This window comes from Pantoea sp. GABEPS69, assembly GCF_045780835.1.
GTDB lineage: Bacteria > Pseudomonadota > Gammaproteobacteria > Enterobacterales > Enterobacteriaceae > Pantoea > Pantoea septica.
This window is the reverse complement of the sequence record NZ_CP118621.1, coordinates 1-115,343: the sequence shown is the minus strand read 5'-3', so window position 1 is coordinate 115,343 and position 115,343 is coordinate 1. Positions and strand designations below refer to the sequence as shown.

At 54.2% G+C, this 115,343-nt stretch carries 102 protein-coding genes, 7 pseudogenes and 2 other annotated features; of the genes and pseudogenes, 28 read left to right on the top strand and 81 right to left on the bottom strand.

Annotation, left to right across the window (positions count from 1 at the left end; all coding sequences use genetic code 11):
* Positions 1 to 10: 10 nt before the first annotated feature.
* The 3 genes and pseudogenes from PVE98_RS23695 to PVE98_RS23685 form a co-directional block, all read right to left on the bottom strand.
* On the bottom strand, positions 11 to 442 hold the full coding sequence (locus PVE98_RS23695; RefSeq protein ID WP_084227973.1) for a DUF488 family protein: 432 nt from the start codon (positions 440 to 442) through the stop codon (positions 11 to 13).
* A 203-nt stretch (positions 443 to 645) separates the two neighbouring features.
* The gene (locus tag PVE98_RS23690; RefSeq protein WP_069730035.1) at positions 646 to 3,297 is read right to left on the bottom strand and encodes an excinuclease ABC subunit UvrA; all 2,652 of its coding nucleotides are present in this window, start codon (positions 3,295 to 3,297) and stop codon (positions 646 to 648) included.
* Between the two features lie 386 nt (positions 3,298 to 3,683).
* Positions 3,684 to 3,830: pseudogene (locus PVE98_RS23685) on the bottom strand (regulator); the annotation flags it as partial.
* A gap of 51 nt (positions 3,831 to 3,881) precedes the next feature.
* Between PVE98_RS23685 and PVE98_RS23680 the strand changes: the two are divergent.
* Positions 3,882 to 4,198, top strand: a pseudogene (locus PVE98_RS23680) (transposase); the annotation flags it as partial.
* Positions 4,199 to 4,240: 42 nt separating this feature from the next.
* Here PVE98_RS23680 and PVE98_RS23675 read toward each other — a convergent pair.
* Positions 4,241 to 5,451 (bottom strand): IS3 family transposase gene (locus PVE98_RS23675; RefSeq protein WP_407568614.1). Its coding sequence is split into 2 segments (ribosomal slippage): positions 4,241 to 5,166 and positions 5,166 to 5,451, totalling 1,212 coding nucleotides; the frame shifts between segments, so codons are not numbered across the junction.
* Positions 5,057 to 5,173: a sequence feature (AL1L pseudoknot), on the bottom strand. (Overlaps the previous gene by 117 nt.)
* 471 nt (positions 5,452 to 5,922) lie before the next feature.
* Between PVE98_RS23675 and PVE98_RS23670 the strand changes: the two genes are divergently transcribed.
* Positions 5,923 to 6,345, top strand: coding sequence for a GNAT family N-acetyltransferase (locus PVE98_RS23670; protein WP_069730126.1), 423 nt, complete (start codon positions 5,923 to 5,925; stop codon positions 6,343 to 6,345).
* A 118-nt stretch (positions 6,346 to 6,463) separates the two neighbouring features.
* Here PVE98_RS23670 and PVE98_RS23665 read toward each other — a convergent pair whose 3' ends face one another.
* Entirely contained in the window at positions 6,464 to 6,733 is a 270-nt protein-coding gene (locus PVE98_RS23665; RefSeq protein WP_159224001.1) for a hypothetical protein, read from the bottom strand.
* A gap of 71 nt (positions 6,734 to 6,804) precedes the next feature.
* Here PVE98_RS23665 and PVE98_RS23660 point away from each other — a divergent pair, with 71 nt between their 5' ends.
* Entirely contained in the window at positions 6,805 to 7,938 is a 1,134-nt protein-coding gene (locus PVE98_RS23660) for a glutathione-independent formaldehyde dehydrogenase (RefSeq protein WP_038626485.1), read from the top strand.
* 356 nt (positions 7,939 to 8,294) lie between these two features.
* Here the strand turns inward: PVE98_RS23660 and PVE98_RS23655 are convergent.
* Positions 8,295 to 9,429, bottom strand: a pseudogene (locus tag PVE98_RS23655) (alpha/beta hydrolase).
* Positions 9,430 to 9,628: 199 nt separating this feature from the next.
* On the opposite strand from PVE98_RS23655, the gene PVE98_RS23650 reads away from it, so the two are divergent.
* Positions 9,629 to 10,513 carry a LysR family transcriptional regulator gene (locus PVE98_RS23650; RefSeq protein WP_038626483.1) on the top strand — a complete coding sequence of 295 codons (885 nt, stop codon included), beginning with the start codon at positions 9,629 to 9,631 and terminating at the stop codon, positions 10,511 to 10,513.
* A 92-nt stretch (positions 10,514 to 10,605) separates the two neighbouring features.
* Here the strand turns inward: PVE98_RS23650 and PVE98_RS23645 are convergent, their stop codons facing one another.
* Positions 10,606 to 11,202, bottom strand: coding sequence for a recombinase family protein (locus tag PVE98_RS23645; protein WP_033755777.1), 597 nt, complete (start codon positions 11,200 to 11,202; stop codon positions 10,606 to 10,608).
* A gap of 161 nt (positions 11,203 to 11,363) precedes the next feature.
* Between PVE98_RS23645 and PVE98_RS23640 the strand changes: the two genes are divergently transcribed.
* Positions 11,364 to 14,348 carry a Tn3 family transposase gene (locus PVE98_RS23640; RefSeq protein WP_069729921.1) on the top strand — a complete coding sequence of 995 codons (2,985 nt, stop codon included), beginning with the start codon at positions 11,364 to 11,366 and terminating at the stop codon, positions 14,346 to 14,348.
* Between the two features lie 34 nt (positions 14,349 to 14,382).
* Here the strand turns inward: PVE98_RS23640 and PVE98_RS23635 are convergent.
* Positions 14,383 to 17,152 (bottom strand): annotated as a pseudogene (locus PVE98_RS23635) (Tn3 family transposase); the annotation flags it as partial.
* 167 nt (positions 17,153 to 17,319) lie between these two features.
* On the opposite strand from PVE98_RS23635, the gene PVE98_RS23630 reads away from it, so the two are divergent.
* Positions 17,320 to 17,955: a recombinase family protein gene (locus PVE98_RS23630; protein ID WP_069729920.1), complete on the top strand. Its 636-nt coding sequence runs from the start codon at positions 17,320 to 17,322 to the stop codon at positions 17,953 to 17,955.
* A gap of 27 nt (positions 17,956 to 17,982) precedes the next feature.
* On the opposite strand, the gene fghA is transcribed toward PVE98_RS23630, so the two are convergent.
* The 7 genes from fghA to PVE98_RS23595 all read right to left on the bottom strand — a co-directional run bounded on the left by fghA (position 17,983) and on the right by PVE98_RS23595 (position 23,058).
* On the bottom strand, positions 17,983 to 18,819 hold the full coding sequence (gene fghA, locus PVE98_RS23625) for an S-formylglutathione hydrolase (protein ID WP_069729923.1): 837 nt from the start codon (positions 18,817 to 18,819) through the stop codon (positions 17,983 to 17,985).
* Between the two features lie 65 nt (positions 18,820 to 18,884).
* Positions 18,885 to 19,283, bottom strand: coding sequence for a VOC family protein (locus PVE98_RS23620; RefSeq protein ID WP_069729919.1), 399 nt, complete (start codon positions 19,281 to 19,283; stop codon positions 18,885 to 18,887).
* A 41-nt stretch (positions 19,284 to 19,324) separates the two neighbouring features.
* Positions 19,325 to 20,434: an S-(hydroxymethyl)glutathione dehydrogenase gene (gene frmA / locus PVE98_RS23615; RefSeq protein WP_000842086.1), complete on the bottom strand. Its 1,110-nt coding sequence runs from the start codon at positions 20,432 to 20,434 to the stop codon at positions 19,325 to 19,327.
* Positions 20,435 to 20,464: 30 nt separating this feature from the next.
* Positions 20,465 to 20,740 (bottom strand): formaldehyde-responsive transcriptional repressor FrmR, encoded by a 276-nt coding sequence (gene frmR, locus PVE98_RS23610; protein WP_069729918.1) that lies wholly within the window; start codon positions 20,738 to 20,740, stop codon positions 20,465 to 20,467.
* Between the two features lie 516 nt (positions 20,741 to 21,256).
* A complete protein-coding gene (locus PVE98_RS23605) occupies positions 21,257 to 21,784 on the bottom strand; it encodes a recombinase family protein (protein WP_069729917.1) in 528 nt (175 codons plus the stop codon).
* 202 nt (positions 21,785 to 21,986) lie between these two features.
* Positions 21,987 to 22,196 carry a DUF1471 domain-containing protein gene (locus PVE98_RS23600; RefSeq protein WP_048242214.1) on the bottom strand — a complete coding sequence of 70 codons (210 nt, stop codon included), beginning with the start codon at positions 22,194 to 22,196 and terminating at the stop codon, positions 21,987 to 21,989.
* 121 nt (positions 22,197 to 22,317) lie between these two features.
* A complete protein-coding gene (locus PVE98_RS23595; protein ID WP_069729916.1) occupies positions 22,318 to 23,058 on the bottom strand; it encodes an SDR family oxidoreductase in 741 nt (246 codons plus the stop codon).
* A gap of 136 nt (positions 23,059 to 23,194) precedes the next feature.
* Here PVE98_RS23595 and PVE98_RS23590 point away from each other — a divergent pair, with 136 nt between their 5' ends.
* Positions 23,195 to 24,094 (top strand): LysR family transcriptional regulator, encoded by a 900-nt coding sequence (locus PVE98_RS23590; protein WP_069729915.1) that lies wholly within the window; start codon positions 23,195 to 23,197, stop codon positions 24,092 to 24,094.
* 22 nt (positions 24,095 to 24,116) lie between these two features.
* On the opposite strand, the gene PVE98_RS23585 is transcribed toward PVE98_RS23590, so the two are convergent.
* The gene (locus PVE98_RS23585; RefSeq protein WP_032669228.1) at positions 24,117 to 25,136 is read right to left on the bottom strand and encodes a zinc-dependent alcohol dehydrogenase family protein; all 1,020 of its coding nucleotides are present in this window, start codon (positions 25,134 to 25,136) and stop codon (positions 24,117 to 24,119) included.
* Positions 25,126 to 26,121 carry a zinc-dependent alcohol dehydrogenase family protein gene (locus tag PVE98_RS23580; protein WP_069729914.1) on the bottom strand — a complete coding sequence of 332 codons (996 nt, stop codon included), beginning with the start codon at positions 26,119 to 26,121 and terminating at the stop codon, positions 25,126 to 25,128. Before PVE98_RS23580 ends, PVE98_RS23585 begins: the two co-directional genes overlap by 11 nt.
* 297 nt (positions 26,122 to 26,418) lie before the next feature.
* Between PVE98_RS23580 and PVE98_RS23575 the strand changes: the two are divergent.
* Positions 26,419 to 26,586: pseudogene (locus PVE98_RS23575) on the top strand (family 1 glycosylhydrolase); the annotation flags it as partial.
* A 78-nt stretch (positions 26,587 to 26,664) separates the two neighbouring features.
* Here PVE98_RS23575 and PVE98_RS23570 read toward each other — a convergent pair.
* Positions 26,665 to 27,651, bottom strand: coding sequence for a GlxA family transcriptional regulator (locus PVE98_RS23570; protein WP_048242218.1), 987 nt, complete (start codon positions 27,649 to 27,651; stop codon positions 26,665 to 26,667).
* 125 nt (positions 27,652 to 27,776) lie between these two features.
* Between PVE98_RS23570 and PVE98_RS23565 the strand changes: the two genes are divergently transcribed.
* Positions 27,777 to 28,082: a putative quinol monooxygenase gene (locus tag PVE98_RS23565; RefSeq protein ID WP_023328886.1), complete on the top strand. Its 306-nt coding sequence runs from the start codon at positions 27,777 to 27,779 to the stop codon at positions 28,080 to 28,082.
* Between the two features lie 268 nt (positions 28,083 to 28,350).
* Here the strand turns inward: PVE98_RS23565 and PVE98_RS23560 are convergent.
* Positions 28,351 to 29,175, bottom strand: a pseudogene (locus PVE98_RS23560) (IS3 family transposase); the annotation flags it as partial.
* Positions 29,176 to 29,224: 49 nt separating this feature from the next.
* Here PVE98_RS23560 and PVE98_RS23555 point away from each other — a divergent pair.
* A protein-coding gene (locus PVE98_RS23555; protein WP_407568613.1) for an IS3 family transposase occupies positions 29,225 to 30,435 on the top strand; the annotation gives its coding sequence in 2 pieces (ribosomal slippage) (positions 29,225 to 29,510 and positions 29,510 to 30,435; 1,212 coding nt in all).
* Positions 29,503 to 29,619 (top strand) — a sequence feature (AL1L pseudoknot). It overlaps the preceding gene by 117 nt.
* Positions 30,436 to 30,688: 253 nt before the next feature.
* On the opposite strand, the gene PVE98_RS23550 is transcribed toward PVE98_RS23555, so the two are convergent.
* The 33 genes from PVE98_RS23550 to PVE98_RS23390 form a co-directional block, all read right to left on the bottom strand.
* Positions 30,689 to 30,871: a hypothetical protein gene (locus PVE98_RS23550; RefSeq protein ID WP_069730120.1), complete on the bottom strand. Its 183-nt coding sequence runs from the start codon at positions 30,869 to 30,871 to the stop codon at positions 30,689 to 30,691.
* 529 nt (positions 30,872 to 31,400) lie between these two features.
* On the bottom strand, positions 31,401 to 32,333 hold the full coding sequence (repA, locus tag PVE98_RS23545) for a plasmid replication initiator RepA (protein WP_256377443.1): 933 nt from the start codon (positions 32,331 to 32,333) through the stop codon (positions 31,401 to 31,403).
* A gap of 284 nt (positions 32,334 to 32,617) precedes the next feature.
* The gene (locus tag PVE98_RS23540; RefSeq protein ID WP_069730118.1) at positions 32,618 to 32,872 is read right to left on the bottom strand and encodes a RepB family protein; all 255 of its coding nucleotides are present in this window, start codon (positions 32,870 to 32,872) and stop codon (positions 32,618 to 32,620) included.
* A 255-nt stretch (positions 32,873 to 33,127) separates the two neighbouring features.
* A complete protein-coding gene (locus PVE98_RS23535) occupies positions 33,128 to 34,096 on the bottom strand; it encodes an IS5-like element IS903B family transposase (RefSeq protein WP_013087110.1) in 969 nt (322 codons plus the stop codon).
* A gap of 17 nt (positions 34,097 to 34,113) precedes the next feature.
* Positions 34,114 to 34,794 (bottom strand): hypothetical protein, encoded by a 681-nt coding sequence (locus tag PVE98_RS23530; protein WP_407568612.1) that lies wholly within the window; start codon positions 34,792 to 34,794, stop codon positions 34,114 to 34,116.
* A gap of 643 nt (positions 34,795 to 35,437) precedes the next feature.
* The gene (locus PVE98_RS23525; RefSeq protein WP_069729348.1) at positions 35,438 to 35,839 is read right to left on the bottom strand and encodes a VOC family protein; all 402 of its coding nucleotides are present in this window, start codon (positions 35,837 to 35,839) and stop codon (positions 35,438 to 35,440) included.
* Positions 35,840 to 36,097: 258 nt separating this feature from the next.
* A complete protein-coding gene (locus PVE98_RS23520) occupies positions 36,098 to 36,283 on the bottom strand; it encodes a general stress protein (RefSeq protein WP_084227884.1) in 186 nt (61 codons plus the stop codon).
* Positions 36,284 to 36,762: 479 nt separating this feature from the next.
* Complete coding sequence (locus PVE98_RS23515; RefSeq protein WP_084227886.1) at positions 36,763 to 37,119, bottom strand: DUF6404 family protein; 357 nt, start codon at positions 37,117 to 37,119, stop codon at positions 36,763 to 36,765.
* A gap of 75 nt (positions 37,120 to 37,194) precedes the next feature.
* Positions 37,195 to 37,704, bottom strand: coding sequence for a hypothetical protein (locus PVE98_RS23510; protein ID WP_407568611.1), 510 nt, complete (start codon positions 37,702 to 37,704; stop codon positions 37,195 to 37,197).
* Between the two features lie 5 nt (positions 37,705 to 37,709).
* Positions 37,710 to 42,836 (bottom strand): conjugative transfer relaxase/helicase TraI, encoded by a 5,127-nt coding sequence (gene traI, locus PVE98_RS23505; protein ID WP_069729350.1) that lies wholly within the window; start codon positions 42,834 to 42,836, stop codon positions 37,710 to 37,712.
* A gap of 8 nt (positions 42,837 to 42,844) precedes the next feature.
* Positions 42,845 to 45,013 (bottom strand): type IV conjugative transfer system coupling protein TraD, encoded by a 2,169-nt coding sequence (traD, locus tag PVE98_RS23500; RefSeq protein WP_069729351.1) that lies wholly within the window; start codon positions 45,011 to 45,013, stop codon positions 42,845 to 42,847.
* A 173-nt stretch (positions 45,014 to 45,186) separates the two neighbouring features.
* Positions 45,187 to 46,101 (bottom strand): DUF6012 family protein, encoded by a 915-nt coding sequence (locus tag PVE98_RS23495; RefSeq protein ID WP_159222890.1) that lies wholly within the window; start codon positions 46,099 to 46,101, stop codon positions 45,187 to 45,189.
* Positions 46,102 to 46,169: 68 nt separating this feature from the next.
* On the bottom strand, positions 46,170 to 46,697 hold the full coding sequence (locus tag PVE98_RS23490) for a hypothetical protein (protein WP_069729353.1): 528 nt from the start codon (positions 46,695 to 46,697) through the stop codon (positions 46,170 to 46,172).
* A gap of 35 nt (positions 46,698 to 46,732) precedes the next feature.
* On the bottom strand, positions 46,733 to 49,603 hold the full coding sequence (gene traG, locus PVE98_RS23485; protein WP_069729354.1) for a conjugal transfer mating-pair stabilization protein TraG: 2,871 nt from the start codon (positions 49,601 to 49,603) through the stop codon (positions 46,733 to 46,735).
* A gap of 2 nt (positions 49,604 to 49,605) precedes the next feature.
* On the bottom strand, positions 49,606 to 50,970 hold the full coding sequence (locus PVE98_RS23480) for a conjugal transfer protein TraH (protein ID WP_069729355.1): 1,365 nt from the start codon (positions 50,968 to 50,970) through the stop codon (positions 49,606 to 49,608).
* Entirely contained in the window at positions 50,970 to 51,530 is a 561-nt protein-coding gene (gene trbB, locus PVE98_RS23475) for a type-F conjugative transfer system pilin assembly thiol-disulfide isomerase TrbB (protein ID WP_069729356.1), read from the bottom strand. The genes PVE98_RS23480 and trbB overlap by 1 nt, the downstream gene beginning before the upstream one ends.
* 2 nt (positions 51,531 to 51,532) lie before the next feature.
* The gene (traF, locus tag PVE98_RS23470; RefSeq protein WP_122983638.1) at positions 51,533 to 52,306 is read right to left on the bottom strand and encodes a type-F conjugative transfer system pilin assembly protein TraF; all 774 of its coding nucleotides are present in this window, start codon (positions 52,304 to 52,306) and stop codon (positions 51,533 to 51,535) included.
* Positions 52,307 to 52,308: 2 nt separating this feature from the next.
* Positions 52,309 to 54,153, bottom strand: a complete 1,845-nt coding sequence (locus PVE98_RS23465) for a conjugal transfer protein TraN (protein ID WP_069729358.1) — start codon at positions 54,151 to 54,153, stop codon at positions 52,309 to 52,311.
* A 57-nt stretch (positions 54,154 to 54,210) separates the two neighbouring features.
* Positions 54,211 to 54,633: a hypothetical protein gene (locus tag PVE98_RS23460; RefSeq protein ID WP_069729359.1), complete on the bottom strand. Its 423-nt coding sequence runs from the start codon at positions 54,631 to 54,633 to the stop codon at positions 54,211 to 54,213.
* The gene (gene trbC / locus PVE98_RS23455) at positions 54,633 to 55,082 is read right to left on the bottom strand and encodes a type-F conjugative transfer system pilin assembly protein TrbC (RefSeq protein ID WP_069729360.1); all 450 of its coding nucleotides are present in this window, start codon (positions 55,080 to 55,082) and stop codon (positions 54,633 to 54,635) included. The genes PVE98_RS23460 and trbC overlap by 1 nt, the downstream gene beginning before the upstream one ends.
* Before the next feature lie 10 nt (positions 55,083 to 55,092).
* The gene (traU, locus tag PVE98_RS23450) at positions 55,093 to 56,097 is read right to left on the bottom strand and encodes a conjugal transfer pilus assembly protein TraU (RefSeq protein ID WP_069729361.1); all 1,005 of its coding nucleotides are present in this window, start codon (positions 56,095 to 56,097) and stop codon (positions 55,093 to 55,095) included.
* A 1-nt stretch (position 56,098) separates the two neighbouring features.
* A complete protein-coding gene (locus PVE98_RS23445) occupies positions 56,099 to 56,890 on the bottom strand; it encodes a DsbA family protein (RefSeq protein ID WP_069729362.1) in 792 nt (263 codons plus the stop codon).
* An 11-nt stretch (positions 56,891 to 56,901) separates the two neighbouring features.
* Complete coding sequence (traW, locus tag PVE98_RS23440; RefSeq protein ID WP_084227888.1) at positions 56,902 to 57,552, bottom strand: type-F conjugative transfer system protein TraW; 651 nt, start codon at positions 57,550 to 57,552, stop codon at positions 56,902 to 56,904.
* 32 nt (positions 57,553 to 57,584) lie between these two features.
* Complete coding sequence (locus PVE98_RS23435) at positions 57,585 to 57,941, bottom strand: TrbI F-type domain-containing protein (RefSeq protein ID WP_084227890.1); 357 nt, start codon at positions 57,939 to 57,941, stop codon at positions 57,585 to 57,587.
* Positions 57,938 to 60,544 (bottom strand): type IV secretion system protein TraC, encoded by a 2,607-nt coding sequence (gene traC, locus PVE98_RS23430; RefSeq protein ID WP_069729363.1) that lies wholly within the window; start codon positions 60,542 to 60,544, stop codon positions 57,938 to 57,940. Before traC ends, PVE98_RS23435 begins: the two co-directional genes overlap by 4 nt.
* Before the next feature lie 7 nt (positions 60,545 to 60,551).
* On the bottom strand, positions 60,552 to 61,106 hold the full coding sequence (locus tag PVE98_RS23425; RefSeq protein WP_069729364.1) for a TraV family lipoprotein: 555 nt from the start codon (positions 61,104 to 61,106) through the stop codon (positions 60,552 to 60,554).
* On the bottom strand, positions 61,099 to 61,263 hold the full coding sequence (locus PVE98_RS23420; protein WP_159222887.1) for a hypothetical protein: 165 nt from the start codon (positions 61,261 to 61,263) through the stop codon (positions 61,099 to 61,101). The genes PVE98_RS23425 and PVE98_RS23420 overlap by 8 nt, the downstream gene beginning before the upstream one ends.
* On the bottom strand, positions 61,256 to 61,612 hold the full coding sequence (locus tag PVE98_RS23415) for a hypothetical protein (protein ID WP_069729365.1): 357 nt from the start codon (positions 61,610 to 61,612) through the stop codon (positions 61,256 to 61,258). The genes PVE98_RS23420 and PVE98_RS23415 overlap by 8 nt, the downstream gene beginning before the upstream one ends.
* Positions 61,609 to 62,964, bottom strand: a complete 1,356-nt coding sequence (locus PVE98_RS23410; protein ID WP_069729366.1) for a TrbI/VirB10 family protein — start codon at positions 62,962 to 62,964, stop codon at positions 61,609 to 61,611. Before PVE98_RS23410 ends, PVE98_RS23415 begins: the two co-directional genes overlap by 4 nt.
* A complete protein-coding gene (locus PVE98_RS23405) occupies positions 62,954 to 63,679 on the bottom strand; it encodes a type-F conjugative transfer system secretin TraK (protein WP_069729367.1) in 726 nt (241 codons plus the stop codon). Before PVE98_RS23405 ends, PVE98_RS23410 begins: the two co-directional genes overlap by 11 nt.
* Positions 63,672 to 64,244: a TraE/TraK family type IV conjugative transfer system protein gene (locus PVE98_RS23400; protein ID WP_048786170.1), complete on the bottom strand. Its 573-nt coding sequence runs from the start codon at positions 64,242 to 64,244 to the stop codon at positions 63,672 to 63,674. Before PVE98_RS23400 ends, PVE98_RS23405 begins: the two co-directional genes overlap by 8 nt.
* An 18-nt stretch (positions 64,245 to 64,262) precedes the next feature.
* Positions 64,263 to 64,559, bottom strand: coding sequence for a type IV conjugative transfer system protein TraL (gene traL, locus PVE98_RS23395; RefSeq protein ID WP_048786172.1), 297 nt, complete (start codon positions 64,557 to 64,559; stop codon positions 64,263 to 64,265).
* A 9-nt stretch (positions 64,560 to 64,568) separates the two neighbouring features.
* Positions 64,569 to 64,898 (bottom strand): type IV conjugative transfer system pilin TraA, encoded by a 330-nt coding sequence (locus PVE98_RS23390; protein ID WP_052259267.1) that lies wholly within the window; start codon positions 64,896 to 64,898, stop codon positions 64,569 to 64,571.
* A 283-nt stretch (positions 64,899 to 65,181) separates the two neighbouring features.
* Here PVE98_RS23390 and PVE98_RS23385 point away from each other — a divergent pair, with 283 nt between their 5' ends.
* A complete protein-coding gene (locus tag PVE98_RS23385; protein WP_069729368.1) occupies positions 65,182 to 66,510 on the top strand; it encodes a helix-turn-helix domain-containing protein in 1,329 nt (442 codons plus the stop codon).
* Between the two features lie 44 nt (positions 66,511 to 66,554).
* Here the strand turns inward: PVE98_RS23385 and PVE98_RS23380 are convergent, their stop codons facing one another.
* Positions 66,555 to 66,956 (bottom strand): hypothetical protein, encoded by a 402-nt coding sequence (locus tag PVE98_RS23380; RefSeq protein ID WP_084227892.1) that lies wholly within the window; start codon positions 66,954 to 66,956, stop codon positions 66,555 to 66,557.
* A gap of 415 nt (positions 66,957 to 67,371) precedes the next feature.
* On the opposite strand from PVE98_RS23380, the gene PVE98_RS23375 reads away from it, so the two are divergent.
* The gene (locus PVE98_RS23375; protein ID WP_069729369.1) at positions 67,372 to 67,872 is read left to right on the top strand and encodes a lytic transglycosylase domain-containing protein; all 501 of its coding nucleotides are present in this window, start codon (positions 67,372 to 67,374) and stop codon (positions 67,870 to 67,872) included.
* 261 nt (positions 67,873 to 68,133) lie between these two features.
* Here the strand turns inward: PVE98_RS23375 and PVE98_RS23370 are convergent, their stop codons facing one another.
* The 8 genes from PVE98_RS23370 to PVE98_RS23335 all read right to left on the bottom strand — a co-directional run bounded on the left by PVE98_RS23370 (position 68,134) and on the right by PVE98_RS23335 (position 77,341).
* Positions 68,134 to 68,985: an LPD29 domain-containing protein gene (locus PVE98_RS23370; RefSeq protein ID WP_069729370.1), complete on the bottom strand. Its 852-nt coding sequence runs from the start codon at positions 68,983 to 68,985 to the stop codon at positions 68,134 to 68,136.
* A gap of 64 nt (positions 68,986 to 69,049) precedes the next feature.
* Complete coding sequence (locus PVE98_RS23365) at positions 69,050 to 69,994, bottom strand: hypothetical protein (protein WP_069729371.1); 945 nt, start codon at positions 69,992 to 69,994, stop codon at positions 69,050 to 69,052.
* Positions 69,995 to 70,689: 695 nt separating this feature from the next.
* Complete coding sequence (locus tag PVE98_RS23360; RefSeq protein ID WP_069729372.1) at positions 70,690 to 71,970, bottom strand: hypothetical protein; 1,281 nt, start codon at positions 71,968 to 71,970, stop codon at positions 70,690 to 70,692.
* Positions 71,971 to 72,658: 688 nt separating this feature from the next.
* The gene (locus PVE98_RS23355; RefSeq protein ID WP_069729374.1) at positions 72,659 to 72,904 is read right to left on the bottom strand and encodes a hypothetical protein; all 246 of its coding nucleotides are present in this window, start codon (positions 72,902 to 72,904) and stop codon (positions 72,659 to 72,661) included.
* Positions 72,905 to 73,014: 110 nt separating this feature from the next.
* A complete protein-coding gene (locus tag PVE98_RS23350; protein WP_069729375.1) occupies positions 73,015 to 73,224 on the bottom strand; it encodes a hypothetical protein in 210 nt (69 codons plus the stop codon).
* A 44-nt stretch (positions 73,225 to 73,268) separates the two neighbouring features.
* Positions 73,269 to 73,847, bottom strand: a complete 579-nt coding sequence (locus tag PVE98_RS23345; RefSeq protein WP_069729376.1) for a hypothetical protein — start codon at positions 73,845 to 73,847, stop codon at positions 73,269 to 73,271.
* A 714-nt stretch (positions 73,848 to 74,561) separates the two neighbouring features.
* On the bottom strand, positions 74,562 to 75,293 hold the full coding sequence (locus PVE98_RS23340; protein ID WP_069729377.1) for a plasmid SOS inhibition protein A: 732 nt from the start codon (positions 75,291 to 75,293) through the stop codon (positions 74,562 to 74,564).
* Between the two features lie 50 nt (positions 75,294 to 75,343).
* A complete protein-coding gene (locus PVE98_RS23335) occupies positions 75,344 to 77,341 on the bottom strand; it encodes a ParB/RepB/Spo0J family partition protein (protein WP_069729378.1) in 1,998 nt (665 codons plus the stop codon).
* Between the two features lie 596 nt (positions 77,342 to 77,937).
* On the opposite strand from PVE98_RS23335, the gene PVE98_RS23330 reads away from it, so the two are divergent.
* Positions 77,938 to 78,696 carry a carbon-nitrogen hydrolase family protein gene (locus PVE98_RS23330; protein WP_069729379.1) on the top strand — a complete coding sequence of 253 codons (759 nt, stop codon included), beginning with the start codon at positions 77,938 to 77,940 and terminating at the stop codon, positions 78,694 to 78,696.
* Between the two features lie 235 nt (positions 78,697 to 78,931).
* On the opposite strand, the gene PVE98_RS23325 is transcribed toward PVE98_RS23330, so the two are convergent.
* The 7 genes from PVE98_RS23325 to PVE98_RS23295 form a co-directional block, all read right to left on the bottom strand.
* Entirely contained in the window at positions 78,932 to 79,342 is a 411-nt protein-coding gene (locus PVE98_RS23325) for an ASCH domain-containing protein (RefSeq protein ID WP_069729380.1), read from the bottom strand.
* A gap of 206 nt (positions 79,343 to 79,548) precedes the next feature.
* Positions 79,549 to 80,238: a DJ-1/PfpI family protein gene (locus tag PVE98_RS23320; RefSeq protein WP_069729381.1), complete on the bottom strand. Its 690-nt coding sequence runs from the start codon at positions 80,236 to 80,238 to the stop codon at positions 79,549 to 79,551.
* Between the two features lie 605 nt (positions 80,239 to 80,843).
* Positions 80,844 to 81,407: a methyltransferase gene (locus tag PVE98_RS23315; RefSeq protein ID WP_069729383.1), complete on the bottom strand. Its 564-nt coding sequence runs from the start codon at positions 81,405 to 81,407 to the stop codon at positions 80,844 to 80,846.
* 89 nt (positions 81,408 to 81,496) lie between these two features.
* Positions 81,497 to 82,873, bottom strand: a complete 1,377-nt coding sequence (locus tag PVE98_RS23310; RefSeq protein ID WP_069729384.1) for a DUF3560 domain-containing protein — start codon at positions 82,871 to 82,873, stop codon at positions 81,497 to 81,499.
* A gap of 739 nt (positions 82,874 to 83,612) precedes the next feature.
* On the bottom strand, positions 83,613 to 83,972 hold the full coding sequence (locus PVE98_RS23305; protein ID WP_159222885.1) for a hypothetical protein: 360 nt from the start codon (positions 83,970 to 83,972) through the stop codon (positions 83,613 to 83,615).
* Between the two features lie 5 nt (positions 83,973 to 83,977).
* On the bottom strand, positions 83,978 to 84,127 hold the full coding sequence (locus tag PVE98_RS23300) for a succinate dehydrogenase flavoprotein subunit (RefSeq protein ID WP_122983639.1): 150 nt from the start codon (positions 84,125 to 84,127) through the stop codon (positions 83,978 to 83,980).
* A 78-nt stretch (positions 84,128 to 84,205) separates the two neighbouring features.
* Positions 84,206 to 84,583, bottom strand: a complete 378-nt coding sequence (locus tag PVE98_RS23295; protein ID WP_069729386.1) for a DUF5983 family protein — start codon at positions 84,581 to 84,583, stop codon at positions 84,206 to 84,208.
* A 757-nt stretch (positions 84,584 to 85,340) separates the two neighbouring features.
* On the opposite strand from PVE98_RS23295, the gene PVE98_RS23290 reads away from it, so the two are divergent.
* Entirely contained in the window at positions 85,341 to 86,549 is a 1,209-nt protein-coding gene (locus PVE98_RS23290) for a type II restriction endonuclease (protein ID WP_069729401.1), read from the top strand.
* A 34-nt stretch (positions 86,550 to 86,583) separates the two neighbouring features.
* Here PVE98_RS23290 and PVE98_RS23285 read toward each other — a convergent pair whose 3' ends face one another.
* The 3 genes from PVE98_RS23285 to PVE98_RS23275 all read right to left on the bottom strand — a co-directional run bounded on the left by PVE98_RS23285 (position 86,584) and on the right by PVE98_RS23275 (position 90,198).
* Positions 86,584 to 88,017, bottom strand: coding sequence for a DNA cytosine methyltransferase (locus tag PVE98_RS23285; protein WP_069729387.1), 1,434 nt, complete (start codon positions 88,015 to 88,017; stop codon positions 86,584 to 86,586).
* 940 nt (positions 88,018 to 88,957) lie between these two features.
* A complete protein-coding gene (locus PVE98_RS23280) occupies positions 88,958 to 89,500 on the bottom strand; it encodes a conjugation system SOS inhibitor PsiB family protein (protein WP_069729388.1) in 543 nt (180 codons plus the stop codon).
* A gap of 149 nt (positions 89,501 to 89,649) precedes the next feature.
* A complete protein-coding gene (locus PVE98_RS23275; protein ID WP_069729389.1) occupies positions 89,650 to 90,198 on the bottom strand; it encodes a single-stranded DNA-binding protein in 549 nt (182 codons plus the stop codon).
* Positions 90,199 to 91,239: 1,041 nt separating this feature from the next.
* Between PVE98_RS23275 and umuD the strand changes: the two genes are divergently transcribed.
* The 4 genes from umuD to PVE98_RS23255 all read left to right on the top strand — a co-directional run bounded on the left by umuD (position 91,240) and on the right by PVE98_RS23255 (position 94,322).
* Positions 91,240 to 91,680, top strand: coding sequence for a translesion error-prone DNA polymerase V autoproteolytic subunit (gene umuD / locus PVE98_RS23270; RefSeq protein ID WP_069729390.1), 441 nt, complete (start codon positions 91,240 to 91,242; stop codon positions 91,678 to 91,680).
* A 1-nt stretch (position 91,681) separates the two neighbouring features.
* Positions 91,682 to 92,953 (top strand): translesion error-prone DNA polymerase V subunit UmuC, encoded by a 1,272-nt coding sequence (umuC, locus tag PVE98_RS23265; protein WP_159222884.1) that lies wholly within the window; start codon positions 91,682 to 91,684, stop codon positions 92,951 to 92,953.
* A gap of 449 nt (positions 92,954 to 93,402) precedes the next feature.
* On the top strand, positions 93,403 to 94,029 hold the full coding sequence (locus PVE98_RS23260) for a ParA family plasmid-partitioning AAA ATPase (protein WP_040126210.1): 627 nt from the start codon (positions 93,403 to 93,405) through the stop codon (positions 94,027 to 94,029).
* Positions 94,026 to 94,322 (top strand): hypothetical protein, encoded by a 297-nt coding sequence (locus PVE98_RS23255; RefSeq protein WP_069729392.1) that lies wholly within the window; start codon positions 94,026 to 94,028, stop codon positions 94,320 to 94,322. The genes PVE98_RS23260 and PVE98_RS23255 overlap by 4 nt, the downstream gene beginning before the upstream one ends.
* 323 nt (positions 94,323 to 94,645) lie before the next feature.
* On the opposite strand, the gene umuC (PVE98_RS23250) is transcribed toward PVE98_RS23255, so the two are convergent.
* A complete protein-coding gene (gene umuC, locus PVE98_RS23250) occupies positions 94,646 to 95,905 on the bottom strand; it encodes a translesion error-prone DNA polymerase V subunit UmuC (protein WP_069729393.1) in 1,260 nt (419 codons plus the stop codon).
* Between the two features lie 59 nt (positions 95,906 to 95,964).
* Positions 95,965 to 96,393 carry a S24 family peptidase gene (locus PVE98_RS23245; protein ID WP_236566371.1) on the bottom strand — a complete coding sequence of 143 codons (429 nt, stop codon included), beginning with the start codon at positions 96,391 to 96,393 and terminating at the stop codon, positions 95,965 to 95,967.
* A gap of 247 nt (positions 96,394 to 96,640) precedes the next feature.
* On the opposite strand from PVE98_RS23245, the gene PVE98_RS23240 reads away from it, so the two are divergent.
* The 6 genes from PVE98_RS23240 (at position 96,641) to PVE98_RS23215 (ending at position 101,480) form a co-directional block, all read left to right on the top strand.
* Positions 96,641 to 97,534 carry a RepB family plasmid replication initiator protein gene (locus PVE98_RS23240; RefSeq protein WP_069729395.1) on the top strand — a complete coding sequence of 298 codons (894 nt, stop codon included), beginning with the start codon at positions 96,641 to 96,643 and terminating at the stop codon, positions 97,532 to 97,534.
* Between the two features lie 531 nt (positions 97,535 to 98,065).
* Positions 98,066 to 99,216, top strand: a protein-coding gene (locus PVE98_RS23235) for an IS3 family transposase (protein ID WP_087924331.1) whose coding sequence is annotated in 2 segments (ribosomal slippage) — positions 98,066 to 98,324 and positions 98,324 to 99,216 — 1,152 coding nt in all. Because the reading frame shifts where the segments join, the coding sequence is not laid out codon by codon here.
* 97 nt (positions 99,217 to 99,313) lie between these two features.
* Positions 99,314 to 99,535 (top strand): hypothetical protein, encoded by a 222-nt coding sequence (locus tag PVE98_RS23230; RefSeq protein ID WP_069729954.1) that lies wholly within the window; start codon positions 99,314 to 99,316, stop codon positions 99,533 to 99,535.
* Between the two features lie 199 nt (positions 99,536 to 99,734).
* Complete coding sequence (locus PVE98_RS23225; RefSeq protein ID WP_069729955.1) at positions 99,735 to 100,328, top strand: hypothetical protein; 594 nt, start codon at positions 99,735 to 99,737, stop codon at positions 100,326 to 100,328.
* A gap of 55 nt (positions 100,329 to 100,383) precedes the next feature.
* Positions 100,384 to 100,893, top strand: coding sequence for an RNase A-like domain-containing protein (locus tag PVE98_RS23220; RefSeq protein ID WP_069729956.1), 510 nt, complete (start codon positions 100,384 to 100,386; stop codon positions 100,891 to 100,893).
* Positions 100,893 to 101,480: a contact-dependent growth inhibition system immunity protein gene (locus PVE98_RS23215; RefSeq protein WP_069729957.1), complete on the top strand. Its 588-nt coding sequence runs from the start codon at positions 100,893 to 100,895 to the stop codon at positions 101,478 to 101,480. The genes PVE98_RS23220 and PVE98_RS23215 overlap by 1 nt, the downstream gene beginning before the upstream one ends.
* 907 nt (positions 101,481 to 102,387) lie before the next feature.
* On the opposite strand, the gene PVE98_RS23210 is transcribed toward PVE98_RS23215, so the two are convergent.
* From PVE98_RS23210 to PVE98_RS23200, 3 genes are all read right to left on the bottom strand, one after another.
* Entirely contained in the window at positions 102,388 to 103,140 is a 753-nt protein-coding gene (locus tag PVE98_RS23210; RefSeq protein ID WP_069729958.1) for a phosphoribosyltransferase family protein, read from the bottom strand.
* A 276-nt stretch (positions 103,141 to 103,416) separates the two neighbouring features.
* Complete coding sequence (locus tag PVE98_RS23205; protein WP_159222883.1) at positions 103,417 to 105,267, bottom strand: ATP-binding protein; 1,851 nt, start codon at positions 105,265 to 105,267, stop codon at positions 103,417 to 103,419.
* The gene (locus tag PVE98_RS23200; RefSeq protein WP_069729960.1) at positions 105,264 to 106,307 is read right to left on the bottom strand and encodes an SIR2 family protein; all 1,044 of its coding nucleotides are present in this window, start codon (positions 106,305 to 106,307) and stop codon (positions 105,264 to 105,266) included. Before PVE98_RS23200 ends, PVE98_RS23205 begins: the two co-directional genes overlap by 4 nt.
* 325 nt (positions 106,308 to 106,632) lie before the next feature.
* Between PVE98_RS23200 and PVE98_RS23195 the strand changes: the two genes are divergently transcribed.
* On the top strand, positions 106,633 to 107,370 hold the full coding sequence (locus PVE98_RS23195) for a tyrosine-type recombinase/integrase (RefSeq protein ID WP_069729961.1): 738 nt from the start codon (positions 106,633 to 106,635) through the stop codon (positions 107,368 to 107,370).
* 31 nt (positions 107,371 to 107,401) lie between these two features.
* Positions 107,402 to 108,067 carry a hypothetical protein gene (locus PVE98_RS23190; protein WP_069729962.1) on the top strand — a complete coding sequence of 222 codons (666 nt, stop codon included), beginning with the start codon at positions 107,402 to 107,404 and terminating at the stop codon, positions 108,065 to 108,067.
* Between the two features lie 173 nt (positions 108,068 to 108,240).
* On the opposite strand, the gene PVE98_RS23185 is transcribed toward PVE98_RS23190, so the two are convergent.
* The 4 genes and pseudogenes from PVE98_RS23185 to PVE98_RS23170 all read right to left on the bottom strand — a co-directional run bounded on the left by PVE98_RS23185 (position 108,241) and on the right by PVE98_RS23170 (position 111,384).
* Positions 108,241 to 108,912: a hypothetical protein gene (locus tag PVE98_RS23185; protein WP_159222882.1), complete on the bottom strand. Its 672-nt coding sequence runs from the start codon at positions 108,910 to 108,912 to the stop codon at positions 108,241 to 108,243.
* Between the two features lie 19 nt (positions 108,913 to 108,931).
* Positions 108,932 to 109,573 (bottom strand): hypothetical protein, encoded by a 642-nt coding sequence (locus PVE98_RS23180; protein WP_069729964.1) that lies wholly within the window; start codon positions 109,571 to 109,573, stop codon positions 108,932 to 108,934.
* Between the two features lie 113 nt (positions 109,574 to 109,686).
* Positions 109,687 to 110,951, bottom strand: a pseudogene (umuC, locus tag PVE98_RS23175) (translesion error-prone DNA polymerase V subunit UmuC).
* 55 nt (positions 110,952 to 111,006) lie between these two features.
* Complete coding sequence (locus PVE98_RS23170) at positions 111,007 to 111,384, bottom strand: phage repressor protein (protein WP_069729965.1); 378 nt, start codon at positions 111,382 to 111,384, stop codon at positions 111,007 to 111,009.
* Between the two features lie 415 nt (positions 111,385 to 111,799).
* Here PVE98_RS23170 and PVE98_RS23165 point away from each other — a divergent pair, with 415 nt between their 5' ends.
* Both PVE98_RS23165 and PVE98_RS23160 read left to right on the top strand, forming a co-directional pair.
* Positions 111,800 to 112,699 (top strand): RepB family plasmid replication initiator protein, encoded by a 900-nt coding sequence (locus PVE98_RS23165; protein ID WP_069729966.1) that lies wholly within the window; start codon positions 111,800 to 111,802, stop codon positions 112,697 to 112,699.
* 517 nt (positions 112,700 to 113,216) lie between these two features.
* A complete protein-coding gene (locus tag PVE98_RS23160; protein WP_159222880.1) occupies positions 113,217 to 113,426 on the top strand; it encodes a hypothetical protein in 210 nt (69 codons plus the stop codon).
* Between the two features lie 332 nt (positions 113,427 to 113,758).
* Here PVE98_RS23160 and PVE98_RS23155 read toward each other — a convergent pair.
* Positions 113,759 to 114,879, bottom strand: a protein-coding gene (locus tag PVE98_RS23155) for an IS3 family transposase (protein ID WP_122983664.1) whose coding sequence is annotated in 2 segments (ribosomal slippage) — positions 113,759 to 114,621 and positions 114,621 to 114,879 — 1,122 coding nt in all. Because the reading frame shifts where the segments join, the coding sequence is not laid out codon by codon here.
* Positions 114,880 to 115,343 lie beyond the last annotated feature (464 nt).

Below are 115,343 nucleotides of genomic sequence, written 5' to 3'. Positions count from 1 at the left end.
GCGAGCATTACTATAAATGGATGATACTGACATCAGACCATTTTCCTGCCAGATATTCTGCAACAAGTCTTCTGTGGCAGTGATGAGGCTTATGTTCACTGCATAGTAAACATGCATCAGAAAATTGCTTTTTGATGAGATGTTCAATCTGTCTTTGTGTTATCAAATTGATAAAATCAGCCGCATAGGTGTCCCAGCATCCATTGTTTAATTTATACTGCTCAAACATTTCCCGTGTCGGGGCAAGATCAGGCCAGTGTTCATAATCCATTCCACACAATGTACGGGCGAAGTATTTCAGATCGTCCCGTTTTGCGAAACCAGCCAGCTGAGAACGATTATTGAGGCGAACATCCATAATACGTTTCGCTCCTGAGTTTTTTAGTCGGGTAAAAAAGTGTTCCGCAGAAGATTGTGTGAAGCCAATGGTGAATATTCTCATCAGATTATCTTTTACCTGTTCACAACAGTGTTAATAAGCGCCGTATGAAAATCATGATCCCGGCACGCTATTTTGTTATCCATTACTGACAAATTTCCCGTTAGTCCAAGTATCACAATAAATATAATATACCTGCGGGAGATTACTGATACAGAACACGCCGGGAATGTGCCGCCATTGACGCAATGACGACACAGCCCTTTTTAACCGTTCCGTGAGAGTTCCCTGGCAATATACTGTGCGGTACGGCTTTCTTTGACCTGCGATACCTGTTCGGGAGTTCCTGCGGCAACCAGGCGTCCTCCCTCATGTCCCGCTCCAGGACCGATGTCGATAACCTGGTCTGCCTGAGTAACCGCCCGCATATCGTGTTCAATCATTATCACCGTATTTTCTGCATCAACAAGCCGCTGCAGCTGCACAAGGAGGCGGTCGGCGTCTGAAGCATGCAGGCCGGTTGTCGGTTCATCTAGGATATACAACGTGTGGCCACGTTGGCTACGTTGTAGTTCGGTTGCCAGCTTGATCCTTTGCGCCTCCCCTCCGGATAACTCGGTTGCTGGTTGTCCCAGACGCAGGTAGCCCAGACCAATTTCACTCAGCAGACGGAGGGGACGAGCCACTGGTTCTTCAGTCGCAAAGAACTGACTGGCTTCATCCACCGTCATATGCAGGACCTCCGCGATATTTTTGCCCTGCCAGCAGATCCTGAGAGTATCCCGGTTATACCGCGCGCCATGGCAGGTCGGGCACGGTGCATACACGCTCGGCATAAACAACAGCTCCACGCTGACGAATCCTTCACCTTCACAGGTTGCACAGCGGCCTTTTGCCACATTGAAAGAGAATTGACCCGCATCGTAATGATGGAGTTTGGCGTCAGTCGTTCCGGCAAAGAGCTTACGAACAGGATCAAACAACCCGGTATATGTCGCCAGGTTTGAACGGGGGGTCCTGCCTATCGGTTTCTGGTCAACCTGAACCAGACGCTTTACCAGTCCGGTATCACCGGTCAGGGTACCGTACGTTTTCTCCGTTACGGATGGCCCCTCAGCGTCGCTGGCTTCGGAAAGCACGTCTTCTGGCTCACCGCCAAGTGAAGAAAGCACCAGTTCCGGTAAGGCCTGGGCAATCAGACTGGATTTACCGGAGCCAGAGACTCCCGTCACGGCTGTCAGCACACCCAGAGGAATATCAACATCGATCCACTTAAGATTGTGGCGATGGATCCCCTGCAGTTTCAGCCACCCGGATGGGATACGGGCAAAAGATTGTGGTGGCCGGACTTCATCAAATAAATAACGCGCGGTACGAGATTGGGTGACGGCTTTCAGATCTTCAGGAATTCCACTGTAGAGAACATGTCCTCCCTGTTCACCAGCCGACGGTCCCACATCAACAAGCCATTGCGCCCGTCGCATCAGGTTAAGATCATGTTCAACGACAAACACCGAGTTTCCGGCATCACGAAGGTTCTCAAGCGCATCGTAAAGCGCTTTACTGTCTGAGGGGTGCAGACCCGCAGACGGTTCATCAAGAACATAGACCACACCAAACAGCATCGAACTTAGTTGCGTGGCAAGACGCAGTCGCTGAAGCTCTCCGGCAGATAGAGTTGGGGTTGCTCTGTCCAGCGTAAGATAACCCAGCCCCAGCTTCTGCAACTGATACAACCGGGCCATGACACCACCGGTCAGCCGTTGTGCCGCCAGTCGTTTCTCTTCCGATAACGCCGATGTCCGGCGGACATCGGGTGTCACGGAATGGACCGCTTTTCCGGATGCAGCACGCTCTGTCCGATCCCGACGGGTGATATCCCTGTCGGCATCTGCGCCGGCGTGGTGGGCACTGAAATCCCCCCGGGAGATTGGAAGGAGCAATTCCGCCAGCTGGTCTAAGGGCATCTGCATAAATTCACCAATGTCCACACCGGCAAAGGTGACGGACAATGATTCTGACTTCAGTCTTTTCCCGTGACAGACCGGACAGAGCTTGCCTTCCATAAAACGGGAGACTCGTTTTCTCATCAACGCGCTTTGCGTGCTGGCGAAGGTATGTAGCACATAACGACGTGCCCCGGTGAAGGTCCCCATATAACCCGGCGTCATTTTTTTCCTGACGGCTTCGCGCGTATCTTCCGGACTCAGTCCCGGGAAAACCGGTACCGTGGGGGTGTCTTCGGTAAAAAGGATCCACTGACGGTCTTCCGCTGGCAGATTTTTCCAGGGAGTGTCGATGTCATACCCCAGCGTCACCAGAATATCCCGCAGATTCTGTCCGTGCCAGGCCGGGGGCCAGGAAGCAATAGCCCTTTCACGGATACTAAGTGAGGGATCGGGCACCATCAGTGTTTCAGTTACCTCATAGATATGGCCCAGACCATGGCAAGAAGGGCATGCCCCCTGCGGCGTGTTGGGAGAAAAATCCTCGGCATACAGCATCGGTTGTCCGGCAGGATAAGCGCCCGCCCGTGAGTACATCATTCGCACCAGACTGGATAAGGTGGTCACGCTGCCGACAGAGGAGCGCGCGTTACTGGCACCGCGTTGTTGCTGAAGCGCAACGGCTGGCGGCAGTCCGTCAATGGCATCCACATCCGGAACCCCGACCTGATCAATGAGGCGACGAGCGTAAGGGGCAACCGATTCAAAGTAGCGCCGTTGCGCCTCAGCATAAATGGTGCCAAAGGCCAGTGAAGACTTACCCGAGCCTGACACACCCGAAAAAACAACCAATGCGTTGCGCGGAATGGAAACATCCACCTCTTTAAGGTTGTTCTCGCGAGCACCGCGAATCACAACTGAATTGCTGTCGTCAGTCAGGATGGGATGATAACCGAAAAGTTTCTTTGCCATAGAATTTCCTGTGTTAGGCGTGTCCGCTCTTAATAAGGCCACCTCTTGTGACGGTATCTGGTGTGCCGGACCGCTCGATCAGAAAGCCCGTCGAAAAAAGCGTTTGTGTGACCGGAAACAGATTGCTGAAGCTGGGCCCGGTGGTACCCTGCGGATCCGCCTTCTGTATGAGAACTGGCTGGCGGCGTACCCGGGACCGGAGATTTGGCTCCCGTGATAATGCGGGCTCCCCGGTACGCGACGCTGTAGTTCCAGACCCAGCTGATGGCGACACTCAGGCGGTTTCGGGTACCAATTAAAAAATACAGATGAATAATGCATGTGATTTCATATGTCATTTCCTTTCATTACAGTTTTAGACCCCATCAGACATCTGCCTGGCAGAGTTAACGGAGATAGGAGCGGACTATCGAAATGGTGTCGTCGATTGACCTCTTCTGCGACTCATTTCGTTTGCCCGTATCGGGGAATTCCTCCCGAAGATAGCTTTCCAGAACAACCGCCATCAGGTCGTTAACGGCTCCCTGGACTGACCCCGCCCCGGTAGACGATCCTGCCCTATAGTTTGAGTATAGGAGGAGCGTATGGGCACACCACGATTTACACCTGAATTTAAGGAAGAAGCCGTCCGTCAGATAACGGAACGCGGTTATTCCGTCGCTGAAGTATCTGAGCGTCTGGGCGTCTTTGCACACAGCCTCTACAAGTGGCTACGGGCTATCAAACCTGATAACAGCGAGCAGCATGCCCGGGATTTACTGGAAGCTAAAAGCGAGATCCTGAAACTCCGGGCGCAGCTAAAACGCACCGAAGAAGAACGGGATATCCTGAAAAAGGCCGCGCGGTACTTTGCAAAGGAGCCCGACTGAAGTACCGCTTTATCAATGAGCACCGAACTGTATGAACCGCTCCGGTTTTCCTGGAGAGTATTTTGCCTGAGTGATCAGGCTGCCACATCCCGGTAATTCAGCGAAGCGTAATAGGCTTTTTCTGCCTCCACTGGCGGGATATATCCGGTCCGTTCCATCAATCGGTGATTATTGTACCAGTCCACCCATTTCAGCGTAGCCAGCTCAACATCCTGTCGGGTTTTCCAGCTTTGCCTGTGGATCACCTCCGCTTTGTACAACCCGTTGATACTTTCTGCCATCGCATTGTCATATGAGTCGCCCGTGCTGCCTGTTGAAGCCAGCAGCTCCGCGTCCTGCAGCCGTTGCGTGTACGCCAGTGACACATATTGCGAACCTTTGTCGCTGTGATGGATGGTACCGCTCGGGCGTCTGGCCCACAGCGCCTGCTCCAGTGCATCCAGCACGAACGACGTTTCCATCGTGGATGAGACCCGCCAGCCCACGATAACACCGGCGAACACATCAATGATGAAGGCCACATATGCGAACCCCTGCCAGGTGCTGACGTAGGTAAAATCGGCCACCCAAAGACTATCGGGCCGTTCAGCCACGAACTGCCGGTTCACCCGATCCTGCGGTGTTTCGGCTTTGTTGCTGCGGGTGGTTCTGACACTTTTGCCGCGTGTCACCCCACGTAGCTGCAGGGCTTTCATCAGGCGCTCAATGGTGCAGCGGGCAACGCCGACACCTTCACGTTTTAGCTGTCGCCAGACCTTACGCACACAGTAAACGCTGTAGTTTTCTTCGTATACGCGCTGTATCTCAGGTATCAGCACGGCATCGCGTTTATCCCGACTACTGCGTCGTTCAGGACACTTCCGGCGTTGCTGATGCCAGTAGTACGTTGACGGAGCAATATCCAGCTCATGACAGACTGGCCCGACCCCGTGTTCACCGCTCAGATTTTCCAGAAGCGGCATTATTTTTTCCAGTGGCGGTCGAGCTCCGCCTGGGCAAAATACGCTGAAGCCTGACGCAGAATATCATTGCTGCGGCGCAGCTCGCGGACTTCCCGCTCCAGTTCTTTCAGACGCTGGCGTTCGCTGGCAGTCAGCGCATTCTGCTCATCATCAACGGGCTCCTGCTGACGGATCCAGATACGCAATGTCTCGGGAGTGCAGCCGATCTTAGGGGCAATGGAGCAGATAGCGGCCCATTGTGAGTTGTAGGTATTCTGGTTTTCCAGAACCATACGAATAGCGCGTTGACGAACTTCAGGGGGAAATCGGTTATGTTTTGTCATCCTGGTTACCTCTCTCAAAGAGTGTAGTCTCCAGGATTACCGGGGCGGTTCATCCTGACTCACTGTCTGAGGCAGGAGGAGGCCCGCTGAATGTGGCTTTAGCGGCAGGAAGCGTTAGATAACATTGAGCTGAACGGCGCCGTAAGCCCGGCTCCGCCGGTTATATTCTGATATATGGCGCTCCCCATTCCTGTCAGTGTATCGAATCTTACAGGTGAACCAGCCGCAGACTGCTTCCATAGGCTGCAGGTTAAAACGTTGGCTTACTTTCTGAATCATGAGGGCTTTTCTGGTGGCCCAATATCCGGTTAACGATAACTTTCGGAAAATGAACCCTGCCTCTCTGGGATGATTAGAGTTAACGAACCATCTTATGGGATTGTAAAATCCCGTATGAAATTAAAAAATCTGTTCGGGATTGCCGTTTTATTAAGGCTGCACTGCAGTCAATTAAAGAGAGGGGGACTAAATATGCGTGTTCTCCTGGCCACTGAAAACGATGCTATATCCCTGATTACTATCGACTCTGTTGCCACGCACCAGCCAAAACGCGCGGCGCAAATCCGCATCTGGTGTGCCCGGTCTGTCTGTTATATTGCCGAACAGCAGGGAATAGCGATGGGATATGGCGTGCTGAACTATCATTTCTTCGGCTGCGGCTTTATTGAAATGCTGATGGCAGGGGAACACTACCGCCGCAGGGGTATCGGTCTGGCGTTGATTGCAGCGTTGAAGTCCCGCTGCCAGCACCCGAAGCTGTTCACCTCCACCCATCGTTCTAACCTGGCAATGCAACGGCTGCTGTTGAACGCCGGATTTATTCCCAGCGGTCAGGTCGACAATCTCGATGACGGGGACCCGGAAGCGATATTTTTTATTCCAGCCTTAACGTAGCGCAGAGAGAAGGGTACACAGACACCCATATCCAGGGTGCCAGGCTCAGCGAGTCCAGGGTTTTAGCGACCTCTGCATCTACCGGGAAGTGCCTCTCTGAGAATGTTCTGGCAGTGAATCAGGCAAAAACTGGCCGGGTGTAAGGTAAATCATCTTTCTGATAAATCGGGTCTTTACCTTCAGGCTGCGTCTGAGATTGCTGCCGATAATTGATAACTGTTTCACGCAAATATTCCCGCAACGCTACCGGCTGCTGCCGCCCGGCTTGATGCGGCATCATCCTGATCTTTTCCCGGCTGCCTTTGACCGTCATCCCCGGCCAGCATTCCTCAACGTATCCGATAAGAAACCTCCCGATTGCCTTGCTGTCGATTGCGTTATCAATCATGGCAGCTAAGCTTAGTTGACACTTACCCGGTCGGGCAGCCACACCTTTCCGGCCGCAAGCAGGAGAAGATCATGAAAGCAGTTATTTACAACGGTCCCTATGATGTAAAAGTTAAAGACGTGCCGGATGCAAAAATTGTTCGCCCCACCGATGTGCTTGTCCGCATTACCACCACCAATATTTGTGGATCGGATTTGCACATGTACGAGGGTCGGACCAGCTTTGAGCAGGGACGTATTTTGGGGCACGAAAACCTGGGTGAGGTGGTTGAAATTGGCTCAGGAGTGGAGCGTGTTAAGGTCGGTGACTATGTCTGTCTGCCATTTAATGTCGGATGCGGTTTTTGCGAGAATTGTGAAAAAGGTCTGACCGGTTTTTGCCTCACCACCAATCCCGGTACTGTGGGCGCGGCCTATGGTTTTGCTGAAATGGGCTCCTGGGAGGGTGGTCAGGCGGAACTGCTTCGGGTCCCCTTTGCAGACTTTAACTGCCTGGTGCTTCCGCCTGACGCAGTAGAAAAAGAAGATGATTATGTGATGCTCTCTGACATTTTCCCTACCGGCTGGCATGCGACAGAACTCGCCGGATTAAAGCCTGGCGAAAGCGTAGCCATTTACGGCGCGGGGCCGGTGGGTCTGATGGCCGCACACTCAGCCATGATAAAAGGCGCTTCACAGGTATTTGTAGTGGATACACACCAGGACCGTTTAGCGCTGGCAGAGAAAATGGGGGCGACGGGCATCAATGCGACCGGCGATGAAGCCGTGCAACGAATTCTCGACTTAACTGACGGACGCGGCACTGACTGTGGCTGTGAATGCGTGGGCTATCAGTGCTGTAACAAACATGGCCATGAAGATAATTCGGTCACTATGAACAGCCTCGTTGCATCAACCAAAGCAACCGGGGGAATTGGTGTGGTTGGCGTGTTTATCCCGCAGGATCCGGGAGCTGCATCAGACCTTGCCAAAGAAGGTAAGATGCCGTTTGATTTCGGCAGTTTTTGGTTTAAAGGACAGTCAATCCGCACCGGCCAGGCGAACGTCAAAGCCTATAATCGTCAGCTGGCCCGTCTGATCCATCAGGGTAAAGCCAGCCCGGGCGGCATAATCTCACACCGTCTTTCACTTGCTGAGGCGCCTGAGGGATATAAGCACTTTGACGATCGCGATGAGGGATGGACGAAGGTTATCCTTAAGCCTTAACTGACGCTGATCGGTTATAAAAGTTAAATCGGAACAATTAAACCGGAACAATGTAGAAATATCGACGGGATACCATTGCGTATCCTGTCATAATATTTATCTTCTGCTGCCAGGCTCGCCCCTGTATCTATTGTGATGTTTAATGACGCATTATGAATATTATCAGGACCTGTGAATAGCGCCCGATCTTCTTCAGGCATAAACGAAATAAACGCTATTCATGTAATAACGATGAGAGTGGGTGAGAATGAAGTGCGATATTATAAGGATTCTATGTAACATCAGGTCTGGATAGATCCAGAATCAAAGCCACCTGCGTATTACAGGTGGCTTTTAAACGATTCTGAGCCGCGTTTTTATCTTAAGCTGGTTTTGAAAAACTGTTCAAACCTGGCAAAAGGGATCTTACCTGCAGCGTTGTCGTATAAGTCCACGTGGTTTGCGCCGGGGACGATCACAAGCTCTTTTTCAGTGCTGCCAACCGCTTTGTAGGCATCTTCTGCAAAATAGCGCGAGTGCGCTTTTTCACCTGTAACAATCAACACAGGAATAGTGATTTCATTTGCGTAGCTAAGCAGCGGCATATTCATAAACGACAAGGGCATCGTTGCATTCCATGCGCCATTAGAGTTAACAGAACGCCCATGGAAGCCGCGTGGCATTCTGTAATAATCAAAAAACTCTTTCAGTACCGGGTGTGGATTCGCGGGTAATGTTTCCGGCAGAATTCGCTCAGAAGCGCTTACGCTGCCATTCTTATCCACATTAATATCGTGACTACCGCGGGCGATAGTTCCGCTTTCAGCATCTTTCCAGCGCTGCTCGTTCAGGTACTGTAATACGGCACGGCGATCGGCTGTTGAATAACGGTCTTTGCCATCACCAACGCCATGTCCCATCGCCCGGCTCATGTCGTACATCACGCTGGTCGCAACTGCTTTTACGCGTGTATCCATCGCCGCCGCATTGAGTGCCATGCCTCCCCAGCCGCAAATACCGAGTAATCCAATACGATGGCGATCCACCTCTTTTTGTAATCCAAGGAAATCAACCGCCGCGCTAAAGTCCTCAGTGTTGATATCCGGAGAGGCGACATTACGCGGATAGCCACCACTTTCACCCGTGTAAGAAGGATCGAATGCCAGCGCAACAAATCCCTGTTCGGCCAGGGTCTGTGCATACAGGCCGCTTGATTGCTCTTTGACCGCACCAAGGACCACTTAATGCAATCGCAGCCAGTTTACGTTCGCCCCGGTTTTTGGGGATGTAAAGATCCCCTACTAATATGATCCCGTAACGGTTCTGGAATGCCACCTTGCGATGATCAACCTTATCGCTCTCTGCAAAGGTTTTATCCCATTTTTCTACCATTGAAACAGGCGAGTTCGGATTAGATGTGTCAGCATAACTCATTGTCGTAACTCCACTTAATGATACGCATAGCAGCATAGCGGGTAGCGCGGCTGTCAGCTTTCTGGTGAAAACATTCATTTAAATTCCCCTGAAAAAGAAAAGTGAGGTACCGGTTTCATACGGAGAGTACTGCTGTGCTTTGATGCAATGCGCTCATTATAGGTAGCAGAAATAGTGCTGATTAGAGGGTAAAAATTGCCAGGATTAATAGCATATTGTTATAAATGAAGGGCCGCAGCAGACATCATTTGCGGCCAGATATTCTGAGGACGCGCAAATGGCAAAACGGGAAAACTATAATGAGCTCTACTTGTTTATGCAGGTGGTGCGGGAGGGCAGTTTCACTGCAGCGGCACATCGTCTTGGACTTGCACAATCAGGCGTTAGTCGTTCTGTCCGTGAACTTGAAGAAAGGCTGGGTATACAGCTTCTGGTTCGCACTACGCGCAGGCTGTCGTTAACACAGGCAGGTGAGCAACTGTATCAGACAACAGAATCCGGATTTGATGCTTTAGATACGGGTCTTGCCACGCTGGCGTATTACCGGAATACCCCGTCCGGTACGGTACGCATCAATGCCAGCCAGCATGCTATTGATAAAGTTCTTTTACCGAAGCTGGCGCTATTTAAGCACCGTTACCCCGATATCAGGCTTGAACTCATCAGTGAAAGCCGGTTCGTCGATATTATCGCTGAGCGGTTTGATGCCGGCGTGCGGCTGGGGCCGGAGGTAGGACAGGGTATGGTCGCGGTGCGTATTACACCTGACATGGAGATGGTTGTTGTAGCTACGCCCGAGCATTTTCGTCGCTATGGCTTTCCACAAACACCGGCTGATTTAGTGATTCATCCTTGTATAGCCTACCAGTTTGCCGATGGTAGCCTTTATCAGTGGGAACTCCTTCAGGACGGTAAAAAAATAACGCACCGACCACAAGGACAGTGGGCCTTTTCTGACAGCTACATGGAAGCAAAAGCAGCCAGACTGGGGCTGGGGCTGGCTTATGTCCCGGAGGAACTGGTCGCTGATGATTTAGAGCAAGGCAATCTTATCAGGGCGTTGCCACGTTACAGCCAGCGCCTGGAAGGTTCATTCCTGTATTATCCTCACCGCAATGTGTCGCCGGCACTGAGAGTCGTCATTGATATACTGAAAATCTGAAGTTTAGCTATTTATATTCTTCGTTGTTCCGCTCTTTGTTATCGGAATAACGTCCGCTTATGGCACAAAGCGGACATACGCAGAAAAGCAACTCATGAACGAGCATCAGCGTCTTCCATTATCGCTTTCACTCTTAAAATGGTCTGCCGTGTGGTGTCAAATTCGCGGGCGATCGCGCTGATACTCTTCCCTTCACTAAGACGCAAGAACACCGCTTTCTTTTGTTCGTCATCCAGAGCCGGCGGGCGGCCGAAACGCTTTCCGGATGCCTTAGCCCGCGCAATACCAGCATGTGTACGTTCAAGTAGCAGATCGCGCTCAAATTCAGCAACCGCCGAGATTACCTGCATTGTCATCTTTCCGGCCGGACTGGTGAGGTCTACCCCTCCCAGCGCCAGGCAGTGTACCCGTATTTCTGACGCAGAAAGTAGCTCAACGGTTTTTCTGATATCCATGGCGTTTCGCCCGAGGCGATCCAGCTTCGTTACGATTAAAACGTCCCCGTTTTCCATTCGATCAAGGAGACGCATAAATCCAGGGCGTTCAGCAGCCGCGACTGAACCACTTATGTACTCTTCAATCAGTCGCTGGGGTCTGATGGCAAAGCCGGCCGCTTCGATTTCACGACGCTGGTTTTCAGTGTTCTGTTCGAGGGTCGATACCCTGCAGTAGGCAAAGACTCGTGACATGTAGTTATTTTGTGTACGAAATAGGTGTACTTATTATAGCGCATGTCCGAAATTAAAAACACTAACTTTCGGACAGGCTATATTCTACATGTACGAAACCGGACCGTTTTCGGTCAGCGCAAAGCGATAATTTAAATAAACTATATGCAGAGGAAGCATCTATGCCACGGAGACAAATACTCAGTAGTGAAGAAAAAGAACGCTTGTTGGTTATGCCGGATGATGACCTTCTTCTGACGCGCATGTGCTTTTTGAGTGAACATGACCTCGCGCTTATTAATAAACATCGCAGGCCAGCTAACCGCCTGGGTTTTGCTGTTTTACTTTGCTATTTGCGAGGACCAGGATTTCCTCCGGACAAAAGTATTTCACCTCACGACGGTGTTGTCTCCCGCCTGGCAGCTCATTTGAAACTTCAGCCTGATTTGTGGGCTGAGTACGCCTCAAGAGAGGTCACCCGCTGGGAGCATCTGGCTGAACTCTATCGCTACCTGGAATTATCCCCCTTTAACCGGGCGCAACAAAAAACCTGTATTCGCCACCTTTATCCTCACGCCATGCGGACAGACAGAGGTTTTTTACTCGCGGAGGAAATGCTCTCCTGGCTCCACAATAATAAGGTTATTTTCCCCTCTGTTGAGGTGATCGAACGAACCCTGGCTGAAGCAACAACGCTTGCCGACAGGGCTGTTTTTTCTGCGCTGACCGCGCAGCTTGAACCGGGGCAAAAAGCGGCACTAGACCGTCTGCTGGTATCTGAGGGGGAACAACCTTCACGGTTGGCCTGGCTGCTTCAGCCTCCGGGGAAAATAAACGGCAAAAATGTCCTGCAACATATCGACCGGTTAAATGCGATAGAGTCGCTGGCACTGCCTGACGGTATTGCGCTTTCCGTGCACCAGAACCGGCTCCTGAAACTCGCACGCGAAGGCAGGAAAATGAGTAGTCGGGACCTGGCAAAATTCACTGATGTTCGCCGTTATGCCTCGCTGCTTTGTATCATATCGGAAGCCAGAGCCACCCTGACCGACGAAGTTATTGATCTGCACGAGCGTATTCTGGGCAGTCTGTTCAGCAGGGCAAAACGAACGCAGACCGAACGGCTCCAGCAAACGGGGAAGCTGATTCAGAGCAAACTGAAGCAATACGTTACCGTCGGGCAGGCATTACTTAACGCCAGAGAATCCGGGGAAGATCCCTGGGCCGCAATAGAAGATGTCCTTCCCTGGCAGGAATTCATCACCAGCGTGGAAGAGACGCGGTTCCTGTCACGTAAGGATAACTTCGACCCGTTGCATCTGATCACAGAAAAATACAGTACGCTGCGTAAATACGCCCCCCGGATGCTGTCCGCGTTGCAGTTCAGGGCTGCACCCGCCGCCATGCAGCTTAGTGACGCGCTGGATACCGTCAGAGATATATATCGTAAACAACTCCGAAAAGTACCGCCTTCCGCGCCAGTCGGGTTCATCCCGGAAAGCTGGAGAAAGGTGGTGATCACCCCCACCGGCATTGACCGACAATATTACGAATTTTGCGTGCTGAATGAGCTGAAAGGAGCTTTACGTTCAGGTGACATCTGGGTAAAGGGATCACGCCGCTACAGGAATTTCGATGATTATCTAATCCCGTCTGGCGATTTTGAAAAATCACTCCGGGATCACCAGCTACCCCTTGCTGTTCCGGGCGATTGCCATGAATACATCGAGAGTCGTTTGACGCGACTGGCATCGCGCCTGGAGGAAGTGAATGCAATGGCGCTGGCCGGTGATTTACCCGATGTTGATATATCGAACAAAGGCGTGAAAATTACTCCGCTGGATAACAGTGTCCCTTCAGCAGCATCCCCTTTTGGTGATCTGGTTTATGGCATGCTGCCTCACCCTAAAATTACTGAAATGCTGGATGAAGTGGACGGCTGGACTGGTTTTACCCGCCATTTCACACATCTCAAAAACAATCACGTCAGACCTAAAGACAAAAAGTTGTTACTGACCTCCATTCTTGCCGATGGGATCAACCTTGGGCTGACAAAAATGGCCGAATCCTGTCCGGGAACGACAAAATCGTCACTTGAGGGCATTCAGGCCTGGTATATCAGGGATGAAACCTATTCAGCCGCGCTGGCCGAATTAGTCAATGCCCAGAAAAAGCAACCTCTGGCGGCATTCTGGGGCGATGGAACAACGTCATCATCTGATGGGCAGAACTTTAGGGTGGGGAGTCACGGGCGTTATGCGGGTCAGGTCAATCTGAAATACGGTCAGGAGCCAGGAGTGCAAATTTATACGCATATTTCGGACCAATACAGCCCGTTTTACACCAAAGTCATCAGCCGCGTACGGGACTCAACACACGTACTTGATGGTCTGCTGTACCACGAAACTGATCTGGAAATTACAGAGCATTACACCGATACCGCAGGTTTCACTGATCATGTTTTTGCGCTAATGCATCTGCTCGGGTTTGCTTTTGCGCCAAGGATCCGGGATCTTCATGACAAACGGTTGTTTATTCATGGAAAAGCTGAGTTGTATCCGGGGCTTCAGTCAATCATCTCCACAACCAGCCTGAATCTAAAGGAAATTGAAACCCACTGGCATGAGGTCCTGCGTCTGGCAAGCTCTATAAAGCAGGGAACGGTAACAGCATCACTGATGATGAAAAAGCTGGCAAGCTATCCGAAACAGAATGGTCTGGCAAAGGCGCTGAGAGAGATTGGGCGTATCGAAAGGTCATTGTTTATGCTGGACTGGTTCAGGGATCCTTCACTGCGTCGACGCGTACAGGCGGGATTGAATAAAGGTGAGGCCCGCAATGCCCTTGCCCGAGCGGTCTTTATGCACCAGCTGGGTGAAATCAGAGATAGGGGGCTGGAGAATCAGAGCTATCGAGCCAGCGGTCTTACGTTGCTGACTGCGGCGATCTCACTGTGGAATACGGTATATATAGAAAGAGCGATAGATTCTTTGAGACGGAAAGGGATCCCGATTAATGAGCAACTGATTACCCATCTGTCACCACTGGGATGGGAACATATCATCCTGAGCGGGGATTACGTCTGGCGAACAAACCTCAAACTGGGACAGGGTAAATACCGCGCATTACGCTCAGTGGATAGTAGTCTGTACAAAAAACAGGCTTAGCGTAGGATATTTTCCGTTTTCCAAGCGGACCCCTATACACAGTATTCCACAGCGAGATCGCAGTCGTCAGAAGCGTCAGACCACTGGCGCGATAGCTCTGATTTTCCGGATTTCTGTCCCTGATTTCTCCCAGCCGGTGCATAAATACCGCCCGCGCCAGCGCGTTACGGCTTCACCTTTATTCAGCCCCGCCTGTACTCGCCGACGCAGTGCAGGATCGCGGAACCAGTCGAGCATAAACAGCGTTCGCTCAATGCGGCCAATTTCTCTCAGTGCATTGGCAAGTCCGTTTTGCTTGGGGTAGCTGGCTAGTTTTTTCAGCATCAGAGATGCTGTCACGGTTCCCTGCTTTATCGAGGTCGCCAGACGCAGCACTTCACGCCAGTGAATTTCGATCTCTTTCAGATTCAGGCTGGTCGTTGATATCAGTGACTGAAGCGCCGGCTATTGGTCAGCTTTCCCTTTGATAAACAGCTTCTTGTCGTGGAGATCCCTGATTCGCGGACAGAACGCAAATCCCATCAGATGCATCAGGGCAAAGACATGATCGGTTAAACCAGCGGTATCGGTGTAATGCTCCCTGATTTCCAGGTCGCTTTCGTGGTACAGCAAGCCATCGAGAACATGGGTTGAATCCCTGACCCGACTGATTATGCAGGTGTAAAACGGGCTGTATTGATCCGAAATATGGGTATAAAACTGACGTCCGGGCTCCTGCCCATATTCCGGGTTAACCTGCCCTGCGTAGCGGCCTGAGCTGCCTGTTCTGAAATTCTGTCCATCTGATGATGACGTTGTCCCGTCGCCCCAGAACGCCGCCAGTGGTCTTTTTCCCTGCGCATTCACCAGCTCTGCAAGAGCAGCTGAATAGGTTTCATCGCGGATGTACCATGCCTGAATAACTTCGAGTGATGATTTGGTGCTACCGGGGCAGGCTTCTGCCATTTTGGTCAGGCCAAGATTGATACCATCCGCAAGGATGGTAGTGAGGAGCAGGCGGGTATCGGGACGGGTAATGTCATTTTTTATATGCGAAAAATGTCGGGTAAACGTCGTCCAGCTGTTTACCTCATCGAGAATCTCCGTGATTTTAGGGCGCGGTAGCATGCTGTAAACCAGCTCTGCCAGCGGTGAAACCTGCGCCGGAACGCTGTTGTCCAGCGGAGAGACTTTTACGCCCCTGTCGGAAATCTCTACATCGGGCAGTTCACCAAGGGCAGCCATGGCATTGACCTCTTCAAGTCTGGACTGAAGCAGGGTCATGCGGCTGGTAATGTAGTCATGAAAATCAGCAGATACGGGCAATGGCAGCGCCGATGTGAGTTTGTCAAAGTCCTTTTCGGAAATGAGGTAATCATCAAAATTTTTGTAGCGGCGTGAACCTTTAACCCAGATGTCTCCGGAGCGCAACGCCCCCTTAAGCTCGCTGAGCGCACAAAATTCATAGTACTGCCGGTCAGTGTAATTACCACCTTGCGCCAGCTTTCGGGGACAAAATCCAGCGGCGCTGTCGCCGGAACTTTACGTGACTGTTTCCGGTACATATCCTTAATCACAACCAGCGCATCAGCCAGAGGTTGCGCTGCCGGAGTTGCGACTAACTGTAAAGCGGACAACATGCGCGGGGCATATTTCCGTAATGTGCTGTATTTCTCAGTAATAATATGCAGCGGGTCAAAATTATTTTTTCTGGCGAGATGACGTGTTTCCTCCAGACTGGCGACAAATTCAGGCCATGGGAGTATGTTTTCTATTACGAGCCATGGATCGCCACCGGAATCGCGGGCATCAGACAGCGCCTGACCGACATTGATGTACTGCCTCAGTTTTGACTGGATCAGCTTGCCGGTCTGCTGAAGGCGCTCAGCCTGTGTTCTTTTGGCTTTGCTGAAAAGGCTGTTCAGCATTCGCTTATGCAACTCAGTCACTTCGTCTGTCAGTGTGGCTCTGGCTTCTTCCAGCACGCACACCAGGATCGCATGACGCCGGGCTGCTGAAAATCGGGTCAAATCCCGGCTGCTCATCTTTCGGCCTTCCCGCGCCAGTTTCAGCAATCGGTTCTGGTGAATGGTACGATCTATACCTTCCGGTAATGCCAGCGATTCAATGCTACTGAGCCGATCAAGATGTTGCAGCACGTTCTTACCATTGATTTTACCCGGAGGTTGCAGAAGCCAAGTCAAACTGGAAGACTGATTATCCGATGACTCAAGTAAACGATCCAGAGCATCCCTGTGAGCCTGAGTTAACGGGGCATTCAGGGTCTGAAACACGATTTTATCGCCACCTGCCATGGCCTCAGCACAGGTACGCTCCACGACATCAATCGCGGGGATTATCACGTTGTTCTGCCGGAGATAGATTAGTAACTCTTCAGCCAGGAGAATACCTTTATCGGTGCGTGTCGCCATCGGCAGCAGGTGTGTAATACAGTCCTGTTGTATTTTGCCGGTGAACGCCTTTACGCCAAGATAGCGGTATAGTTCGGTTAAATGCTCGCGCCGGGTGGTATCCCTGCCAGAAAGGTAAGCAGGCCAGAGATCCCCGGTAAGTTTTAGCCTGCTGGCGATATGCTTCAGCAGCGCATCAGAGGGTGGGATTTTTTTATCCGGTGCAAAGCCGACATTTTTCAGATAGCAAAGAAGGACGGCAAAACCAAAACGGCTGGCAGGTTTACGGTGGGCACTAATAAGCGCCAGATCATGCTCACTAAAATACGCCATTCGTGTCAGCGTTAACTCATCGTCCGGTAATGCCAGTAATGATTCTCTTTCCGACAGAGAAAGAATCTGCCTCCTTGCCATATAGTTTCCCTCATAAATTATCCGATGCGGTATTTTTAACAAAAATGGTTATCGCATAAGGGAACACCCTGACGCCATATTCAAAACGTGACGGCACACGATGAATGAAATAACCTATATGCGATAGATTAAATGCAATAACCTAAATGCGATAACGTGGTGGAAAAATGTTCATCAGAGCTTATTTAAGGGCATCGACGGAAGATCAGTTCGCCGATCGGGCAAAAGAGATGCTGGAGCAGTTTGTTCAGGAGCGGGGACATAAAATAGCCAGTTACTACCGGGAGAACATCAGCGGTACAAAACTTGACCGCCCGGAACTGGGGCGCTTACTGATGGACAGTCACCGCAATGATATTTTACTGGTCGAGCAGATAGACCGTCTGACCCGTCTGAGCAACAGCGACTGGATGACGCTGAAAAAGCAAATCGAGCAACACGAGCTGCGGATTGTCAGCCTCGATGTACCCGCCTCATGGCAGGCGCTGTCAGATAAAGATCCTTCGCAGGCTGACCCAATCACCCGCGCCGTGATAACCGCCATCAATAATATGCTTATCGACCTGATGGCCGCGATGTCGCATAAGGACTTGCTGAGCCGCCGCCATCGGCAGAAGCAGGGAATTGAACGGGCACATACGCTGGGAAAATGCCGGGGCAAACAGGCCGATCAGGAACGACATAAGAAAGTTCTGTATTACCGACAGGTCAAGAAACTGAGCATAAGAGAAACTGCTGAAGCCACCGGTTACAGTACATCTCAGGTCTGCAGGATTCAGGCCCTGTTCAGGCCTGAAAATTAAGCACATTTTCTGAGGCTGGAAATCAACTCATGCTGACAGCCTGAGCCTGTTGGCATGGTAAGCAATGTGCTCACCAATAAAGCTGGAAATGAAATAATAGCTGTGGTCGTAACCAGTATGATATCGGAATGATGTGTTGATGTTCATCTCATTGCACACTCTTTCAAGACTTTTAGTGCGTAACTGATCTTCATAAAAGGCGTCACTTAATCCCTGGTCAACAAAAATTTCTGGTAATTTCGCACCCTGTAAAATGAGACTGACGGGATCGTAGTGCTCCCACGTTTTTTTATTTTCACCCAGGTACGCGGTGAATGCCTGTTGTCCCCATGGCACCTGAGAAGGTGACACTATTGGTGAAAATGCCGATACACTCACATATTCATCAGGATTTCGCAGCGACAGAACCAGCGCTCCCAGCCCCCCCATGGAGTGACCGGATATTGATTTCCTTGATGTTACAGGTAAATGCTCCATGACAACATCCGGAAGCTCATGGAGAATATAGTCATACATCCTGTAATGGATGTTCCACGGATGTTCCGTCGCGTTCAGATAAAATCCGGCACCCTGGCCCAGATCGTAGCTGTCAGCATCTGCGACATGCTCTCCACGGGGACTGGTATCAGGAACAACGACGATGATGTTGTTCCTGGCGGCATAATGCTGCATACCCGATTTGGTGATGAAATTCTGCTCCGTACAGGTCAGACCCGAGAGCCAGTACAGCACCGGCAGTTTTTCTGTTGCTGCTTTGGGGGGAAGATAAACACCGAAATTCATCTCACAATTAAGTGTTTGTGAATTATGGCGGTATACGTTTTGCCAGCCGCCAGCGCTGGCATGCTGCTCGATGAGTTCCATCAGCCTCTGTCTCATGGTTATTTCCCCTGACAGGGAGTCAGGGGAGGTCTATTCATAGCCGGACATCAGATGAACGTATAAGCCGTGATTTTGTTACCCGCAGGGTCTCGCAGGTAGGCTGCATAGGCTCCAGGGAGATGGCTGCGCGGGCCAGGCTGACCTTCATCTTTCCCTCCGGCGGCAAGGCCCGCGGCGTGGAAAGCATCAACTTCTTCCGGACTTGCAGCTGCAAAGCCGACAGTAACGCCGTTGGCCGATGGCGCTTCACCGTTGCCCGGACGTGCAATAATAAAGGCTGGCTTTTCGCGACCATAAAGTACCCAGCCATTGCCAAACGGGCCGAGGTTATTGATGCCAAGCGTACCGAGGACAGCATCGTAAAAAGCAGCGGATTTTTCAACATCGGATGCACCGATGAAGACGTGGGAAAAAACGTCATTACCTGAAATTACAGGTGTTGCCATGATCCATTTCCTTCAGTTGGTTTGACTCAGTTGAGACGCTATCAGTAACGGATTACCGTACGGATTGATTTACCTTCATGCATAAGATCGAAGGCCTCATTGATTTCATCCAGCGTCATCGTGTGGGTAACAAATGGCTCCAGTTCAATTTCACCCTTCATGGCATCTTCTACCATGGCCGGAAGCTGCGTACGGCCTTTCACTCCGCCGAAAGCAGAACCTTTCCATACGCGCCCGGTAACGAGCTGGAATGGACGGGTGGATATCTCCTGCCCGGCGCCGGCCACGCCGATGACAATGGACTGGCCCCAGCCACGGTGAGCACTTTCCAGCGCCGCACGCATAACGTTGACGTTACCGATACATTCAAAAGTGTGGTCAATGCCCCATTTGTTGATTTCAAGCAGCACATCTTTAATCGGTTTGTCATGGTCGTTCGGGTTGATGCAGTCGGTTGCACCGAACTGACGGGCAAGTTCGAATTTGGCCGGGTTGGTGTCGATAGCGATAATGCGTCCTGCTTTTGCCTGGCGAGCCCCCTGAACGGCAGCCAGACCGATTGCGCCAAGACCAAAAATAGCGACAGAATCTCCAGGCTGTACTTTCGCTGTGTTGTGAACAGCGCCAATCCCGGTAGTCACGCCACAGCCCAGCAGGCAGACGTGTTCATGGTTTGCCTCCGGGTTAATTTTTGCCAGAGAAACCTCGGCCACTACCGTATACTCACTGAAGGTGGAGCATCCCATGTAGTGGTAAAGAGGCTGGCCGTTGTAAGAAAAGCGGGTGGTTCCGTCAGGCATCAGTCCTTTTCCCTGAGTTTCGCGAACCGATACACAGAGGTTCGTTTTCCCGGACTGACAGAATTCACACTCCCCGCATTCGGCGGTGTAAAGCGGAATCACATGGTCTCCCGGCTTCACGCTGGTCACGCCTTCACCGACCTCCACGACGACACCGGCCCCTTCGTGGCCGAGAACCACCGGGAAAACGCCCTCAGGATCGTTCCCGGAGAGGGTAAAGGCATCGGTGTGGCAGACACCGGTGTGGGTATTTTTAATCAGCACCTCGCCTTTTTTAGGTGGTGCAACATCAATTTCAACAATCTCCAGGGGCTTCCCTGGTGCAAATGCAACGGCAGCACGTGATTTCATATGTAAATTATCCTCAATGTGATGGCTTAGCTATTTAAGATAGGCGCGAACCAGTTCAATCGTATCGTCAACGGATTTACTGATTTCATGGCTGTAGCTGTCATTCTGGTCAAAGGTTTCCCGTATGTGGCTCTCGAGCACCTCTGCCATAAGACCGTTAGCTGCTCCGCGAACGGCAGCTATCTGCTGAAGAATGGAACGGCATTCAGCACCATTTTCCAGCGCTCTTTCCAGAGCATCAATCTGACCCCGAATGCGGCGAACACGGGTAAGGGCCTTTTTTTTCTCTTCAGGAGTACTGGGCATTATTTACCTCACCATTTTTGATTTTATATACTATAGTGGAGTATATAACTAGCGTCAATACATACTCCACTATAGTACAAAGAAGGATAAACACAATTATTTATATTTACGATATAAATCATATATTTATATGGTTTCTGGTTGTGATGCTGCCGGAAGGAAAGTTACTACAAAAATGATATCTACCGATACAGAATTTGGGGCATAGGCGGTTCTGTTAAATTTCGGCAGATATTGGCTCATCATTGATGGTCAAAAAATGAGCCTAACGTACAATAATTTTCGATATCCAAACTGACCCCTAATAGCGCTCAGTGCTTTGGCATTCCACTTTGAGCGTTTCACGTACCATGTTGAGCAGTTTCTTTCATCAATCACGGTACGATTATCCCGGTAATCTCCCTGTAATCACATCATCGAAACGGAGTAACACATGACTTCACAACTTAACTGGCAGGCACCGGCCATAAATCGCAAAAAAGTGGGCGACATGACTGTGACCATGCTCAGTGATGGTTACCTGGACGTATCCTTCGAGCTGCTGTCTGGCATTGATGGCTCTCGTGGGTTGCGCTCCTGATGTAACTTCAGCGCCAATGCTTTTTTCGTCGGACTGAGCAGAGCTGGTCGTCCGCCCTGACGTCCCCGCATACGGGCGGCCGATAGACCAGCCTGGGTGCGTTCACATACCAGATTGCGCTCGAACTCCGCCAGTGCACCAAAAAGATGGAAAACCAGGCGGCCGCCACTGGACGTGGTATCAATATCTTCCTGAAGGCTGCGTAAGCCCACCTGCAATCCGTCAAGTCTTTCGACCAATTGCAGCAGATTTTTCAGCGATCGCCCCAGTCGGTCCAGCCGCCAGATAACGACGGTATCACCGGGCCGGAGAGAATTGTTCAGTCTGGCCAGTCCTTCGCGTTCTGCCTGGGCACCACTGACTTTATCTTCAAAAATGCGCTCGCACCCTGCAAGCATCAGGGCATCACGTTGCAGATCGAGATGTTGATCGTCGGTGGAAACCCGCGCGTAACCAATCAGCATTGTATCGATTCCAGTAAGTCACCTGATTTGAGTATAGATGGAAAATGAATACTGGAATGAGATGGTGTAATCCTGCATCGCGGGTGCAGGTCACTTAATAATGAGACGGGAGTGAGTCCAAAAAACGGTCGTTTTATGGAAGGTAAGCGTTGTGGCTCTTGAAGCAGAAGATCCCTTTGCATGGGATCTTCTGTCCAGGAATTTAATTGCTGAGTTCTGCTGTCATGTATACGCGGTTTTTATACAAGGCACTGACGATTTTATAGGATGCATTTTCACTGACTGCCTGTTGAGCCACTTTTGCCTCTGCACCTTCAAGCGTCGAATCAGTCACGCTGACCGTTTTAGCAAAGGCATTTGCACTCATAAAAGCCAGAACAGAAATTAACACAATACGTTTAGCTGAAAACATGGAATAAACTCGTTACATCATGATGACATGCATACCAGACCACTTCCGCTCATCCACGGAAGTGGCTGGTATGACATAAATATTCAGGAAATGACCACTGAGTGGCTACAGATTTGGGGAATTAGAATTCCTGACTGGTTGGGCGCAAAACAATTTCGTTGATATCAACATCGGCAGGTTGCTCGATGGCATAGGCAATCGCTCTTGCTACCGAATCGGCAGGAATAGCTTGTTTATAGAAGTCGATGACGAAGTTTGAACTATCCTGGTCAGAACTCCCCAGCTTCAGCTCACTGTCGATGGCTCCGGGACTGATAGTGGTCGTGCGAATATGCGCACCCACTTCATGACGCAGACCCTCAGAGATAGCCTTCACCGCGAATTTGGTCCCGCTATATACCGTGCCGCCAGGGCTGAATACCTTGATACCTGCAACCGACGCCAGATTAATGAAATGACCGGATTGCTGCTTTTCAAAAACAGGAAGGGCTGCCGCAATACCATAAAGAACGCCTTTGATGTTGATATCAATCATGCGATCCCACTCGTCGGTTTTGGCAAGACTGAGTGGAGCTATCGACATCAGACCCGCGTTATTCACCATCACGTCAACACGGCCAAAAGCTTCAATGGCTTTGTCGATAATATTCTGGACATCTGCTTTACGCGTCACATCAGCTTCAACAGCAATAGCCTGGCCACCATCAGCAATAATCCGGGCAGCCAGCTGGTCGAGACGCTCCTTGCGGCGAGCAGACAACACCAGAATAGCGCCTTTTTTTGCCAGGTTCAGGGCTGTAGTTTCACCCAGTCCACTGCTCGCACCTGTAATGACGACAACCTTTTTATCGATATTATTCATCGTATTAGCCTCTGAAATGAATGATTACTTTCTGAACGGGGTTAAGTATCGCAGCGCAAAGTGGCATAATAAATGGAAATTAATACTTTTCAGAATTCCTAAATATGGAACCATGAAACTTCAAGGAGCGGCTACGATGCAAAACAAGCTGGAGATGCTGCGTATTTTTTGCGTGGCTGCCGAATCACGAAATTTTAAGGAAGCGGCGATGCTACTGGGGATATCACCCCAGGCAGTCACCCGGGCAGTAAAGGAACTTGAAGAGCAGCGGGGAGAAATTTTATTTTACCGGAGTACCCGACAAATAAAGATAACTGCAGATGGAGAACGTCTTGCAAAACAGGCGCGCCAGGCGGTTGACTCTCTTGATTCGCTGTTAGTAAAAGGCGTTAAGGATAAAACTGATGAAATGGGGGGGACGGTGAGATTAACTATGTCTTCGGTATTAGGCCGAAAACTGGTTGTTCCTGCACTGGCTGAATTTGCGCGTCAGTACCCGGATATCGTGGTGGACTGTGTGCTGACCGACTCGCACAGCGATGTTATCGATGAACGTATCGATATAGGTATCCGTTTTGGATTTTTGCCTGACAACCGGTATGTGGCGCGCGAACTGGCAAAGATTCATTTTTACCCTGTCGGTACACCTGAGCTGATTGATAAGGTTGGAATGCCTGCCAGCATCGCTGAGCTGGATTCCTATCCTCTGACGGCATTGTTTGATCATAAGACGGGTCGCTATTGGCCCTGGACATTTACCGAAAGCCGCAGCTTCATCCCGTCGAAACCTCGCTTTATTGCCGATGATCTTGAGGCTGAGTTCCAGACTATTCTGGCCGGTGTTGGATTTGGGCATATGCCGGGATTTTTAGTTCTGCCGTGGCTTAAAAGTGGCAAGCTTATTCAGATACTCACCGAGGAGACATCACCCGTCTGGCGGTTGTACCTTTACCGCCCTCAGCGTGGGCCAACGCCATTGAGGATCAGAGCGCTGTTTGACTATCTTGTAGACGTGCTGGGTGAACTGGAAACCTGACCCGAAAAGGGGTCAGGTTTATTCAGACAGGATCAACCCTGACAATGATCTTTCCGATTTGTTGATTTGATTCGAGATACTGGTGTGCTTCCCGCAGCTCTTCAAATTTAAAGCATTTATCTATCTGTGGCTTCAGAAAACCGGCCCCCATGCAGCTCAGGATAAAACGCTTTGCTTTTTCCCGAATGGCTGGATCATTCAACACTTCCAAAAAGAGGAAGCCCCGCATAGTGAGACTCTTGCGTAATGCCAGTCGCAGAGGAAAAGGCGTTACATCAGGACTCAGCGCACCATGCATGACCATACGTCCTTTTGCGGACATGGCCTGTGCGATATGTTCAATCTGAGGTCCACCAACAGCATCAAACACGATATCAAGATGCTCACCCCCCAACCGCGAAACAATCGCCTGATAGAGGTCAGGTTCATCTTCACTGGCAATGACATCTTTCACACCTAAGGCAAGCAGACGTTCCTTTTTCTCCACCGTCAGGGTGCTGGCAATCACTCTGGCTCCGGCAGCTTCTGCAATCTGAACCGCAGCCAGGCCAACACTGCTTGATGCAGCAGTGACCAGTACGGACGCACCCTTTGTCAATTCCCCGGCATGCACGATCCCACCCCAGGCGGTAAGGTATTGCATCCATACTGATGAGGCTTCTTCCCAGCTCAGACTGTCAGGTTTATGCACCAGATAGCTTTCAGGGATCAGCAGCTTATCTGCGCAAGTGCCAAAACGCGCCAAGCTGTCAGAAGGCAACACTGAAACATTATCTCCAGGAGAGAACTGCTTAACACCTTCGCCCGTAGCCAGCACCACGCCAGCACCTTCGTAACCAAGGCGAGAGGGAAATACGGCCTTCTCGATATAAGTACCCCGTCTGAACATGGTGTCTGCCCGGTTAAGACCGATAGCTTTCATCTGAATCAGCACCTCACCTGCTGCCGGTAAGGCAACAGGCAGGTTTTCGAGTTCAAGGACGTCGGCTTCTCCGGTGCAGTTAAAGCGCCAGGTTCTCGCCATCAGGCCGTTAAATGACATCAATCACAACCTTGATGGAAGCTGAACCATCCTGAACTGCGTGGTGGGCATCAATGGCCTGGTCTAGTGAGAAATGACGAGCATCAACGACCGGACGAATTTTGCCTTCTTCAACCAGACGGGTGGCGGTTTTCAGAACTTCACCGTGATGAGCACGACGTTCACCTGTGAGCATTGGCAGCAGAATAAAGACACCCGACAGGGTTGCACAACGCAGCGATGACGTAGCCAGGTTATGGTCACCAAATGCAGCACAGCTGGTGATATGGCCGTAATAGCGCGTCATGGAAAGTGAGGCGTCGAGGACAGGGCCACCAACCGTATCGTAAACGATATCAAAGCCTTCACCATCGGTGCATTGCTCAATGATGTCCTGCGTGGAAACCTTTGTGTAATCCAGCGGGAATGCGCCCAGCGTTGTAATCAGCTCCTGATTTGCCGTACATCCGGTTGCAGCAACTTTTGCACCGAGTGCATTTGCCAGCTGGACAACCATGTTACCTACGCCACCGGCGCCACCCTGTACCAGCACATGTTGACCAGCCTGTACATTGGCATTATCAACAAGGCCAGACCATGCCGTGAGGAACGTTAACGGCAGAGCTGCGGCTTCACGCATGGAAAGGTTACGTGGTTTGATGGCAAGCAGGTCTGCATCTGCAGCAATGAACTCAGCCAGTGAACCCTGAAGGCCGCGAACGCCACCGGCCAGGCCGTAGACTTCATCTCCAACACGGAACTGGGTTACGCCTTCACCGACAGCAACCACTTCCCCTGCCATATCAGTACCCTGCACAGCAGGGAGCTGAGGCATGGCGTACGGAGCCTCTCCAAGACGAATTTTATAATCAATCGGGTTTACACCGCTGGCATGAACACGCACCAGAACCTGACCAGCCTGTGGTTGTGGCACCGGGAGTTCTTTACGGGCAAATTTATCATCACCGAAATTTTCGAGTACGAGAGCAGTCATTGTCTGGTTCATGTGTATTCCTGTTATGTAATTGGGGACGGACAGAAGATAACAGGAACCAGTCATCCATTTAATGGCATAGTGTGGATTATATAATTCCAAAATTAACACCAATCAGATATATCGTTGGGATGCCTGACGTGTTTTCAGTTAATGTGGGTTTGTGAAAATGGAATGCAGGTCGACAGGGATAAATGCAGGCTCATTTGCAGGTATTGTGGGTTTGAGAGCTGCGCTGGTTGCAGCTAATGTGAGCTGATAATCAGCGGTAAATGCAGGTCGTACCTATTTCAAATGCAGGTCGCTACACCTATAGACATGATCAGCGCAAGCACGTCTCAGATGTCCAAACGGTACGGATTTATACATGTTGACCAGGATGATATGGGGAACGGAACACTAAAACGCTCCCGTAAGAAAAGCTTCCACTGGTATAAAAAAGTCATCGCCACGAACGGAAAAGACCTCAGTAGTTAACACAGCACAGCCCTGGCAGCACTGTGCTGTCAGGGCGTCCCACAATTCCGCGCGGATACCTCCCGGTCCTACTGTGCATTATTCCCGGGTACGGTCTTTCACCCAACGGCGGTATAATGCCGGATTCATACCGGTCATCCGGCTGAAGACCCTCCTGAAGCTGCCCTCATCCGCGTAACCTGCATCAGCTGCGATCTGCTTTATGGTTTTAGCGGATGTTTCAAGAGCCAGCCTTGCCATTTCACACCTGATCCTGTCGATAAACTGTTTCGGTGACTCGCCTGTTTCCGCCTTTATACGCCTGTGAAAGGTTCGCTCCGAAATGGCAAGGCGCCGGCACAGCTCTCTTGTGGTAAGCAGCGTTGATGCTTCCTGCCTTATAAAAAATTCTGCACCGGGCAGAATACTGTCCGGCCGGCTGAGGTGCGCGGTGGGCATATAAACAGCCCTTGCGGGAGGCGTTGTATCCACTACAGCAAATTCTGCTGCAATGCGCGCAGCCTCCGTCCCCTCAAGCTGACGCACAACGTGTAAGGCCACATCAATCCATGAAAGCGGCCCGCCAGCCGTAACTATACGGTTATCCTCAGTCAGAGCATTGCCCCAGATGGCGTTTGCCCGGGGATAACGGCGCTTGAGCTCATCGTACAGCCACCAGGTTGTCGTACATTTTCTGCCGTTGAGCAGCCCCGCCTCGCCCAGCATAAACACTCCGCTGCACGAGCCACAAGCCAGCGCGCCATGCACGTACTGTTGCCGTATCCATGACGCTATGCTGCCCAGCTTACCGAGCTGTGGCGGTGTGTTTGATGCATCGGGTACAAACCCGGGGATCAGAACCGCATCGCATGATTTGATATCTGCCAGTGCCGCATCGGCGGTCAGTAACCGCCCGCTTCCGTCGGTCACAGGCCGCCCGTCCGGACTTGCTGTCATGATATTAAAGGGTGACGGCTCCTTGCGAGCAGCTGATATGGCTCTTCCGGCAAGAGAGAACATATCAGCCAGCCCGGTATAGCCTGAAGCAAGGCATCCCGGGGAAGCAATAATGACTATCTTTTTCATCTCAGTCCTGTAATTGGCCGAAAATGCCGGTTTAATGGCAGATTCGCCACAGTGCCATGTTGCCTAACCCTGATACAATTATTCTCGTAAGAAAGCCATGATTATTACAACAGGAGAAAGAAACAATGAGTACAACAGCAGGACTGATTTCATTTAAAGCGAGAGAAGGAAAAGGCGCTGAAGTAGCAGAGCGCATAGCCGCTGCTTTGCCTCATGTTAATGCAGAAGAGGGCACCACTCACTGGCTGGTGATCCGCTCAGAAACGAGTCCTGAAACGGTTTTCCTTGTAGATCTGTTCAGTAGTACAGACTCAAGGGAACTCCATATGTCCGGTGAAGCAGCTAAACAAATATTCGCTACCGTACCCGCTCTGCTGGCAGAAGAGCCACACATTCATCCTGCGGTTTTGATTGCGGCAAAAGGTATTTAATTCGGTACGTTATGAGTTCAGCTCACATCTCATAGCGCACATAGAAGGCTGTAAATTTTACATGTCCGCTTTTCGCGGACATTTTTGATGAAAATTCTAGAGCGGTAACCCTAAGCAGCCAAATCTGACCGGGTATACCCAAAAGTCACCCCTGAATCGCCACGGATAATCTAGACACTTCCGAGCCGTTGATGGACTGACCCCGCCCCGGTAGACGATCCTGCCCTATAGTTTGGACTGACCCCACGCCTGTAGACAAATCCTGTCCTCACGACGAGGCCTGTTCGAAGGCCTCCGGACTGACGCCGCCGAGGTGGCTGTGGCGCCGGGACCGGTTATAGAAGACTTCAATGTAATCGAAGATATCCGCCCGGGCCAGATCCCTGGTTTTATATATGCGTTTTCTGATCCGTTCTTTTTTCAGCGAACTGAAGAACGATTCGGCCACCGCATTATCCCAGCAGTTACCACGCCGGCTCATGCTCGGCGCCAGGTTATTGGCCCGGTAGAAGCGCTGCCAGTCGTCACTGCCGTACTGGCTGCCCTGATCGCTATGTACGATAACCTCGCTGTCTGGTTTTCGGCGCCAGACCGCCATCATCAGCGCGTCGAGCGCCAGTTCGCGTGAGAGAGTGGGTTTCATCGACCAGCCGACCACATTACGGGCGAAGAGATCGATAACCACCGCCAGATACAGCCAGCCCTGCCAGGTGCGGATATAAATAATATCGGTGACCCAGACCTGGTTGGCCCGGACAACGGTGAACTGCCGCTGCACGCGATTAGGAGCAACGACTGAAGGCCTGCCAGCGATACGACGTGGCGCTTTATAGCCGCGCACAGCTTTAATCCGGTTCAGTTGCATGATCCGACCCACCCGGTTTCTACCACAGGTTTCCCCGATTTCGTTCAGATCGCCATGAACCCGCCGGTAACCGTATACGCCTCCGCTCAGGGAATATGAGTCGCGGATAAGCATCAGCAGGCGCTGGTTATCTTTATCACGCGCCGAGACAGGGTTATGCAGCCACGCATAGAACCCGGCCCGGGCGACATTCAGTACCCGACACATCGTCATCACACCCCATACTGAACCGCCCCGGTAATCCTGGAGACTACACTCTTTGAGAGAGGTAACCAGGATGACAAAACATAACCGATTTCCCCCTGAAGTTCGTCAACGCGCTATTCGTATGGTTCTGGAAAACCAGAATACCTACAACTCACAATGGGCCGCTATCTGCTCCATTGCCCCTAAGATCGGCTGCACTCCCGAGACATTGCGTATCTGGATCCGTCAGCAGGAGCCCGTTGATGATGAGCAGAATGCGCTGACTGCCAGCGAACGCCAGCGTCTGAAAGAACTGGAGCGGGAAGTCCGCGAGCTGCGCCGCAGCAATGATATTCTGCGTCAGGCTTCAGCGTATTTTGCCCAGGCGGAGCTCGACCGCCACTGGAAAAAATAATGCCGCTTCTGGAAAATCTGAGCGGTGAACACGGGGTCGGGCCAGTCTGTCATGAGCTGGATATTGCTCCGTCAACGTACTACTGGCATCAGCAACGCCGGAAGTGTCCTGAACGACGCAGTAGTCGGGATAAACGCGATGCCGTGCTGATACCTGAGATACAGCGCGTATACGAAGAAAACTACAGCGTTTACTGTGTGCGTAAGGTCTGGCGACAGCTAAAACGTGAAGGTGTCGGCGTTGCCCGCTGCACCATTGAGCGCCTGATGAAAGCCCTGCAGCTACGTGGGGTGACACGCGGCAAAAGTGTCAGAACCACCCGCAGCAACAAAGCCGAAACACCGCAGGATCGGGTGAACCGGCAGTTCGTGGCTGAACGGCCCGATAGTCTTTGGGTGGCCGATTTTACCTACGTCAGCACCTGGCAGGGGTTCGCATATGTGGCCTTCACCATTGATGTGTTCGCCGGTGTTATCGTGGGCTGGCGGGTCTCATCCACGATGGAAACGTCGTTCGTGCTGGATGCACTGGAGCAGGCGCTGTGGGCCAGACGCCCGAGCGGTACCATCCATCACAGCGACAAAGGTTCGCAATATGTGTCACTGGCGTACACGCAACGGCTGCAGGACGCGGAGCTGCTGGCTTCAACAGGCAGCACGGGCGACTCATATGACAATGCGATGGCAGAAAGTATCAACGGGTTGTACAAAGCGGAGGTGATCCACAGGCAAAGCTGGAAAACCCGACAGGATGTTGAGCTGGCTACGCTGAAATGGGTGGACTGGTACAATAATCACCGATTGATGGAACGGACCGGATATATCCCGCCAGTGGAGGCAGAAAAAGCCTATTACGCTTCGCTGAATTACCGGGATGTGGCAGCCTGATCACTCAGGCAAAATACTCTCCAGGAAAACCGGAGCGGTTCAGACTGAGTTAAGACAGCTTTTCACTGCAGTCAATAAAGGATGCTGATATAAAAATGGTTTGTTTCTGGCTGAGAATTTAGTTGTACATGTCAGACAGTGTCCGCTTCTGGGACAGGACGTTAAAGCCCCGTTATTTAAGGCTGGCGAGCAATGCGCAGCCGGCTATTTATATGCCGCATAGCGGCATGAAGGCGCCAGCTGGAGCTACATATCATTCTGCAGCATAACGGCGCCGGTAGCGCGGCGCAGCCGCTTGCTGACGCATATATCGCACAAATCCCACCACGCCCTGCCAGACGCCGTTGAAGCAGCGGCCTTTCAGGCGCACAGAAGCCAGACGGTCGGAGACAAAAGAAAGAATCCGCAGCACCACCCACAGCGATACCCAACCCATTAGTTACAGCACTCATTTATAAGCCACAAAGATACCGGCCCTCCGGGCCGGGCGGCCGGGCTGGTTAGGGGGGGCAACCGGGCTTCAGATCCGGCTCCGGGGGTTTGCCGGAGAGGGGCACGGGGTTTCAGGTTCGGTTCGGGTGGGGGTTAAATGGAAGCATTAACGAATGATGTAACTAATAGGCGTTGCCCGTCGCCTGACGGCGGGAGCTACTTCAGGTTCTGAGCTGCGCGGACGTCTGCGGCCGCTGCAAATTTATCCTCGCCAGATGCCTGTATGAAAACCTTATTTATTATTTTGATTATTCTTTCTGACGTAAGTCAGGACTGTTTTGCGCGTAGCGCTGACTGTATTTGCTGCTAATTATTCGATACTGATTGCGGGTAACTGTGGTTAAAAAAAGCGGCACGCTGTTAGCAGCCACAGCAATGAATTCATGGCGAATATTTTAGCGTAGAAAAAGGCGTTCAGCTCCCGGCACAAACGACTTTACCGCCAGTCAAGGCGGTTAAAATGAGAGGGCGAGTCAGTGGACTATATCGGGTATTTCGGGCAGTACAGCCTCATAGTCGAGCCCCAGATCCAGCTGCCGCAGGCATTTCCACACCAGGCGGTCAAAGTCTTTAGGGGGAAGTGTTTTCCACTCGTGGACCGGACGCGCGCGGAGCAGTTTGGCCATTGCATTACGCCTGTCATCGATTGACAGCTTACTCAGGCGCTTACGGCGCTTCTGCCTTGAAGCTTTATCACGACGACTGATCAGCGTGGCCATGCGCATATTTTCATACCAGCGCCGGCGCGCGGAGCGAACTGAGGCGTGTGTGCCTAGCTCGATGATCCCGTCGGCCTCTGCGGCAAGGCGTTCATTACGCTCAGCCAGAAATTTGTCCATGTCGATGCCGCACAGCTGCCAGAACTGGTCGGTCAGCACGATATGGCGCGGCATGCAGTAGCCGGTTACCGGGTCCATTTCAAGGTCCGGCCGCTCAATCAGGCCGTAACGCTCCCATTCTTCAAACAGACGAGACAACCGGCTTGGCTCTACGCGCGTTTCCGAAATGACGTTGCCGTTTTCGTCTTTCGGGCTCAGTTCATCGGCCAGCTTGCTGCCGTTAAAGGTTACAACAGAGGTGGCAAGGTCCGCGCGTTGAATGCACAGCGGCCATATAGCATCATACAGCGCCTGCTTTTCCGGACGGAAATCCCGTTTACGACCTGCGGCATCGCGCAGCTGAACAAAGTAAGGGTGGCGCGACATACGCTGGCGCAGCGTCATTTTCCCGGTGCGCTTGTCTCTGACGACAAGGCGGCTCATGGCGTGCCCCATCTGACCAGGGAGGCGTCGGTAAACTTCCGGTGCAAACCACTCGGGATTAGAGCACTTACAGATTGTTGAATGGTCGCCCCGATGGCGCCTGTCAGGCCGCAAAACCTGAGCAAATGAAGTGTTCTTATCCACCACACTCTGCGCTTAAATTGCACGGGAGGAGTACGCACAGAACGGATTGTCTTTTTCCGGGCATAAATCTATACTCCCCGCATAGAGCAATCGTTCTATGCGGTTCTCTTGGGCCCCGGTAATCTTGTCCTGTCGCCAAACTAGAAAGTTTATCGGGGCTTTTTCTTTTCTGATTTGGTACTACCGCCTCAGATCCCTGCCACCTTCCGGCGTGACCAGCCATAAACTCTTAACTGTCCGTAATCTATCATTCAGAAACGCATTCGGCAATAACGTCACCCCTACTACAGCAACTTGCTTTTTCGCGCTTCAGCCTCAATCATGATTTCAAGCATGTCTGCCTGCGTTATTCCCTTTAGCTCACAAATCTTCACCAGGGCCTCTTTAACTTCAGGCCTTACAAAGACGCTGATTTCTTTGTGCGTTTCACGTTTTCTCGCCTTATAGGCGCGAACGCGATCCTTATGGGGAGTTGGCTGCTCTCTGTTACGGGTGCGTTTCTTTTCGGGAGCTGATGTTACTGAATCTCGGGAGCTCATGCTCGTACCCTGCTGCAAAATAAGACTTTCCGCAGAATACCATAAGCCAAATCAGTAATGTCCCTTATTTATAATACCAGTTCAGTTGCTGGAAAACTGACTGCACCGGCTTTACAAATAATAAAGCACAGTTGCCAGTACGGCAGGTAGTGTTCGGCAAGTTCAGGCATACCCTTGATGGTCAGCGCATCTTCGCTGTGGCTTTGTTGAATAAATCAGATTTCGGGTAAGTCTCCCCCGTAGCGGGTTGTGTTTTCAGGCAATACGCACGCTTTCAGGTATACCTGCTTTCGTCATTTTGTTCAGCGCTCGTACCAGGGCCATAGCCTCCGCAACCTGACCATCGTAGTCACGCAGCGTCAGTGAACCCCCGAACAGCTGTTTTACCCGGTACATCGCCGTTTCCGCTATCGAGCGACGGTTGTAATCTGTTGTCCATTTCCACCGCGCATTACTCCCGGTCATTCGCTGATTAGCCACTGCACGGTTACGGTCTGCATATTCACCGGGCCAGTAACCCGCACCTTTTCGGGGAGGGATAAGCGCGCTGATTTTCTTACGCCGCAGTTCATCGTGACATAGCCGGGTATCGTAAGCGCCATCGGCGGCGGCTGACCTGATTTTCCGGTGGGTTTGCCGGATTAACCCGGGGAAGGCCTCTGAGTCCGTAACGTTGTTCAGCGACAGGTCAGCGCAGATGATTTCATGTGTTTTACTGTCAACGGCGAGATGCAGCTTACGCCAGATACGGCGGCGTTCCTGGCCATGCTTTTTGACTTTCCACTCGCCTTCACCGAAGACCTTCAGCCCGGTGGAATCAATTACCAGGTGTGCGATTTCACCCCGGGTGGGCGTTTTGAAACTGACATTAACCGACTTTGCCCGCCTGCTGACACAGCTGTAATCCGGGCAGCGTAGCGGAACGTTCATCAGAGAAAAAATGGAATCAATAAAGCCCTGCGCAGCCCGCAGGGTCAGCCTGAATACGCGTTTAATGACCAGCACAGTAGTGATGGCAAGGTCAGAATAGCGCTGAGGTCTGCCTCGTGAAGAAGGTGTTGCTGACTCATACCAGGCCTGAATAGCTTCATCATCCAGCCAGAAAGTTATGGAGCCACGGTTGATGAGGGCTTTATTGTAGGTGGGCCAGTTGGTGATTTTGAACTTTTGCTTTGCCACGGAACGGTCTGCGTTGTCGGGAAGATACGTGATCTGATCCTTCAACTCAGCAAAAGTTCGATTTATTCAACAAAGCCATAGGTATTTGCAAACACAATGGTGCGCTTCTGTGAGGCGTATTTCACCCCTTCATCTTCAGGAAAGAAATAGGCGAAATGCTTGGGATAGCTGTTAGCTTCGCCAGCAATAGCAAACAGGTCGACAATTTTGTAGCGGCATCCAGGAAGCGCAACCAGTCGCTGGTCGATATGATTTTGCAGCCAGCACAGGTTATCCGGAAAGAGCTCATCCACCACATCCGAAACTTCCTGCAGCCCGCGATCAGGTAACCCAAACCAGGCGGAATAATGCTGCGTGCGAGACTTACCTACCCATGTCGACATATAACCTATTCCCTGCACCAGCTCCTGTTCATCCAGTCCTGCTATCTGCGGGAGAAGTTCTTTTGCTGTGCTGGTGTCAGAGAGGATTTCTGCACGTAACTGCAACGCTTTGCAGCTATCCGGATCGTCAAATTCCTGCGCAAGCTTGAAACAGATAATGCTTAGCTTTTCTTCAACAGACTGAAGCAGCGTACTCCCGGTCCGTGTGGAAATCGGGTGAATATGACTGGCCGCCTCTGCAAGACGCGTAGCCTGGTGGATAAGGTCCAGCGCCGCGGGCGAAAGTGAGTCAGGCAGAGGGATATCCATCATGTGGATATGGTATGAGTCAGCAGCGGGCCAGAACGGCGTCGTAAACATGAAATTCCCTTCCATTATCAGTAACGAGAAGCTTACTTAATCATTGCATCTGTAATCGGTATTGGAAGGAATTGCGCGATGGAGGTCGGAAAGAACGGTTCACTTCAGAACCATAACCGACTACTTCGCTTCGCAGTAAATTAAAGGGCGTGTAGAAAAGCATGATCAAGCGGGGCCAGGCAGTCTAACGCAGTGACAGAGCGTCAAGGGACGTTATACCCGAGAGAATTGCCCTGCACCGCATAAATCAACAGAGTTCGGTTAGAGCAATGTCCGCTTTTGGCACAAAGCAGACATCAGTATCACTATCCTGATAAGCCCTCTCCGGCTCCCCGACGTTGCCGGGTCGTCAGCACCACTTCGCTAACCGGCAGGACCAGTAAGCCCCGCCGAACCGTGAAAAGTTTCAGGCAAAGCATTGCGGCTGGGGTCTGATGGCAACGGTAAGGCACGTTCCTGCTGCTGACTGCTCAGGTTGGCCTCAAATGAGGCCGAAAAAAGGGAAAATGGTCAATGTCCTGAGACCAAATTAAGTGGTGTTCTCAGTTGCGGGCGAGGCGAGAGGGCACAGTCTTCTATGAGCGAAAAGCGGACCTGACATTGGAACCCGGCTACATATGGACGACGTAGCCGGCAGAGAGTTTTAGCTTTGCTTGTTCTGGTAAAGATCCCAGCGGTTGCCGTATAGGTCTTCAAATACAACCACTGTGCCGTACTCCTCTTCACGAGGCGCTTGGGAGAATTCAACACCTTTTGATTTCATGGCGTTATAGTCGCGCCAGAAGTCATCAGTCTGGAGAAAAAGGAATACCCTGCCGCCGCATTGATTGCCGATAAAATCTTCCTGCCTTTCATTCGAAGCGCGTGCAAGAAGAAGATTGCAATCGCTTTCCGGGTTAGGTGTAACTACGACCCAGCGTTTCCCCGGTTGCGGTGTATCCTCAACGAGGGTAAACCCCAGCTTTTCCGTGTAATTCTCAATTGCCCGATCATAGTCATCAACCACTATGGCCACATATCCCAGGCATCGCTTCTGCGTTCTCATTTCTGCTCCATCAGGTTTCAGGCATAACTGTCCAGAAACTTCTTTTTAACACAAACGTCCCCATTCGCCGTCTGGATTGGTCCAGAGTACTGACCCCCGCTTCCGGCACCAGCCGTCATCAAGTAATTCTGGTTCGCTTAGAGCGAACAACGGACTTTTCACTGATGACGACTAAGTATTTTTATTCCGTTGAACATAACATCCCTGTTGTGCAGGACATGAAAAAGCCCGCCGGAAGCGGGCTTTTCCTATAAAACTTCATGAAACCGATCCGTCTGAGCGTCCCCTCCGGCTGGCCCGGCCTCCTTTTTTTCCTGCTTCACTGGCTCGCTCAGGGTTATTTCTGAAGTTACCTCCACTCATGCGGCCGCCTTTCCGACCAGCTTCTGCCGCCCGTTCAGGATCTTCTGCAAAGTTACCGGCACCACCACGATGTCCTGACATATTCCCTCCAGTTTGGGTTAAGTATCGTTCTCTCAAAGTATAAAGGGATATTCAGCAGGTAGGTTTTAGCAACCATCTGTGACGGCGTTAAAACGGCGCACGAGATACGCTTAGAGAGCAGTTTTTCAATGTATAAAGCCTCTGGTATTGGGCTTTACCATTATCAGTTTATCCACTGAAAAGCGTTTCTGTTACAGCGCTACTAGCAGCGTACAGATATAAAATTTATTCGCGTGTAGTAAAACGGGCATGTCCGTTTCTGGCACAAAGCGGCCTAGCGATGTTTGTAATGATATGTACAAAAACATCCTTGGCGCAGGATGTTTTCCGTTTTCAAAGCCGCCCCAGTAGCAGCGGCTGAACAGTGACTATCATGGAGTTCTCAGGGGTCGTGAGCGTGCGGGATTTTCAATACTGGATGCGAGGGACCGGCCAACCGCAGGGCGGCAGGCCGTTAGCTACGTGTTAGCCAGACAGCATTACAGCTGTTCCCAGTCAGGGAGACGTGCCGCTTTACGGCGTTTACGGAAGACAAAGGCCATACAGACGCCATAAAAGAGACCGGCAATCAGGGAGGTTATCAGGCCTGTTAACGGGCTCATTCCCCTTGGTTGCCAGCTGACAAACCACATAATACATCCGTAAGAAACGGCAAAATAGGCACCAAGAAAACACAGGTTGCTGCCAAAACTGGCAAATATCGCGGGGGGAATCTTAATTCCCATCGACCACAGCAGGCGGTAGGTAAAAGGGATACGCGTGGTTTTCTTCAGCTTCTTCTCACACATCAGCACAAAGGCCTTTTCTGTTTTTCGCTTAAACTCTTCATCTTTCACTCAGTAAACCTCCTTTTAAACCGTCAGTCTGACGCTCTGACCTTACAGAATCACACCAGAACGGCAACCCTGTATTCAGTCCGGTTTTCCGGTCACCAGCACATTCAGCAGGCTCATGTCTGACCAGGTCTGGCGGACCAACTGTACGCCTGTGAAAAATACGGCCACGTTTAGCAGCAGCAGCAGGCTCAGGCTCACGTCATGCAGCGCCATGCCGGCGAGCGGCGGCAGCACCAGCGCGCTGACGCCCGTGGCTGTCATGACGGCGGTCAGGTTACGCCCGCGCACAAAGCGCCCGTTCTCCCGCCTGACAAGCTGCGGATGCAGCAGCAGGGCTACCGGCATCATGCCCGGGCGCGACTTCATGTCACGCAGGCGTGACGCGTCTACGTCAGGCAGCGCGTGCTCACTCGCAAAGCCTGCGATCACACTATCCACGGCTTTACCGATAGCAGCCGAGCAGTGGCCGTCTGCGCCCCTGCTCCAGCGGCGCAACAACAGGCCCGGCTCCCGAATCTCCGGCATCCAGGCGAACAGCATTACCAGGGCAACAATCGCGGTAGCGGCGGCAAGTAATACGATCATAAGGTTTACTCCATCGTCTTATGGGGTTTATGGCCAAACTCAGGTTCGGGTTCGCTGCGCTCGTGGCGCATCACGTTCACTTCGTCGTTCATCATTGCGCGGTCATCCCGCTCCGGCGTCATGTCATAGTCGCGATAATCAAATGCCTCCTCCTGCAGCTCTTCCAGCGCCGCTGCCAGTACGGCTTCGCGTTCGCGGTCTTTGTCCTCCGGTGTCTCCCTGCCATCATCCTGCACTGCCGGCTCCGGCTCTTTCTCCTCCTGACCCAGCGCGGCCTTAACGGCTTTCTCCAGCGCCTCAGCCTCACGACGGTCCAGCTCTTCCCCTCCGGATGCCGCTGCGGTTGCAGACGTCGCAGCGCGGCTGCTTTCCGGGCGTTCACTGTGGTCAGCAGCGAGCACGACAGGGCTTTCCGGGTTGTCCTTCATCAGCTGCAGCGCCTCCGCGACATCCGCGGCTTCCAGCACCTTTCCGTGCTTTTCTCCGCGCTGCAGCACAATACGGCTGCCGTCCGCTGCCCCTTCATAGTGGGCGGATGAAAAGTCCACCTCTCCGCTGGAGGGTGACACCGGAACGTGCCAGTTCCCGCGCTGACGGCCGTGCTCGTTGATAACCGGCCACAGCATTTCCGGCGTTTTCCCCGCCATAAACCGCGCGTCCGCCGTCAGGTCCTGATCGACCCGGTCCGCCAGGCGCGTGCCGGACACCGGCAGGCTTTTGTCCCACGCCTGCATTTCCCGCCCCGCCCGTACGTCCTCCGCCCGCATCAGCACGTCGTGCACCGTCTGCCGCCGCCCGCTTTTACTCTCCACTTTCGTCGCCCAGCCGGACAGGTTGTCAAAGTAGGTCTGAACGTGCTCCTTTGACCGTGAAAGCTCGACGTAGGTACTGTCCATCGCCGCCATCCGGCCCCTTGCTCCCTCTTCGCCAAAGAGGCCGATGAGGTACTTCACGGACGCGCCCTGCGAGCTGTAGGTGGTGACGGCGTAGCCGTAGTCCATGTGGCGGTCGGCGTAGCGCGCGGTGGGATCAAAAGACAGCTGCCGGTCGCCGGTATCGAGCAGAATTTTTCCCTCCTCCGTAATGCCTGACACCACGGCCATGTCGCTGGCGCGCACGTTGCGGTCGCGGTCCGTTGCCGTCAGGCGGATTTTTTCGCCGGAGCTGATTTCCCGCTCTACCTCCTTAAACACCGCCACGTCCTCCTTGCGCATCTCGGCAGGTCTGATCCAGCGGTCCGGCGCGCCATCAAGCCCGGCCATGCGCACCACGCCGCTCTCCGTGTCGGTTTCACCCACCCGGAAATACTGCTCGCCCCGGCGCACCACGTTGCCCTCCTGCGCCTCCCAGAACGTCTGTCGGCCCAGATCGGCGTTGCTGTTGTTGACCCGTACCAGCAGGGGAACCGTGACGCTGTCACCCAGCGCGCCCTGCTCCTGCAGCCGGTTGTGCACGGCGCTGTTGATGGCCTCGCGGTCGGCGTTGAGCTCCGCCACGATAAGCGTGTTATCGCGCGCCTCCGGCGTCCGGCCGGCGTAGTCGTCGGCAATCATTCCGGTCAGGTCGGGTTTTTCGGCCTCCTCACCTGCGGGCCCTGCCGCCTGCGCCAGCTTGCTGCCATCCATTGCGCTGCTCTCCGGAACGTATGCGTCCGGCTGGCGCGGCACACTCTGCGGACTGGTGTCCGCTGTGATGCGCACCGCCTCACGCACGTTGCCAGCGATAACCGCCTCCACGGCGGGCCTGAGCGCGGGGATCTGACGCACGATTTCCTTCATCACCGCGACGTCGGCGGCGCTGCGCTCCAGAGCCAGTGCAAACGGCGCGCCGGACTCCAGCGACTTCAGCTGGTCCTGGTCGCCGCTCAGCACGGCGCGGCCGCCGCCTTCAGCGATGACGTTCATCAGGGAGGCCAGCTGGGCGTTGCCGTTCATGGAGGACTCATCGATAACGAACACGGTATTGCGAAAGTCGCGCGCCTGTCCGGCAGCCTGCCACTGGCTGCTTTCGCTGAGGAAACTCGCGATAGTCTGCGCAGGAATACCCGCCCCGGACAGCTCGCTGACGGCGCGGTGCGTGGGCGCAAGGCCGCGAATGTCCGGAGCGTTGTCTGCGGCGGCGAGCGCGGCTGCCACGGTGCGAAACTGCGTGGTTTTCCCCACGCCGGCATAGCCCTGAATGGCGGTAAAGCGATCGCGGGTGGTCAGGATGAGGTTGCCCGCCTCGCGCTGGCCGTCCGTAAGCCCGGCGGCCTTCTCACCGCTCAGACCGCCTGCCAGCAGCGGCTTCACGCTGTTTTTGCCTTCGGCAACGTGTCGCAGGATGGACACCTCATTTTCAAAGTTCTCGCGGGAGATGTACTTCCCGGCCGCGCCCTGCTCCGCGCTGAGTTCAAAAATCTCCCCGCGCTGCACCAGGCGTGACAGCTCCTCCTGCGCGCGCTCGGGCGTGATGCTGCGGTCGGTGTTAATCACCCCGGCCAGCGCCCGGACGCCCGTGAACGTCACGTCGGTGCCGGTGGCTTTCTCGATGGCCAGCCGCATCGCGCGCTCCGGCTGCGACATCTTCCGGGACTCCAGCTCGCGCAGGGCGTCCGTCAGTTCGCTTTCCCCGGCGAGCGATTTGATGCCCTGCGTCACGCTGACCACCGGGCGGTTTTCCTCCAGGCGGCGGCCGATGGTGGCCTCGTCCAGGGGGGTGAATGCAATCACGTCCGAGCCGCTGCGGCGCAGCATGTTCACCGTCGCGTCGTTCACCTCCTTGCCCGCCAGCACCGCCACCACGCGCCCCTCCGTGCGGCGCGTGGCGCCAAAAGACTCGGCGTAGGCGTAGTCCGCGTAGAGCGGCGCGTTGCGGTCGAGCCTGACGCGCTCGCCCTTTGCGTTCTCCATCGTGATGGTATCCTTAAAGAGCCAGCGCCCCTCCTTCACGCCGGTGACTGTCAGCCGCTCCCCGCTGCCGGCGCGGCTGCCGAGATCCGCCGTGGCGCGCAGCTGCTCGCCCTCGCGCAGCTCCAGCTTTTTCTCCCGGTAAAGCCGGTAGTGGCTGTCGATGCTGGTGATGCTCACGCCCTGCGTCTGGCCTTTTTCGTCTTTCAGCGTCAGCAGGTTGTGGCGCTCGCTGACGCCGGCGATGGTGAATACCGTTTTCTGGCCCTGCCCCTCGTGGTGCTCCAGCACCATGCCCGTGCGGTACACGCTGCGGTCGTTGCGGTTGCTGGCGTCCAGCCACACCGGCACCCGCACCGTGGCCTCGCCCAGCACCCTGCCGAGCTGCCCCTCGTCGGCGAGGATTTCCCGGGTCCGGGTCGTGAGCTGGTCACGCGTGCGCGCATTGCCCGCCTGCAGCGACACCTGCCGCCCAAGCGCCTTCTCCTGCGCGTAGTAGCGCGCCGCCACGCTGAGCCGGTCCTCCACCGTGTCCTTCTGCACCATCGTCACGCGCACGTTTTCGGTCTTCGGCGAGGCTGTGAACTGTTTCACGCCCGCCGCGCTCAGCACCTCCGACGCAAAGCCCGCCGTGCGTCGGGCGTGGGTATCTGTCACGAGTGTGGCGCCGTCGTGCTGCGCCGCCGTCTTCAGCACGTCGTGCAGCCCGGATGTGTTGAATCGCTCGGCCTCCGCGACCAGCACCAGCGGGCGCGCCGGCAGATCAGCGCTTTTCATCTCCTCCGCCGTCATAAGCTGTACGCCGGGCTTATCCCCGAAGGTCGCCAGCTGACGTTTACGCGCGGCGCCGTCAGCCGCCACCACGACCAGCGGACGCTGGCTCTCGCTGGCCATCGTCATGATGCTGCGGTTCAGGTCGCTGATGAACTGCGTGCCGCCGCGCACGTCAATCAGCGACACCGCGCGATCGGCATCGGCCACCTGTGCCAGCACGCCACGCTCGCCCGCAGGCGCCGTAAGCCCACCGCGCTTTTCCGCCAGCCCGGCGGCCAGCTGTGACAGGCGCGCCTCGTCGCGGACGTGGGCGGCGGTGGTGAACAGCGTCTGGTTCTTGTCCACGGCGATCAGCTGGCCGTGGCCGATGGCGTTGTCAATGGCGCTCCGGGCCTGCCCATAGACGCCCGGGGCGACCGGGACGTGATTAAGCACGCTGGTCATCACGTCGTCATAGGTGACACGCACGCTTTTAGACGACAGTCGCTCAATGGCCTCCCGCACCGCGCCCTCCAGCGCCGGCGGCGTGGCGGTCTTTTTTTCCTGCCCGGCGCTTTCGGCTTCACGCTGCTGCTGGCGCTCTGCCAGCTCTTCCCTGAACGTCTGCACGTCAAAGCCGGTATCCTTCAGGACCGTCTGCCAGTGCTCGCGCAGGGTTTCGGGGTCTTCAAAGTGCTTGGCCTGCCGGGAGTCCAGCGCAGCCATGCTTTTCTGCTTCGCCGTCGCGTCTTCACCGACCAGATCAAGAATGTCCTGGCGACGCGAGGAAAAAGGCTTAACCGGCACGCCGGTGATGTCCCATTCCCCGCGCGGCCCGGTGTCCTCGGTCTGGTAGCCCGCGGGCTCAATAATGGATCGATAGTGGCCACGATAGAGCGCGCCAATGCTGACCTGCTCGTTCCAGACCACGTCGGTAAAGCCCTGCTTCCCGTTAATGTCGGTAGAAAGCGTTTTCCAGCCGTTTTGGGAGAGCGTGGCGTTAGCGACCACGGCGTGCGTATGCATCTGAGGTTCAAGGTTGCGACTGGTATCGTGCATGAAGGTCGCAATCACCAGGTTGCCGGTTTTCTCCATCTCGGTAATGCCGTCGGTCATGGTGCGCGTGGTGGCGAGTTTCTCAACCTCGTCCAGCGTGCGGCGCACCGCCTCCTTGTGCGCGTCCACCAGAAAGGTGTCGCCGGTCACGAGGGCGAGCACCGAGGCACTCTTGGGCGCGGAGAAAGTCAGGTCATAGCCCGGACGGTGTTTGTTGACCCCGCCCTCCATGCGGCGCATGTCGGTGCCGTCCGGCAGCTGGCCTTCCAGCACCGCCATGAAGGTATCGCGGTTAACCGGTCCCTCAAGGCCCAGATTTTCCGCGCCGGTGCCGTACCACTCCGTGGACTGCTCGCCGAGAAAGTAATAGTTATCTTCATTGGTGTAGTAAGCGCCGGCTTTACCGGCGCTTTTGACAGAAGAGACTGACAGCATGATGTACCTCAGAAACGATCGTCAGGGTCGAAGTCGCGATGTTTAACAATGTCCACCTGCTGCAGGGGGTTCTCCGCTGCGGGCTGCGCGGGGGGCGTCGGTGCGGCTGGCGCCGGCGCTGCAGGAGCGGCTGGATTTGCGGGCGGCGGTAGTGCCGTTACGCGCCCGCCAGCTTCAGCCGATGCTGCCTGTGCCGATGAGGAGGAAGCCGTTTCCGCAGGTGCCGTAGCGTTGTCAGCAGGCGCCGCAGCGCTCTGAGAACCTTCAGCAGGCGCGGCATTACCGGCGTTCTGTTCCTCTGCAGGCGCTGCTGCTTCAGTCGCGTCACCGAACAGCCGCCCGACAATCTGGCCGGCCTGGTTGTCGGCGGTTTCGCCCGCAAGCGTCGCCTCGATGTCCGGGTCAAACACGTCTTCCACGTCGCGCGGGATGCGCCCTTCGGCAATTTCGCGGTAGGGCTTCCAGGGCAGCTTCATGCGCACCACCGGCCACTCGCCCGGCAGGGTGATGTAGCACTCCAAATCGTTGAGGCTCTGCACGTCGGAATAGCTGACCAGAAACTCGTTGACCTCGTCTTTGGAGAACTGCACGCCGTCGCGGATGATGTCGATGCCGTAGCTGTACTGGTCCTTAAACTTCTTGTGACGCTGTTCGCCGATTTCCTTCTGTACCCAGTCCGCAATCGAACCGCTGGGCGCGCGGTAAAAGACGCGGGTGTTCAGCAGGTCCCAGATGGATTTGGCCGCGTTGGTGCCGTAGGTTTCTTCCAGCTGCGGGAAGTTCTGCAGGCCGGCGACGGTGCAGCCGCCAAACTTACGGCCCTCGGCGCAGAACTCCGGCAGAATGGGCAGCTTGTGCAGCGACGGCAGCTCGTCCAGGAAAATCCAGATGCGGCGGTTGCGGTCGGCCCTGAGCCCGAGGATGCCGGACATGGTCATGTAGAGCCACGCGCTCAGCAGCGGCTTCAGCGCATTATGGTTCTGGCCGTCGCTGGAGATGAAAATCCACGGGTTGTCGCCGCTCGCGTCTTCGGTGTGCAGCCAGTCGCGGATGTTGAACGGGCGGCGGCCGTCCTGATCGAGGCCCTGCAGGTAGCGCAGCGAGCGAACGTAGGTGGTCAGAATGGTGCGGATTGTCATCGCGGTTTTCTCGATGCTGCCGTCCACCAGGTTCGCCGCGTCAGTGCCCTCCAGAAACGCGCGCAGGTCTGTCAGGCTGATGGACATCAGCTTTTTCAGCAGCTCACCGATGCTGCGGTCCTTTTCGCGGGCCATGCGCCGCGCGGTGGCTACAAACAGCGAGCGCGCTGACAACACCCAGAACGGATCGCTGCTGCCGCTACTGTCGGGCAGCAGGGAGGTTGCGAAGTTCTCAAAGTCCCCTACGGTCTTGCACTCTTCCCACAGGTCCCAGAACGGGCAGCGCAGGTCGAAAGGGTTGAGGATTTTGTCTTTGTCCTGCCGGTAAAAGGTGGGAATGAAGTTGTTCCCTTTGTCGTACACGATGACGCGATCCCCGCGCTCGCGCAGCTGGCGCAGCAGGTCGTTCAGGGCGGTACTCTTGCCTGACCCGACCGTACCGTGGAGGCCGAAGTTCTGCATCTCCGAGTCTTTCAGAATGTGCAGACCGCAGATGCTGAGCGGAGACATCACGCCGGCCTTTTTAAGCAAGCGGTTCACCACGGCAGGGCTTGTTGCCAGTATGCGGCCGCCGGTAAATTCGCTCTCGCGCTGTTTTGCGCCCTTACTACCCAGAAACCAGGTAATGCCGAGAATGGCGGCAACAAAGCAGAATGTGGCAATGCCCCAGCCGTAAAATGCGGCGTCTTTAACGCTTTCGCCCATCTGCACGAAATACGGATCGTTCATCACCTGCTGAGCAGTGTGCTTAAACGCCACCACTTCGCCATTGGGTCGCTCAAAGTGAAAGGTCCATCCGCTTTTAGAATTTCCGCCAGAGAATTTCGACAGAGGCATGACAAACCACTTAACCAGCCAGTAGGCGCTGCCGTGAATAAACTCCTGCATGGTAAGGCGCAGCAGCATCCAGCTGAAAAATACCAGTGCTGAAAACAGCACGACCCAGTAGGAGGCGATATTCATGATCTGCACAAACATGCCGATCATGTATTTCATCACCTGGCCGCCCTGGGTAAAGTCGCGGGCGTTAAGGCTCATTGAAAGTCCTTTATGTGGAAACAGAGACAGGCGCACAGGGCTGCGGGCAGGCGAAAGCCAGACAGAAAGCTGCGCGGAATTTAGTTACGGTGCGAACGTGCCCGGATGGGCTGACGTGATGTTCCGCCTCCTCCGCCAGACGCAGGGCGCGTCAGGCTGTGCGGCGGGCGGTATCAGCTCACTGAAACGCGAAACAGAGGCTGATTAATCTGGTATTCGACAAACTGCTTTTCAGCATCGCTCAGCGCATGAAAGTGCGTGGAGAAGCGGCGGATGCTGTTCATCAGGTTGGTGGTATTGGTAAAAAAGACCGGGCAGACGGCGCGAACCTCCTGCAGCACGGGCTGGATTATCGCGGTGAACGCGTCGAGCCTTCCCTCTTCCGTCAGGTCGCTTTCGATAAGCTCCTCGTGCTCCGTCACCGGACAGACGGTCACGCCCGGATAGGCATAAAGCACGCGCAGCGTGTCCGCATATTCCCGTACGGTGCAGTCAAACGCGTCTTCCAGCGCCGGCAGCCGGTCATTGCTGCGGGTAGGCGTCAGCAGGCGTTCGGGCTCGACGGTGGCGGCGGTGAAGTATTCCGTCTGCTGACGGATAATCCCGGCTGCGTCCGCAAGTCGCCAGATTGCCGGCTCGCGCTCGGACGGCCTGTCGCCGGCGCAGACGCTCAGGCGAGGCTGACACGACGCCGGTATCCAGTTTTTAGTCAGATCCGGGGATTTATCCCGGAAAGGTGTGTTGAAAACCCCGCTCCAGAGGTGAATAACATCGGTAGCCGCATCGTCGGCACCCACGATGTGCATGTGTACCCGGTGTGTGGAGACTTCACCCTGTACGGCCCAGCGCGTATTGACGGTAATATCCGTTACGTGCTTATCCGTATTCAGCAGAATGCCGTACACGGCCTTGCGCCCTTTTTTACGGCAGACATAATGCAGCCGTTTATTGGGCGCAGGGAACCGAACAGTTATATCTTTTTCATTCTGCATATGCAGGCCTAACTCAGGAACTTCTACGTCAATTAAGTCAACAGAGACATCGGAGTAATTAAGAAAAAAGGAGGGCGTTAAATGAATAAGCATCATCACCTCGAAATTGAAATTAGGGCTAACAGCCCTGATAAAAATCAGAGCCGTTAAGATTTACTGCGGGGCTATTTAATGGGCTTTTCTTTTATAGCGCTGATCACACCGAACAGGCTTGCAAGTTGATACCTTGACATATCGAAATTGAACGCCAGTGCAATAAGCACTGTGGAGAGTACAGTCACCACTGCCAGCGCTATAACATTCCAAATAGTAAATAGGGCTAAGAGGCCGGCCACAAATACTGACGCTAACCAAATCGCATAATACACTTTCATTTTTTTACAGCAAATCCTGACTATTTCGAATCGCTCCTGAGCGCCTTCAGGTAATAAAGAAAAAAATTGGCTATATCCGCTTATAAAAATGGATATAAAAACCCAGAAGAAAAAAGATAAAAAACCCAAAAACATCCAAATGTTTTTAATGAATACATCTGCGAACGGGCAGGCTAGAAAGAAAGTAAAATAAACCCCCGCCGGTAGCAGGCCATACTTAACCGTAGAAAAGATAGAAGGAACCTTGTTACTTGAGTTAACCATCTCTTCCGAAATAATCCTTACTTCACTTTTAATCTTTTCATAAGTAATAGTCATTAATTACCTCTGTCAGAATATCATTAAAAGCAATGCTATTTTTTATTGCGCCGCTCATCGTAAAACTCCTTTGCTTCAGCATTTCTTTTGAGCATATCATTGGCCTCTTTAGGGAGCCAATTACCCTGTGCTTTATCAGCTGCCGCCTTTTCATGCTGGTAATTTTGTCCTGCTCGGTTAAATTCGCTTTCTCTGGCATTCGCCCCTGTCTGAGTCTGTACCTCGCCTGCCCTTAGCTCATTTTCCGCTTGATTAGCTCTTTCATTAACAACATTTTGCTGGGATGCAACCTCCGAGCCTACATTAGTACGGATATTGTTTCTGGCAACGCCCGCTTCAATACTTTGGTTTGCGCTGTTATACGCCCCCCCGAACTGGGCGCCTGCTGTATTTGCCGGTGAGCCCATCCCTTCACCCGTGCTTCCTGAATTTCGCGCGTAGTCTCCGTCAATGCGTCCCTGCAGCTTCTCTGCGAAGAACTCCTGAACCAGACCGTCACGCTGCTTCTGAACGCCTTCATCGGACGTATTGGTAAGAATGGTTTCGGCATTCCCCGGCGATCGCCTCTGCGCCCACTCCACAAACTGCTGAGTGTAGTTGTCACGCGCGCCTGCGCTGAGCGTTTCCGTTTCAGAGGCCATTTTCTGCAGTTCATGCGTATGCGACTGGCTGGCGGTGTACTGCGCGTATTTGCTGTCAGACGTGGTGATACCGGAAGAGATCTGGTTCATCAGGCCGGACGCATTGTTATCGACGTGCTGACCGTTATAGGTAGTGCTGTAGTTACGCAGCACATCCATACCCTGACTGAAGTCCTGAGACTCGCGTGCAGAGATAGTTTGCGAATTATCTTTCCCATTTTGCCCGCCTTGTGTCGTTGAAGAAGAGGAACCTGTGCGTTCTGTTCCTTCAACCCCAGCATGCAAATCTCCTTTTGCTGAAGCTCCAGTAACCCATTGACCAGCTTTACCCCAAAGGGCTTTGCTTGAATCAATACCGACTTGGCCACGAACACCTTCATTAAGCTGTAAATTTCGACTCTTATCTTCAAGTTCCGAATATGCCTCATTCAGGCTGATATGGTTACGGGTCGCATAGTCCTGCGCCACGTTCTGCATTTTGTTCACGCGCTCGGCATCGGTGATGCTCATGCCGGTTGAAGCGGACAGCGTTTTCGAATCGCTGTTGCCGAACTGCTCATGAAACTGTTTAAGCTGCGAGCCGGTTTCCTGCACTGAGTGATTGTAGCCCTGCGCCGCCATTTCGGTCTGCGCCATGCTGTCGCGCACCGATCGCTGCGCGGCACTCGCCAGATTCCTGTCAAGATGCAGATCTACCGGGAGGCGGCTGGTTGCGCCGGATGCGTCATACACCGTCTGCCCGTCCTGCGTCATGGTCCTCATAGCGCCGTTACCCAGCTGCATGGTGGTCATCCCCTCGCGGTATGCGCGGTTCAGGTCAGTTTTGTGCCCGTTGATATTATCCATCTGCACGTTACCCACACTCATATTGCCCGATGCCACCGCGCCGGAGTCCGCTGCAGACGCGCTGCTGAGCGCGCTGCCCAGGCTGGAGCTGAGGCTTGCAAAACTCTGGCCCAGCCCGGTGAACAGCCGGAACGCCAGGAAAGGAATGGACAGCATCAGCCAGCCGGCGATGCCTGCCGTTGTGGTGCTGGTTTCCATCAGGCGGTTCATGTTGGAGAGCGTCGGGCCCGTGGCGTGAAAGCTGCTCTGCGTGCTGTAGTTCACCGCAAAGTTAAAGATGGCGAACATCACCGGCCACAGCATCAGGCTGCCCATAAAGTTCAGGTAGCTCTTGATGACGGACCAGGCGATTTCCCGCACGTAGAGCGCCAGCACCATGACCGGAAAAATGCAGATGCAGAAAAGAAGCAGCACCGTGTGCAGCTGCGGCAGCACCTCCGTCGCGATGGTGTAGCTGACCGCGTGCGACAGGCGCAGCTTCATCAGCGACTGCTCGGACGCGATGTCCACCATCGAGGCCGTATCGTTCATGCCCTTCACGTAGCTGTTCAGCCCGCGACGCAGGCCCGCAACGGCGATGTTCTGCATCATAATCGCCTGCGCCGACTTGCTGCTGCCGAGGAAATATTCATAGGAACCTGCCAGCTGCTCGGCGTATACCGTCTGCGGCGCGTTGTTGCCCGGCAGCATGCGGGCCGCATGCGCCATGAACGTGCTGCCTGTATTGTTAGCCTCTGCCGTCAGTAACGTTTTCAGTCGTGGCGCCGCGTCCCTACAGACCATAAACGTCGTGCCGTTAGCGTCGCGCCAGTAGATGGCACGCATCGGGCTCGGGTTGCCGAAGATCTGCGCCTGCACGTCCTCTGACTCCATCACGTCCTGCATGCTGTATTTGTGGTTCAGCATAATGTCCGGCACCACGCAGTTCTTCGCGTACTCCCCCATGTTGTAGGCCAGCACCGGGTTACGGCTGTCGATAGTGAAGCTGTCCTGCAGCAGCTTACTCGCGAACAGCATGCCGGTTTTGGTGTAGGACCGTTCATCCGGGAAGTGAAAGATGTCTTCGTAGGTTGTCGTGAGCGTGTAGCCCACGCCGGTGGCCAGATAGAGCGGCAGAGCAAGCCCAGCCGGCACGTTATCCACGCGCCCGATGGTGTCCGGGGCGGTCAGGTCATTGACCACCACCGTGACCTTCGGCGTCAGCAGCAGGGCGGTGACCATCACGAACGTCATTCCCCAGCCGAACATCGCGCTCAGGCTGTGCGTACGCAGGTAGGTCATCACGCAGAAGGCGATACCCAGCATCTCCGCCACCCAGATTGTGCTCTTCCAGCCGCCGTTTTCCATCACCGTAGCGACCGCATTGAGGCCCATTGTGATCATGCCGCCAGAGCTGACCACCCATATATCAAGCGCCATGCTTACCCCCCGAACTGATAGTTAGACAGTACGCTGTCGGAAACGGATGACGAGAGCTGCTGGCGCGTTTCGGACAGGCTGCGGTCATACTCCGCCAGCCCGTTCTGCTGCACCTGGATGCGCGCGACGCGCTGGCTCAGCTCGTTGCGCACCTGACGCAGGTTCTCGCGAAAGTGCTTGTTCTCTTCCTCGGTATCGAGCGTGCCCGCCGCCCCGCTCGCGGCCACGTCGATCAGCCCGTTGATGTATGACATCACCATATCGGCCGCGATGTACTCCGCCAGGCTGCTGACCACGCTCTGATCCATGCCCACCGACGCGGAGTCGATGGTGTAGCGCAGGATGCGCACGCGGGTGCTGCTGACCAGCGCCTTCTCATTGTCGTTAAGCGCTGTGTCGCTCCGCGCCTTATCAAAGATGTCGTTGAGCATGCTGCGCACCCGGCCGGTCATGCCCTCGTCTTCCGACAGGGTCAGCTCCGCGATAGTCGGCGACAGGCAGGTATTGTTGTCATTGCAGCGGTAGATTTTCTCTGTCCCGCCGTTCAGGAGCGTGTTGAACATCGACTCGCTGCCCCCGCGCGGCTGCAGAAACGTCGGGTTGCCATTCGCGTCATAAATCACCGTGCCGACCATCGACATAATGAACTCCTTCAGCGCGCGATCGTTGCTGAAGAACTGGTTGAGCTTCGTGAACGTGTCCCACGTCAGGTTACGGTTGCGCGGGATGCGCTTTTTCTCTTCCTCGGTCGCCTTGTCGAACACGCTGTTGGTTTCCCCACCCACGCCGCAGCCCTGCCGGGATGCCGCCCAGTCAGAGAACACGTCGTGCTTGGTGCCGAGGTCCTGACAAATCTGCGAGCTGGCCGCCTGGGTTTTTGGCCACAGACCGCCGACGATCGACTGCGCGGCCTGGCAGGTAGAGATGTTCATGTTGTTAGTGTCCGCCGCGAGCTTCTGCAGGTAGTCCTTCACCGCCTTGCACTGCGGGCAGATGGTTTCGAGCCCGAGGTCGAAGGCGTAACCGGCGGCGTTGCTCAGGATCTGCTTGCCCATGATTTTGATGCTGTCGCTGTTGATGAAGCTGAACGATCCGAGGTAGGCGTCGATGCCGCCGCAGCCCGACTTGATGTCCGGGAGCGTCACCGAAATCAGCTGGATGTTGCGCACCGGCGTGCGGATAAACAGGTTGCCGCCGGTCAGGTAGCCCGCTGACTGTCCCTGCCAGGCGGCCGCCTGCGTGTAGTTACCGCCGCCGCCGCCCATGTCGTTAAAAAACTTGTTGATGTCGTTCTGCACGTCCGCGCTCGCGGCAGCGGAAAACAACAGACCTGTTGCGATACCGGCACTTAACGCAAATTTATTCATCACAGCACCCCCAGGAGCACGGCCAGTGCAAACGACTCGTCCAGACGCTGCTTCAGCGCCTCCTCACTCATTTCCCCCTGCGACAGCGGGATCGTCACCAGCGACTGCGTGTTGATAATGAAGTCAGTGGGAGTCGCCTGCGGCAGCTCTGCGAAGAAATCCTTCAGGATGCCGTCATTCACCGGCATAACCTTCGGGAACACTGCGTCACCCTTGCCATCGAAGCTGTAAACGAACACGCCGATACCGGTCTGCTCGGACACCGACTTCAGGGTCGGGTTGAAGCGGTGGCAGTACGGGCAGTCGGAGCGGACAAAGTGCACGATCTGCCAGTGGCCCACGTCCACGCGGCGACCGTCGCTCAGGTGATACCAGACGGGTTTTGCGGGAGCCGGCTGCGCGTCTGCAGCAGGTGAAGGTTGTGCCGGCTCATTTTCCTGTTCAGCGGGCGCGTCCGCACCCTCTTTCGCCTGCTCCAGGCGGGCAATGTCGTCAATCGTGCTGGCCGTGGCCAGCACCGGCGTGAGCATCAGCAGTACGGCAAAGAGTCTTGAAATCATGATTAATCCTCGGGCTGGAAGTCGGTAACGATGTTGAGCATGCGGCGCGCCAGGTCGTCCTGGGTGATAAAGCCGTAGGCCAGCGGCTGGTATTTCTTCGTGCGCGGCTCCACCAGGTAGATGGCCGGGAAGTGTTCTATCTTCATCTTTTCCGCCTGCCCGCCGTTCTGGCGGGTGTCCGGCAGATCCGGGCTGGCGCGTCCGTCCACGGTCACAGGAATAACGGTCAGGCCGTACTGCTCGCTGAACTCCTTCACTACGCCGCCGAGCCGGTTATCCAGCGGCTCGTTACCGCGATAGAAGAAGAACACGCCGTAGCGCTGGTTGACGTAGCGGATGGCCGCCTGCTGCTTCTGGCGCTGCTCGGTGTACTGGATGTTGGCGGTGCCGTTGTAGAACGGGTGCTTCAGGCTGTAGTCCAGCTCCGGGTTGTCCAGCAGCACCTTCTCCCAGCGCGAGGCAAACATGCTGGCCTGATTAACCATCCAGTCCTGAACGATTTTGTAGCGCCGGATGTTTTCGGTTGAGGGGTGCAGCATCGCCTCATTCATCAGGTTGTCGCGAAACGCCTGCAGGCGCTTCATCTTCTGCGTGGGCGTCTCCTGTGGTGCGGCGGGCGTCGGCGCCGGCTGCTCTTCCTCGTCCTTTTTTACCGGCTCGTTGTACCAGTACCAGCCGACCGCCGGGTCATAGTTGTAGCCGTCGGGCTTTGTTTCCTCTGCCGCGTGCAGCGGCGATACCGCCAGCAGCAGCGCGAGGCCGATGAGTTTTCTCACGCTTAGTCTCCTGATTTGAGGCTGTTCTGGATGTCGGAGGTGATGCGCTGGTTCAGCGCGTCCTGGTCGGGCAGTTTGATGTTGCTGTTCAGGTCGTCGTAAAAGTCGCTGAAGTCGATGTGATCGAACTTAATGCCCTGCAGCTCAGCGACCTTTATTCCCCTGCAGTCCGGGCTTTCACCTGAACCGAAGCTGATGCCCAGCTGGTCGCGCCGCCCCTGCTCCTGCACGATGCGGGCAAGCTTGCTGTCGAACACGCAGTAGCCCTCTTTCTGCTGCAGGCAGACCCCGAGCACTTTTTTGGAGCAGTAAGAGCCAACCTTCACGACCAGCTTTTTCTCCTTGCCGGTGCCGATCTCTTTTTCCTCAGTGTTACAGTGCGCGAGCCCCGCGCTCTGCCCCCAGCCGCCGCTTTTGCAGCAGTTGCTGAAGCCCGCCGCGCTTTTGCGGCAGGCCATTGCCTTGCCCGTAAACGCTGTCACTGAGTTCGGGTCCATGCCCGCGAAGTCCTTGCCCGCGGCCGCGAGTGCGGCCAGCTGCGATACCGCCATTTCAAAGTTCTGGTTCTGCCCCGCCTGCATCGCCGAGCAGCTGCCGTCCGAGCAGTAGAACTCCGAACCGCAGACGTAGCCGGTGCTTTTCACGGTATGCGCACACTGGTAAGTCAGCTTGCTGTAGACGCAGAGGTTGCCGATTTTCTGGGTGCAGGTGCGGGTGCCTTCGCTGCAGTTCGGATCGTCGATGTAGGCCTGACAGGTGTTGGTGTCGTCTTCGAACACGTTCCACTGGGTGGTGTAGCCCCAGCAGTCGCTGTAGACGCTGTAGGCCTGCCCGCCCACGGTCACCGAACGGGTGCCGCCCGGGTCGCTGCACACCTCGCTCATCTTGACCGCGTCGCCCATGTCGGCCGGGCAGCTGTCGGTCCATTCAATACCCGCCGTGACCGTGTCGCGCACCGCCTGCATGGGAAGCGTGATGCGCAGCACCTGCGTGCCGTTCGCGAGAGAATTCATGGTGCCATCCCGACCGGACTCATAGTGACCGTCGGTGTTATAGCGAAACAGCACGCTGATAACCTGCCCCTGCGTGACCTTCTGGGCCGGAATGCTGAGGGTGCCGGAATAGTTGATTTTGGTTCGAATCGTCTGCCCAAAGGCCTGGATGGAGTAGTCCAGGCGGTCTCCGTGGTAGCCCGGTGCTTTGGGGTAAAGGAACTCCCAGGTGCCGCTGCTGATGGTGCCGTCTTCCGGCACGACAAAGTCATACTGCATCCACCAGTTGTCCAGCTTTTTGCCGGTAACGTCGCGGGCGTTGAGCACCAGCTGCGTGCCGTACTCCTCGCGCGATCCGGTGGTCACGATGGTTGCCTTACGCGTGCACGATTGAGTTAGCGGAGTGGCCATTTCACAGCTGTGCGTGGTGTAGGTGGTTTTGTTCAGCTCCTGCGCCACACACTGGCTGCCGTTCACGCCGGTGATGGCGTTAGCGTTTTCCCGGATCTCGTCGCTGTACTTCATCATGTCAGAGTCGTAGCTGAGCTTGTCCGCCGGGTTATTCACATAGGACTCGCGCGCGGTCTGCCCGAGGTCGGACTCGCTCAGCTCCGTCTGCCCCTTCACGTCAATGTTCGATGACGTCTGGGTCGGTCCACTGTAGTAGCCGCGCTGCGGCGCGTCTGAGCTGTAGTTGTCGAAGTAGCCGTTCGGATCGGCGCTGGTCGTGCCGTCAGCAGATTTGCCGGCGTTAATGCCTTCCTGGTTGGAAGCGTCCATTGACGCCGCCAGGACGCTGGCTGACAGGCAGGTCAGCAGCAGCCCCTGCAGCAGGGAGCGAGTGGCTTTTTTCATGAGAGTTTCCGGAGTGGTCAGAAGAATGGCCCGCCGCAGCGGGTAGGTCTCTGTGCTTCAGCGTGCTAAAGCACGATGTCTGATAAACCATGTCGCTACAGAGCTGATCAGGGAAAACAGCACGCTGGTTTTGTAGAGTGCTACCAGAGCGCGGTTAGTTTTATCTACCCATAAAGACTGAGGAACAGCTTGTCTGTGGCATTCAGGGGTTGTCTCAGGAACCGACAGCACAACGCCTGCGTCAGCGTTTTTTGCGCATATCCAGACATGCCCGGCGGGTGCATCCCGAACCAGTTGCTCGGCGCCTTTAAGTAACCCGTCACCGATATTTCCTCCGCTTATCCATATGAAGAGCAGCACGCCCAGGATGACCGGGTGTATGACCAGCGTCCTGAGCAGAAAATAAGTAGCCGGAGTTAAATACGCAGCAGCCTTATCAAGGCAGCCGCGCCAGGTGCAGTTCAGTAAAAACATCGTCATTACCTCTCTTTATCAGCAGTACGACAGTCGCCGCGCGTCTCGATCATGCTCAGCGCCTGATTCAGTGCCACGTTGCCGTACACGATGTCGAAGCGGTCACCGCACTTTTTCACCAGCGCCGGCACCTGCTTCACCCCGTAGCGGTCAAAGCGCACCGGATCTATCTGCACGCCGCGCACCTTGTAGGTGCTGACCATGTACATCATGTACTTCGCGGTCTGCTCCATGCTGTCGCCAACCAGCCCCCGGAAGTAAACCGGAATGTCCCGGGCTTCGGCCGCCTTCATCAGGATGGCCATCTCCTTTTCGGGCACAGAGGCGGACAGGAAATAGGCCGTCTCATTTTCCGTGCTACCGACCTGCGTGCCCTGCGGCGCGTCTTCCGCCTGCGCGGCCAGCGCCGCCGTCAGTCCGGCGGCAATCAGCAGCGCGTTGCGTGTTTTCCTCATAAGTCCTCGCTTAAAGCACAACGCAGTTGCGCTTTTTCCAGATGAGATAGCCGTAGTTCTTTTTGGTGGTCGGCATTTCCTTGCCGGTCTGCCACAGCATCACGTTGCGCCCGAAGGGATGACACGACGCCACGTCCGGGATGGTGTTCACCATCTGATAGCGGTAACGACTTTTCGGCATGATCGCAGACGGGTACTCGTAGCAGACGGCGGTGTTCTGCGGCACGGTGTCCAGGATGAGTCCCTCGCGGTGCAGCTTGAAGTCCATCCGCTCGGAGAGCAGCGCGCCGCTGTTAAGCCCGCTCGACTCGTTCACGATGTTGCCCGTGAACGGGTACATCGAGCCGTGCGAGCCCGCGCACCAGAACAGCGCATCAATCGGCTTGCTCACGCCCGCCGCCACCGCGTCCGCCGCGCAGGCCATCTGCGCCACCGGGTTTGCAAACAGCATCACCTCCGGGTTCAGGAACAGCGCCAGGTTGTCGTTCTGCCAGGTCGGGTCCAGCTCTGACAGGTAGCCGATGTCGTACTCCCCGCCCTGCATGCACATCTCCGAGGTAATAATGTTGAGCCAGGAGATCAGCGGGTACTTGTACCAGTGGACGTGATAGAACGTGCCCGGGTGCTCGTTCGCCGTTTTCGTGCCGGTGCCGGTGCCGGTGTTCGGGATGTTGATGTTGAAGCCGCCCATGTTCACCATGCAGCCGGGCGAGCGCGTCACGTCAGTCATCGCAAACGGCTCCCAGAAGCCAATCGCGATGCCCGGGCGCTCAAAAATGGGCGGCGGCGCCGGGCAGAACTGAATGGGTGATGACGGGTTTTCGGTATCCGGCAGCGATCCGGCCGACACCTGCACGCTGCCAATGCTCATCGGGAACAGGCACTCCCAGCACACGTCGGTGATGGGGTTAACCCAGCGCCCCTCGCAGGTTAGGGACGTCTTGCCGTTGTCAGCGGCAAGCGCCGGCTGGCAGACCCACACCGCGAGCGCCAGTAAAACCGTGCGCCAGGCCATATCAGCCCCCTTTCTTCACGCCGCCGCGCGCTTTTTCCACCGCCCCCTGCAGCGCCTGCAGGTCGGTTGCCCCCGGGATAACGCTGACGTTCTCAGCGGTGGCGCCTGTGACCGGCATGACGAAGAAGGCGGGCGTGCCCTGAATGCCGAGGCTGCGGGCCAGCTGGTTGTTTTTCTCCAGCGCCGCGCCCATCGCCTCGACCTCTTCTTTCGGCGTCGTGGTCACGCCCGCCTTCACCGCCGCCTGGCGGATGTCTTCATCCAGCAGCTTCCCTTCGTTGTGGCCGGTCGCGTAGAGCGCGGCGTGGTAGCGGTGGTACGCCTCTGCGCCGCCTTTCCTGTACACAGACAGGCCAACTTTCGCCGCCTGTACCGATGCAGGCCAGCGGCTGCCGAAGATTGGCCATTCCTTATAGATGAAACGCACGTTCGGGTTCTGGCTGATGAACTGCTCCACGGTCGGGGCGACTTTCGCGCAGTAGATGCACTGGTAGTCAAAGAACTGGATGACCGCGACGTCGCCCTTCGGGTGCAGCACCGGCGAGGTCGGATCGTTCAGCAGCCCGTCCTGCTCCTTCAGCGCCGCGCCAGCGGCGGAGGCCATCTGTTTCTCCTGCGACTGCGCCTGCAGCTTCTGGCTCATTTCAATCAGGATTTCCGGGTGCGCGCGCAGGTAGTCCGCTGCAATCGCGCCGATCTGGGCTTTCTGCGCATCGCTGAAGGCGTTGTCAGCGGCAATCGCGTGCCCGGTCAGGCTCAGCGTCAGGACGGCGGCGAGGATGTGCTTTTTCATGTCTGGCTCCGTTAGCGGTCGGGAAGACCGAATTCAGTAATAAGGAAGAGTTTTTTTCCGGGCGCCTGCTTCACCTCTGCAGGCACCTGCGTGATGCCGAACTTTTTCGTGATGTTGCCGGTCTGGTCGAAGTAGACCCGGCTGCCGAGGGCCTCTGCGCTGTCGCGCACGTTGCCGTTAACGAGAATGACGCGGGACGTCGTGGTGTGCGGCACCTGCTGCTTCATCCAGGCAATCTGCCGGTCGTCGTCGGCGTCGATGAAGTAAAGCGTCTCGTCAAACACCGGAATGACGTCAAACGGGTTCACTACCTGGCCTTTATGCGCAAACACCACGCCGTTCTGGTCGGCAATGTCGCGCTGCACCGTGAACGACGGGTCAAACAGGCGGCTGTGCGTCTCGCGCGCGGTAGTGAGTCCTGCCACCGGCGGCGGGCGCATCGCCTCGTCCTCAGCCTTTTTCTGCATGTCCCGCTCGATGTCGGCCTGCGACCGGCCGGCAAAGTGCTCTTTCAGGTTGTCTTTCAGGACCGCGATCAGGTTGCGCTCGCGGATGTCCCAGGTATCGCCGTACGTGCCCAGCTCAGCCGCGCCCGCCTGCAGGCTGAGCATGGCGAGCAGCGCGCCGGCGACTGCACGCGCCAGCGGAGTTGCATGTATCATCGGGAGGCTCCCGTTGGGGTGATCGGACAGGGTTACTGCTGCGGGTTACCGGCCTTCATCAGCTCGGCGAGGCGCGCCTGAATTTCCGGCGTGGCGTCCGGCAGGCCGGTGACTACGGCAGGGCTCACCAGAATGGCCGCACCGTGTTCGCTGGCATATTCCGCCGTAGCGGTGGTGACGCTGCGGTCAAAGCGGGTCAGCAGCGCCTTACGCTGGTCGTCGGTCAGGTCAAGCTTCGCGGTCTGGCGGATAAGCGCGTTGGTCGTGCCCTTCATGTCAAAGGTGACAAGCTCAGGCGGCTTCAGCCAGAGGAACCAGGCGGTCGCGCAGACGCCCACACTCAGCGCAACAGACAGGCCGCAGCCCGTCACAAGGTGTTTTGTATTCAAAGTTGCATCTCCCGCAGCATGTGGATGATGTCGCGCTTGTGCGCGTCGTTGTCGGCCATCTCAAACAGGATGTCCTTGATGTCAGCGCCCTCGCGCAGGCGCTTCTCGCGGTAGGTGAAGTCCTCGCCTTTGGAGGAGAACAGCCCGTCGCTCAGCGGATCGAGAATGAGGCGATGGAAACTGGAGAATTCGCCCACGCTCAGCAGGAACGAGCTGTAGCGCGCCTTTTTCGCCGGCGGAAACTTCCTGATCATTTCCCACTCCAGCTCGCTGAAGGCGTGCGGCTCCTCCTTCTGGAAGGTGGTGAACGATTTGGCGTCCTGCATACAGGTAAACTTGAACGAGCTGTTGTCGTAGGCTGCAAGCGCCGCCGTGGACAGGTTTTTATCGCGTATCGCCTGGGTCACCGTACCGTAGGAGCCGTTGTGACGGCGGGCGGTGCGGTAACCCTCCTCGATGAAGTCTTTAATCTTGGTGCTCGATCCGCCCAGCAGCTTCCAGCCCTCGTCGATGATGTTCATCTTCCGCATGCTGCGCGGCGTGGTGTACATCATGTTCTCGTTCCAGATCATGATGGTGAAGAGAATGGCCGACAGCAGGTCCTGCTGCTTGCGCAGGTCGCCCAGCTCGGTGACCACGAACTGCAGGTCAGGCTTCAGGGTCGGCTCGGACGAGTTAAAGAACTTCCCGTAGATGCCTGTGGTGCTGTACTTGCCGAGCAGCGTGGTAATTTCGTCAATTCGCCCGCCAATCAGCGAGGAGTGCTCGCGGGTGATCGCGGCCTGCTGTTTTTTGAGGTACTCAATGACGTGATCGATACGCATGTCCTGCTGATACTGAGGCCACGACTCGGTGATGGCCTCCAGAATCAGCGACTCGTGCACCTCGTCCAGCAGGCCGTTGGGGCTTGCCAGAATGCACAGCTGATCGCGAATACGCTCGGCCGCAAGCGTAATGTCGGTGACGTTCGCAAACGGGTTAAAGCGCAGCGACTCGCCGTTGATGTAAGTGCCGCCCAGGCTGCTGCAGGCCGCCTTGTAAGAGTCGCCGATGTCCTGCACCGCCACCGTGCCGCCCTTGTCCAGCACCGAGCGCGCAATGGAGTTCGCCAGCACCGACTTGCCTGCACCCGAGGTGCCGGACATAAACCAGTTGAAGTTGGTGTTCGGCAGGCTCTCATCAAACACGTCGATGAATGCGACCTGGTTGCGGTAGCTCGGGATAAGAATGCCCGAGGCGCACAGCTTGTTATCCCCGATGACCGGCATCAGGTTTACCGCGTGAAACGACTCCGAACGCTGGATGCCGCCGGTCTTGCGGCAGTCGGCACGCAGCTTCTTGTTCACCATTGCAAACGGTAGCGTGGCCAGCAGGTTGCGCAGCTGCATAAAGTCGGCGCGCACGAAGCGCAGGCCTTGCGCGGCGAAGGCGTTGCGCGTCTTTTCGGTATAGCGGGACGTCAGGTCGTCGTCGTCCGGGCAGAAGAGCGTGATGCCGTAGAAGTAGCTCGTGAGCGACGTCTGATTTGACAGCAGCCGCGCGCGGGCGTCTTTCCACTCGGCGTGCTGACGCGTGGTGGACGGAATGTACTTGGCGTAACTGGTGTTCACGCGCGAGTCCAGCGCCAGGAAGCGGCTGTTGGCCTCGCCCTGACTCTTCATCTGCTCCTCGGTGGTCAGCACCATCGTGCAGATAAACGGGCAGGGAATGCCGTTAGTCGGCGACATCAGGTCCTGAAAAATATTGCCGTTCTGCCACAGGTAATGCTCCTGCGGGTTGTTGTCGAGGTTCAGATTCACCATGCGCGCGGCAAACGGCTTACTGTCCCTGTCACTGCCCTCGATGCGGATATGCGAGGGCTTCACCCGCCAGGACGTGGTGCGGTCTACGAACTGCGTGCTCAGATCGGCCGCCGGATCGTACTCGCTGTCGTAGCGCTCAAGGCGCGCCGGGTCATGGTTGAAGAACTCGCGCAGCACGCTGCTGAACTCCGTTACGCCGATGGCCTCAGACCAGATGTCGGCCGCATTAAGGGCGTTCAGCAGGTTACGGCGTACGTCGCGCACGCGCACCAGGTCGGTTTCAGACAGATTTTTAACCGGCATGCCCCATACAAAGAACAGCCGGTAGTCGCGCAGTGTCAGAGGATGGTCGAGCCCGTTGCTGTAGGTATAGCGCGCCCCGTTCAGGTAAAAGCGGGCGGTGACGTCGTTACACTCGTCTGCCCGGTGCCCCTTCCAGGCGAAATTTTTCAGCCCCTGCTCAACCTGCTCTTTCACCGCCCGGGAGGAAACCAGCATCACCTGCAGCGGAACATCGCGGGGGGTCACGTCGCGCAGCAGATACTCCAGGCTTTCGGCCAGCTTCTCGTTGGCGCCAATCAGCGGCTGCGACTCAATCACGAAGCCCACTGACTCCTTGTTCACCCAGATCTGACTCTCGCTGTCATAGTCCCGGTAAGGCAGCAGGTCGCGGATATGGGGGTAGTCCATGTCCTGCAGCTTCTGGCGCGTTTCGTTCGTGGTGTCGCGCTCCCCCAGAATGCCCGCCACTGTGTCCACCACGTTCAGCGGGTCAAAGCGGAAGCCTTTCAGAAATTTCATGCGGACCTCACATCAGAATGCCGCTCCAGTCGCCGTGACTGGAGACACTGTAGATGACCTCGCCCATGTGGACGTTGTTGTCAGGGGAGACGTACGGCGCAATCCAGATGCGCGCCACGCCGTCAGGGCGGCGGAACGCGGCGGCCGGCTCCGGGAAGCAGTGCGCCGCGCTGCAGTACGCGGTCTGCCGGGCGTCAGTGCGCAGCACGCCGTTTTCCCGCGTGAACGGGCGGACCCCGCCGGATGACGCCACGCGCACCGGGATGCCGTCGTTGAGGCCGCTGCGGCCCGCCTGCGCCTCCGTCTGCGGGTCCAGGCGGATGGTGCCGGTATCAATCAGGCGGTAGTCGTCCAGGCGAATGCCCGCGCCGGTGAAACCGCCTGCGGCGGAAGCGGCTGACGGGGCGTTGCCGCTGCTTCCGGCTGACATGTCGTCGGCCTGCGACATCCAGACCCCGGAGTCCTTAGCCGGCTTGTCGAACTCAAAGTCGCTGTTCATGCCTGCGCAGCCGCTCAGCATTACGGCCAGCGCGCTGATGATAAAAGAGTGAGCTTTAGTCATGGTGCTCTCCGTCTGCGTGTTGGTTGAGAAGGTCTTTCATGAGGGTCATGGTCAGCGCGGTTTTTCCCGCGCCGGTTTCGCCCGTTGTCAGAAAGTGACCAGAAAGAGGCTGGTCATCAGCAGGCTGGGTATGGCTTACATCTGTCGGGTTATTCATGGTGTTCTCCGTCGGCGCTACCGGATGACAGCGCGTCGATTTCGGTAAAGTCGATAAAGAGGTCGCCGTTTTTGCCGCTGGTCCCGAGCCGGGACAGCATGCTCATGGCAAAGGCATCGCCGGGGGCGACCTCCAGCAGTCGCCGCAACGTTTCCCCGAACAGGGCGACGTAGCCGTCGTCCGGGATGAGGCCGGGCTTGCAGTAGAGCTTCTTTACGCCAAACCCCAGCGCCTGCAGGCCCGGGATGCGCGCGTCGGCCTCACGCCCGAAGCAGTTCACCGTCCGTTCGGTAAAAACCATCCAGCCGCAGTGCTCTGCGTGACGAAGCCGGATTTTTTCGACTGTCATTGCGCCACGCCCTGCGGGGCCGTGCCCTTCGCCTGTCCGCCGTTAGTTGGGGTCACGAAGTCGTTCATGTTGAGGCGGGTGGCGTCTCCGAGCTTGCCCACCAGATCCGGCGGCAGGCCGCTGTTGCCCTGCTCCCGCGTCTGCGTGTCCTGCTGCTGCCCGCCCGAGCGCTGCTGCTCTTTCGCGAGCTTCGCGGCCTCTTCATCCTCAATAAACTTCGCGCGGAAGCCTTCGATAAACACCACTTCCACGCGGTTCGCCGCGCCGATCGGGATAATCGGGTGATACTGCTCGGCGCGCTCGATGTAGTAGTCGGCCAGCTTGTCCGCCGCCTTGCCCACGCCGCCGCCGATGGCGCCGCGCGCCACGTCTCCGCCGCTCACAGTGCTGGTTGCCCCGATACCGGTGACTGTCTGGCCAACCTGCGAGGCGCTCTGTCCCAGCCCGCCCAGCGCGCCAGCGGTAAAGGCCAGCCCGAGGATTTTGCCGTTGCGCATCACCGGCACGCCCTTGATGCCGTTTTTGCCGTAAAAGGCGACGTGGCCCTTCACAGCCTGATCGATGTGTTTGCCGTCGATGATGCAGGAGAGGCGCTGCAGCTGAACGATGGCCCGCTCGCTGGAGATGTCACCGTATGCTGCGGCCGTCACGAAGCAGTTATCGAACCGGTCGAATTTGTTGTTGCCCGGCAGGTGCGCTTTGCCCTTGAGTTTGAACTGCATCGGCACAAGGTTGTTTTCCCCTCGCACCGAGGCGTTGGCGTCGGCCCCCTCGATCACGATGGCGTCGGAGAACGTACCGGTCGGCACCCAGAACGAGGTGTCCTTCGCTTTGGGCTCAAACTGCGAGTAGTCAAACGTCTGGTTATCGATCTGGCCCTTTTGCACCGGCGCGGGCGCAAAGGTGTATTCCGTGCGCGGCGGCGTATAGCCTGCGCCTTGCTGACCACCTGGAGCGACCTTCGACTTATCCTGTTGATTTTTCAGCTGCTCCATCAGGTCGGAGACGTTCTGCTGCAGGGACTTGTTATTGTTCATCACGTCCGACATCTGGTCTTTCAGCGACTTGAAGTCTTTCTGCATCGAGGAGAGCTGCTCCCGCGCTTCCTTTTCCCGGTTCTGCGCGCTCACCAGCAGCGAGCCCTGTCCTGAACCGTCAAACGTGTTCACCACCCCGCCGCCGGTCAGGTCCGGTTCAGCGGCAACACTGTCGGGCTTGTCAGCTTTTTTTACTGAATGGCCGGACACGCCCCGGTTGGCAAGGTACAGACCGCCGATGATGACGGCAGCGGCGGCCAGGATGATGGCAAACAGCCGACGCTGTTTGCTGCGGACCAGGCTGTTAAGGTTCATCCGGGCCTCCTCGGGTGCGGAACACGGTTATTACCGACACCTTTGCACCAGGCTCCAGCACGTCGAGCTGCGGATGAAACGCCACAGCCATCACGCCCGGGCTCCAGAAGTAGCGCTCGCTCAGGCGGATGCGCTGCGAGGAAAGGCTGGTGATGTCCGTGCGCACGATGCGCACCCGGTCGCCCTGCCATGCCGTCACCGGGCGCAGCGCAAACGCGCTTTTTACAGATTCGCTAACCGGGACGTCGGTGTTTTTGCTGAACACGTAGCCCGCAGGCTTGCGGTTGGTGATGAAACGCCCGACCAGGCCGCTGATAAGCGCGCTGTAGGTATCCTGCTTCTGCTCGTACTCCCGCGCCTCCTCCGTGCCCTGCACCTCGCGGTTATCAACCGTCAGGCTCAGGCCGGCGCGCTTGCCCGGGGTCGCCTGTACCGAGAAGGCAAAGCCTGACGCGGTCTGCACGAACATGGTGAACGGCTTGTCGGTCACGGTAGAAAACACAATCGCGCCTTCTGGCGTCGGGGATTTGGCGCTCAGCACCCCCTGCGCCGCCTGCACGCTGAGAATGCGGTCGTCATTCACACGCAGGTAATTGGGGTTAGTGTTACTCACCGCCGCGTTGACGCGCGCGCCGGGGCTCAGCGTCAGCTGCTCCGCGCGGGCGCCAAAGGCAGTCAGTAGCGCCACGGCGCTGATTAGCAAAGATTTACGCATCGGGAACCTCCAGGAAAGCGCTCCAGCAGAGACGGTTGTTTCGGGTATCGGTACGCAGGCGGTAGTGCTTCTTCACCGGGCTCGCGTCGTGCAGTCCGTAGCTCAGCTGCAGATCGCCTGATACATCAACGATGCCCTTATCCGGCCAGACGCTGACGTCTTTCGGATAGAACACCGAGCCGCCGCTGTTTCCCTTCACGCGTGAGGCTTCGTCCGCCAGCACGCCCTTCAGGGACTTCTCTGCGCCGTCGCAGGCACCTGCCAGCAGCATTTCGTGGCTGGCGTCTGCGTTGCTGTCGGAAATGTTGAGGCGCAGGTTCATCCACGCCAGCGCCATCAGGCGCAGGTAGCGGGCGTCGCCGCGCTCGCCGGTAAAACTGAACGGCGTATCCGCGCCGTAGGGAATAACAATGGTCTGTCGGTTATTAACGAGCTGATTCATCAGCGCCCGGTTATCGCCGTAAATGCGCCAGCTGAGCGCCAGCGCGAGGATTGTGATAACGAGCAGCACCAGAATAGCCACGGCCATATTGCGGTTTCCCGCCGAACGCAGCTTTAATTCCATGTTGTCTCCGGAGGGGGGTCAGGCGACCCAGTGCCGTTTGTAGCTGTCAGGCAGGATGCTGATAAAGAAGCGCATCACTGATGTAGGCAGGCACCAGTACGCCAGGTTGAGAAGATACTGAGAACCGCGGCCTTTCTTGAGATGACGAATTCCAACCACGGCGGCTAAGAGCGTGGGGCCGAAAATCCACATGTTGAGGAAGATAGCCAGCAGTGCCAGTGGCACGTACAGGCAGAACTCATCAGGTGGCAGCCCCACGAACCGCTTTTGCTCGGAAAACGTAGCCGCAAAGGTATACCGGTCACGTTTACCCATTAGCGCGCGTTAAGACGGGATGATGCCGAAGGCAACGTTGATAAACACCATGACTGCGGCGATGCCGCCAAACATGGCCAGGTTTTTGGTTTTCACATAGGTAAACACGGCAGCGATGATTTCGAGGATATACAGAATCCAAACGACTGTACTTCCAGATCCGAACGTATCGTTAATCGTAGTTTTCCCGTTTGCGAAAAGGTCTTCCGCGTGGGCTGGCATAGCAGCAGCAGCCAGGATCGCCATTCCAGTGAACAGAGCAGGTTTGTTTGCTTTGTTCCACGCTACCGCCCCTGCCTTGCGGCAGTAATTTACACACGAAGAGAGAGTGCCCTTCATAGGAATTTTCCTCAGTTAGGGATATAATGGTTAGTTGGTTGAACTATCGTCTTTCACTGCCTGTATGGTCTTAAGTCAAATTACGAGCTTACTGGTAACGCCTCCTTTACATATTTGTGGTCTGGCAACAGAAACTTACGTTTTCCTTACTGGCTGACGTTTTTTTACGCTTCCGGATCGCACACTTCAACATAAGTTATTGATCTTGCTGATCAATTTCACTTATCGTCATGGTGAGAAATTTCACTTAAGTTCCTAACCGATTGAATGAGAATGAAAAATCATGCCTGAAACTGCCGATTTGGTTGTTCTTGTCGCCGATCCGGCGGGCTTTGCGGCTGAGATTTTTAGGACAAATCATGAGGAAGCCTTAAGTGAACTACTCAATGATGCCCTTCTGCATTACATGCGTGACCCGGGCTGGTATGAGGTCACCTTCAGAGAAAACCGCTATTATGCCTGCCAGCTGGTCACCATTCCGCTGCTCGCCTTTATTAAAAATCGCGTACCGGCCAGACTGTTGCAGGCAACGGCCGAACGTTCACTCGCGCAGATAACAGATTATTCAGACGTGGCCGATCCGGCCGCCTGGATAATGATTAATGCAGATTTTTTTTCTCCCCTTCCCCGCCCCGGCGTAAATCTTTGGCAGGCCCGTAAATTAAAGAACAGCCTTAATAAAGCGGTATTTACTGATCCGGGTGATATAACGGAGCCTCAAAAAAAACCTGCACTGCCTGGTGTGAAATCATCGGCTGATGGTAAAAAAGACGTCGCGTCTGAGATTTTTCCCGGAAATAAACGCGGCCCCAGTGCGGATAAAATAATGGAGCGGGTCATGCTCGGCTGGCGCGTAAAAGATATATGCGAAGAACAGGGCTGTTCTGAATCTTACGTTTACAAGCTGATTAAAAAACGTAAGGGAAATTCCGCAATGGAATACCGCTGGAAGCAGTGGGAGCTGATTGCGGGCATGTATCACGCCGAGCCAAAAATGACGATAGAAGAAATTGAGCAGACCTGCGGAGTATCTCGCGCAGTCATCTATCACGCCGTTAAAAAAATAGCCGATCGTGACGGACAGAAAATCATCCCTCGGGAGCATGAGAGAAAACTGACACCAGAAGATGTTGAGGCGATAAAAGTAAAGTTAAGCCAGGGCATACTCAGAAAGCATATTCTGACTGAATACAGCATCACGAACGACACGCTTATTAAGTACGTTGGCACGCATGAAGATTACAGGGTTATATCTGAAGAATTAAAAGACTATGCGGTGCGATTGCGCGTGCAGGGTAAAACCCTACAGCAAACCGCCGATATACTTGGCGTGACGGTCGCAACGGTTAAACGCGCATGGAGCAAAAAGAAAGACTCTCCTGACATTAAGGAAAAGCGCGTCAAGTATGATAACCGTAACGTGCTGTCTAAACGTGACCGCGATCAGGCAGTTAATGCTGTGTTACGAGATGGTCATACAAGAAAGCAGGTTTATACACAATATGGAATTAATGCGCTGACGCTACGTCGTTATATTCGTGACGCGCTGAAAAGAGAGACCGATGCACTGAGGGAGGATGATAATGAAAAGGATGGACAGGGTAACTCCTGAATAAGAAGCCTGATGTATTCGCTGATAGATCAGGCTGGCATTAATTATTTAAAGTACTCCAGTAATTTACCAGCAACTCTTTCTTTCATCTCTTTAGGCCAGTCTGGATCAAGAAGCATTTCGTTCCTGACGACTTTAGAAGTATCAACTGTTTCTTTCATGATGCCAAAAATGGCATCGATAATGAACCCATTCATGAGCGCGTTTTTGGCAATTAACTCCAGTTTCTGATCAAGCGTTTTTTCTGAAGCATCCTTGTTGATTTTGTTTTCATGCACTCGCAAACCGAGTTTGAACATCTCCATAACAAAGGATGATCGGTTAGCGGTATCGCGAGACTCTCCATCCTCAAGCATTTTTTCAACGTGCGCATCAACCTTTTCAAGTAAAGAGAATGGAACGGTAAGGTAAACCCGGTTTCGTTTGGATGAGTTATCGTCATTCATATTAATTCTGGCCTTAACTTTTTTTAAGAGATAAAACCCATCTCATCGGATGAGTTGCCTCGGCTCCTGCACTGCTTAAATAGCGTGCTTTTTTGGGATGCCACATGGCAACCTTATAGCCACCATTAAGAAAACACAAGGCCCCCAAAAGGCATTTTTTCAACTATTCTTAGCGCTATCTCGATGATTTTCATAATTATGCCTTAAAGCCTCTTTCTGGAGGCTTTAAGGCCCTCTTAGAGCAACCATCAGGCAACCAGACATCTGTGTAAATATTCTACGATTTAAATCTAAGTCACTGAAATTAAATACGTAAATCAGCAAAAATAAATTTGCGAGTGGTGTGTAAAAACATAACTCTTATGATATTATTGAGCCTGACATCTCCTCCGAACTTTTCAAATCAGGAGCCGCAATGCGTTTATTCACTCACGCTGCAGCCCTGCTGGCGACAGGCATTTTCTCCGCCAGCGTGAATGCGGACTGTTTTATTAAAGCCGGCGAATGGTATTCCATCGATCCGGACTATCTGCGCGCTATAGCCTGGCAGGAGTCCCGCTATAACCCGGGAGCCATTAATACCAACCGTACGAAAGATGGTAAGCCCGGCAGCAGTGACTATGGGCTCATGCAGATTAATTCGGTCACAATGCGACGCTTACAGAAAGAGTACCCGGGCCTCAGCAAAGAAAAGCTGCTCAGCGAGCCATGTCTGAATATTTATATTGGTGCCATGCTGCTGCGCCGCAATTTCAATCAGTACGGCACAACGTGGCTGGCTGTGGGAATGTACAACGCGGGAATGAAAAACCTGCCGGTAACCGTAACGAACCGCTATAACTATGCGATGCTGATTGATAAACATTACAAGGCCATCAAGTCAGGTAAAATTCCGCGCAAGGCATTCAGCGGCTGAACGGTTTTTGATACTGACGAAGCGCGCAGCCCAGCTTTATCTCTCTGCGCTGCATTTTTTTAAAGACGGCAACGAAGCCCGCGCGCAGAATTACCCGCCCCGGCTCAATGCCGGAAACGGGTAACAGAAGTAACTTCTCTTTTTTTCATAAGCACCGCATGTACTGACACTGCGATGGATTACATTTATCCGTCACCGGTTCAATACCGGTCACGGATAAACTCCGGCCAAAAAAAAGGAGCCCTGCGGCCCCCTGTTCTTTTATTTTATTTCCGCAAGCGTTCGGTTTATCTCACCCTGCACGCCCTGATTGTGCCAGAAGTAATCGCGTCCGACCCTGTATAGCTCGCCGGCGTTAAATCGCGCCAGCGTTATTTCCTCACCTTCCAGACTCCCGCCATATTTTCTAGCGATAATGCCTACTGCCTTTTGCTTCATTTCGTCCGAATAATCCCGATCGGTAAAAACGCAGCCCACGCCCCCATAAATGCGGTTGAACGGAGAGGCACAGGAAACGGACATATCCTGCATGCCGTCAAAATAACTGTCTTTGTACTTATCCGTTACGGCTTTCACCTCTTCCTCTGTCGGACCGTCCGTCCAGTTAATACTTACGCTGTCATAACTGCGCTTACGCACCGAGAATTTAACGCCCGGAAATTTTACCTTCAGCTCTTTGCGGATATTGGATGTCACCTGCACGGCGCCGTTTTTATCCTGCGAGAGCGCGGCATATTCCGGTGCCGTTTTTAAACGCTCGCATTCAGCTGCATAAAGTCGCGCTGCCTCCTCTTTTTCCTTCTGCTTACGGCGTTCTTCAGACTCCGCGTGTTTCACAATGCGCGCCGTCTCTTCCCCGCTTTTTATTTCCGGGAATATGCTCCACTGTTTTCCGTGCAGGATACTTTCAGGCAGCCCGTGCGATATTCCGCCGCTCTCAAACGCAATATCAAACGTGGCATTTCCACCATAAGATATGCAGCCGGAAAGTGACCCGACTGATGCCGGTTTCTGCTCGCCGTGAACGGCAAACACGACACCCCGTCCGCGATTGTAAAGAACTGTGCTGACAACCTGACCGATGACCACTGCCTGCGCATTGTGCATTTTCATTTCAGTTTTCCTTAAATCAGTTGAGACGAAAAAGCGGCCCGCCTTTACAGGCCGCGCAACGTTTTCAGAAGGGGATCTCGTTCAGAGTGGTATCAGCGGCACCGGCAGTTACCTGATTTTTTGGCACCGGATTCAGGGCATTTTCCAGTGAGATGAGCCCGCGCGCGACGTCGCTTGCCTGGTAATAATCCAGTCCCGCGTCACACGCTGCGTGAAAACGGTCAAAAAATTTTTTCGCCTCTTCTGCCATCACCGATGAGGCGCGACGAAGATATTCCCGACAGGCCTCCTGCCATGAAGCTGAGCGGTAAAAAATCTGGCCACGGCTGGCAATGATGTAGCGCTCCGCAGATATGTCGCCTGCGTCATAAATCGCAGTCATCCCCCGGGCTGAACTCGCCATAAGTGGCAGCGCATCATGTCCCGCCGCGATCAGCGCAACGACCTCAGCTTCATCAAGCAGCAGTACATCCGAGCCATAGCTGTCATTGCGGGACGGAAAGTGCTTTCCTTCAGGAGGGATGCCCTTTTCAGCTGTTAGCCAGTCATCCCGCCAGCGGGTATGCAAATCTTTTGCGCTGACCAGAATTTTTTTGCCCTGTGCCACATGAGACATGAATTCTTCGCGGTCCTCTTCAGCAAATCTGATAAAGTCCGATAAGCCAGGAAGCTTAACTGACTGAACCTCCATCCAGCTCTCAGGACTCAACGCAAGAGACAATGCCTCAACCGAACAGATCATTTCATATACCTGCGGAGAAGTGATCGCCCCAATTGAATCAAGCTCATTGACGATTTCTGCGGCATAGCGCGGGCAAAGATAATTAAACTCTCCATCCCCGTTTTCGATACCCATACGCCTTAATGCCAGATTCATCATCAGCTCGCCTTCGGTTTTTGAGAGGGCAATCAACAGAGCTGTTTTACTCTCAGACCAGAGGGCAAACGGATCTTTACCCCATGTTTTGGGAGATTCTGAAGCGGCGACGTTGACGTTTTGTGTGTGCATGCTGGTTCTCCTGTCAGGTGGTTAATTCATGTTTCGGTTAGTTCCTCGCGGCAAAGGGCTGAGAAGCACCGGCAGGCGGCTGTTACCAGGGCGCCAGCGGCGTGCATTTCACCCTGGTAACTGACGAATGACTGTGCTTCGATTTGCCCGACGCGTGGGACGTAACGCAACATGACCACCGTGCCGGCGATGAGCATGCACACACCCCGGACGGCGGCCTTATGCCGGTCCGGTCCTCAGCGGCCACGTCTTTTTGTGGCCAGTGAAGGCGCCGGCGCCAGCCGGCTGCAGGGGTTGACCTGGCCGTTCGCCATCAGACCCTAGCCGCCAGGCCCGGAACGCTTTGCGGTCCGGCGGAGCTTACCGGCACAGCCGGTTAGCGCAGTGGGGCTGACGACCCGGCAACGCCGGGGAGCCGGAGGGGGCCATCAGGCTGTTTATGCTTTTGACCTTCAGGGACAGGAAGCCGGAGAATCAGCTGCAGCACTGCAGCAGCAGAACAAATAGCAGCAGGAAGCAGAGAGAGAAGACCATGAGACAGCGTCCCGGAGAGAGAAAGCGCAGGCGAAGGGAGATGACCGGTGCGTCAGCACCGGTTTTTCCCGGCCCGCAGGGCCGCCCGCCTTTCAGGCGCGCTCAAAGCGGGCAGGATTTCTCCCGCACCACTCTGTAGCCTGCCGGTATGAATTGCGATGTCAGCAGTCGTGATAGTATTCAGTCAGGCGTGATTTAAGTGCACCCTGTACGCCTGACCAGATTTCCTCACCGTTTTCACCGAACAGCGCCAGTACCATTTCTTTTGTCAGCAGCCAGGCAGCGATCACCGCAGCGGGAATTTTCGGACGTGGCGTTGACCAGTCAGTGACGGCGCGGCTTACGTGATCGGCAATACTCAGCGCAAGCCCGTGTACCAGCTCGTAACGCTCATTCTTTGATGCCGGGCAGCTGCGTTCGCTCAGGCTGATCAGAAACTTCATGTCGTCCGCCATGAATTTGGAAAGCCCGCGCGTATTCAGCCTGTCGCCCCACGTTTTACGCTCCGGACGGACAAAAGCCGCCAGCGCGTCCATCACGTCAGGATGTCCCTGCCAGGCGCTATCGACTACGCCCGCCTGCGTTGCCTCCGCCTTCGCCCGCAGCTGCTTCGCCGTCGAAAAGTTATCCCAGCCGCTTTCAAGCGCCGCTTCGCGTAACAGCGCGTCTCTTTCTGCGGCGAGACGACTGATTTCTGCCTCACCGGTGACGTGTGCGTTCCACTCAAGGCTTGCTGCATCCGCCGTCAGCACTTTTCTGTTCTGTTCGTCGCTGATTACGATTGTACGCGGCGAGAAGCTTACCGGCCCCATATCCCGGCCAAAATCGCTGTCCCAGTGGCATTCATCCGCATCGCGCGGTTCCCACTCACCTTCAAGCCATGCTGCGGCGGCAATGTCCATTGCTTCCGCCACCGTCCAGGCGCGCCCCAGATGAACAACGCCCTCTCTCCAGTACGTGCCGTACGTCGGATCGTCCTCCGGGTATTCGGTTTCGCCGTGCGCCATCACGCAATACGGCTTTTCCTGTTCCGCCCAGTGAGCGATGAGTTTGTTACGTGCGGCTTCTGCTTCAGCGACGCAGCTCTTCAGGTCTTCCAGCACCGGCGGCTCTCCCCTACGCCATGCCCCTCTGCACAGGTTTACCGCCAGTGTTCTCACCGAACGCGCCATCTCATACACCCGAGGGGAATTAATGGCCCCCATCTCTGCCAGAGACTTCACGATCACCGCCGCATCCCACGGGCACTCCTCTCGCTCTTCCGTCTCAGTCGTCACGCCCGCGCGCTCCAGCGCGTGATACATCATCAGTTCGCCCTCGGCTTTCGCCAGCTCAACCAGCAGCGCATCTTTTCGGATCAGCCAAAATGCCGATGGGCTGTTATCCCATGTTTTGGGAGATTCTGGCGTGGCGGTGTTGACGTTGACGTTATGTGTGTTCATGGCAGTTCTCCTGTGCGTGTGAGGTTTCATGTTTCGGTCGATCCAGTCGCGGCAAAGGGCAAAGGAGCAACGGCAGGCAGCAGACACAAGGGCGCCGCAGGCGTGCACTTCACCCTTGTGTCTGATGAATGACGGTGCTACGACCAGCCCTCCGCGCCTGGAATGACCGGAACAGCCTCACCTGACGGGGAAACGGGCATGAACACACCCCGGACGGCGGCTCTATGCCGGTCCGGTCCTCAGCGGCCACGTCTTTATGTGGCCAGTGAACGCGCGGGCGCCAGCCCGCTGCAGGGGTTGACCTGGCCGTTCGCCATCAGACCCTAGCCGTCAGGCCCGGAACGCTTCGCGGTCCGGCGGAGCTTACCGGCACAGCCGGTTAGCGCAGTGGAGCTGACGACCCGGCAATGCCGGGGAGCCGGAGGGGGCCATCAGGCTGTTTATGCTTTTGACCTTATGGGACAGGAATCCGGCGAAGCAGCTGCAGCACAGCAGAACAGAGAGCAGCAGGAAGCAGAGAGAGAAGACGGTGAGACAGCGTCCCGGAGAGAGAAAGCGCAGGCGAAGGGAGAGAGACGGTGCGTCAGCACCGTCTGTTCCCGGCCCGCAGGGCCGCCAGGCTTTTACTGCGGAAGAGAAGCCGGCACCTGTGCTGCGCGCCGGCGTTTCTCTGGCTGAGCGGGCTATGTCAGACTTCTGTTGAGCCAATCCAGACGTCATCAAGCCAGGCGTCAGCTCCTGACTCCATCCCCTCTGGCTGTACTTCGCTCAGAAGTAAGTGTGTCCAGCCATTGTCTGGCGCAGCCTGAGTATGAATTATCTGTCCGTCCAGGCTGCGGATGGTAAGTTTGCAGTTTTTGACGGGCATCAGAATATCCGGCTCGCCCGCCCGCTGATCCGTAATGTAATACAGCTGATCCTTAATGAAATTCATAGTGGTGGCTCCTTTTGCTGATGCCGGTCAGGGTACACTGCTTTTTCTTACCAGGACTGCGAGGCCCGGCGCAGTCCCCACTTTATGACTAAACAGCTGTCTGCTTGCTGTCAGCCTTCGCTTATCAGAACGAAATAGCGGTGCCGCTGATCCAGCAAAAACTCTCGCGCCTGCTCGCTTATCCAGGGCCGTGCCGCTTCGGCAGTATAAAGGTTATAAGATGCGCATTCCGCTTCGGTCATAATGTGCCCGGTATAAGTGACATACCCGGCACGCAATGGATTCTTTAGCGCTTCTGCCAGACGTTCATGTGTGTTCATCGCTGTCTCCTTTCCCCTGCAGCGCACTGCAGGGGCGTCAGTATTTACCCTCTCAGGCGGGAAAACTGCCAGTGACAAAACGGGCTGTATTCATCGCCTTTCGGCAGGCTTACCTGCGCGTGTTTCTTCAGGCCTTCATGTTCTGACCAGAACAGCTCCAGCGCCGCCACGTTAAGCAGACCCGCTGCCTTATAGACGTTGGTTGTCTGATATTCGGTGCTTTCCTCATATTCTTCGTCGCCGATCGGGTTTGCTGAATGCACGATGCGGGTTTCATAGGTTTCCGGCGCTGCGCCTGCTTTTGGGGCAAACAAGGCGACAGTGATCAACAGCTTTTCATGCGGATTAATCAGCAGCAGCTCGGTTGCCGACCGGAACCTGCCCGAATCAAATACAGCCTCATCGCGCGTAAACGTTGCCGCCGCCAGATACTCCAGATGCATATTAAAATCACAGCGGAGCGCTGCGGTATTCACGTTGAACTGCGGATAGTTGACGTAAAAAAGATTGCGGCGAAAGGCGCGGCGGATCGCGTCATAGCTGATGTTTTCTGCAGGTTCTGCCTTTGAAAATGATGATTCTTTAGATTCTGGAGCCGTGGTGTTGACGTTCTGCTGTGACATGTTGTTTCTCCCGTGTGGTTGCATGTGATGTTTCTCCGAGTTCCGTCGCCGTGGGGGCAGAACGGGCGCGCGGGCATCAGGCTGAACGCAGGGGGAAACGGCAAAGCCGCAGCCCGAAGGGACCGGGTGCCGCCGTTTAGCGCGCGACCCTTGCGTGAAGACGCCCGGGTGCCAGGTTTCTGCACGGCGAAGGTTCTCGGGAAACGAAACAAAACGCGGAAGGATGAACAGGGCACAGCCCCGGAACGGCACACCACGGTGCCGGGCCGGTCCGCAGCGGCCACGTCTTTTTGTGGCCAGTGAGCGCGCCGGCGCCAGCCGGCTGCAGGGGTGAGCCTTGCCGTTCGCCATCAGACCCTAGCCGTCAGGCCCGGAACGCTTGGCGGTCCGGCGGAGCTTACCGGCTTTGCCGGTTAGCGCAGTGGGGCTTGACGACCCGGCCACGCCGGGGAGCCGGAGGGGGGCATCAGGCTGTTTATGCCGTTGACCTTCTGGGACAGGAAGCCGGCGAAGCAGCTGCAGCACAGCAGAATAGACATCAGCAGGAAGCAGAGAGAGAAAACCGTGAGACAGCGTCCCGGAGAGAGAAAGCGCAGGCGAAGGGAGAGAGCCGGTGCGTCAGCACCGTTTTTTTCCGGCCCGCAGGGCCGCCCGCTTTTCAGACGCGGCCAGTGCAGGCAACAAGCCGGACACGATGCGCCCGGCTTAACAGGATCAGGGTCGGCAAGTCAGCAGCACGGGCAGCGCGAACCGGTCAGTCATTCTGCTGAAGGCGCTCATTTCACCGGCCAGAATGCTGATGTCGAGCATCACGCGCCACAACGGTTCTTCATGCCACTCCCACGGATCGATATGCCTGCATGACACAAACCGCTTCAGCCAGGTCAGAACCAGCGACTGCAGATCGCTTTCACAGATGTCCCGGTCCTGCCAGTGAGCATACCAGCGCCCTGCCGTCTGCGGCGTATGAAACGCCAGCTCCAGCGCCGCCTGCGCCAGGCGATTCCGATAGCGTCTGCGCTTCTGCTCGCGCTCGCGAGCCTCCCGGTTGTTCGCCCTGCTGTGTCGCAGCGTAAGGCGCTTCTCCTGACGCTCAGTAAAACGGGCGGCGGTCAGAGGAAACAGCCGTGAGCCGGTATCCTGCGACAGTGGCGCGGGACAACGCTCGCCGCGTGAGGCGATCAGCATATCGAGCGCGGCCAGATAATCCCGCGCGGGTGGCGCTGCACGATCGCCAGGCGAGTATTCAGGCATAACCCGGCGCAGCTGGTCGGCCTTAATGGTACGTGTCCCGCAGTAATGGCGCATGAACGCGCTGGCGTATGGGTGTCCGCCGCGTGCTGCTCTGCCCTGCAGGCGCTTTTCGACCTCAGCAATCGCCAGACTGATGGCAAGGGAGTACGGGCAGGCCGGAACAAGTGAAAGATGACGGGGAATAGTGTTCATGGGTTTTCTCCTTGTCTGTAATGACCGCCCCGGAGGGCGGTCTGCCGCTGTCAGCCTTCGCTGCCCGTGTCGTCTGTGCTGCCGTTATCTTCTGCCGCAGGCCGCAGGGGTTTCATCCACGCAGGCACCCAGCGGGAGTCTTTCATGACCTCTTCAGCAAACTCAGCCGCGTCGCCCTTCTTCATTTTCTCCGCGTCGCTGGCATTGCCCGTTTTGCCTGCCTCTTTCAGCGCCCCGGCAATCTGCTCTTTACTGATGCGCTTAAAGAAACCCTCAGCGGTCGGCTGCCACCATTCGGCCAGGTCAAAGCCCAGCGCCGTTTCCAGCATGTCGAGGTTGCTGGTCTGGCTGCGCCCATAGACGCGGTCCTGAAAGCAGCACACCGCCGTGGCGCTGCAGAATCCCTGCAGCTGCAATACCTCGTCTGTGGTCCAGCCCATCAGCCAGCGGAAGTCCTGCGACCAGTTTTCAGGGAGCTTTGCCTCCCACTGCGCCTTTTGCGCCTGAAGAAACCGCCAGGCTTTTGTTTCCTCCTTTGCAACCGTTGCGGCAACCAGCGCCGTACTGTTATCCGTGAGGCTGATTTTCATCGGCGTCCCTTCATAGCTGTTATGGCTGAAGGTGCTGCGGCACAGAGTCCAGGTCAGTATGGCAAGCGCGATTTCCGGCTCCGTGCTCAGCGCCGCCTGCACGGCCAGCGAACGCTCGCAGGACATCGAGCGGACCAGCGTCGCGGAGTAGTCTTCGGAAAGGGTCTGCAGATCGCCTTTGTTTTCGGGTTTTTCTTTTTTGGGCAAATCGGCACGACGCTGAACCCCGCGCTGAATGAAGCAGCTGCCGCGCTCAAAGCAGACTATTGCCCCGACCTTATCCTTGTCCGCGCCTGACCAGCTGCGCTTCAGCCCGGTTTCTTCCAGGGCGGCGATCTGCTTTCTCAGCGTCACGTCCAGCGCGTCATCTTCTGAAAGCTTCAGCTGTGCCCGCAGCTCGCTCAACTCGGTGTCTTCTTCCGGCGTCAGCTCCGGGCAGCGCTCCGGCAGCAGGTGATACGTTTTTGTCACCTCGCTGCTCCAGCTCTGTAAACGGCTGTCCATCCTAACCTCTGCCCAGGCAAACCCCTCCTCCTTTTGCACGGCGTCGGCAATCTGCTGCAGTTTCTGCAGCGTCAGCTGCTCGACCAGCGCCGTTTCGATATAGCCCTCGTCCTCACTGCTGAACAGGTCAACGCGAATGGAGCCGCCCGCCGCGAGATAGGCGTCTTTGCCAATGAAGGTAAATCTTGAAGAGTGGCTGATTGCCGTTTCAGAGGAGGTGATCAGCTTACGGATGACGTCAGCAGAAGAGTTGTAATACCCGGAGGCCTGCTCCCACACTTCCAGCTGGCGTTCATGCGTGTCGGCCAGCGCCAGCGCCTGACACTGCTCAAGGGTGATTTTATCGGCGGCCAGCTCGTCCAGGATGGCAGGAGCAAGGTCAGTCAGCTTCAGGCAGCGCTGAACGTGGCGCGAGCTGTAGCCCATCAGATCGCCGATCTGCGCCGGGGTTTTGCCCTCGTCTGCCAGCGCCCGGAAACCGGCAATCTGCTCGGCGGGGTGCATATCCTCACGCTCACCGTTTTCGACCATTGAGGCCGCGCGTGCCAGCTCTTCCGTCACGCGTTTGACCGGGATCAGCTGATCGGGCTGGTACACGCCTTGCGACAGCAACAGCTGCAGGGCGGTGAGACGGCGACCGCCGCAGGCTACGCCAAGCATCCCGTCAGCCATGTCGTGCGCGATCAGGTTATGCAGAAGGCCGACATTTTTGATAGTGGCGGCAAGCGACTCGATGCGCGACTGAACGTAGACCTTACTGCGTACGTTGAGAGGGGAACCCGTCAGGCGCGAGAGTGGGATCATCTCGATGTCTACTTTTTCCAGCGCCTGCTCAACCGCCGCCGCTGCGGCTTTGTCAGCTTTCGCTTTCGCCGGACGACGCGTGGTCTTTGCCTTTAAAGATGATGATTCTTTAGATTCTGAAGCCGTGGTGTTGACGTTCTGCTGTGACATGTTGTGTCTCCCGTGTGGTTTAAGTGATGTTTCTCTGAGTTCCTCGCCGTGAGGGCAGAACGGGCGACCGGGCATCAGGCTGAACGCAGGGGGAAACGGCAAAGCCGCAGCCCGCAGGGACCGGGTGCAGCCGTTTAGCGCGCGACCCTTGCGTGAAGACGCCCGGGTGCCAGGTTTCTGCACGGCGAAGGGGCTCAGGGGAACAAAACACAACGCGGGAGGATGAACAGGGCACGGCCCCGGAACGGCACGCCACGGTGCCGGGCCGGTCCGCAGCGGCCACGTCCTTCTGTGGCCAGTGAACGCGCCGGCGCCAGCCGGCTGCAGGGGTTGACCTGGCCGTTGCCATCAGACCCTAGCCGAAAGGCCCGGAACGCATCGCGGTCCGGCGGAGCTTACCGGCTCTGCCGGTTAGCGCAGCAGGGCTTGACGACCCGGCAACGCCGGGGAGCCGAAGGGGGCCATCAGGGTTTAAATCTGAATGTCCGCTTTGTGCCAGAAGCGGACATTCTAAAGAGCGCGTCGTTACAGATGACGCAGGATGCTTATTTTCGTATGGTAACTGGCAACTTTTAAAAAACCGCACGGGAGAAAGCATGGACAGTCGTCAGGGAAGGTTAAGAATCGCAGCAGGACAGTTTGCTCCGGCGCGCGGCCTTATTGATGAGAATATGCGTTATCACGAAATGTTGATTGAGTCTGCGGCATCGTCGGGCGTTAACCTTATCTTTTTTCCGGAACTTTCTCTGACGGGTTATGAACCAGAAATGGCTGAAGAGCTGGCTTTGGCTGATGAAGGCTGTCTGAGTCCGCTTCAGGTATTGTCTGACAGACACGATATGACGATTATTGTGGGCGCACCGTTGCGTGTAAGAGAGGGAAAACCGGCTATTGGTGCATGGGTGATTTCATCAAAACGGCCTGTTTTCTGTTACCGAAAAATATATCTCCATCCGGGAGAATCCGATTATTTTTCAGCTGGTGATACTGAGTGCGTTTTTAAGGAAAGGTCATTTAATGTCGGCATAGCCATATGCGCAGATGCAGGGCAGCCAGTACATGCAGAACGCACGGTGCAGCAGGGTGCTGAAGTGTATCTGAATGCCGTTTTGAGCGCCGGCGGGTTTGATAAAGATTCAGGGCAGCTGCAAAGCTACGCCAGACTTTACGCCATGCCCACGCTGATGGCCAATTACTGTGGTCCGTCAGGCGGCTGGAAACCGGTCGGAAAAAGCGCCGCATGGGATGCAAGGGGTGAACTTATTGCTCAGGCTCCGGAGGATTGTGCTGCCCTGGTCATCATGGACCTACAGGATGATGGATGCTCCGGGCAGGTGATTTGCCTGCGTAAATAAAAAGAGTGAGTAAGCTTAGCATTTCTCTTTCGCAAGCTCCTCAGCGCTTTTCTGTCATATCAGAGAGGCGCTTTTTTCTTGCTGAACATCAGATCTCCTGTGGTTTGATAGCGTGAAAGGCCAGCGTCTGCTTTTCGCTCATAGCGGACATTGGCCTGCACAACGTCCGCTTTGTGCCAGGAGCGGACGTTGTTATAAATGGCAGGGTTTCAAACGCCAGAACGTTTATTTTATCTTACAACACCTCAATTACCTCGAATTCTTCTGCGATCAGCTCCATATCGTCAGAAAAATGTCCCGTGCAGGTGAAAAACCTCTGATGCTCTTTCTGCCAGTATTCAAGGCTTAAATCGCCTTCACCTTCTTTGCGGGCAAACTCCTCAGTAACATCACAAAAACGCACCAGTTGCATTGAAATCAGTCTGGTTACGCAGGCCGGGACGTTCTGGCCATCAAGGATGATATTATAGCTCCCAATCTTCGGGGCAGGCTCTTCCTGCTGGTAAGAGGTAAGAGATCCGCAGGAGGCCGTTTTGATCCCTCTTTTAATCAGGTCAGCAAGCTTGCTAGCCAGTTCCGGACTGTCACCCATTTGCCAGGCATCTGCGCCTGGATACTTTACTTTTAATACCTCAACTGTAGCCATTAACAGCCCTTTTTAATCGTCGATGACAAATGTCATACAGAGTTTTAACATGAACTTTCCGGACATTAACATTGATGCTTTCCCTCTGCTACTTCGTCCGCTCTTCGCTCATAGCGGACATTAGCCTGACGTCAGTCCGCTTTGTGCCAGAAGCGGACGTTGAAAAATGAAGAGGGAAATAACCTTCTTCCGCTATGTCCTTATTTCTAAAGTCTGGTTGCTGCTTTCAAAGTAGCCTGCCGCCTCTTTTCAATAAATGGCGCAGCCTGTTCCTGTGCTTTTTTTAGCTGTTCCTCAGATGCTGTACGGGGTGAGCCACAGGTAAAGGGAGGTGCGGGGTCGTATTCCATATGCAGCTGAATATTCTGAGCGATATCACTACCGTACATTTCTGACACGACGTTGAGAGCAAAATCTATACCTGAAGTCACACCTGCGCCAGTTATACGGTTGCGATCACGAACTACGCGCTCACTTACTGGCTCTGCACCTAACAAAGCTAGCTGATCCAGAGAAGCCCAGTGTGTAGTTGCTTTGTATCCCCTCAGAAGCCCTGCTGCGCCCAAAACAAGCGACCCAGTGCATACCGAAGTCACAAGCTTTGCTTGTTTACTTTGAGTACGGATAAACGAAAGAACTTCTTCGTCCTCCATCAGGTTTATCTGCCCTGGACCACCCGGGACACAAATTACATCCAGTTCGGGACATGCGTTGAATGTGGTTGTTGGCTGTATAGCCATACCACGATCAGAAACCACGAGGTCCAGGTTTTTCCAGATGAGATGAACCTTGGTATTTGGCGCTCTTACGAAAACTTCATAAGGGCCGGTAAGATCAAGCTGAGTAAGAGCCGGAAACAGGAGCAGCCCGATGGATGTGCATGAAGAATTACTCATAAAAAATCCCTTTAACTTAAAAGGATATACTGTCTTTTCCTTCAGCAAAGGCAACCATTTGTTTAGCGAATAGAAGTGCGCCTAATGAAGACAATGCTTAATCCAGCTGTATTTCAGTAGCGTTAAAAAATTTATTACCAGCCCGAACCAAAATGACTAATGGTAAAACGTCCGCTCCTCGCTCATAGCAGACGTTCATCAAGCTTCTGATTCTAACCTTGCCGTTGCCATCAGACCCTAGCCGTCAGGCCCGGAACGCACCGCGGTCCGGCGGAGCTTACCGGCTCTGCCGGTTAGCGCAGTGGGGCTCGACGACCCGGCAACGCCGGGGAGCCGGAGGGGGCCATCAGGCTGTTTATGCCGTTGACCTTTATGGACAGGAAACCGAAGGAGCAGCTGCAGCGCAGCGCAGGGATTAACAGCAGCAGGAAGCAGAGAGAGAAGGCCGTGAGACAGCATCCCGGAGAGAGAAAGCGCAGGCGAAGGGAGAGTAACCGCCGTGGCGGCGCAGCCGCCGCAGCCGTTATCAGCCGCCGTTGACGTTTGCGGACCCGGCTGGCGACACTAATCCGGCCCCGCTGGCGCGAAGCCGGTAAGGCAGGCGATCAGGCATCAATGCGGACAATCATTGTTGAAACGTCCGTATAAGCAAACGTCCCGCGCGGCAGCGCCTCCTGATGCGTCGCAATATCCTTAAATTCCCGCTGCTGACGCGGACCGTTTGCGCAGACCGCCACCAGGTTACCGCCCGGCGCCAGCATTTTCAGCGCGTGCCGGATGTGCTTCAGATCATCGCCGTGGCGAAAAGGCGGATTCATGATAATCCGGTCATAAACGGGCTGCGGGGCGCAGCTCAGAAAGTCCGCGCAGGTCACGGCCACTTCAGGAAACGTCGCGCTGAGATGTTCAGCCAGCGCCGCGTTCATTTCTACGCACTGGCATATTACCTCCGGCACGGCCGCAAGCACCGCGCGGACAATGGCGCCGGTCCCGGCGCTCGGCTCCAGCACCCTACTACCCGGCCGGATGTCGGCCAGGGTGACAAGCTTCCGGCACACCAGATCGGACGAAACAAACAGCTGTGTATCTGCATGCACCCGGGTAGCGGGCTGCAGGCCGCTGAGTTTCTGCTGCATCTGCGCGATTCGCGCGCTGAGTTCGGTACGCATTTTTCGTTCTCCCGTGCCGGCAACGCCGGCACTTTGTATATTCATCTGTATATACATAAAACCCCGGGCGAGCCGGGGAGCCTGATTTGTCAGCGCGGAACCTCAACCGTTTTCATGTCGGTGATATACACCGGCGACAGGGTGTAGCCCGTGGACATCACACGGCGGATGCGGTAGGCCTTGTGATCGTCGCCGGCCGCTATGCCCTTCACCTGTTTAAAATCGGCGTGCTTTTTGCTCCACTGCTCCTTAGTCATCTGCTCGAAACCTTCGCCCGGATAGTTCACAATCGGCGGGCGCTTCGCGGCCGCCTTCGCCGTTTTTGCTTCCTCTGCGCTGGGCGCTTTATATTCCGTAATGCGATCGGGCGTGATGGTGATGACGGCACCGTTTCCCCGTGACATAAATGAATACTCAGGCGTCACCAGCGAGCTGATTTTTCCGCCGCTGCGGTTTACGCGGATGATGGTCAGCCACTCCCCGCGGCTTTTAACCTGGCCGCCCGGCACCATTTCGGTATCTGAGGCCAGCACGCCGCCGTGTTCGTCCAGCATGGCGCGCTCGTAGGCGATGCGGTTGCGGTAGTGCGCGGTCCAGCGGCTCAAGCGCGCGATGGTGCGTTCATGGCACGGAATGCAGATGTCCCGGGCCTGTTCGGCGGTAATAATGTCGTCGTCGAGGGCTGACCAGATGCTGCGGCTGCCTTCATACTGGCTTTTCTCCGGCGGGCGCGGGTACTTCTCCAGGGTAAAGCAGCAGTGAAGGTGATCGACGCCTGCAATAACAAGGGCCATTGCCCGGTCAAGGTTCGCGGACGACCAGAGTTTAATAAATTTCTGCACGTCCTGAAGCCGGCGCTCAGCCTTACGCAGATCGGCCTCAATCTTTTTAATCCGGCGCCAGCGCACGTCCGGGCGCTCCTTGTAAGCTGCGTGACGCAGTGACGCCTCTGCCCGGCGCTCCCAGTATTCAGACGTTTCAAACAGGCTGACCGCGCGGCGCATGCCGTTTTCAATTTTCTGCGCGTGCTTACGGGCGCGGCGCTCGCTGTGGTGTCCGACGAGAATCGGCTGCCCGAAGGGAATGGCCGAAGCCAGGCTGTCTACGGCGGCCAGCGCCTGCCCTGACTCGGCGGCGCGCTTTTCGCTGTACTCTTCAAACCGTTCCGCGCGCTCCTCCTGCCGGTCAAAGAGCGACTGATCTTCATCCTCAATTTCGCCGGCCAGCTCAATCAGCAGATCTTCGCGATCGGGCGTCCACATTGGCGCCACAAAGAGCGCCTGACGCGGCGCATACTTAAAGCCTGCATCCTTGACGCGCTTATACGTCTCCTCATCGAGGCGGTGCAGTGGGTACAGACGCAGCTTGTTGTCATCCGGCGAATACGTTGCGCGGTAGTTTTCGCAGTTAAAAAAAGATGATTCTTTAGATTCTGGAGCCGTGGTGTTGACGTTCTGCTGTGACATGTTGTTTCTCCCGTGTGGTTGCATGTGATGTTTCTCCGAGTTCCGTCGCCGTGGGGGCAGAACGGGCGACCGGGCATCAGGCTGAACGCAGGGGGAAACGGCAAAGCCGCAGCCCGAAGGGACCGGGTGCCGCCGTTTAGCGCGCGACCCTTGCGTGAAGACGCCCGGGTGCCAGGTTTCTGCACGGCGAAGGGACCCGGGAAACGAAACACAACGCGGAAGGATGAACAGGGCACAGCCCCGGAACGGCACACCCCGGTGCCGGTCCGGTCCGCAGCGGCCACGTCCTTTTGTGGCCAGTGAGCGCGCCGGCACAGCCGGCTGCAGGGGTTGACCTTGCCGTTCGCCATCAGACCCTAGCCGACAGGCCCGGAACCCGCAGGGGTTCGGCGGAGCTTACCGGCTTTGCCGGTTAGCGGAGTAGGGCTCGACGACCCGGCAACGCCGGGGAGCCGGAGGGGGCCATCAGGCTGTTAATGCCGTTGACCTTCAGATACAGGAAACCGGAGAAGCAGCTGCAGCACAGCAGAACCGAGAGCAGCAGGAAGCATGGAGAGAAGACCGGGAGACAGCATCCCGGAGAGAGAAAGCGCAGGCGAAGGGAGGTGACCGGTGCGTCAGCACCGGTTACTTCCGGCCCGCAGGGCCGCCGGGGTTTTATGCGATGCCGGCAGCGCGTTCATGCGGATCAGGACGAAAGCCGATTCAGGCAGGCGCGGGCCTGCCTGTGTTTAATTACTTACGGACGGAAGCTCAGCAGCCTGGCTATCAGCCCTCTGGGAGCTTCCGGGCCGGCGGGCGTAAAGAGCGGTGCAGCATCCACGCGGGCGCGTATCGCCAGCTGATCGACCACGTCATTCCATGCCCACTCTTCGTCATCAGGCTCTGACACCACATAGCAGCGCAGCGTATGGCCAGAGGCCGCTGCAATGCTGCGCGCGAGGTTCAGCAACCAGGGTGCTCCTTCGCCCGGGCAGGCGTCAGTGATGAACTGCCCGTTAATGTAAAACGCCTCGGCGCCCGTGTTCAGCGTTATGTGACAGCACGGGCCCAGCACGCGCACAATCTCACCCTGCGATACCGGAAATGCATTACTCATACCTTTCATGCCTGACCTCCCTGTAATTTTCTGACCGTGGCCATAAAGCATGGCCAGTCACTGAACCGCATCGCCTGCATGCTGGCAGGTCTGCCCTCGCGGTAAGCCTGCGCAAAACGCTGCGCCTGCGCTTCAACTTTCTTACTGTAACGCATCAGTTAACTCCTTCGCTTCTGCTTTAACCGGCGCGTTTGCTGCCGCGCCGGTGCTTCTGACTGCATGACTGGCGTGTTTTACCAGTCGTAAGTTACAAAACCCGGCTGGATGTCTGCGTCGCGGTCGAAATGGAACATGCGCGTGCCGGACAGCCGTGAGACCGTCTCCAGCAGGTAACAGAGGCTTTCTGAAATACCCTGATTACGCAGCCACCGGAGCCTGTCTCCGTTCATGTCGAGACATATAAGGTGCCCATAGCCGGTATCGTGTATCCACATCCACGCCTCGTCCCCTTTCTCTGAACGACGTGAGAGCCAGTAAATCCGATCGCTGTCTTCCAGGGACATGTGCGCGGTGCTCAATATCAGGCATTTTTCGATGCTGGTGGCTGCCTGCCCTTCCCCCCATCTTTCCGAGGGTTCCTGAGCGGCGGTGTTGACGTTCTGTGTGTGCATTCCGATTCTCCTTTAGGTTGGTTAACTCATCTCTCGTCGGGACCTTTCGCGGCAAAGGGCGTGCACGCGACGGCGATCGGACAAAGCAGGGCCGGCGAAGCCGTACACTTCAGCCTTGCTTTTTCCGGACGACGTTGCGAAACCCGGCCCTTCGCGAGAGAGCCGGTGAGAGATGACCAACAGTACAGAAAGGGAATGCACATGCCCGGCGCGCCGTTAAGGCGTGACGACATGAAAGCGGCGGCGGAAGTATGCCGGCGCGGTGAAGGCGCGGGCGCAGGCCCGCTGCAGCAGTTGTCTGTTAAAGCCATCAGACCCTAGCCTGCAGGCCCGGAACGCAACGCGGTCCGGCGGAGCTTACCGGCTCTGCCGGTTAGCGCAGTGGGGGTGACGACCCGGCAGCGCCGGGGAGCCGAAGGGGGCCATCAGGCTGTTCATGCTGTTAACCTTCATCAACCAAAAGCCGGAAAATATTCTGCAGTACAGCAGCTGGAAGCATAAAGAGAAGGCCGGGAGACAGCGTCCCGGAGAGAGAAAGCACAGGCGACGGAAGATAACCGGGGCGTCAGCACCGGTTTTACCTGGTCCACAGAGCCACCCGTTTCTGGCGAGAGGCGTCTGTTCAGAAATTAGCGGCAGAAAGTGTGCTGAGGTTCATATTAAGTTTCACTGTGATTGTCAGGTAAGCCTTACTGGCTGCTTTTGTCTGACTATGAAAAAATGGCGAACTGAATTTCAGGACAACAGAGGGACGTGTATGTCGGCTTTTCATAACTGGTTACTTCAGATTGCAGGCGGAAATTACTTTCTTTATATCAAACGTCTTTCCGCTAATGACACCGGCGCCACCCGGAGCCATCAGGTCGGGCTTTATATCCCTTCCGGTATTGTTGAAAAGCTCTTTCCGTCTATAAACCACACCCGCGACCTTAACCCTTCGGTCTTTCTCACCACACATGTGTCATCTCATGACTGTCCGGACAGCGAGGCCCGGGCGATTTATTACAACAGCCGTCACTTTGGCAAAACCCGGAATGAGAAACGTATCACACGCTGGGGAAGAGGCAGCCCGCTTCAGGACCCTGAAAACACCGGGGCCCTGACGATTCTGGCCTTCAGGCTTGATGAGCGCGGCGGGGACAGTACGGCTGCAGACATCTGGGTCTGCGTCAGCCCGGACGAAGAGGACGTTATCGAGACCGCTATCGGTGAAGTGTTCCCCGGCACGCTAATATCCGGGCCTGCCGATCGCATTCTGGGCGGCCTGTCTCTGCAGCAGGCGACCGTTAATCATAAATACGTTATCCCGGCGGACTGGCAGCAACGCTTCCCGTCAGGAAGTGAAATCATTGAGTATGCCGCCGGGCATTACGTGAAAAATTCACACGATCCGGATGAGCAGCTTGTTGACCGCCGGCGCGTCGAGTACGACATCTTTCTGCTGGTTGAGGAACTCCACGTTCTGGACATCATCCGCAAAGGATTTGGCTCCGTGGATGAATTCATTGCACTGGCCAACTCCGTCAGTAATCGCCGTAAGTCCCGGGCCGGTAAGTCACTGGAGCTGCATCTGGAGCATCTTTTCATAGAGCACGGGCTACGGCATTTCGCTACGCAGGCAGTCACAGAGGGGAACAAAAAGCCCGACTTTTTGTTCCCCTCCGCCGAGGCTTATCACGACGCTGAGTTCCCTGCAGACAATCTGCGCATGCTGGCCGTCAAAACCACCTGTAAAGACCGCTGGCGCCAGATACTGAATGAAGCCCACAGAATTTCTCCGGTTCACCTGTTTACGCTGCAGGAAGGGGTGTCACAGGCGCAGTACAGGGAAATGCAGGCGGAAGGGGTCAGGCTGGTCGTGCCGTCGTCCTTACATAAAAAATACCCGGAAGCGGTAAGGGCAGAATTAATGACGCTGGGCGCCTTTATTGCCGAGTTGACAGGGCTTTACGCCGATCTTCCCTGAATAATCTCCCGGCATACCCTGCCGGGAGACGCACTCAGATGTTTTCTGCCTTCTCAGCATCGGCAGAAACGGCTTTCAGGATGTAAGGTTCCAGCAGTCTCGCAACCGCTTCAAACACAGGAACCACTACGGAGTTCCCGAACTGACGGTAAGACTGCGTGTCCGATACCGGAATACGGAAAGGTTTTCCGTCGGGCTTCTCGAAGCCCATGAGGCGCGCGCACTCACGCGGCGTCAGCCTGCGTGGACGATGCGCCTGATTTTCTTCATTCGCGAAATCTGTTTCACCCGTAGCCATATCCCAGCCGCGATCAATCAGAATTTCAGAACCGTCTTTGTGATAGCGGGCCGAAAGCGTACGGGCAACGCTTTCCCTGTTTTCAGGGTTGACCAGACCAAAACCGAAGCCGTTCCCCTTAGCAGCGTGCTTTTTGGCGTAATTGTAGAGATACTCCCAGAGCTTCGGCGTCAGGATATATTTGCTGTCAACCACGGGCTCCAGCAGCTCGCCAAATGACGGTCGCTGTTCCGGATAAAAACGACTGACGTCCCGCAGGGTAAAACCCTGATGAATATTCAAATCGCGACGGAAACCGACCAGCACGATGCGTTCACGGTGCTGAGGCAGGAAATGCTTTCCGTCGATGACTTTCGGATCGCTTTTGCCCATGTCAGCCGCATCCGCCACTTCATAACCCAGCTCGTCCAGGGTCTCCATAATGACTTTAAAGGTTTTACCCTTGTCATGGCTCTTCAGGTTTTTGACGTTTTCCAGCACAAAGACAGCCGGCTTTTTGGCGCGGATAATGCGCGCGACATCAAAGAAAAGCGTTCCCTGCGCTTCACATTCGAAACCGTGCGCCCGGCCGAGTGAATTTTTCTTGCTTACGCCAGCCAGGCTAAACGGCTGACACGGGAAACCGGCCAGAAGTACATCATGATCCGGCACGTGCTCGTCAATGTAGGCATAAGCATCGGTTTCGGGTACGTCAGGTTTGTCACTGAGCGTCACCTCCCGAATGTCGAGATTAAACGTGTGCGCCTGCTCATCGTTAAACCAGTTGGCTTTATACGTGCGCACAGCCTCTTTATTCCATTCGCTGGTAAACACGCACTGACCGCCGATGGCCTCAAACCCTTTTCGTATACCGCCAATGCCGGCAAACAGGTCAATAAACCGGAAGGCATAGTCCGGGTGATGCGCAGGCGCTTCCGGCAGCATTTTTCGCAGAAGCGCTTCTTCTGCTGACGTCAGCGACTTTGGCGGGCACTTACCATTTATCCAGCGATTAAGCGTCTCGCGACTCCACTCATTTTTACCGACTTTTCTGAGCAGCTCTGCTACGTATTTCTGGTCATAGATTTCCAGTACCTGCCCGATGAGCTTTTTGTCGTTTTCCTGACGTAGTTGTTCTTCCACGGCTGCTTTTTCAAGCAGATCCTGTGCCAGTAATTCAAATTCAGACATATTGCCTCCAATGGGTCTTATGGGTGAAACTCTATCACTCATATGACCCAGAGGGAAAGAATTAATCTGGATATTTAAACAGTGTCATGTCAGAACGCCTGATGAACACTCAATGGTCTGGTCTCAGATAACACTTTGCAGAGGGCAGCCAGACACAGTGAAAATTAAGCCGTGACCATGCCTTTTCCAGCTATGCGAGTTATTCCTAATTATCCCTCAGTAGCGGGTTTATTCACGACGCAACACATTAACTTCGCTAAGATGTTTCTGACCCTCACAGGGAGAAATAATCCTTATCTCCCTCGCCCCATCCCCCCGGGGCTGTAATCCGTTTAAAACCCGCTCAGGCGGGTTCTTTTTGAAATGCAAAAAAAAGACGATGCCGTGAAGCATCGTCAAAACGGATTTGCCATCAATGTGTATCCCTGGTGAAGGATTTGAACACTATCGGCGCCACAGCCTAAAACATTAACAGGTCTGACCGGTCGAGATATTCTGTCTTCATGCAGGCGCACAGTTGACTGACAGAATGCTCTCTATTCTCAATCAGTCCGGGCACTCTGGCGCCACACCCACGTCATATCCAGCAGATCGTTCACCCGTACACCACGACGCCGCCAGTGCGAGTACCATTGCCGGTATGTGCGAACTGACTGGCTGGCCAGCGCCGTTTCGGCCTCACAGATAAGTCTTTCCAGCGCTTCAGCCTGGTGCATCATTGCCAGTGAAATTCGTCGTTCTGACGCTACAGAAGCGGGCCGCCCGGTATTCTCAGGCAGGCTCAGCAACGTGAGTACAGGGGGGCATGCGTTATCCTTTCTTGCTGCCATCCTCGCCTGGGCTACAGACTGCGCAGGGCGTGAAAATACATTGTGCAGCCTGCAGACCCTGTGCCGCTGCGGATAAAGGGGAGGCGCTGCAGGTACTATCATGACGGTATTCATACGCGCGCTCCTTTTCTGCCCAGTACCGCCACGATTTCCGCTGGCGTAATGCCCGCTGAGACCATCTCTTCAATGCGCGTCAGCAGCCGGCCGATGCTTTCCGGCTCAAACTGTTCGGTGTTCAGAACGTACAGCCCTGTGTGATCGGGATTTATCCAGATAAGCCCGTGCCAGAACGGCGACTCGCTGCCCGGGCTCAGGATGTCGAGCGTGACGAGCGGATTTTTTCGGTGCGTCAGGCGGAGATGAACCGGGAACACCCCGCCCCACTCTCCCCGGCATTCGCAGTCAGTAAGCCAGGCATTACTGAGCTGCAGGGCATTCAGTACGGTCCCGCACAGCCGCCGGCGAAACGCCTCACCGCGCGCGCTGTAGGCCTCAAAGTCGCCCGGCGTGAATGCCTTAAGACGTTGCAGTGTCACGCTTTCATCGCGTGTCAGTTCGCTACCGCAGCAGCTGCGGTAGCCGCCGCGCTGGCGGCCGTAATACGCGGAGGTCTTGCCGTTACGAATTTTTTCTTTAGACTGAGTCGCTGACATATCGAGTTCCTCATAATTTGATTGTCATGCCCTGCGCGGAGTGACAGCTCCGCCAGGGCAACCATCCCGGCCGTTCCGGCCGCATTTCTGCTTCGTTTACCTGCTGTTTTCACCTGATTCGCTGCCTCGCGTGAGCAAAGCCGCGTCATTCAGAACGGGATGTCGTCGTCAAAATCTGCCGGCGGATAATTACCCTGCGGCGGTGCCTGAGGTTCCGGCTGCGGCTGATCCGCGCTGCGACCGCCCTTACCGCCTTTGCCGCCGTTACCTTTTGCTGCAGGCGGCTGCTGAGGCTGAGCGTTTTGCTGCCCGCTGAACTGCTGTCCGGTCTGTCCGCCGGCGCCACTGCCACGCCCGCCCAGCATCTGCATGGTGCCGCCAACGTTCACCACGACTTCCGTGGTGTATTTGTCCTGTCCATCCGAGCCCTGCCATTTACGCGTGCGCAGCTGGCCCTCGATGTAGACCTGCGAACCTTTCCGCAGGTACTTCCCGGCCACCTCCGCGAGCTTTCCGAACAGCACCACGCGATGCCACTCCGTGACCTCTTTGCTCTCGCCGGTCTGCTTGTCGCGCCAGCTTTCCGACGTCGCCAGCGTGATGTTTGCGACGGCGCCGCCGTTTGGCATGTAGCGCATCTCGGGTCCCTGCCCCAGATTGCCGACCAGAATGACCTTGTTGACGCCCCGTGAAGCCATGTTCGTTCTCCTCATGCAGTTGGGTTTTAAACCACGTCACCCGTTGAGTTTCGGGAGCCGCGGTGTTGACGTTTTGTGGAAATCGGCTGGTTTTTTCCTCCGGTATTCACTTCACCCGTTTGAGATCCTTCGCCGCGAGGGCGTAAACCAGCGCGGGTGACGGCAGGCGTCCAGGGCGACGGGGACATTTATTTCCGGTCTGGCGCAGTGGCCGGAAATAAATTTTCCCGGCGTTCACTTCACCCTGGAGGACCACGGCGCCTGTGCTTGTCTCAGCCCCGGCGAAAGGACTTAAACCGGTGAAGTCCGGCGGAAAAGCACAGCACGATGCAGCGGCAACGGCGGCTGAGCGGCAGCGAAACGGCGTTGCGCCTCAGAGCGACGGCGGATTCAGGCCGTCGCGGTTCGCGCCAGCCTGTGGGCTGGCTGCAGCCCCTGCCCTGCCGTGTATGTGTCTGGTCCGGGTTTTATGCGGTACTGCCGGCAGCAGTTCAGCCGGCAGCCTCCCGGCGCACGCGCGCCGGGCAAATACAGATGAGAATGAGAAAGGCGGGTTGAAAGGGTTTCAAGACATACTCCTTATGCGACAGCTCCCTGAAAATGAACATTAATCATACACAACAGGCTTCGCTTAAAAACCCTGCAATGGTCTTTTCAGACGACCGCCAGCACGCTTTGCCTTCAGCCCTTAGACCCCAGCCGGCAGGCCCGGAACGCGTCGCGCGGTCCGGTGAAGCTTACCGGCTCTGCCGGTTAGCTGAATGGGGCTGACGACCCGTTCAGGGGAGCCGAAGGGGGCCCTTATCCACATCTTCCCTGCACATCCCGCGCGTAAAGCTGTGGATAAACATCTGCAGCCCTTTCCCGATGGTGCATGCAAACAAACGGTTAATTTATGAGCTGTCGTTTCGCTGTAAATCTTTATAAATCAATGGCTGTATTTTCTTCCCGACGATGAGGATCAAGCGACTTCTTGCGCGTATCAGGAAGCCAGCCAATAATACTGTAAATACATACAGCGCTTTAATAGGGATTTTAGCTATGTTTAACGCCTTTGAGTTGATGCACCCGGCGGACAATCCGCCGCCCAGCTTCAGGCCTCTTTTCCTGGAACGTGTGCCCTGCGGGTTTCCCTCACCCTGTCAGGACTACGCGGAACAGGAGCTTGATTTAAACGAATATCTTATAGCCCACCGGGCAAGCACCTTTTTCCTGCGCGCGCAGGGCAACAGCATGCAGGACATTGGCCTGTACGACGGCGACCTGCTTATTGTCGATCGCTCCCTGACGCCGGAGCACAACGACGTGGTTATCGCCGAGCTTTACGACGAATTCACGGTAAAGCGCCTTTTGCTTACACCGAAGGGGCCCGTTCTGCAGCCCATGAATCCCGCCTATCCCGTTATCATTCCAGACCCGGACACGCTTGAGATCTTCGGCGTAGTGGCGCACTTCGTGCATACCCCCCGCAAGAGGAACTGACATGTTTGGCCTGATTGACGTAAACAGCTTTTACGCCAGCGCGGAGAAGGTATTCCGGCCCGACCTGAAAAATGCGCCGGTGGCCATCCTGTCTAACAACGACGGCTGCGTTATCGCGCGCAGTAAGGAAGCCAAAAAGTACGTGAAAATGGGCGATCCGTGGTTCAAGATAAAGAATCAGCATTTCCCTGAGAAAATCCATATCTTTTCAAGCAATTACGCCCTATACCACTCAATGAGCACCAGGGTGATGTCCTGCATCGAGGAAGTTGTGCCGCGTCTGGAGGTATATTCAGTGGATGAGGGGTTCTGCGACTGTCGCGGCATGGAAATGGCCATGCCCTATGAGGATTTTGGCCGCATGATCCGCAACCATGTTAAAACCTGCACCGGGCTGACCGTCGGCGTCGGCCTGGGGCCGACGAAGACGCTGGCGAAGTCAGCGCAGTGGGCCGGAAAGGAGTGGCCGCAGTTTCGCGGGGTGCTGGCGCTCACGCCGGGCAACCCCAGGCGGACAGAGACGCTACTTTCACGCCAGCCCGTGGGTGCACTCTGGGGCGTAGGTTCCCGGCTTGAAAAACGCCTGCAGCTGCTCGGCGTGACAACGGCGCTTGACCTGGCACGCACCTCCCCTTCTTTCATCCGCAAGAATTTCGGTGTGGTACTGGAGCGAACGGTACGCGAGCTCAACGGTGAATCCTGCATCCCGATGGAGGATGCGCCCCCGCCCAAACAACAGATTGTCGTGAGCCGCAGCTTCGGCGAGCGCATCACGGAATATGACGCGATGCGTCAGTCCGTCTGCGCGTACGCTGAACGCGTGGCGGAGAAGCTGCGTGAAGATCGCCAGTTCTGTCACCACGTTTCCGTTTTCATCCGCACGTCGCCTTTTGATACCGGGCAGCCCGGCTACGGTAACACAGCGTTTGTGAAACTGAGGGTGTGCACGCAGGACACGCGCAACATCATCGAGGCAGCGGTAAACTCTCTGGACGCTATCTGGCGCCCGGGCTTTCGGTATGCGAAGGCGGGGATCATGCTCAGCGAGCTGCGGCCGAACGGTGTGGCGCAGCTGAACCTGTTTGACGATGAGGCGCCGCGCGCAGGCAGTGAAGCGCTGATGAGCCTGATGGATTCCATGAACCGTTCCGGCCGCTACAGCATAGGCTTTGCGGGTAAAGGAATTGACCCTGACTGGAAGATGAAGCGGGAGTTACTTTCCCCTGCCTGGACTACGAGCTGGGGTGATATCCCGACAGCCAGAGTTTGCTGAGTATCGATAAGAGTTAGCAAGAAGATAAAATAATAAATTATTAAGAAATTATCTTAACAAGATAACAATATCGTCAAGTCAGCCTCGCACATCTTATTAGGATAACAAGATATTATCTTATTTTTTTAGTGGTGCATTGGGACTGATGGTTTTCATTAACAGAACTGGCTGTCCTCTTGAACAGGTCAGGTTGCTACGGTAATGCCTTCATCACAGGGAAGCTTATTCTTTGAGAAGAAGAAGCAGAAGTTGCTTCAGTACTATGAGCTGCGTACGAAAATACAGCATTGCGTCCGCATTTACATAACCACAAAGGAAATTAACAACATAACAAATTAGTATGTTGTTAAACACTTATAAAACAACAAGTTATTAGCATAAAATTATCTTGTTAAGATAACATATTGATATTATCATAAGGAGATAACTTATTAACTAGTGAGGTTGTTATGATCATCGTTCTGGGCAGCCAGAAAGGCGGTGTCGGTAAAAGCACTCTGGCGGTTTCGATTGCTGCCTGTCTGAAATCAACCGGTAAATCGGTCATTATTGTCGATGCCGACGACCAAAAATCGGTACTTACCTGGTATAACAACCGACCTGAATCTCTACCTCACATTCCAGTGACAGGCGCGACAGGTAACATCAAGGCAATGCTCAAGGAGCATGCAAAATCCTATGATTATGTCATTGCCGATTGTGCAGGACGAGACAGTGCAGAAATGCGCAGCGGTTTAATGTCAGCAGATGTCTTTATCTCTCCACTGCGACCCTCACAGATGGATTTGGATGTTGTGCCTCATACCTGTGAAGTTTTTACCGCAGCCAAAGATTTCAATGAAAATGTCAAAGGTTATCTGGTTCTGAATATGGCTCCGACCAACATGTTTGTGAACGAAGCTCATCAGGCTGCAGAAGTGCTTGCTGATTATCCACAGATGCAACTGGCCCAGTCGCGTATCTGCGATCGTAAAGCTCACAGGGACGCCTGGGCAGAGTCTTTGACAATATTTGAAACCCAGAATGACAAAGCTCGCGAAGAAGTTGCAGCCCTGGTTAAAGAGGTGATCCTGTGAAAAACCGAGCGAACACTCCACCAAAAGATGAAAATGCTTTTATTAACGGCGGCACGGCTGGCCTGAATGTCGTGCCGGAGAAAGTCAGCACAGTTAAAACTAAGGCCAAGCCGGTAAGCATCTCTTTCGCAGACACAAACCTGAAATCGATTGATAACTGCATCCGTGATGAAATGAACAATACAGGTCATCGTGTTAATCGTTCAGATGTGGTTCGGGCAGCAGTTATGGCCTTCGAAAAGCTCCACCAGAATGAGCGATCTGAACTTATCCAGAAGGCAAAACTGCAGTAACTATCATAAAAAACATTATCTTACTATCTTAGTAAGATAGTAAGATAATTCAATCATCATTGTTGTCTAGTTCTGACCAGTCAATATGTATGTAGAGGCCTAAGTATTAAACCATTACAAGGCATTGAAATATAAAAAATATCCAAAGCAGCAACTTAACTAATTGTCAAATTAACAACTTATTAAGTTGATATGTTATCTGATGGGCGCGGGTTCGTTCAGACATGGAGAAAGGAGAGCAAAGTGCGCTGAAGGTGATCCCATTATGGCCAGGTTTAACCATAAATGGTTCTCATCTGCCGGACAGTCTAAAACAACAAACGTTATTTCACAGTCATTATTTCAGCAAGACAGGTTGTGTAGCGCGGAGACAGCATTTCACGTTTCATCTGCCAAGTATTATCTGTGCCCTGACCTGCGAACCAGACTTTACTCAGTCCGGACCTGTTTATCTGATCCACAGCAGACATCAGCGCATCGGCATTAGCGCGCGGCAGCTGCTGGCTGAACATATCAAGTTGGGCCACGCCCGATTGATAAAAATCTCCCAAGGTGACGCCAGCTTTTGCATACCTGTATCCGTCTCGCCATATACGTTCGAGGGCTTGCAGAGCAAAGCCGATAATATCCCGGGTATCACTGGTAGGATATTCGCAAGTCATCGCTGCTGCATTGGCATACTGAGGCTCGTTTCCGTATCGGCCGGTTGCGACCGAGACAGTGATGTGTCGGCATTTGGAGCTTTGCTCACGTAATTTCTCTGCCGCGCGAGTGGCATACGTGACAACAGCCTGCTGCAGCTCGTCAATGGTTGTCACGCGCTGCCCGAAACTTCGGCTTACCACTATCTGCTGTTTTGCTGGCGGCGCGTCTTCTAGCGCCAGACAGGATTCGCCGTTAAGCTCGCGCACTGTCCGCTCGACTATTACGTCAAAACTTTTACGAATGACGCTGGTATTACTGTCAGCCAGTTGCAGTGCCGTACTGATATTCATTGCATGCAGCCGTTTGCTAAGTCTGCTACCTATGCCCCATACATCATCCACGCTGACCAGCGCCAGTAGCTTGCGCTGCCGGTCAGGGCTGGAGAGATCAACGATGCCATTCGTTCGGATCCATTTTTTAGCAGCAAAATTTGCCAGCTTAGCCAGCGTTTTGGATGGACCAAATCCTACGCCAATCGTTAGTCCGATCTCTTTCTTTACCCGATCACGCATCTGCCGTCCAAATTCTTCAAGCGGCATATATGCGGCTATGCCGCTGACATCCAGAAAGCTTTCATCTATCGAGTAAATTTCCTGGCCTGGTGCCATTTCACCTAGGATAGCCATCATTCTGGCGGACATGTCGCCATACAGAGCGTAGTTAGAGCTAAAGATATGGACGCCATTCTCCCGAAAGTAGCGTTCATTTTTGAAAAGTGGGGCACCCATTTTAATACCCATGCGCTTGGCTTCAGCAGAACGGGCAATCACGCAGCCATCATTATTTGACACTACGCATATGGGTTTACCTCGCAAATCGGGTCGAAACACCGTTTCGCAGGACGCGTAGAAATTATTGGCATCGGCCAGTGCAAACATTTTTTAAACCCCGGCTGTTCTCGCTCATTACAGCATATACACCCCATAGCTTATCTGGGTCATTCATCTGGCGGATGATTGAATCCCAGTCCCGCGACATCGGTAAGCGCATAGGCTACAACGCCCCAGACAGGCAGTTCCTGGCTTTCATCGAGCAGAGTAATTGTCTCATCTCCTCTGAGCTCTTGCAGCGCCGGTACGGGGTTTATAAGAAGCCTGCGAAGCACGAGTTCTCCTTCAATCTCAGCGATAATGATGTGTCGATGTTGAGGGGTGATCGCGCGATCGATGGCCAGAACTGAGCCCTGCATAATTCCTGCTTCAGGATAACTGCTGTCGCTACGAACAAGGAACGTAGAATGAGGAGATAGTGTGACCAGATCGCCCAGATTGAGCCGCTGTTCTGCAAAGTTTTGTGCGGGGTTCTGAAAAGCCATCTCAGCTCCAATATCCTTAAAATTAAGAGAGTTAGAAAATTTTTTATCCACATATTCAGTAGATAGATCAATTCTTTTAGATCATATAGAGATCAAGTAAAGATCAATAAAGATCACCGCCTCCGTAACCTGATGATAGGTAAATAGAAAAGAGCACTTTGGGCGGTCACTTTCATAAGTATAGCGGTTACTTTCATAATAAAAGCGTTTACTTTCATAAATTAGGCGGTTACTTTCATAACCCAAAGGCGGTTACTTTCATAAATCTGGATATTATTTGCTCATTCGGTGTGGATAAATGGAAAAAGCACAGGAAAACAGTGAGATAGAAAGCCCTTTTTGCATCATTAAAAAAGAGTCAAACACAAGTTATGAACTAACACCAAACAGCAACAAGTCTGTTCAACCTGTGGCTCTACTTCGCCTCAGCGTTTTCACACCTGTCGCACCCAAAGAAAAGGGTAAACGCGACTTCCTAATTGATGCGTCAGAAGAACTATCAAGTCTGGAAGTGGCAAGACAGGAAGGTTACACCAACATTAAAATTCAGGGGGCAAAGCTAAGCATGTCCACTGATTTTAAAACATGGATCGGAGTGATTTCTGCCTTTTCAAAGTACGGCTATAGCAGTGAGAAAATCACGCTGCCGTTCTCTGAGTTTGCACGGATGTGTGGCCTTAAGCCTACTGATATTAACGGAAGGGCCCGCGCACGATTGCACGATTCACTTTTTAATCTTTCAAGTGTAACCCTATCTTTTCGTGGAAAAAATACCAAAAAATCGTTGGTAACTCACCTTGTACAGCGAGCAGTGCTTAATCATGAAACCGACCAGGTTGAAATCGTTGGCGACAGTAGTTTGTGGGAGCTTTACCGCTACGATCATAAAGTTTTGCTCGGGCTGAAAGCTCTTTCTGAGCTGTCCCGCAAAGAAGCTGCACAGTCACTGTATGTGTATCTGGAGAGTATGCCGGCCGGCTCCCTGTATATCTCGATGAAGCGTTTTCGTGAACGTCTGGCGCTTGAATCGCAGATCAAAGACCAGAACGCCATTATTCGACGAGCACTGGCTGACCTGGTAAGAATCGGCTATCTCGACTTTACCGAGTACAAAAAAAGCAGGGAAATCATGTTTGTTATCAATAGCCGTTCGCCAAAACTTCAGGCTATTGGAAGAGCGACCAAAAAATAGCGGTTACTTTCATAATAACGGTAGGGCGGTCACTTTCATAACGACTGCTGCGCCGGGTAGGGTACATTCATAAGACCTCCTCGCAGAGTAGGGTACTTTCATAAATCAGTGCCGGTAAGGTAGGGTGCTTTCATAAAACAGGCTCTACGGGGCACGGTGTGTTCCACAAAAACCGCTCAAATGGCGTTTTGGAGAGCGAAAATTTATGAAAGTGACCACCTTTAAGGCGTGGTTTATGAAAGTAACCGCCGTACCTGAATGAAGGTGGTGTCCCTTATGAAAGTGACCGCCTTTATGAAACTGACCGCTTAGTGACGATGTTTATGACCCTCACCAGCTCAGGGTATGAATCAACATAACTTGTATGGAGTGCTTAGCCGGAATGGAAATAGCTCAGGTATACGTAACAGGTAGTGGTGACCCGCATACTCGACTTGGCTTCGCGCGCGTATTGATCGAACAGGGCTCTGATCTTACCCACGAATAGTGGACACACGACTAAGTGAGTAAACTCTTAACCAGAGGTGACTCATGACAAAACCAGCATCAACCAGTAAGAAGCCCCGCAAACAGTACACGCCTGAATTCCGCAACGAAGCCCTGAAGCTTGCGGAACGTATCGGTGTTGCTGCCGCTGCCCGGGAACTCAGCCTGTACGAATCCCAGCTCTACGCATGGCGCAGTAAGATTAACAATGCCCGCAGCTCTTCCGAACGTGAGCAGGAAATGTCCGTTGAAATTGCCCGTCTTAAGCGCCAACTGGCGGAACAGGCAGAGGAGCTGGCCATTCTCCAAAAGGCCGCGACATACTTCGCGAAGCGCCTGAAATGAAGTATGTCTTTATTGAAAAACATCGGGCTGAGTTCAGCGTCAAAGCCATATGCCGGGTACTGCGGGTCGCCCGTAGCGGCTGGTATGCGTGGCGTCTGCGTCGTCAGCAGATAACACCACGTCAGCAGTTCCGGCTCGTCTGTGATACTGCTGTCCGTCAGGCATTCACTGAGGCAAAACAGCGTTATGGTGCGCCTCGTCTCGCTGACGAACTGCCTGAGTACAACGTCAAAACCATTGCCGCCAGCCTGCGGCGTCAGGGGCTTCGCGCAAAAGCGGCCCGGAAGTTCAGCCCGGTCCGATACCGCGAACATGGCCTGCCGGTGTCTGAAAATCTGCTGAAACAGGATTTTTACGCGAGTGGCCCGAATCAGAAGTGGGCGGGTGACATCACGTACTTGCGCACGGACGAAGGCTGGTTGTACCTGGCGGTGGTCATTGACCTGTGGTCCCGTGCTGTCATCGGCTGGTCGATGTCGTCGCGGATGACAGCGCAGCTGGCCTGCGATGCGCTACAGATGGCACTCTGGCGACGTAAGCGCCCGGAAAATGTCATCGTGCATACGGACAGAGGCGGGCAGTACTGTTCGGCAGACTATCAGGCGTTACTGAAGCGGCATAATCTGCACGGTAGCATGAGTGCCAAAGGATGTTGTTACGACAATGCCTGCGCGGAAAGCTTCTTCCACTCGCTGAAGGTGGAATGTATCCACGGGGAACGCCTTATCAGCCGGGAAATCATGCGGATGACGGTGTTTAATTATATCGAGTGTGATTACAATCGGTGGCGCCGACACAGTGCCTGTGGCGGACTCAGTCCCGAACAATTTGAAAACCAGAACCTCGCTTAGGGCCGTGTCCACATTACGTGGGTAGGATCACTCCCGGAAAACGCCGTTTATCTTTAACTATGAAGACACGACCTATAAGCGCAGCCAGATTCAAGGCATGATTGATGCTGTACTGCAGCTTGATTGTCCGCACCATGTAGTATTCATTAGCGCCTCACCGCTGGCGCTGGAAAAGGCTGAAATTGGCGAGGGACCTAACCGGGATCTTATCTACGAGCTCTATCGCGTTCTGTCTGCAAAGGGCTGTACGCACGTATTTGATTTCCGAGTAGGGCAGGCAAAAGAGATAAACAAATTTTTATCTGCACACAAAGCCTGAACTTAATGCTTTATGTTTGAAGTAGAATGAGCGTTGAGCTTTTGTTTCGGATTTTATTGAAATTTCAAAGCGTTGGAGCTGTACACAACCGGCCAGAAGCTTTTGACGACACATGAACATGCTGTCTTAATCTGGCTTAGATGTTTTCTTAGCCCTAAATAACAATTAACGACTTACACGGCTACTTGAAGGATATTGAATGTACGAAAACTATACAAAAGCACTCGCAGTGCTAGAAGTTCTGGAGTGGGCAGAAAGGCGTATTGCCACTAATAAACCTTTAAGGCTGGTTGCGAAATTGCGCCGTGAAGGGCTCTATCTTGAAAAGTCAGTCGCTTATTTAATGGACTCACTACGTCCTAATGAAGCACTTCGCTTTCGGAATGCTATGGCTATCACTATCACTGAAAGCCATTTTGCGCGGCTAAACAAAGAAGATCGAGAATTTATTAGAATAGAAGGTCCGGCAACTACTGGTTTTTATCTGGCTTATATCAATGGCGATCATGAGAAAATCATAGAGTTAGCGCGTCAAATGCTTTTAGGTATACGCAAATTTCGTGGTTACAGTCCTGATTTGATTGAAACGGCTTCAGTGCTGGTCACAGGGCCTACATGGGTAGTTAATGTACTGTTGCCCGAAATTGACCCCCGTTATCGCGCAATGATTGAGCCCCGCGTAAATATGCTCCTAGATTCGGCGCTCGAAATCGCCAAAGATCGCCCTATACCGGAAGCTTGTAGAGAACAACTAAAAAAGCTGAAAAATTCAGTAAGTTATTATCATAATTGAAAATTATTATGAAGTTTGACCTAGCTTAGCTTTAATCAAACAAAAGGAAATTGATATGGCTCCGAAAAAATCTAGAGCATCAAAAAGAGCAGCGACGGTTTCTCATACAGTGAAGGTGCAGGATTTTCTAGCTAACTTTCCAAAATTTATACCATTAAATCTGTCCATGCATGAATCCAAAAATTCTCCTGCATTACCTGGAGGACACACACTGTTTAAGCACGTCGGAGCCACAGTTGCTGCACTACAAAATGTATGGAACATAAAGCCATCATCTAAAAAGGCCAGCAGCTTTTACGATAGCGATACAGCTCATGCTGCAATTACTCAGGCCATAGCGAGCCGTTTCGATACAGTGTTGGATTGGGCTTTAGATCCTGAGCAAGAAATGTGTACAATAAAGCATCAGCTATCATATAACTGTGGCATCATCATACTTCGCGATGATGTCAATAAAGTGATTGATACCTGTCAGTTATCGGTAACTTTTTTAAGATGCAAATCGGGCGTTTTTCCTCTACACCACGGCATTTTAAGCGCTTATCCAATTCTGGAGGACTTATAATGAGTTCATATCAAGCACTTGATACCCTAATGTCAGGGTACTTAGGCCCAGCAGGCTCCTATGTTACTGGAACTGAAGACGTTTCAGAAGCACTGACCTATTATTTTGAACATCAGCCAGCACACATCAAGCAAGAGCTTTTAGAGAATATTGAAGCTTTTTACGCAGATCAGGACAACATAAACGAAGCGTTTGAACGCCGCTATCGCCATTCCGACTATGATGGTAGCCCGCAAGAATTTCTATCCACTGTCGAAGCCAGAACGCGTCATGATTTAGGATTACAACCCGCGATCGCGGCAGTTACCACGGCAAATCAAATCGTACCCGGCAAGACATATCAAATTCGAGTAAGCGACAATGGTATGTTAGGGGGGATCAAGCGTTGGCTAGGATATGCTGAAATTGGGCGTGCCGTTATGACGCAAGCCGCAGTAAGTATTGGTGATGTGGTCGAGGTTGCTGTCGCTAAAGGTGGAAATGAGATTACGTTGAATGGCAGAAAAAGGCGAGTTCTAAACCGAGCTATTAGGCGCAAGCTTAACGAAGCTGATAGAGAGCCTAAGCCGGAAAAAAATCGCGGCTAGTATGCTATGGAAGCAGGTATAGAGGCGGTTAATCTTTGCCGCCCTAATCGCTGCTGCAATGGGTTACAAGGCGCCTCTTCCTATACAGAAAATGTCCTCTTTTATCTCTACGCCTTATCGTAGATGCAGCCTGCGGAAAAGCTCGATAAATCCGGCCGACGGATGAAGGCCATCGATCAGCACCACAGAATTTAATCATAAAGTTAAAGGTGTAGAATATTCGGTTTTGGCACAGGGTGGACATAAAGCGCGCACTTTTCTGGGCGGCGAGTAGTACCTAATCAGCCCCTTCTGTATGCCGCGCAGCCGCATGTAGGCGCCAGCCGGTGCTACATATCACTCTGAAGCAGAACTGCGTCGGTAGCGCGGCGCAGCCGATTCCTGACACCTATATCGCGTACCCGTCCCCACGGCTTGGCAGACGTCGTTGAAGCAGCGGTCATTCAGGCGCACTGAAGCCAGGCGGGCGCAGATGAAAGAAAGCCCCCGCGGCACTACCCCCCATACATGCCATTCTTGCAGCGCAAGACCTGTGAACGACTTAATGTCACATAAGATTCAGATTCCGCAAAAAAGGGTTTCCATGGCGTCATGCCGACAGGAAGGCAGGAAACAGAAAAATTGGGCTGTTACAGGGAAAGACACAAAGTGAGTGAGAAGCAGGCATCTGCCGAAGAGGAACGTTCAGAATGCAGAAGGGAGAGCAAAAGCTCTCCCTTCATTACGACAGGGTACACGTATGTATCACTGAAGGATTAGCCGCTGCCTAATCTGCAGATACTTGTTCTTTACGAACCGACCTCTGCGGGTGCCTACGCGGGACCCATCTGGATTTAAAGAGCGAGGGGCCTCAAACACACTCTTTGTATAAATATACGCCCTTGCTCTTTTTTGAGCAACCCTTTATTCAGCGCCCGGCAGAGCTAAACAGACAGGCTCCACAGACACTTGCGTGGGGATTAGCCTGACGGATCAAATCAGCAGCCGTGATCATGGTTGTGCCTGTCGCCAGGAGGTCATCAACAAGCAGTACGCGCGATGCATTTATGGTTAACGCACCCGTACTGATTTTAAGCGGAGTAAAAATGTGCCGGAACCCGACGGGTATATCTTTCATGGAAAATGCACCGTTAAAACCTGCGGACTGCAACTGCTTACCAACCCTGAAAGCGAGACGTTTATGATCCGCCACATCAATGTCAGCTCTGTCCAGCATAGTGAGTGCTTCCTCCACCGTAATTTTACAGAAGACGTTTCTCAGATGTGGAGCTGAAAACTTACGCGCAAATCGCGTTGCCACCATTGCACTGAGGGGATGTGAAGAAGGCATAGAGATCACCGCGTCGTAACCCTCTGTGTCCCGACTCACAATGTCGTCAAGAATAACGTCAAAGCTCCTGCTGAGGCGCAGAATGCTGGCAAGATCGGTCGTTAATCCCTGCTTACCTTTGAGAGCATAAATAATAGGGCAGTTATCACCCAGCATTTTCAGCCGGCGATCGCGCTGGAGCTTCGCAGAAGCCAGTCGTCTTCTGAATACGGACCAGATCCTCAGTTCCCCCACCCATTCTTCGGTAGGATTACCTGTCGGTTCCGTCACAAGCCAGTCTTTGCAGGCATGATCAACAACTACGTGTGTTCCATGAATGACTAATCCCACTGTCCCGTTCCCGTCCTGATGATGCCCACAATGATTATATAAATAGCGCCCGTTTTAACTGAATTTCATGTGTCTGTGCAACCCACTGCCGCTTTTGCGACCATCAGCGTGTGAGTGCATCATTACAGAGAAGCGTCCCCGTCCCTGATTTCCACTACAGCCGCCCGGGAAAGATAACTTACCGCAGACAATCGCGCTGGGATCGGAATATAACATCCGTCGCGCCGTGAGTGCTTTTTCGCAAAACCTGTCAGCGCGGGATCACCTGTTCAGCTGTTAGAATTCTGGTTCCCCAGCGTTATCCGCCTCAGGTCTAGGCTCCATCAAATCCTTAAAGGAAATGGTATGACTTCTGGGTTTCTGCTCTGGCGGAAGTTCGGCTATCCGAAGTTTCAACGGCATAGGGCTGACGATGCCACTGAATATACAGGTTCCTGTAGAAAGCGTAGGGATGGACTCTTCAGTTAGTCTGTCTATGTAAGAGACGGACTTTTCGATGGCATAAAGGTCGTTCTGGTTGATCAGGCGGTGAATAAAGTAGTTATGCGCCTGTGAAATGATGGTTGAAGATATATCATTTGGGCGCTGGCTGGAAATCGTGATAAAAACGCCAAACTTACGACCCTCTTTTATGATTTCTTCAAAGGTTTCAAGCCGATAATCCTTCCAGCTTTCTGTTTCCCGAAAAGAAATATTAGAAAGAATATTGTGTGCTTCATCGATAATCAGATGCAGCGTCGATGGAACATCAGACAGCTTCTTCATATTATAAGCCCACTTCGCTATCAGAAGTGGAAGCGTCTTTTTCATGGTGATATTCACCATGTTGAGGTTAACCACCGTAAAATTCTTTCCATTCCAGAAATCATTCTGCCCGGACGTATCAAAAATTTTTTCTATATCTTTCCGGTTAGTGTTCATTCTGTTGATGACCGGAGACAGGTGTTCGGGATTAGACTTATTTGAGAAAAATTCATAGATGAGCCTGAGCCACATGAAGTCAAGCAGACATTCTATCATATCCGCTTTAAATTCAAATTCGCAGGCCAACCTGTAAATATATGCTCGTTCAACATCTACTTCAGAACTAAAGTAATGCTTTTCATTTCTGATCTTCCATTTGAGCCCTAACGAATGAAACTCAAGATCTGAATATAATTCGGGGTCGTCACGGAAAATGGGACTAAACATCGCGTTTATCGATTCACTTTTAATTTTGTCGCCGCTGAACAGGTTATGCTTTATTTTTTTCTTTAGCATGTTTCGCATGAATTGTCGCGGATCTGCACTGCCCATGACTTCTGCCTGAAATTCCAGTACGCGCTTAAGGAACGGCTTCTGCGTTTTATCCGTGGCATCGGTCAGAACGGAGAGCATGTCATGCTCAAGCAAAACTTCCCGGGGGAGTGGAAGTTTATCGCCGTGTACATGATGCGTGTTCAGGTTATAAACTGTTTTCTCGTCAGTAATACAGTCCGGGGCGGTATATTCCCCGTTAAAGTCAAACAGGATAAACCTAGACCTTTCCTTATAGCGGTCGCCGAGCATGAGTTTTATCTGGGTAGTTCCGGCCTTATAAAGCGCGGCCAGCGTATTGGATTTCCCGCTGCCGGTGTTGCCGAAAATCGCAATATGCGAGTTGATCAGCCCATTAACCGGCAGCGCAATCTCAATGTTTTCAAGGTCCGTACGGGTGAACGTCATAACCGCTTCGTCTGCGCGAGCTATCTGATGAACGGTTTGTATCATGTCTTCAGTTACTACAAAGGCCTCGTTGCCGATAAGGGGAAGCTCACGGGCCCCACCTGTGAACGTTCCTCCCCGATCGATATACCCGGTCAGAGTTGCCGTGAGATAACGCCGGTAACGCCAGGCATCGCTGCCGCTTCCAGAAGGATGCTTTTCTTCAATCACCCGCTCGGCTTCTACTTTACCAATCAGGCTCATGAATCCTTTTTTTATTTCAATGAAGCTGCCCACCGAGACGTTTCTCAGGACTTTCCCCTGATAAAACAGGTCGCTGAGGTTCTTGTTTTTATCGACAAGAACAGTAACCGCGCGTCCGGATACCTCGCAGACTTCACCGACCCGCAGTACCGCTTCCTCATCAGTAAAATGCCCGCTCATCTCGCGCCTCCCAGATAGCACGTGATAATGTTATTCATGACTGGAAAGTCAACGTTTCCCCCCGGACGATAAACAACCTCAACGTTGGAATAATCACGAAATTTTTCCATGAAACCTTCAGCACTGACTTCGTTGTATGCAAATATCATCAACTTCAAAGTAGCATTACGCAGGGCCTTTTTGGTCAGTGTTTCAAGGTGTTCATCCGCAAAGGAAAAACCAAAAACAACCAGCAGGGTAGCTTCTTTATCAAGCTCATTAGAATAGGTCCTCAGCAAATCGTAATAAACGTTCTGCAGCAGCGTTTCTTTAAACTTCTCTTTCCGGGGGAGAATTAACTTGTGAGAAAGCACCCATGCTCTTTTTACTTCGGAATTTTTGAATTCTTTGGGTTCAAAAGACGGGAATTCATATATTATTTTGTTTTTTTCATTTAGCCACGATAAAGAGCCATGCATTTTAATAAGATTAATTGTAGGGAGTTCTACCTTGTAATTATATAAATTTCCCGTTGCACTTATCGTATGATAAAAGCTACCTGGATCAAATGAGGAATACCCCCATAAGTCTGCCCGCTTGCTGAAACCATCGTTCAGAACAATATTGCTGTTCCTTATGGAGGCGTCTTCGATGAACAGATCATAGTTAGTAGTGAATATATTAATACGCTTTGGCAAAAGCCCTGTGCGCCTGCGGGTTAAAATTCTCTCCAGCGAAGAAATAAAACTGTCATAATTTCCCTGAGTCTTAATGACATTTTCTTCAAATTCTGGAGTGAGTAGCACTTTTCCCTTTTTTCCAAGCAGGTATTCATGTGGACGCCATACGGTACCTAAAAATTCCGCAGCTTTATTAAAATAGCTTTCTTCATCATCCTTATTAATGAGATCCTGCAACTCATTTTCAATATTTCCTAGCACTGAAATAGCCGGGAGTGATGCCCCTGAGCCGATAAGAAAGTTGATGTTGGCTGACTGGAAGACCCTCTCGAAGTAGTCCCGGTCGTTATCATTGCCGTAATAGGCGCGCTTGACTGCCATCTGACCCGTCCCTGATGAATTAGGATTAATCTGTATCGCTTCATCTTAACGCTGCGCTGAACACTTTGACATCACTTCTTCAGCTGCCTGGCATTACCCCAATTATACCAAACATGCAGATCCGGGCCGCAGGCCTTGCGCCACAAGGCCTGACGGGATTTTTAGGGAAAAAAGGATCCTTCACGGGGTTTGGATAAGCCTCTATATTGCGGGTAAAACCAAATTTCGGATCCTTTCTGCGCGATTTATTGATCTGGCTCCCGCCGCCCCGCTGCGGGAAAATAGCCGCATAAATGCCCAGACAACGCTACGTGAAAAATTCCCCATGAACAGCACGCTTTCCCTGCAGAATTCACCAGAACGTGTCACCGCGCTCGCCTTCGCCCCGGGCGCGGATTTTGCAACCGCGGTGGCGCTGCGGCGCATGGCCACGGCGAACGGGGCCACGCCGTTCTATTTACTGGCCCCCGAGGTCAACGCGCTGCTGCACTATATGCCCGACAGAAAGCACCACTTTCTGTTCAGCACCCTCTGGAACACCGGGGCGCGCATCGGGGAGGCCTGCAGCCTGACCCCCGAGTCGTTTGTGCTGGACGGCCCCAGGCCGTTCGTGCGGATCCTGTCGGAAAAGGTGCGCAGCCGGCGCGGGCGCCCGCCCAAGGACGCGGTGCGCCTGGTGCCCCTCACGGATCCGGGCTACGTGCGCCAGGTGGAGAGCTGGCTTGCCACCGAGCGGCCGAAGCGGCGCGAACCGCTCTGGAGCGCGACCGACGAGACCATGCGCAACTGGCTGAAGGCCGCGGTCAGGCGGGCCAACGAGGACGGGGTGTTTTTCTCGATCCCGGTGACCCCGCACACCTTCCGGCACTCCTGGGTGATGCACCTGCTTTACCACCGCCAGCCGCTCAAGGTCATCCAGGCGCTGGCGGGGCACAAGGACGCGCGCTCGATCGAGGTGTATACAAGAGTGTTTGCGCTCGACGTGGCGGCGACGCTTGCCGTGTCGTTCAGCGGGGAGGGCGCCGAGGCGGCCGCGGTGCTGAGAAGCCTGCCGCCCGGCTGACAAGGACATTTGATAAAAAGGAGGAAACAGGATGGATGCTATCCTGACGCAGGCGTTTGAATGGTTCACAAAAAACGGTACGCCCGGCTGGCTCATCATGCCGGCGATACTGTTTGGAATGTGTGTGCTGGTCGTGCACAGCTGGCTCGTCCGGGCCGATCCTGCGGGCATTGCTCGCAGCGTGATAAACAGTGAAAAACGCCGGCTTGAGCACATGCTGACGCAGGAGTATCTCAACAGGGAAACCCGTGCGCTGATTGAGCGTGAACTTCGCCAGCGCAGCCTCTGGAAGCTCACCCGGCTTTTTAACCATCGCCTGCAGGATCTGGCCGTGCTGTTTGCCGAACGCTACAACGTGCGGGCCAGCTACCTGTCGCTCTGGCGCACCTGGCTCAGTGAACGGGAAGGTAAAATTCACTTCAACCGTACCTGGTATATGATTTGCCTCTGCTTGTCTGGTCTGAACGTATTCATCAGCACCACGCTGCTGATTGCGGCGGGGATCATTATCTTTCACGGGCTGAGCACGGGGCGGGCGATGCTGCTCATGCTTCTGATGACCGGCTTTATATGGCTGCCGTGGCTGATGCTGACGCTGGTTCCCCTGCCGGGCATGACGCGTCGGATGGAAGCGCAGCTGGCGGTCTTCAACAGTCAGCTGCCGACAGCAAATGATGAGGAGCAGGCGGCGGCCTGACGCCGCGCGGTGCGCAGGGCACTACAGGTATCCTGCGTCATATCCGCTTTATGGCAGGAGGTGACGCCGTCACGCTTAATTTCTGCCTTTCTACTTATGCGTTATGCGCTACGGCTGCTGCATCAGGTATTTTGACAACTGAGGCCGGCATATTCAGTAAGACGCAGCACGCCTCAGCGAAAGCGATCTGGCAGTAAATATTGCCGCCAGCGGCGCAGCCTTTCCGCCGCACTTACCGGGACAGGCTGCGTCAGGGAGATGAACTCCTCTGACAGGCTGGCCGTCAGCTCTTTCTGAAACTGCTTTACTTCAAGCAGCTGCTCATAAAGGGTTTGCCGGAAAGCAAGTTCATACTCTGCGCTGCGCATAACGTTTTTCATATCGCGCACAGGCTCACCAGGCATCGTGATCATCAGAAAGTCGTTGAAGGTATCCAGCAGGGGAGAAACGGTCTCATCCCAGCGTGTGCCTTCAGTGGGACGATGAAAGGCCAGCAGATGCCGACAGTGGCGAATTTTCGCGGTGTCGAGCGCCCGGTTACTCCCTTCCGTTACCGACACATGGTTGCCCAGCTCTTCTACGGAAATACGCAGCTCAGCGAGCGTTGTACCCGGACCGATCTGCTCGCCCTTCATCCTGAACGCCATCTCAATGATATGCATAGCAGAGCCTGCATAATTGCGAAGCCCGGTCAGCGCATCGCTGCAGTCGGCGGCAATGCTCTCAAGCCTGGCGGTGCGAATTTCCAGCGCTTTTTTCTGCACCTCGTTGCGCAGGGTAAACCGTGCAGCCAGCCAGACGCCGGCAAGCGTGACCAGCGGCGTTAATACGTCTTTAAACTCCATTTGCTGTCCTTTCAGGCTTTTACTGTTGCTGTCGCGCGATGCGCCGCTCAATGATACGCAGCTTCACGCTGTAACCGTCGTGATATTTCACCTGTGACTCAAGAAAGGTTTCCCGCTCCCGATGTGTCATGGTGGGCGGTGTCAGGTGGTATGCATTGCGAAGCATGCGGCTGAGAGCTGATGCCTGAAACCCCAGTCGGGCAAATATGCGCTGACGCTCTGCAAAATACTGATTGCCCGAACCGTCATCGGTTTCCCGTGCGTCTCTCAGTAACCCGGGGATATCATTCTGCTGATTTTCGATGGCGCGTGCCCCGTCAGTAACGACAAGAGGCAACAGCTCCCAGTCCCGGATTTCCGGTAACGCGAGCGTGGGATCCGGGCACTGATGGCTTCGCTCCCGGTAATCATATCTGGCAGGATCCATATAGTCGGGATAGCCGTTATCTGCTGCCGCGGCATAGCAATCTGTCACGTACCTGTTCAGAAGGCTGGCCAGCCGTGAGGCCGCCTCAGCCTGGTGCCGTCGCAGCTGTTTGCGAGTAAGCAGGCTGCCGACTAGTTTGCCGGCAGCAGAGTAAAGCGTGGTGAAAAGTTTCAGATATTCCACAGGAGTTAATACCTCGGATGCTGCTTTCGTGCCGTAAATTATGCCGGACACGGCCGGCCTCTTCCCTTAAAAACGGTTTTAAAGCAATTCGCGCCGCGGCATTGCTCTTCGTACGTACTGACAGGAGTCGTTTATCTGCTGCATGAATTACCTGTAACCTGGCGTTATTTCACTGTCAGGATCTCAGAGAGGCAGGTTGTATATCGCGGTGACAGCATTCCACGTTTCATCTGCCAGGCATTTTCCGTGCCCTGTCCGGCGAACCAGACCTTACCCAGCCCGGACCGGTTAATGCGGTCCACGGCTGACATCAGCGCATCAGCGTTCGCGCGCGGCAGCTGCTGGCTGAACATATCAAGCTGCGCCACCCCTGACTGATAAAAGTCTCCCAGAGTGACGCCCGCCTTGGCATACCGGTAACCGTCGCGCCACAGGCTTTCAAGAGCCCGCAGGGCAAAGCCGATGATATCCCGCGTGTCACTGGTAGGATATTCACAGGTCATTGATGCCGCATTAGCATACTGAGGCTCATTTCCGTATCGGCCGGTTGCGACCGACACACTGATGTGCCGGCATTTGGATCCCTGCTCATGCAGTTTCTCCGTTGCGCGAGTGGCGTACGTGACAATGGCCTGCTGCAAATCTTCAATGCAGGTTACCCGCTCACCAAAGCTGCGGCTCACCACAATCTGCTGTTTTGACGCCGGCGCGTCTTCTAGGGCCAGACAGGATTCGCCGTTGAGTTCGCGAACGGTACGCTCCACGATTACGTCAAAACTTTTCCGGATCGTGCTGATATTACTGTCAGCCAGCTGTAGCGCCGTACTGATACCCATTGCATGGAGCCGCCTGCTGAGCCTGCCGCCGATCCCCCAGATATCATCCACCCTTACCAGGGCCAGCAGCCGGCGCTGCCGGTCAGGGCTGGAGAGGTCGACAATGCCGTTTGTCCGGGTCCACTTTTTAGCGGCAAAGTTAGCCAGCTTGGCCAGCGTTTTGGAAGGGCCGAACCGAACCCTACACCGATGATCAGTCCGAGCTCCTTCCTGACCCGGTCACGCATCTGGCGGCCAAATTCTTCAAGGGGTAAACAGGCTGCTACTCCGCTTACATCCAGAAAAGATTCATCGATCGAATAAATTTCCTGTCCGGGTGCCATTTCGCTCAGGATCGCCATCATTCTTGCAGACATATCGCCATACAGCGCGTAATTAGAGCTGAAGGTGTAAACGCCATTGTCCCGAAAGTAGCGCTCGTTTTTAAAAAGCGGGGCGCCCATTTTGATGCCCATCCGTTTGGCTTCAGCCGAGCGGGCAATCACGCAGCCGTCATTGTTTGATACAACGCAAATGGGTTTTCCACGTAGATCTGGCCTGAATACCGTTTCGCAGGACGCATAAAAGTTGTTGGCGTCAGCGAGTGCAAACATGTCTCGTCTCCAGCTAAGGGTTGCTCATTACAGCTTATGTACGGCGAAGTTTTAGTTAGTCACTGACTGGATGAGTGAAGCCCTGCCCGGCAATATCGGTCAGCGTGTAGGCCACAACGCCCCAGACAGGCAGTTCCTGACCTTCGTCGAGCAGGGTAATGGTTTCATCGCCTCTCAGCTCCTGGAGAGCTGGAACCGGATTTATAAGCAGCCTGCGAAGCACCAGCTCTCCGTTGAGCTCTGCAACAATGATGTGCCTGTGCTGAGGTGTGAGTGAACGATCAACGGCAAGGACTGACCCCTGTAAAATGCCAGCTTCAGGGTAATTACTGTCGCTACGCATAAGAAAGGTTGAGTGAGGCGACAGTGTGACCAGATCACCCAGACTGAGCCGTCGCTCTGCAAAGTTTTGTGCAGGATTTTGAAATGCCATGTGCAGCTCCCGTACAGACGATATATGAGTCAGGTTTTTTACAGTAACTGCAAGGGGATCCACAAATCCTTTGTGGATCCCCTTGCAGTTGAACAAGCCGCAGGCGCGTTAGCGGTTTTTTAACGCATATCTGAAACGGCTCAATGACTTATCCACATTTCCACAGGACAGATCCAATTATTTATCCATTCAGATCCTTACAGAACCTAAAAGATCCAGGATCCATTGATCCCTTGCCAGATAAGGCCTGCTGAGGCGATCTGATGTTTATAAACGGGGAAAACATGTTTGTAAACCGGATAAAAATGTTTACTTACGGGGAAAGTGTGTTTATAAACGGGAAGATAAATGTTTGTAAACGGGATATCCGCTTCAGCCACTTTTTCAGGCTTATCACCTGTGGGTAAATTCTTATATGCATAGTAAAAACAAGGTATTACACCTTACGGATGTCTTAAGTGTAAGTACCAGTGGCAAAAAGTTAACCCCAACCAGTAGCAGTACGGTTCAGCCCGTTGCACTTATGCGCCTCGGACTTTTTGTGCCCACTCTCAAGCGTAAGGGTGCCAATGTCGAAAGTATTACCATAGATGCGTCCAAAGAGCTTGCTGAGCTGGAATTAGCACAGGCTGAGGGTTATTCCGATATTCGAATTTCCGGCCCGCGCTTATCGATGGAGACGGATTTCAAAGTGTGGGTTGCTATCATCGTCTCCTTCAGTCGGTATGGAGAAACCACGAACTCTATCGAGTTGCCCTTCACGCAGTTCGCTTCCTTTGCCGGTTATCCCGATAAAGAAAAAACAACGGTTCTGCGTACCCGAATCTCAGAATCCCTGACCCGCTTACGTGGAACTACGATCAGCCTTTCCTCCAAGAACAAGAGTAAACATACCGTCACAGGCCTTCTTCAGCGTGGGCAATACGATATTGAGGCCGACACGATAAAGTTGCAGGCTGATGAATCGCTCTGGGAACTTTATCGCATCGATAACCAGGTCTTACTGCAAATGATCGTGCTAAGACGTCTTGCAAACAAAGGATCTGCTCAGGCGCTCTACACTTTCATTGAAAGTCTGCCGCAAAAACCACTTCCGCTTTCGTTTACCCGCATCAAGAAGCGTTTGTTGCTTACCTCAGCGGATGCGCAGCAAAATCGAACCATTAAGAAGGCTATTGAAGATTTGCAGTTAACGGGCTATCTCGACGGATCCGTCATCAAAAAAGGCAAGGAATGGTATCTGAACATTCACAGTCGTAACTCACGCTGTAAGGGAATCGAAGATATTGATTTTTTATCTGATTTCACTCAATAACGCACCTCCAGAAAATGTGTTTATAAACGGGAAAACTCTGGTTGATGATGGCTTGGGCTAAGCAGGCAGGTATGTTTATAAACTGGGTAAACTGTCCGGCAATCAACCCGGCGCGAGTTTTTGTGGTTGTATACTGGTGAAGAGGGCCTGAGCCTTACTGTCTGTCTGCTTACTCGGGTACTTTTATGTTTATAAACGGGATGAATAGAGCCTGTTTCGGCTTAACCAGGCAAATATGTTTATAAACCGGACAGAAACATGCTCGGTGAGTCGCTCTGTCTGTCTGGGATAAATGCTTTGCCAGTTTATAAACATTTCAGGGATGATAGCTGTGTCACACCTGCAGTAAGTGACGCTGATATGAGCTTGTCCGGTTTACAAACACCCGTTTGGTGCTCGTTCCCGTTTACAAACATTTTTAGATTTTGGCGTTTTCCTGTTTATAAACATCTGATGCTGCTGAGCTGTGAAGTTTGCCCTACTGAAAACCCTGAGACAGGGCCTGTGACGAAACTTAATGAAAACAGTACATATCTATGCAACGTGCAGTTGCAACGAACAGAAGCGCGTGGGTCTGGCTCACGTGCTGATAGAGCGGGATAATGTGAAAACGCCGATGACGTTTCACTATCAGGATACCACCTCAAAACGCAGCTTAGTGCAGGGGTTGATCGACGGCGTCTTGCAACTGAATGAACCCTGTCATGTTGTTCTGGTTACTTCATAACGTCTGGCCCTTGAGAAGGCCGCTGCTGGCAAAGGCCCGAACCGCGAACTTATTTATGAACTGTACCGTGTTTTGTCAATGAGGGGTTGTACATATGCGTTTGACTTTCGCGAAGGTCAGGGGATCCAGCTGAATAAATTTATTCAGCTGGTCAAAGATTTGAATGCTGGACCTCTTAGAATGCTTTTTTCCGGATCCTGCTGAGAGTAGCGGCAGGGTGTTATTAGTTACTTAACAAGAAATATTAACAACGTCATAAAAGGGGTATCCCCGATTTTGCCTCTACGATGCTTTTAACGCAGCTGACCAGCCCCCAGGATTAGATACAACCTTCAGTTAGTAATGTCAGTTGGTTTTTCTTCATATTTCCCGTTTCGCCAGCACGCTGCAAATTCAGCCGGCGTTAGGTAATTCAGCGATGAATGTGGTCGACATTCGTTATAATCCTGCCGCCAGTCATTAATTATTTCCCGGGCATGTAGAATATCGCTGAACCAGTGCTCATTCAGGCATTCATCCCGAAATCGACCATTGAAACTCTCAATAAATCCGTTCTGCGTTGGCTTGCCCGGCTGGATTAAGCGCAACTCAACACCATGTTCAAAGGCCCATTGATCGAGCGCACGGCAGGTAAATTCCGGGCCTTGATCGGTTCTTATCGTTGCAGGATAGCCACGAAACAGCGCAATGCCGTCCAGAATGCGTGTCAACTGAACGCCTGTAATTCCGAATGCCGTGGTGATCGTCAGACACTCCTTCGTGAAATCATCCACGCAGGTCAGGCACTTAATCCTGTGGCCGCTGGCAAGTGCATCCATGACAAAATCCATCGACCATGTCAGGTTCGGCGCATTCGGGCGAAGAAGCGGAAGCCGCTCAGTCGCCAGCCCCTTGCGGCGTCGCCTGCGCTTTACACTCAGGCCGTTGAGATGATAGATGCGGTATACCCGCTTGTGGTTGACGTGAAGGCCCTCCCGCCGCAGTAGCTGCCAGATGCGCCGGTAACCAAAGCGGCGGCGCTCAAGTGCCAGCTCTGTGATACGTAGAAACAGCTGCGCGTCAGCAGCCGGACGCTGAGCCGAATGGCGGCAGGTCGACAGGGACAGACCTGCCAGCCTGCAGGCACGACGTTGCGACAGACCTGCGGCTTCACACATGACTTCCACGGCTTCCCGCTTCTGGTCTTTCGTCAGAACTTTCGGCCAAGAGCCACCTGAAGCGCCTCCTTATCCAGCATGGCTTCAGCGAGCAGCTTCTTGAGGCGGGCGTTCTCCTCTTCAAGTGACTTGAGCCGCTTCACTTCGGGAACTTCCATGCCGCCGAACTTCTTGCGCCAGGTGTAAAAGGTAGCGTCAGAAATAGCATGCTTGCGGCAGAGTTCCCGGGCTGAAACCCCGGCTTCGGCCTCGCGGAGAATACTGATGATCTGTTCGTCGGAAAATCGCTTCTTCATGGGGATGTCCTCATGTGACTGATGAAGACATTACTAACATCGCGGTGTATTAATCAACGGGGAGCAGGTCACATGACTTATTCAAGGCGTGCTCTTGAGGTAATTTACCGCGGTCATTTTTAACAGTTTCGGGCTGGGCAACTGTCTATGACAATGGTCAGCTCGGGACATTTACTAGGCATATTATCTGGAAATTAAAACTTAGCTTAACGTAGTTTATGTTAAATTAAGTGCTGATGAGTGATTTTACTGTATTATTTACTATCAGAAATGATGTTTCACTCCACCCTGCGCAAAATGAGGCTTTTCGCCACAAATCTGTACATGGCAATGCTGACTTGACGCTCAGATTATCTCTTCTGCATCAACCGCTGCTCTTCTAATATTATAAACATATCAATAAGTTTCGATAAAACTAATTTACATATCAGCCAAAGAGTTTAGTGTTGGCCTGTTTTATCTGT

Bases quoted from the DNA above. Each gene is read 5' to 3' on its own strand.
- PVE98_RS23695 (WP_084227973.1), bottom strand. From the start codon at position 442: ATGAGAATATTCACCATTGGCTTCACACAATCTTCTGCGGAACACTTT.
- PVE98_RS23690 (WP_069730035.1), bottom strand. From the start codon at position 3,297: ATGGCAAAGAAACTTTTCGGTTATCATCCCATCCTGACTGACGACAGC.
- PVE98_RS23670 (WP_069730126.1), top strand. From the start codon at position 5,923: ATGCGTGTTCTCCTGGCCACTGAAAACGATGCTATATCCCTGATTACT.
- PVE98_RS23665 (WP_159224001.1), bottom strand. From the start codon at position 6,733: ATGATTGATAACGCAATCGACAGCAAGGCAATCGGGAGGTTTCTTATC.
- PVE98_RS23660 (WP_038626485.1), top strand. From the start codon at position 6,805: ATGAAAGCAGTTATTTACAACGGTCCCTATGATGTAAAAGTTAAAGAC.
- PVE98_RS23650 (WP_038626483.1), top strand. From the start codon at position 9,629: ATGGCAAAACGGGAAAACTATAATGAGCTCTACTTGTTTATGCAGGTG.
- PVE98_RS23645 (WP_033755777.1), bottom strand. From the start codon at position 11,202: ATGTCACGAGTCTTTGCCTACTGCAGGGTATCGACCCTCGAACAGAAC.
- PVE98_RS23640 (WP_069729921.1), top strand. From the start codon at position 11,364: ATGCCACGGAGACAAATACTCAGTAGTGAAGAAAAAGAACGCTTGTTG.
- PVE98_RS23630 (WP_069729920.1), top strand. From the start codon at position 17,320: ATGTTCATCAGAGCTTATTTAAGGGCATCGACGGAAGATCAGTTCGCC.
- fghA (WP_069729923.1), bottom strand. From the start codon at position 18,819: ATGGAACTCATCGAGCAGCATGCCAGCGCTGGCGGCTGGCAAAACGTA.
- PVE98_RS23620 (WP_069729919.1), bottom strand. From the start codon at position 19,283: ATGGCAACACCTGTAATTTCAGGTAATGACGTTTTTTCCCACGTCTTC.
- frmA (WP_000842086.1), bottom strand. From the start codon at position 20,434: ATGAAATCACGTGCTGCCGTTGCATTTGCACCAGGGAAGCCCCTGGAG.
- frmR (WP_069729918.1), bottom strand. From the start codon at position 20,740: ATGCCCAGTACTCCTGAAGAGAAAAAAAAGGCCCTTACCCGTGTTCGC.
- PVE98_RS23605 (WP_069729917.1), bottom strand. From the start codon at position 21,784: ATGCTGATTGGTTACGCGCGGGTTTCCACCGACGATCAACATCTCGAT.
- PVE98_RS23600 (WP_048242214.1), bottom strand. From the start codon at position 22,196: ATGTTTTCAGCTAAACGTATTGTGTTAATTTCTGTTCTGGCTTTTATG.
- PVE98_RS23595 (WP_069729916.1), bottom strand. From the start codon at position 23,058: ATGAATAATATCGATAAAAAGGTTGTCGTCATTACAGGTGCGAGCAGT.
- PVE98_RS23590 (WP_069729915.1), top strand. From the start codon at position 23,195: ATGCAAAACAAGCTGGAGATGCTGCGTATTTTTTGCGTGGCTGCCGAA.
- PVE98_RS23585 (WP_032669228.1), bottom strand. From the start codon at position 25,136: ATGTCATTTAACGGCCTGATGGCGAGAACCTGGCGCTTTAACTGCACC.
- PVE98_RS23580 (WP_069729914.1), bottom strand. From the start codon at position 26,121: ATGAACCAGACAATGACTGCTCTCGTACTCGAAAATTTCGGTGATGAT.
- PVE98_RS23570 (WP_048242218.1), bottom strand. From the start codon at position 27,651: ATGAAAAAGATAGTCATTATTGCTTCCCCGGGATGCCTTGCTTCAGGC.
- PVE98_RS23565 (WP_023328886.1), top strand. From the start codon at position 27,777: ATGAGTACAACAGCAGGACTGATTTCATTTAAAGCGAGAGAAGGAAAA.
- PVE98_RS23550 (WP_069730120.1), bottom strand. From the start codon at position 30,871: ATGGGTTGGGTATCGCTGTGGGTGGTGCTGCGGATTCTTTCTTTTGTC.
- PVE98_RS23540 (WP_069730118.1), bottom strand. From the start codon at position 32,872: ATGAGCTCCCGAGATTCAGTAACATCAGCTCCCGAAAAGAAACGCACC.
- PVE98_RS23530 (WP_407568612.1), bottom strand. From the start codon at position 34,794: ATGTTTACGACGCCGTTCTGGCCCGCTGCTGACTCATACCATATCCAC.
- PVE98_RS23525 (WP_069729348.1), bottom strand. From the start codon at position 35,839: ATGAGAACGCAGAAGCGATGCCTGGGATATGTGGCCATAGTGGTTGAT.
- PVE98_RS23520 (WP_084227884.1), bottom strand. From the start codon at position 36,283: ATGTCAGGACATCGTGGTGGTGCCGGTAACTTTGCAGAAGATCCTGAA.
- PVE98_RS23510 (WP_407568611.1), bottom strand. From the start codon at position 37,704: ATGATCGTATTACTTGCCGCCGCTACCGCGATTGTTGCCCTGGTAATG.
- traI (WP_069729350.1), bottom strand. From the start codon at position 42,836: ATGCTGTCAGTCTCTTCTGTCAAAAGCGCCGGTAAAGCCGGCGCTTAC.
- traD (WP_069729351.1), bottom strand. From the start codon at position 45,013: ATGAGCCTTAACGCCCGCGACTTTACCCAGGGCGGCCAGGTGATGAAA.
- PVE98_RS23495 (WP_159222890.1), bottom strand. From the start codon at position 46,101: ATGATGCTTATTCATTTAACGCCCTCCTTTTTTCTTAATTACTCCGAT.
- PVE98_RS23490 (WP_069729353.1), bottom strand. From the start codon at position 46,697: ATGACTATTACTTATGAAAAGATTAAAAGTGAAGTAAGGATTATTTCG.
- traG (WP_069729354.1), bottom strand. From the start codon at position 49,603: ATGGCGCTTGATATATGGGTGGTCAGCTCTGGCGGCATGATCACAATG.
- PVE98_RS23480 (WP_069729355.1), bottom strand. From the start codon at position 50,970: ATGAATAAATTTGCGTTAAGTGCCGGTATCGCAACAGGTCTGTTGTTT.
- trbB (WP_069729356.1), bottom strand. From the start codon at position 51,530: ATGATTTCAAGACTCTTTGCCGTACTGCTGATGCTCACGCCGGTGCTG.
- PVE98_RS23465 (WP_069729358.1), bottom strand. From the start codon at position 54,153: ATGAAAAAAGCCACTCGCTCCCTGCTGCAGGGGCTGCTGCTGACCTGC.
- PVE98_RS23460 (WP_069729359.1), bottom strand. From the start codon at position 54,633: ATGACGATGTTTTTACTGAACTGCACCTGGCGCGGCTGCCTTGATAAG.
- trbC (WP_069729360.1), bottom strand. From the start codon at position 55,082: ATGAGGAAAACACGCAACGCGCTGCTGATTGCCGCCGGACTGACGGCG.
- traU (WP_069729361.1), bottom strand. From the start codon at position 56,097: ATGGCCTGGCGCACGGTTTTACTGGCGCTCGCGGTGTGGGTCTGCCAG.
- PVE98_RS23445 (WP_069729362.1), bottom strand. From the start codon at position 56,890: ATGAAAAAGCACATCCTCGCCGCCGTCCTGACGCTGAGCCTGACCGGG.
- traW (WP_084227888.1), bottom strand. From the start codon at position 57,552: ATGATACATGCAACTCCGCTGGCGCGTGCAGTCGCCGGCGCGCTGCTC.
- traC (WP_069729363.1), bottom strand. From the start codon at position 60,544: ATGAAATTTCTGAAAGGCTTCCGCTTTGACCCGCTGAACGTGGTGGAC.
- PVE98_RS23425 (WP_069729364.1), bottom strand. From the start codon at position 61,106: ATGACTAAAGCTCACTCTTTTATCATCAGCGCGCTGGCCGTAATGCTG.
- PVE98_RS23420 (WP_159222887.1), bottom strand. From the start codon at position 61,263: ATGAATAACCCGACAGATGTAAGCCATACCCAGCCTGCTGATGACCAG.
- PVE98_RS23415 (WP_069729365.1), bottom strand. From the start codon at position 61,612: ATGACAGTCGAAAAAATCCGGCTTCGTCACGCAGAGCACTGCGGCTGG.
- PVE98_RS23410 (WP_069729366.1), bottom strand. From the start codon at position 62,964: ATGAACCTTAACAGCCTGGTCCGCAGCAAACAGCGTCGGCTGTTTGCC.
- PVE98_RS23405 (WP_069729367.1), bottom strand. From the start codon at position 63,679: ATGCGTAAATCTTTGCTAATCAGCGCCGTGGCGCTACTGACTGCCTTT.
- PVE98_RS23400 (WP_048786170.1), bottom strand. From the start codon at position 64,244: ATGGAATTAAAGCTGCGTTCGGCGGGAAACCGCAATATGGCCGTGGCT.
- traL (WP_048786172.1), bottom strand. From the start codon at position 64,559: ATGGGTAAACGTGACCGGTATACCTTTGCGGCTACGTTTTCCGAGCAA.
- PVE98_RS23390 (WP_052259267.1), bottom strand. From the start codon at position 64,898: ATGAAGGGCACTCTCTCTTCGTGTGTAAATTACTGCCGCAAGGCAGGG.
- PVE98_RS23385 (WP_069729368.1), top strand. From the start codon at position 65,182: ATGCCTGAAACTGCCGATTTGGTTGTTCTTGTCGCCGATCCGGCGGGC.
- PVE98_RS23380 (WP_084227892.1), bottom strand. From the start codon at position 66,956: ATGAATGACGATAACTCATCCAAACGAAACCGGGTTTACCTTACCGTT.
- PVE98_RS23375 (WP_069729369.1), top strand. From the start codon at position 67,372: ATGCGTTTATTCACTCACGCTGCAGCCCTGCTGGCGACAGGCATTTTC.
- PVE98_RS23370 (WP_069729370.1), bottom strand. From the start codon at position 68,985: ATGAAAATGCACAATGCGCAGGCAGTGGTCATCGGTCAGGTTGTCAGC.
- PVE98_RS23365 (WP_069729371.1), bottom strand. From the start codon at position 69,994: ATGCACACACAAAACGTCAACGTCGCCGCTTCAGAATCTCCCAAAACA.
- PVE98_RS23360 (WP_069729372.1), bottom strand. From the start codon at position 71,970: ATGAACACACATAACGTCAACGTCAACACCGCCACGCCAGAATCTCCC.
- PVE98_RS23355 (WP_069729374.1), bottom strand. From the start codon at position 72,904: ATGAATTTCATTAAGGATCAGCTGTATTACATTACGGATCAGCGGGCG.
- PVE98_RS23350 (WP_069729375.1), bottom strand. From the start codon at position 73,224: ATGAACACACATGAACGTCTGGCAGAAGCGCTAAAGAATCCATTGCGT.
- PVE98_RS23345 (WP_069729376.1), bottom strand. From the start codon at position 73,847: ATGTCACAGCAGAACGTCAACACCACGGCTCCAGAATCTAAAGAATCA.
- PVE98_RS23340 (WP_069729377.1), bottom strand. From the start codon at position 75,293: ATGAACACTATTCCCCGTCATCTTTCACTTGTTCCGGCCTGCCCGTAC.
- PVE98_RS23335 (WP_069729378.1), bottom strand. From the start codon at position 77,341: ATGTCACAGCAGAACGTCAACACCACGGCTTCAGAATCTAAAGAATCA.
- PVE98_RS23330 (WP_069729379.1), top strand. From the start codon at position 77,938: ATGGACAGTCGTCAGGGAAGGTTAAGAATCGCAGCAGGACAGTTTGCT.
- PVE98_RS23325 (WP_069729380.1), bottom strand. From the start codon at position 79,342: ATGGCTACAGTTGAGGTATTAAAAGTAAAGTATCCAGGCGCAGATGCC.
- PVE98_RS23320 (WP_069729381.1), bottom strand. From the start codon at position 80,238: ATGAGTAATTCTTCATGCACATCCATCGGGCTGCTCCTGTTTCCGGCT.
- PVE98_RS23315 (WP_069729383.1), bottom strand. From the start codon at position 81,407: ATGCGTACCGAACTCAGCGCGCGAATCGCGCAGATGCAGCAGAAACTC.
- PVE98_RS23310 (WP_069729384.1), bottom strand. From the start codon at position 82,873: ATGTCACAGCAGAACGTCAACACCACGGCTCCAGAATCTAAAGAATCA.
- PVE98_RS23305 (WP_159222885.1), bottom strand. From the start codon at position 83,972: ATGAGTAATGCATTTCCGGTATCGCAGGGTGAGATTGTGCGCGTGCTG.
- PVE98_RS23300 (WP_122983639.1), bottom strand. From the start codon at position 84,127: ATGCGTTACAGTAAGAAAGTTGAAGCGCAGGCGCAGCGTTTTGCGCAG.
- PVE98_RS23295 (WP_069729386.1), bottom strand. From the start codon at position 84,583: ATGCACACACAGAACGTCAACACCGCCGCTCAGGAACCCTCGGAAAGA.
- PVE98_RS23290 (WP_069729401.1), top strand. From the start codon at position 85,341: ATGTCGGCTTTTCATAACTGGTTACTTCAGATTGCAGGCGGAAATTAC.
- PVE98_RS23285 (WP_069729387.1), bottom strand. From the start codon at position 88,017: ATGTCTGAATTTGAATTACTGGCACAGGATCTGCTTGAAAAAGCAGCC.
- PVE98_RS23280 (WP_069729388.1), bottom strand. From the start codon at position 89,500: ATGTCAGCGACTCAGTCTAAAGAAAAAATTCGTAACGGCAAGACCTCC.
- PVE98_RS23275 (WP_069729389.1), bottom strand. From the start codon at position 90,198: ATGGCTTCACGGGGCGTCAACAAGGTCATTCTGGTCGGCAATCTGGGG.
- umuD (WP_069729390.1), top strand. From the start codon at position 91,240: ATGTTTAACGCCTTTGAGTTGATGCACCCGGCGGACAATCCGCCGCCC.
- umuC (WP_159222884.1), top strand. From the start codon at position 91,682: ATGTTTGGCCTGATTGACGTAAACAGCTTTTACGCCAGCGCGGAGAAG.
- PVE98_RS23260 (WP_040126210.1), top strand. From the start codon at position 93,403: ATGATCATCGTTCTGGGCAGCCAGAAAGGCGGTGTCGGTAAAAGCACT.
- umuC (WP_069729393.1), bottom strand. From the start codon at position 95,905: ATGTTTGCACTGGCCGATGCCAATAATTTCTACGCGTCCTGCGAAACG.
- PVE98_RS23240 (WP_069729395.1), top strand. From the start codon at position 96,641: ATGGAAAAAGCACAGGAAAACAGTGAGATAGAAAGCCCTTTTTGCATC.
- PVE98_RS23230 (WP_069729954.1), top strand. From the start codon at position 99,314: ATGATTGATGCTGTACTGCAGCTTGATTGTCCGCACCATGTAGTATTC.
- PVE98_RS23225 (WP_069729955.1), top strand. From the start codon at position 99,735: ATGTACGAAAACTATACAAAAGCACTCGCAGTGCTAGAAGTTCTGGAG.
- PVE98_RS23220 (WP_069729956.1), top strand. From the start codon at position 100,384: ATGGCTCCGAAAAAATCTAGAGCATCAAAAAGAGCAGCGACGGTTTCT.
- PVE98_RS23215 (WP_069729957.1), top strand. From the start codon at position 100,893: ATGAGTTCATATCAAGCACTTGATACCCTAATGTCAGGGTACTTAGGC.
- PVE98_RS23205 (WP_159222883.1), bottom strand. From the start codon at position 105,267: ATGAGCGGGCATTTTACTGATGAGGAAGCGGTACTGCGGGTCGGTGAA.
- PVE98_RS23200 (WP_069729960.1), bottom strand. From the start codon at position 106,307: ATGGCAGTCAAGCGCGCCTATTACGGCAATGATAACGACCGGGACTAC.
- PVE98_RS23195 (WP_069729961.1), top strand. From the start codon at position 106,633: ATGAACAGCACGCTTTCCCTGCAGAATTCACCAGAACGTGTCACCGCG.
- PVE98_RS23190 (WP_069729962.1), top strand. From the start codon at position 107,402: ATGGATGCTATCCTGACGCAGGCGTTTGAATGGTTCACAAAAAACGGT.
- PVE98_RS23185 (WP_159222882.1), bottom strand. From the start codon at position 108,912: ATGGAGTTTAAAGACGTATTAACGCCGCTGGTCACGCTTGCCGGCGTC.
- PVE98_RS23170 (WP_069729965.1), bottom strand. From the start codon at position 111,384: ATGGCATTTCAAAATCCTGCACAAAACTTTGCAGAGCGACGGCTCAGT.
- PVE98_RS23165 (WP_069729966.1), top strand. From the start codon at position 111,800: ATGCATAGTAAAAACAAGGTATTACACCTTACGGATGTCTTAAGTGTA.
- PVE98_RS23160 (WP_159222880.1), top strand. From the start codon at position 113,217: ATGAAAACAGTACATATCTATGCAACGTGCAGTTGCAACGAACAGAAG.